This window comes from Corallococcus sp. AB038B (genome assembly GCF_003668955.1).
Lineage (GTDB): Bacteria > Myxococcota > Myxococcia > Myxococcales > Myxococcaceae > Corallococcus > Corallococcus exiguus.
In genome coordinates this window covers 57,205-165,820 of record NZ_RAWO01000018.1, presented here as the reverse complement: position 1 = coordinate 165,820, position 108,616 = coordinate 57,205, and the positions used below count along the sequence as shown (strand labels likewise).

At 68.3% G+C, this 108,616-nt stretch carries 130 protein-coding genes and 2 pseudogenes (1 of these 132 cut by a window edge); 76 read left to right on the top strand and 56 right to left on the bottom strand.

Annotated features, from left to right (window positions below; translation table 11 throughout):
* The first annotated feature begins 193 nt into the window (after positions 1–193).
* The 6 genes from D7Y04_RS40260 to D7Y04_RS40235 all read left to right on the top strand — a co-directional run bounded on the left by D7Y04_RS40260 (position 194) and on the right by D7Y04_RS40235 (position 5,791).
* The gene (locus D7Y04_RS40260) at positions 194–2,629 is read left to right on the top strand and encodes a UvrD-helicase domain-containing protein (RefSeq protein ID WP_121762783.1); all 2,436 of its coding nucleotides are present in this window, start codon (positions 194–196) and stop codon (positions 2,627–2,629) included.
* Positions 2,630–2,810: 181 nt separating this feature from the next.
* Positions 2,811–3,344 carry a hypothetical protein gene (locus D7Y04_RS40255; RefSeq protein WP_121762782.1) on the top strand — a complete coding sequence of 178 codons (534 nt, stop codon included), beginning with the start codon at positions 2,811–2,813 and terminating at the stop codon, positions 3,342–3,344.
* A gap of 242 nt (positions 3,345–3,586) precedes the next feature.
* Positions 3,587–4,909: a serine/threonine-protein kinase gene (locus D7Y04_RS40250; protein ID WP_121762781.1), complete on the top strand. Its 1,323-nt coding sequence runs from the start codon at positions 3,587–3,589 to the stop codon at positions 4,907–4,909.
* A gap of 129 nt (positions 4,910–5,038) precedes the next feature.
* Positions 5,039–5,233 carry a hypothetical protein gene (locus tag D7Y04_RS40245; RefSeq protein ID WP_121762780.1) on the top strand — a complete coding sequence of 65 codons (195 nt, stop codon included), beginning with the start codon at positions 5,039–5,041 and terminating at the stop codon, positions 5,231–5,233.
* 15 nt (positions 5,234–5,248) lie between these two features.
* Positions 5,249–5,491: a hypothetical protein gene (locus D7Y04_RS40240; RefSeq protein WP_147477303.1), complete on the top strand. Its 243-nt coding sequence runs from the start codon at positions 5,249–5,251 to the stop codon at positions 5,489–5,491.
* 45 nt (positions 5,492–5,536) lie between these two features.
* Positions 5,537–5,791 carry a hypothetical protein gene (locus D7Y04_RS40235; protein ID WP_121762778.1) on the top strand — a complete coding sequence of 85 codons (255 nt, stop codon included), beginning with the start codon at positions 5,537–5,539 and terminating at the stop codon, positions 5,789–5,791.
* A gap of 348 nt (positions 5,792–6,139) precedes the next feature.
* Here the strand turns inward: D7Y04_RS40235 and D7Y04_RS44235 are convergent, their stop codons facing one another.
* On the bottom strand, positions 6,140–6,946 hold the full coding sequence (locus tag D7Y04_RS44235; RefSeq protein ID WP_147477302.1) for a hypothetical protein: 807 nt from the start codon (positions 6,944–6,946) through the stop codon (positions 6,140–6,142).
* A 269-nt stretch (positions 6,947–7,215) separates the two neighbouring features.
* Between D7Y04_RS44235 and D7Y04_RS40230 the strand changes: the two genes are divergently transcribed.
* On the top strand, positions 7,216–7,503 hold the full coding sequence (locus D7Y04_RS40230; RefSeq protein ID WP_121762777.1) for a hypothetical protein: 288 nt from the start codon (positions 7,216–7,218) through the stop codon (positions 7,501–7,503).
* A gap of 5 nt (positions 7,504–7,508) precedes the next feature.
* Here the strand turns inward: D7Y04_RS40230 and D7Y04_RS40225 are convergent, their stop codons facing one another.
* Positions 7,509–7,721 (bottom strand): hypothetical protein, encoded by a 213-nt coding sequence (locus tag D7Y04_RS40225; protein ID WP_121762776.1) that lies wholly within the window; start codon positions 7,719–7,721, stop codon positions 7,509–7,511.
* Between the two features lie 107 nt (positions 7,722–7,828).
* Between D7Y04_RS40225 and D7Y04_RS40220 the strand changes: the two genes are divergently transcribed.
* The 16 genes from D7Y04_RS40220 (at position 7,829) to D7Y04_RS40150 (ending at position 19,435) form a co-directional block, all read left to right on the top strand.
* Positions 7,829–8,398, top strand: coding sequence for a terminase small subunit (locus D7Y04_RS40220; RefSeq protein ID WP_158627679.1), 570 nt, complete (start codon positions 7,829–7,831; stop codon positions 8,396–8,398).
* Positions 8,395–9,951 carry a hypothetical protein gene (locus D7Y04_RS40215; RefSeq protein WP_121762774.1) on the top strand — a complete coding sequence of 519 codons (1,557 nt, stop codon included), beginning with the start codon at positions 8,395–8,397 and terminating at the stop codon, positions 9,949–9,951. Before D7Y04_RS40220 ends, D7Y04_RS40215 begins: the two co-directional genes overlap by 4 nt.
* The gene (locus D7Y04_RS40210) at positions 9,951–10,445 is read left to right on the top strand and encodes a Mov34/MPN/PAD-1 family protein (protein ID WP_121762773.1); all 495 of its coding nucleotides are present in this window, start codon (positions 9,951–9,953) and stop codon (positions 10,443–10,445) included. Before D7Y04_RS40215 ends, D7Y04_RS40210 begins: the two co-directional genes overlap by 1 nt.
* Positions 10,442–11,917, top strand: coding sequence for a DUF4055 domain-containing protein (locus tag D7Y04_RS40205; RefSeq protein WP_121762772.1), 1,476 nt, complete (start codon positions 10,442–10,444; stop codon positions 11,915–11,917). The genes D7Y04_RS40210 and D7Y04_RS40205 overlap by 4 nt, the downstream gene beginning before the upstream one ends.
* Positions 11,914–12,081, top strand: a complete 168-nt coding sequence (locus D7Y04_RS44715) for a hypothetical protein (protein WP_158627678.1) — start codon at positions 11,914–11,916, stop codon at positions 12,079–12,081. Before D7Y04_RS40205 ends, D7Y04_RS44715 begins: the two co-directional genes overlap by 4 nt.
* A complete protein-coding gene (locus D7Y04_RS40200; RefSeq protein WP_158627677.1) occupies positions 12,078–13,295 on the top strand; it encodes a minor capsid protein in 1,218 nt (405 codons plus the stop codon). The genes D7Y04_RS44715 and D7Y04_RS40200 overlap by 4 nt, the downstream gene beginning before the upstream one ends.
* Before the next feature lie 29 nt (positions 13,296–13,324).
* Positions 13,325–14,077 (top strand): hypothetical protein, encoded by a 753-nt coding sequence (locus tag D7Y04_RS40195; protein WP_121762770.1) that lies wholly within the window; start codon positions 13,325–13,327, stop codon positions 14,075–14,077.
* A 168-nt stretch (positions 14,078–14,245) separates the two neighbouring features.
* Positions 14,246–15,163: a major capsid protein gene (locus D7Y04_RS40190; protein ID WP_121762769.1), complete on the top strand. Its 918-nt coding sequence runs from the start codon at positions 14,246–14,248 to the stop codon at positions 15,161–15,163.
* A 116-nt stretch (positions 15,164–15,279) separates the two neighbouring features.
* Entirely contained in the window at positions 15,280–15,723 is a 444-nt protein-coding gene (locus D7Y04_RS40185; RefSeq protein WP_147477301.1) for a hypothetical protein, read from the top strand.
* A 21-nt stretch (positions 15,724–15,744) separates the two neighbouring features.
* Positions 15,745–16,236, top strand: coding sequence for a DnaT-like ssDNA-binding protein (locus D7Y04_RS40180; protein ID WP_121762767.1), 492 nt, complete (start codon positions 15,745–15,747; stop codon positions 16,234–16,236).
* On the top strand, positions 16,233–16,619 hold the full coding sequence (locus D7Y04_RS40175) for a hypothetical protein (RefSeq protein WP_121762766.1): 387 nt from the start codon (positions 16,233–16,235) through the stop codon (positions 16,617–16,619). Before D7Y04_RS40180 ends, D7Y04_RS40175 begins: the two co-directional genes overlap by 4 nt.
* Complete coding sequence (locus tag D7Y04_RS40170) at positions 16,616–17,035, top strand: HK97 gp10 family phage protein (RefSeq protein WP_121762765.1); 420 nt, start codon at positions 16,616–16,618, stop codon at positions 17,033–17,035. The genes D7Y04_RS40175 and D7Y04_RS40170 overlap by 4 nt, the downstream gene beginning before the upstream one ends.
* Positions 17,032–17,451, top strand: coding sequence for a phage tail terminator-like protein (locus D7Y04_RS40165; protein WP_121762764.1), 420 nt, complete (start codon positions 17,032–17,034; stop codon positions 17,449–17,451). Before D7Y04_RS40170 ends, D7Y04_RS40165 begins: the two co-directional genes overlap by 4 nt.
* 30 nt (positions 17,452–17,481) lie before the next feature.
* A complete protein-coding gene (locus D7Y04_RS40160) occupies positions 17,482–18,630 on the top strand; it encodes a phage tail tube protein (RefSeq protein WP_121762763.1) in 1,149 nt (382 codons plus the stop codon).
* 47 nt (positions 18,631–18,677) lie between these two features.
* Positions 18,678–19,133, top strand: a complete 456-nt coding sequence (locus tag D7Y04_RS40155; RefSeq protein WP_121762762.1) for a hypothetical protein — start codon at positions 18,678–18,680, stop codon at positions 19,131–19,133.
* A gap of 47 nt (positions 19,134–19,180) precedes the next feature.
* On the top strand, positions 19,181–19,435 hold the full coding sequence (locus tag D7Y04_RS40150) for a hypothetical protein (protein ID WP_121762761.1): 255 nt from the start codon (positions 19,181–19,183) through the stop codon (positions 19,433–19,435).
* A gap of 32 nt (positions 19,436–19,467) precedes the next feature.
* On the opposite strand, the gene D7Y04_RS40145 is transcribed toward D7Y04_RS40150, so the two are convergent.
* Positions 19,468–20,046 carry a hypothetical protein gene (locus D7Y04_RS40145; RefSeq protein WP_121762760.1) on the bottom strand — a complete coding sequence of 193 codons (579 nt, stop codon included), beginning with the start codon at positions 20,044–20,046 and terminating at the stop codon, positions 19,468–19,470.
* A 109-nt stretch (positions 20,047–20,155) separates the two neighbouring features.
* On the opposite strand from D7Y04_RS40145, the gene D7Y04_RS40140 reads away from it, so the two are divergent.
* Complete coding sequence (locus tag D7Y04_RS40140; RefSeq protein ID WP_121762759.1) at positions 20,156–23,869, top strand: phage tail tape measure protein; 3,714 nt, start codon at positions 20,156–20,158, stop codon at positions 23,867–23,869.
* Between the two features lie 390 nt (positions 23,870–24,259).
* Complete coding sequence (locus D7Y04_RS40135) at positions 24,260–25,546, top strand: tail fiber protein (protein ID WP_121762758.1); 1,287 nt, start codon at positions 24,260–24,262, stop codon at positions 25,544–25,546.
* 320 nt (positions 25,547–25,866) lie between these two features.
* Here D7Y04_RS40135 and D7Y04_RS46975 read toward each other — a convergent pair.
* Together D7Y04_RS46975 and D7Y04_RS40120 are read right to left on the bottom strand one after the other, a co-directional pair.
* Positions 25,867–26,260: pseudogene (locus D7Y04_RS46975) on the bottom strand (hypothetical protein); the annotation flags it as partial.
* Between the two features lie 45 nt (positions 26,261–26,305).
* On the bottom strand, positions 26,306–27,097 hold the full coding sequence (locus D7Y04_RS40120; RefSeq protein WP_121762757.1) for a fibrinogen-like YCDxxxxGGGW domain-containing protein: 792 nt from the start codon (positions 27,095–27,097) through the stop codon (positions 26,306–26,308).
* 313 nt (positions 27,098–27,410) lie between these two features.
* Between D7Y04_RS40120 and D7Y04_RS40115 the strand changes: the two genes are divergently transcribed.
* The 5 genes and pseudogenes from D7Y04_RS40115 to D7Y04_RS40095 all read left to right on the top strand — a co-directional run bounded on the left by D7Y04_RS40115 (position 27,411) and on the right by D7Y04_RS40095 (position 32,437).
* Positions 27,411–27,998 carry a phage tail protein gene (locus D7Y04_RS40115; RefSeq protein WP_121762756.1) on the top strand — a complete coding sequence of 196 codons (588 nt, stop codon included), beginning with the start codon at positions 27,411–27,413 and terminating at the stop codon, positions 27,996–27,998.
* Positions 27,995–28,690, top strand: a complete 696-nt coding sequence (locus D7Y04_RS40110; RefSeq protein ID WP_121762755.1) for a phage minor tail protein L — start codon at positions 27,995–27,997, stop codon at positions 28,688–28,690. Before D7Y04_RS40115 ends, D7Y04_RS40110 begins: the two co-directional genes overlap by 4 nt.
* A gap of 265 nt (positions 28,691–28,955) precedes the next feature.
* Positions 28,956–29,732 carry a diguanylate cyclase domain-containing protein gene (locus D7Y04_RS40105; RefSeq protein ID WP_158627675.1) on the top strand — a complete coding sequence of 259 codons (777 nt, stop codon included), beginning with the start codon at positions 28,956–28,958 and terminating at the stop codon, positions 29,730–29,732.
* A gap of 256 nt (positions 29,733–29,988) precedes the next feature.
* A complete protein-coding gene (locus tag D7Y04_RS44230; RefSeq protein WP_147477300.1) occupies positions 29,989–31,191 on the top strand; it encodes a phospholipase D family protein in 1,203 nt (400 codons plus the stop codon).
* An 89-nt stretch (positions 31,192–31,280) separates the two neighbouring features.
* Positions 31,281–32,437, top strand: a pseudogene (locus D7Y04_RS40095) (IS4 family transposase).
* 233 nt (positions 32,438–32,670) lie between these two features.
* Here the strand turns inward: D7Y04_RS40095 and D7Y04_RS40090 are convergent.
* Entirely contained in the window at positions 32,671–33,405 is a 735-nt protein-coding gene (locus D7Y04_RS40090) for a restriction endonuclease (RefSeq protein ID WP_121762753.1), read from the bottom strand.
* A gap of 133 nt (positions 33,406–33,538) precedes the next feature.
* Here D7Y04_RS40090 and D7Y04_RS40085 point away from each other — a divergent pair, with 133 nt between their 5' ends.
* The 5 genes from D7Y04_RS40085 to D7Y04_RS40065 are packed head-to-tail and all read left to right on the top strand — an operon-like array spanning position 33,539 to position 40,493.
* The gene (locus D7Y04_RS40085; RefSeq protein ID WP_121762752.1) at positions 33,539–34,270 is read left to right on the top strand and encodes a C40 family peptidase; all 732 of its coding nucleotides are present in this window, start codon (positions 33,539–33,541) and stop codon (positions 34,268–34,270) included.
* Positions 34,264–35,322, top strand: a complete 1,059-nt coding sequence (locus D7Y04_RS45310) for a hypothetical protein (protein ID WP_199749811.1) — start codon at positions 34,264–34,266, stop codon at positions 35,320–35,322. Before D7Y04_RS40085 ends, D7Y04_RS45310 begins: the two co-directional genes overlap by 7 nt.
* 1 nt (position 35,323) lies before the next feature.
* Complete coding sequence (locus D7Y04_RS40075; RefSeq protein WP_121762751.1) at positions 35,324–37,804, top strand: host specificity protein J; 2,481 nt, start codon at positions 35,324–35,326, stop codon at positions 37,802–37,804.
* 10 nt (positions 37,805–37,814) lie between these two features.
* The gene (locus D7Y04_RS40070) at positions 37,815–39,944 is read left to right on the top strand and encodes a Hint domain-containing protein (protein ID WP_121762750.1); all 2,130 of its coding nucleotides are present in this window, start codon (positions 37,815–37,817) and stop codon (positions 39,942–39,944) included.
* Between the two features lie 9 nt (positions 39,945–39,953).
* Positions 39,954–40,493 carry a hypothetical protein gene (locus D7Y04_RS40065; RefSeq protein ID WP_121762749.1) on the top strand — a complete coding sequence of 180 codons (540 nt, stop codon included), beginning with the start codon at positions 39,954–39,956 and terminating at the stop codon, positions 40,491–40,493.
* Positions 40,494–40,512: 19 nt separating this feature from the next.
* On the opposite strand, the gene D7Y04_RS44225 is transcribed toward D7Y04_RS40065, so the two are convergent.
* The gene (locus tag D7Y04_RS44225) at positions 40,513–40,983 is read right to left on the bottom strand and encodes a hypothetical protein (protein WP_147477299.1); all 471 of its coding nucleotides are present in this window, start codon (positions 40,981–40,983) and stop codon (positions 40,513–40,515) included.
* 178 nt (positions 40,984–41,161) lie between these two features.
* Between D7Y04_RS44225 and D7Y04_RS40060 the strand changes: the two genes are divergently transcribed.
* The 7 genes from D7Y04_RS40060 to D7Y04_RS40030 all read left to right on the top strand — a co-directional run bounded on the left by D7Y04_RS40060 (position 41,162) and on the right by D7Y04_RS40030 (position 44,529).
* Positions 41,162–41,716, top strand: a complete 555-nt coding sequence (locus tag D7Y04_RS40060; RefSeq protein WP_121762748.1) for a hypothetical protein — start codon at positions 41,162–41,164, stop codon at positions 41,714–41,716.
* 106 nt (positions 41,717–41,822) lie between these two features.
* Positions 41,823–42,179 (top strand): hypothetical protein, encoded by a 357-nt coding sequence (locus D7Y04_RS40055; RefSeq protein ID WP_121762747.1) that lies wholly within the window; start codon positions 41,823–41,825, stop codon positions 42,177–42,179.
* The gene (locus D7Y04_RS40050) at positions 42,176–42,736 is read left to right on the top strand and encodes a transglycosylase SLT domain-containing protein (RefSeq protein WP_121762746.1); all 561 of its coding nucleotides are present in this window, start codon (positions 42,176–42,178) and stop codon (positions 42,734–42,736) included. The genes D7Y04_RS40055 and D7Y04_RS40050 overlap by 4 nt, the downstream gene beginning before the upstream one ends.
* Positions 42,737–42,863: 127 nt before the next feature.
* Positions 42,864–43,340, top strand: coding sequence for a hypothetical protein (locus D7Y04_RS40045; protein ID WP_121756127.1), 477 nt, complete (start codon positions 42,864–42,866; stop codon positions 43,338–43,340).
* Between the two features lie 65 nt (positions 43,341–43,405).
* The gene (locus tag D7Y04_RS40040) at positions 43,406–43,729 is read left to right on the top strand and encodes a hypothetical protein (protein WP_121762745.1); all 324 of its coding nucleotides are present in this window, start codon (positions 43,406–43,408) and stop codon (positions 43,727–43,729) included.
* 75 nt (positions 43,730–43,804) lie between these two features.
* The gene (locus D7Y04_RS40035) at positions 43,805–44,320 is read left to right on the top strand and encodes a hypothetical protein (protein WP_121762744.1); all 516 of its coding nucleotides are present in this window, start codon (positions 43,805–43,807) and stop codon (positions 44,318–44,320) included.
* Between the two features lie 29 nt (positions 44,321–44,349).
* Entirely contained in the window at positions 44,350–44,529 is a 180-nt protein-coding gene (locus tag D7Y04_RS40030; RefSeq protein WP_233601802.1) for a hypothetical protein, read from the top strand.
* A gap of 42 nt (positions 44,530–44,571) precedes the next feature.
* Here D7Y04_RS40030 and D7Y04_RS40025 read toward each other — a convergent pair whose 3' ends face one another.
* The 5 genes from D7Y04_RS40025 to D7Y04_RS40010 all read right to left on the bottom strand — a co-directional run bounded on the left by D7Y04_RS40025 (position 44,572) and on the right by D7Y04_RS40010 (position 47,614).
* A complete protein-coding gene (locus D7Y04_RS40025) occupies positions 44,572–44,949 on the bottom strand; it encodes a hypothetical protein (RefSeq protein ID WP_211483789.1) in 378 nt (125 codons plus the stop codon).
* Between the two features lie 13 nt (positions 44,950–44,962).
* Positions 44,963–45,421: an SMI1/KNR4 family protein gene (locus D7Y04_RS40020; RefSeq protein WP_121762742.1), complete on the bottom strand. Its 459-nt coding sequence runs from the start codon at positions 45,419–45,421 to the stop codon at positions 44,963–44,965.
* Positions 45,422–45,431: 10 nt separating this feature from the next.
* Positions 45,432–46,073 (bottom strand): hypothetical protein, encoded by a 642-nt coding sequence (locus D7Y04_RS40015; RefSeq protein ID WP_121762741.1) that lies wholly within the window; start codon positions 46,071–46,073, stop codon positions 45,432–45,434.
* 90 nt (positions 46,074–46,163) lie between these two features.
* The gene (locus tag D7Y04_RS44710; protein ID WP_158627674.1) at positions 46,164–46,574 is read right to left on the bottom strand and encodes a hypothetical protein; all 411 of its coding nucleotides are present in this window, start codon (positions 46,572–46,574) and stop codon (positions 46,164–46,166) included.
* 2 nt (positions 46,575–46,576) lie between these two features.
* Positions 46,577–47,614, bottom strand: a complete 1,038-nt coding sequence (locus D7Y04_RS40010) for a hypothetical protein (RefSeq protein ID WP_147477298.1) — start codon at positions 47,612–47,614, stop codon at positions 46,577–46,579.
* A gap of 451 nt (positions 47,615–48,065) precedes the next feature.
* Between D7Y04_RS40010 and D7Y04_RS40005 the strand changes: the two genes are divergently transcribed.
* From D7Y04_RS40005 to D7Y04_RS39980, 6 genes are all read left to right on the top strand, one after another.
* A complete protein-coding gene (locus tag D7Y04_RS40005) occupies positions 48,066–50,441 on the top strand; it encodes a kelch-like protein (protein ID WP_158627673.1) in 2,376 nt (791 codons plus the stop codon).
* 417 nt (positions 50,442–50,858) lie between these two features.
* The gene (locus D7Y04_RS44705; protein WP_121762738.1) at positions 50,859–51,149 is read left to right on the top strand and encodes a hypothetical protein; all 291 of its coding nucleotides are present in this window, start codon (positions 50,859–50,861) and stop codon (positions 51,147–51,149) included.
* Positions 51,150–51,857: 708 nt separating this feature from the next.
* Positions 51,858–52,283 (top strand): hypothetical protein, encoded by a 426-nt coding sequence (locus D7Y04_RS39995; protein ID WP_121762737.1) that lies wholly within the window; start codon positions 51,858–51,860, stop codon positions 52,281–52,283.
* Entirely contained in the window at positions 52,256–52,540 is a 285-nt protein-coding gene (locus tag D7Y04_RS39990; protein ID WP_121762736.1) for a hypothetical protein, read from the top strand. The genes D7Y04_RS39995 and D7Y04_RS39990 overlap by 28 nt, the downstream gene beginning before the upstream one ends.
* Positions 52,541–52,663: 123 nt before the next feature.
* Positions 52,664–52,915: a hypothetical protein gene (locus tag D7Y04_RS39985; protein ID WP_121762735.1), complete on the top strand. Its 252-nt coding sequence runs from the start codon at positions 52,664–52,666 to the stop codon at positions 52,913–52,915.
* A gap of 217 nt (positions 52,916–53,132) precedes the next feature.
* Positions 53,133–53,426 carry a hypothetical protein gene (locus tag D7Y04_RS39980; RefSeq protein ID WP_121762734.1) on the top strand — a complete coding sequence of 98 codons (294 nt, stop codon included), beginning with the start codon at positions 53,133–53,135 and terminating at the stop codon, positions 53,424–53,426.
* 153 nt (positions 53,427–53,579) lie between these two features.
* Here D7Y04_RS39980 and D7Y04_RS39975 read toward each other — a convergent pair whose 3' ends face one another.
* Positions 53,580–54,173: a PIN domain-containing protein gene (locus D7Y04_RS39975; RefSeq protein WP_158627672.1), complete on the bottom strand. Its 594-nt coding sequence runs from the start codon at positions 54,171–54,173 to the stop codon at positions 53,580–53,582.
* Positions 54,166–54,879: a hypothetical protein gene (locus D7Y04_RS44700; protein WP_158627671.1), complete on the bottom strand. Its 714-nt coding sequence runs from the start codon at positions 54,877–54,879 to the stop codon at positions 54,166–54,168. Before D7Y04_RS44700 ends, D7Y04_RS39975 begins: the two co-directional genes overlap by 8 nt.
* A 182-nt stretch (positions 54,880–55,061) precedes the next feature.
* On the opposite strand from D7Y04_RS44700, the gene D7Y04_RS39970 reads away from it, so the two are divergent.
* Together D7Y04_RS39970 and D7Y04_RS39965 are read left to right on the top strand one after the other, a co-directional pair.
* Positions 55,062–55,670, top strand: coding sequence for a hypothetical protein (locus tag D7Y04_RS39970; protein ID WP_147477294.1), 609 nt, complete (start codon positions 55,062–55,064; stop codon positions 55,668–55,670).
* 24 nt (positions 55,671–55,694) lie between these two features.
* Complete coding sequence (locus tag D7Y04_RS39965) at positions 55,695–55,961, top strand: hypothetical protein (RefSeq protein ID WP_121762731.1); 267 nt, start codon at positions 55,695–55,697, stop codon at positions 55,959–55,961.
* An 83-nt stretch (positions 55,962–56,044) separates the two neighbouring features.
* Here the strand turns inward: D7Y04_RS39965 and D7Y04_RS39960 are convergent, their stop codons facing one another.
* The 17 genes from D7Y04_RS39960 to D7Y04_RS39885 form a co-directional block, all read right to left on the bottom strand.
* Positions 56,045–56,269 carry a hypothetical protein gene (locus D7Y04_RS39960; RefSeq protein WP_121762730.1) on the bottom strand — a complete coding sequence of 75 codons (225 nt, stop codon included), beginning with the start codon at positions 56,267–56,269 and terminating at the stop codon, positions 56,045–56,047.
* A gap of 31 nt (positions 56,270–56,300) precedes the next feature.
* Positions 56,301–56,501 carry a hypothetical protein gene (locus tag D7Y04_RS39955; protein WP_121762729.1) on the bottom strand — a complete coding sequence of 67 codons (201 nt, stop codon included), beginning with the start codon at positions 56,499–56,501 and terminating at the stop codon, positions 56,301–56,303.
* Between the two features lie 72 nt (positions 56,502–56,573).
* Positions 56,574–56,972 carry a ParB/RepB/Spo0J family partition protein gene (locus tag D7Y04_RS39950; RefSeq protein WP_121762728.1) on the bottom strand — a complete coding sequence of 133 codons (399 nt, stop codon included), beginning with the start codon at positions 56,970–56,972 and terminating at the stop codon, positions 56,574–56,576.
* A gap of 316 nt (positions 56,973–57,288) precedes the next feature.
* Entirely contained in the window at positions 57,289–57,999 is a 711-nt protein-coding gene (locus tag D7Y04_RS39945) for a hypothetical protein (protein ID WP_121762727.1), read from the bottom strand.
* 90 nt (positions 58,000–58,089) lie between these two features.
* A complete protein-coding gene (gene tmk, locus D7Y04_RS39940; RefSeq protein WP_121762726.1) occupies positions 58,090–58,710 on the bottom strand; it encodes a dTMP kinase in 621 nt (206 codons plus the stop codon).
* A complete protein-coding gene (locus D7Y04_RS39935; protein WP_121762725.1) occupies positions 58,703–59,302 on the bottom strand; it encodes a hypothetical protein in 600 nt (199 codons plus the stop codon). Before D7Y04_RS39935 ends, tmk begins: the two co-directional genes overlap by 8 nt.
* Positions 59,295–60,629: a hypothetical protein gene (locus D7Y04_RS39930; RefSeq protein WP_147477293.1), complete on the bottom strand. Its 1,335-nt coding sequence runs from the start codon at positions 60,627–60,629 to the stop codon at positions 59,295–59,297. The genes D7Y04_RS39935 and D7Y04_RS39930 overlap by 8 nt, the downstream gene beginning before the upstream one ends.
* Positions 60,626–61,030 (bottom strand): cell wall protein, encoded by a 405-nt coding sequence (locus D7Y04_RS46970; RefSeq protein ID WP_370457316.1) that lies wholly within the window; start codon positions 61,028–61,030, stop codon positions 60,626–60,628. The genes D7Y04_RS39930 and D7Y04_RS46970 overlap by 4 nt, the downstream gene beginning before the upstream one ends.
* Before the next feature lie 109 nt (positions 61,031–61,139).
* Positions 61,140–61,742 (bottom strand): hypothetical protein, encoded by a 603-nt coding sequence (locus tag D7Y04_RS39920; protein WP_121762723.1) that lies wholly within the window; start codon positions 61,740–61,742, stop codon positions 61,140–61,142.
* Positions 61,743–62,118: 376 nt separating this feature from the next.
* The gene (locus D7Y04_RS39915) at positions 62,119–62,679 is read right to left on the bottom strand and encodes a hypothetical protein (RefSeq protein WP_121754281.1); all 561 of its coding nucleotides are present in this window, start codon (positions 62,677–62,679) and stop codon (positions 62,119–62,121) included.
* 1 nt (position 62,680) lies between these two features.
* On the bottom strand, positions 62,681–63,655 hold the full coding sequence (locus D7Y04_RS39910) for an ATP-binding protein (protein WP_158627670.1): 975 nt from the start codon (positions 63,653–63,655) through the stop codon (positions 62,681–62,683).
* Positions 63,656–63,712: 57 nt separating this feature from the next.
* Positions 63,713–63,958 carry a hypothetical protein gene (locus tag D7Y04_RS39905; RefSeq protein ID WP_121762721.1) on the bottom strand — a complete coding sequence of 82 codons (246 nt, stop codon included), beginning with the start codon at positions 63,956–63,958 and terminating at the stop codon, positions 63,713–63,715.
* A 54-nt stretch (positions 63,959–64,012) separates the two neighbouring features.
* Complete coding sequence (locus tag D7Y04_RS39900) at positions 64,013–64,222, bottom strand: hypothetical protein (RefSeq protein ID WP_121762720.1); 210 nt, start codon at positions 64,220–64,222, stop codon at positions 64,013–64,015.
* Positions 64,223–64,272: 50 nt separating this feature from the next.
* Positions 64,273–64,629 (bottom strand): hypothetical protein, encoded by a 357-nt coding sequence (locus tag D7Y04_RS39895; RefSeq protein ID WP_121762719.1) that lies wholly within the window; start codon positions 64,627–64,629, stop codon positions 64,273–64,275.
* Entirely contained in the window at positions 64,626–64,796 is a 171-nt protein-coding gene (locus D7Y04_RS44695; protein WP_158620788.1) for a hypothetical protein, read from the bottom strand. Before D7Y04_RS44695 ends, D7Y04_RS39895 begins: the two co-directional genes overlap by 4 nt.
* Positions 64,789–65,052: a hypothetical protein gene (locus D7Y04_RS39890; protein WP_121762718.1), complete on the bottom strand. Its 264-nt coding sequence runs from the start codon at positions 65,050–65,052 to the stop codon at positions 64,789–64,791. Before D7Y04_RS39890 ends, D7Y04_RS44695 begins: the two co-directional genes overlap by 8 nt.
* A 56-nt stretch (positions 65,053–65,108) precedes the next feature.
* The gene (locus D7Y04_RS39885; RefSeq protein ID WP_147477292.1) at positions 65,109–65,429 is read right to left on the bottom strand and encodes a hypothetical protein; all 321 of its coding nucleotides are present in this window, start codon (positions 65,427–65,429) and stop codon (positions 65,109–65,111) included.
* Positions 65,430–65,586: 157 nt separating this feature from the next.
* On the opposite strand from D7Y04_RS39885, the gene D7Y04_RS39880 reads away from it, so the two are divergent.
* The 5 genes from D7Y04_RS39880 to D7Y04_RS39865 all read left to right on the top strand — a co-directional run bounded on the left by D7Y04_RS39880 (position 65,587) and on the right by D7Y04_RS39865 (position 69,798).
* Entirely contained in the window at positions 65,587–65,871 is a 285-nt protein-coding gene (locus D7Y04_RS39880; protein WP_147477291.1) for a hypothetical protein, read from the top strand.
* Between the two features lie 74 nt (positions 65,872–65,945).
* Complete coding sequence (locus D7Y04_RS39875) at positions 65,946–66,878, top strand: hypothetical protein (RefSeq protein WP_147477290.1); 933 nt, start codon at positions 65,946–65,948, stop codon at positions 66,876–66,878.
* A 574-nt stretch (positions 66,879–67,452) separates the two neighbouring features.
* A complete protein-coding gene (locus tag D7Y04_RS44690; protein ID WP_158627669.1) occupies positions 67,453–67,746 on the top strand; it encodes a helix-turn-helix domain-containing protein in 294 nt (97 codons plus the stop codon).
* A gap of 1 nt (position 67,747) precedes the next feature.
* Positions 67,748–68,950 carry a site-specific integrase gene (locus D7Y04_RS39870; RefSeq protein ID WP_158627668.1) on the top strand — a complete coding sequence of 401 codons (1,203 nt, stop codon included), beginning with the start codon at positions 67,748–67,750 and terminating at the stop codon, positions 68,948–68,950.
* Positions 68,951–69,273: 323 nt separating this feature from the next.
* A complete protein-coding gene (locus D7Y04_RS39865; protein WP_121762713.1) occupies positions 69,274–69,798 on the top strand; it encodes a hypothetical protein in 525 nt (174 codons plus the stop codon).
* A gap of 21 nt (positions 69,799–69,819) precedes the next feature.
* Here D7Y04_RS39865 and D7Y04_RS39860 read toward each other — a convergent pair whose 3' ends face one another.
* From D7Y04_RS39860 to D7Y04_RS39740, 25 genes are all read right to left on the bottom strand, one after another.
* Positions 69,820–70,617, bottom strand: a complete 798-nt coding sequence (locus D7Y04_RS39860; RefSeq protein ID WP_233601801.1) for a DUF3626 domain-containing protein — start codon at positions 70,615–70,617, stop codon at positions 69,820–69,822.
* Between the two features lie 64 nt (positions 70,618–70,681).
* Positions 70,682–71,779, bottom strand: a complete 1,098-nt coding sequence (locus D7Y04_RS39855) for a glycosyltransferase family 4 protein (RefSeq protein ID WP_121762711.1) — start codon at positions 71,777–71,779, stop codon at positions 70,682–70,684.
* Positions 71,780–71,900: 121 nt separating this feature from the next.
* Complete coding sequence (locus D7Y04_RS39850) at positions 71,901–73,184, bottom strand: hemolysin family protein (RefSeq protein WP_120594273.1); 1,284 nt, start codon at positions 73,182–73,184, stop codon at positions 71,901–71,903.
* A gap of 84 nt (positions 73,185–73,268) precedes the next feature.
* Positions 73,269–73,652: a response regulator gene (locus D7Y04_RS39845; protein ID WP_120567753.1), complete on the bottom strand. Its 384-nt coding sequence runs from the start codon at positions 73,650–73,652 to the stop codon at positions 73,269–73,271.
* A 95-nt stretch (positions 73,653–73,747) separates the two neighbouring features.
* On the bottom strand, positions 73,748–74,599 hold the full coding sequence (locus tag D7Y04_RS39840) for a metallophosphoesterase (protein WP_121762710.1): 852 nt from the start codon (positions 74,597–74,599) through the stop codon (positions 73,748–73,750).
* 61 nt (positions 74,600–74,660) lie between these two features.
* Positions 74,661–75,848, bottom strand: coding sequence for a ceramide glucosyltransferase (locus D7Y04_RS39835; protein WP_121762709.1), 1,188 nt, complete (start codon positions 75,846–75,848; stop codon positions 74,661–74,663).
* A gap of 93 nt (positions 75,849–75,941) precedes the next feature.
* On the bottom strand, positions 75,942–76,625 hold the full coding sequence (gene phoU, locus D7Y04_RS39830) for a phosphate signaling complex protein PhoU (protein WP_120567750.1): 684 nt from the start codon (positions 76,623–76,625) through the stop codon (positions 75,942–75,944).
* Positions 76,626–76,654: 29 nt separating this feature from the next.
* Positions 76,655–77,398 (bottom strand): phosphate ABC transporter ATP-binding protein PstB, encoded by a 744-nt coding sequence (gene pstB / locus D7Y04_RS39825; protein WP_120594271.1) that lies wholly within the window; start codon positions 77,396–77,398, stop codon positions 76,655–76,657.
* A 46-nt stretch (positions 77,399–77,444) separates the two neighbouring features.
* Positions 77,445–78,356: a phosphate ABC transporter permease PstA gene (gene pstA / locus D7Y04_RS39820; protein WP_120594260.1), complete on the bottom strand. Its 912-nt coding sequence runs from the start codon at positions 78,354–78,356 to the stop codon at positions 77,445–77,447.
* Positions 78,353–79,348: a phosphate ABC transporter permease subunit PstC gene (gene pstC / locus D7Y04_RS39815; protein ID WP_171807065.1), complete on the bottom strand. Its 996-nt coding sequence runs from the start codon at positions 79,346–79,348 to the stop codon at positions 78,353–78,355. The genes pstA and pstC overlap by 4 nt, the downstream gene beginning before the upstream one ends.
* Positions 79,349–79,406: 58 nt before the next feature.
* The gene (locus D7Y04_RS39810; RefSeq protein WP_121762708.1) at positions 79,407–80,231 is read right to left on the bottom strand and encodes a phosphate ABC transporter substrate-binding protein; all 825 of its coding nucleotides are present in this window, start codon (positions 80,229–80,231) and stop codon (positions 79,407–79,409) included.
* Positions 80,232–80,340: 109 nt separating this feature from the next.
* Positions 80,341–81,030 (bottom strand): response regulator, encoded by a 690-nt coding sequence (locus D7Y04_RS39805; protein WP_120594270.1) that lies wholly within the window; start codon positions 81,028–81,030, stop codon positions 80,341–80,343.
* A gap of 70 nt (positions 81,031–81,100) precedes the next feature.
* Positions 81,101–81,286 (bottom strand): hypothetical protein, encoded by a 186-nt coding sequence (locus D7Y04_RS39800; protein ID WP_120594258.1) that lies wholly within the window; start codon positions 81,284–81,286, stop codon positions 81,101–81,103.
* A gap of 42 nt (positions 81,287–81,328) precedes the next feature.
* Complete coding sequence (locus tag D7Y04_RS39795; protein WP_120580412.1) at positions 81,329–81,715, bottom strand: hypothetical protein; 387 nt, start codon at positions 81,713–81,715, stop codon at positions 81,329–81,331.
* Positions 81,716–81,887: 172 nt separating this feature from the next.
* Positions 81,888–82,367, bottom strand: coding sequence for a histidine phosphatase family protein (locus D7Y04_RS39790; RefSeq protein ID WP_121762707.1), 480 nt, complete (start codon positions 82,365–82,367; stop codon positions 81,888–81,890).
* A 65-nt stretch (positions 82,368–82,432) separates the two neighbouring features.
* On the bottom strand, positions 82,433–82,885 hold the full coding sequence (locus D7Y04_RS39785; protein ID WP_121762706.1) for a DUF1634 domain-containing protein: 453 nt from the start codon (positions 82,883–82,885) through the stop codon (positions 82,433–82,435).
* The gene (locus tag D7Y04_RS39780) at positions 82,882–83,745 is read right to left on the bottom strand and encodes a sulfite exporter TauE/SafE family protein (RefSeq protein ID WP_121762705.1); all 864 of its coding nucleotides are present in this window, start codon (positions 83,743–83,745) and stop codon (positions 82,882–82,884) included. Before D7Y04_RS39780 ends, D7Y04_RS39785 begins: the two co-directional genes overlap by 4 nt.
* Positions 83,746–83,841: 96 nt before the next feature.
* Complete coding sequence (locus D7Y04_RS39775; protein ID WP_120594254.1) at positions 83,842–84,096, bottom strand: hypothetical protein; 255 nt, start codon at positions 84,094–84,096, stop codon at positions 83,842–83,844.
* Complete coding sequence (locus D7Y04_RS39770) at positions 84,097–85,863, bottom strand: chloride channel protein (protein ID WP_121762704.1); 1,767 nt, start codon at positions 85,861–85,863, stop codon at positions 84,097–84,099.
* A gap of 312 nt (positions 85,864–86,175) precedes the next feature.
* Positions 86,176–87,783, bottom strand: a complete 1,608-nt coding sequence (locus tag D7Y04_RS39765; RefSeq protein WP_121762703.1) for a S1C family serine protease — start codon at positions 87,781–87,783, stop codon at positions 86,176–86,178.
* 180 nt (positions 87,784–87,963) lie between these two features.
* A complete protein-coding gene (locus tag D7Y04_RS39760; protein ID WP_120594252.1) occupies positions 87,964–88,914 on the bottom strand; it encodes a metallophosphoesterase in 951 nt (316 codons plus the stop codon).
* Positions 88,915–88,927: 13 nt separating this feature from the next.
* Positions 88,928–90,289 carry a cell wall metabolism sensor histidine kinase WalK gene (locus D7Y04_RS39755; RefSeq protein ID WP_121762702.1) on the bottom strand — a complete coding sequence of 454 codons (1,362 nt, stop codon included), beginning with the start codon at positions 90,287–90,289 and terminating at the stop codon, positions 88,928–88,930.
* A 7-nt stretch (positions 90,290–90,296) separates the two neighbouring features.
* The gene (locus D7Y04_RS39750; protein ID WP_120576306.1) at positions 90,297–90,977 is read right to left on the bottom strand and encodes a winged helix-turn-helix domain-containing protein; all 681 of its coding nucleotides are present in this window, start codon (positions 90,975–90,977) and stop codon (positions 90,297–90,299) included.
* Between the two features lie 128 nt (positions 90,978–91,105).
* On the bottom strand, positions 91,106–91,594 hold the full coding sequence (locus D7Y04_RS39745; RefSeq protein WP_120594250.1) for a hypothetical protein: 489 nt from the start codon (positions 91,592–91,594) through the stop codon (positions 91,106–91,108).
* The gene (locus tag D7Y04_RS39740) at positions 91,591–92,520 is read right to left on the bottom strand and encodes a hypothetical protein (protein ID WP_121762701.1); all 930 of its coding nucleotides are present in this window, start codon (positions 92,518–92,520) and stop codon (positions 91,591–91,593) included. Before D7Y04_RS39740 ends, D7Y04_RS39745 begins: the two co-directional genes overlap by 4 nt.
* A 128-nt stretch (positions 92,521–92,648) precedes the next feature.
* Between D7Y04_RS39740 and D7Y04_RS39735 the strand changes: the two genes are divergently transcribed.
* The 21 genes from D7Y04_RS39735 to D7Y04_RS39635 form a co-directional block, all read left to right on the top strand.
* Complete coding sequence (locus tag D7Y04_RS39735) at positions 92,649–93,248, top strand: DUF177 domain-containing protein (protein WP_120594248.1); 600 nt, start codon at positions 92,649–92,651, stop codon at positions 93,246–93,248.
* A gap of 58 nt (positions 93,249–93,306) precedes the next feature.
* Entirely contained in the window at positions 93,307–93,495 is a 189-nt protein-coding gene (rpmF, locus tag D7Y04_RS39730; RefSeq protein ID WP_014395447.1) for a 50S ribosomal protein L32, read from the top strand.
* A gap of 20 nt (positions 93,496–93,515) precedes the next feature.
* Complete coding sequence (gene plsX, locus D7Y04_RS39725; RefSeq protein ID WP_120594247.1) at positions 93,516–94,577, top strand: phosphate acyltransferase PlsX; 1,062 nt, start codon at positions 93,516–93,518, stop codon at positions 94,575–94,577.
* Between the two features lie 43 nt (positions 94,578–94,620).
* On the top strand, positions 94,621–95,622 hold the full coding sequence (locus tag D7Y04_RS39720; RefSeq protein WP_121762700.1) for a beta-ketoacyl-ACP synthase III: 1,002 nt from the start codon (positions 94,621–94,623) through the stop codon (positions 95,620–95,622).
* A 28-nt stretch (positions 95,623–95,650) separates the two neighbouring features.
* Positions 95,651–96,589, top strand: coding sequence for an ACP S-malonyltransferase (fabD, locus tag D7Y04_RS39715; protein WP_120576300.1), 939 nt, complete (start codon positions 95,651–95,653; stop codon positions 96,587–96,589).
* Complete coding sequence (gene fabG / locus D7Y04_RS39710; RefSeq protein ID WP_120576299.1) at positions 96,586–97,335, top strand: 3-oxoacyl-[acyl-carrier-protein] reductase; 750 nt, start codon at positions 96,586–96,588, stop codon at positions 97,333–97,335. Before fabD ends, fabG begins: the two co-directional genes overlap by 4 nt.
* Positions 97,336–97,441: 106 nt before the next feature.
* Positions 97,442–97,690: an acyl carrier protein gene (acpP, locus tag D7Y04_RS39705; RefSeq protein WP_014395452.1), complete on the top strand. Its 249-nt coding sequence runs from the start codon at positions 97,442–97,444 to the stop codon at positions 97,688–97,690.
* A gap of 86 nt (positions 97,691–97,776) precedes the next feature.
* Entirely contained in the window at positions 97,777–99,033 is a 1,257-nt protein-coding gene (gene fabF / locus D7Y04_RS39700; protein ID WP_120594244.1) for a beta-ketoacyl-ACP synthase II, read from the top strand.
* Between the two features lie 103 nt (positions 99,034–99,136).
* Positions 99,137–99,583: a ribose 5-phosphate isomerase B gene (rpiB, locus tag D7Y04_RS39695; protein ID WP_121762699.1), complete on the top strand. Its 447-nt coding sequence runs from the start codon at positions 99,137–99,139 to the stop codon at positions 99,581–99,583.
* 58 nt (positions 99,584–99,641) lie between these two features.
* Entirely contained in the window at positions 99,642–100,898 is a 1,257-nt protein-coding gene (gene glyA, locus D7Y04_RS39690; protein ID WP_121762698.1) for a serine hydroxymethyltransferase, read from the top strand.
* A gap of 7 nt (positions 100,899–100,905) precedes the next feature.
* Positions 100,906–101,409 (top strand): transcriptional regulator NrdR, encoded by a 504-nt coding sequence (gene nrdR, locus D7Y04_RS39685; RefSeq protein WP_120576295.1) that lies wholly within the window; start codon positions 100,906–100,908, stop codon positions 101,407–101,409.
* Between the two features lie 10 nt (positions 101,410–101,419).
* A complete protein-coding gene (gene ribD / locus D7Y04_RS39680) occupies positions 101,420–102,583 on the top strand; it encodes a bifunctional diaminohydroxyphosphoribosylaminopyrimidine deaminase/5-amino-6-(5-phosphoribosylamino)uracil reductase RibD (RefSeq protein WP_121762697.1) in 1,164 nt (387 codons plus the stop codon).
* A gap of 40 nt (positions 102,584–102,623) precedes the next feature.
* Complete coding sequence (locus tag D7Y04_RS39675) at positions 102,624–103,289, top strand: riboflavin synthase (protein ID WP_121762696.1); 666 nt, start codon at positions 102,624–102,626, stop codon at positions 103,287–103,289.
* A gap of 26 nt (positions 103,290–103,315) precedes the next feature.
* A complete protein-coding gene (gene ribE / locus D7Y04_RS39670; protein WP_120576292.1) occupies positions 103,316–103,816 on the top strand; it encodes a 6,7-dimethyl-8-ribityllumazine synthase in 501 nt (166 codons plus the stop codon).
* Between the two features lie 5 nt (positions 103,817–103,821).
* Positions 103,822–104,247 carry a transcription antitermination factor NusB gene (gene nusB / locus D7Y04_RS39665; RefSeq protein ID WP_120576291.1) on the top strand — a complete coding sequence of 142 codons (426 nt, stop codon included), beginning with the start codon at positions 103,822–103,824 and terminating at the stop codon, positions 104,245–104,247.
* Entirely contained in the window at positions 104,244–104,735 is a 492-nt protein-coding gene (locus tag D7Y04_RS39660; protein ID WP_120576290.1) for a M17 family peptidase N-terminal domain-containing protein, read from the top strand. Before nusB ends, D7Y04_RS39660 begins: the two co-directional genes overlap by 4 nt.
* A 54-nt stretch (positions 104,736–104,789) precedes the next feature.
* Positions 104,790–105,164: a response regulator gene (locus tag D7Y04_RS39655; RefSeq protein ID WP_120567722.1), complete on the top strand. Its 375-nt coding sequence runs from the start codon at positions 104,790–104,792 to the stop codon at positions 105,162–105,164.
* On the top strand, positions 105,161–107,392 hold the full coding sequence (locus D7Y04_RS39650; RefSeq protein ID WP_121762695.1) for a chemotaxis protein CheA: 2,232 nt from the start codon (positions 105,161–105,163) through the stop codon (positions 107,390–107,392). Before D7Y04_RS39655 ends, D7Y04_RS39650 begins: the two co-directional genes overlap by 4 nt.
* 34 nt (positions 107,393–107,426) lie before the next feature.
* On the top strand, positions 107,427–107,990 hold the full coding sequence (locus D7Y04_RS39645; RefSeq protein WP_120594240.1) for a chemotaxis protein CheW: 564 nt from the start codon (positions 107,427–107,429) through the stop codon (positions 107,988–107,990).
* Complete coding sequence (locus D7Y04_RS39640; protein ID WP_120594239.1) at positions 107,987–108,508, top strand: chemotaxis protein CheW; 522 nt, start codon at positions 107,987–107,989, stop codon at positions 108,506–108,508. The genes D7Y04_RS39645 and D7Y04_RS39640 overlap by 4 nt, the downstream gene beginning before the upstream one ends.
* A gap of 46 nt (positions 108,509–108,554) precedes the next feature.
* Positions 108,555–108,616, top strand: partial view of a hypothetical protein gene (locus D7Y04_RS39635; protein WP_121762694.1) — the 5' end (the start) only. It continues 328 nt past the right edge of the window; 62 of the gene's 390 nt are visible here — the first part of the coding sequence; the start codon lies at positions 108,555–108,557; its stop codon lies off the right edge, out of view.

Here is a 108,616-nt window from a genome sequence, read left to right as displayed (position 1 = left end):
CTGCCCTGGCTGGCCCGGAAATCGCCCCACCCGGGAGATGTGGGGAGAGGGGTGACTTCGCTCGGTGGTCCGTTGCATCCCCCAGCCACGGAAAGCCCTAGGGGCGCGGGTAGAAGGTGAGGTGAACCGCGTTGACCCTGCCCATGGCGCACCTGCACTATCGCGCGAAGACATCACCTGGCGGGGGACACGCGTGAACACGGTGTGGCTGAGCGAGCGATTGCTGAGAAGGCTGGGGGCGAAGGGGCACGCTGCATTGGCCGAAGCGATGGCGTACGTAGACCGAACCCCGCCGCCCATCAACCGCAGCAGCCTGGACTTCGAGGTGGCCGGCCGACTTTTCCGTGCGGCCAGCATCCTATCGGGGGTGACGGGCATCTTCGACGTGTCGCCCGCCGCCGACGGGGCACCGAAGGAGACGTGGCACGACGTGATCCTCCCGGGCGACGTCGTCGAGGAGTTCGTTACCGACCGTGACTGGGAGTCGCTCTTCCGACGTGTGCTCGACGTGGCCAACATCGACTCATCGCGCGAGCGGGCAGGCCTCAAGTACCTCCGCGAGAAGAGCATCCACTCTATCTTCGCACCGGGCGACTACCACCGCCTCCACTTCCTCGTGGAGACACCGGGCTTCGCGGCGGTGCTGGGACTGTTCGACGCCAAGCCTTGGGCCACGCACGCTGGTTCTGCCTCAATCCGGCAGCCGCCCGAGCAGCAGATGTCGGGCTACCGCAAGCTGCAGGAGGCGGCACACGGGATGCGCGAGCAGCTTGAGCCACTGGACCGGCCGCGAATCACGGAGACGCCACCACCCGAGGTGCCGCTCCGTGACGGGTGGCTCCCCCTCAATCGGTTGCGCGAACTCGGCATTACTGACCAGCACCTCATGCGGCAGGTTCTCGGCATGCGCATTGAGGACGACCTCATCGGTCTGATGGACCACCTCACCGAGGGACAGTACGAAGCTGTCGAGCGCGCCTTCCAGCACAAGCTCATCGCCGAGGCGCGTCGGCGTGCGCAGCGCCTGACGACACTCGAGGTCTACCAGATGAGCGCCACGGGGCGCTCTGCCTCCCTGGGGCAGAGCTTCGAGTCCGCGCTCGCCATGCTCACCCCGCAGCAGGCTTCAGTGGTGAAGACGGAGCGCGACGCCCCCATCCGCCTGCAGGGTGGCCCCGGCACGGGCAAGACGTTCACGGCCGTCATGCGGGCAGGTTACGTGGCGAGGCGCGCGGAGGAGCAGGGGCAGCGGGCACGCATCGGCTTCCTGGTCTTCAACCCCGACCTTGGAGTGAAGGTGCTAGAGCAGGTCAGCGGGCTGGGCATGGAGCGCTTTCTCGCCCCTTCCCATCCACAGCACATCGCAATCACCAGCCTCCACGACTGGTGCGCCCGCTTCGTGAAGGTGGATGAACTCGGCATTGAGCCGCTCGCCGCCTACCGAGCGGAGAAGGGGGACGCAAACCGCCACGCGGCCCTGCAGCTCGCCGTCGACGAGGCGCGGCGCCGACTCACCGGGGGGGAGTACGAGTCCCTCTGGTCTCAGTTCGACGCCCGCAGCAAGAACGGGCTCTGGGAAATCGAGACCGAGATCAGCCAGTTCATCAAAGCTCGGGACATCGCGGACCTCACCACCTACCTCAACGAGAAGCGGCCCGCAGGCTGGTGGCTGGCCGCATCGGAGAAGCCCTTCAAACGCTTCGTCTGGGAGATTGCGACCATCTACAACGATACGCTCCGGAGCCTTGGCTTCGTGGACTCGGACGACCTGACGAACGACGCCATCAAGGAGGTGTCCAAGACGGTGTGGCAGCAGTACCGCAAGCCGGAGGACGGCTTCGACTACCTCATCCTCGACGAGGCGCAGGACTTCTTCCGCAACCAGCTCACGCTCCTGCGCCACCTGGTGAAGCGGCCCGAGGGGATGATGATGTGCTTCGACCAAGCGCAAGCCGTCTACGCCCGCTACCCCAGCTTGCGCGACATTGGCTTCGACACCGACGTGCGCTTCCAGGGCACTCGTCTGGAGCAGAACTTTCGCAGCACCCGCCAGATCGTCGCCGCCCTTCACCAGCTCATCACTGCCTACCCGACGCTCGGCCTTGTCGACAACTGGGGCGCCTTCCAGACGGGCAGCGAGGGGAACAACGGCGAGCGCCCAATCGTCAGCGGGTTTGCGGGGGAGCAGGTCATGTTCGCCCAGGTGCGCGACCTCGTGCGCAGCTACCTCGACAGCGGGGGCAAGCCCCGGGATGTGGGCGTCATCGGCTTCGACGGTGCCCTCCTGGAGCGGGTGGGCACCTTCCTTGTGTCCGACGGTATCCAGCACCACCAGCCCGATGGCGAGGGCCGACGGACGCCCCAGAAGGCCATCACCCTCAGCTCGGCGCGGCAAGTCAAGGGCCAGCAGTTCGAGCTCTGCATCGTGGTGGGAGCGGACCGTGACCGCATGCCGGACTTCAGCAGTGTGAAGAGTGAACTGCACCGGGAAACGCGACGCGAGGACGACCTGCGCCTGTTCCTGGTGGCGCTCTCGCGCTGCCGCCGCTCGCTGCATGTCCTCTGGGCCGGGACGGAGCCTAGCGAGTTCATCCTCGCCATGGGCGACGCGGTGGACCGCCGCGGCTGAATCATGAGCGGGCCGGACGCCCCGCAGGGATGCGTCGATGAACGCCCGCCGCACCGCTATTCGTGAGGGAGGCGGGAGGGGGAGCAGCAGGGCCGGCCAGCTAAGCCCCAACTTACCAAGTTGAGAGTCCCCCCTTCTCGTGGTCAGTGGAGCCAATGGCCGAGTCCTGCTGGAGCGCTCAATGACATGCGCGCGCATCACGTTCGAAGTGCCGCTGGCGACGGTGAACACCTCCAACCGGCGCGAGCACCACATGCAGCGCCACCGCCGCGCGAAGGGGCAGCGCGATGCCACCAACCTACTGTGGCCGGGCTGGAGCGGGCCCGCGCTCCTGGTGGTGCGCCTCACGCGCGTGTCCCCGAGGGCGCTCGACAGCGGGGACAACCTCCCTATCTCCATGAAGAGCATCCGCGACGAGGTGGCCCGGCAGCTGCGCCTGGACGACGCCTCACCGCTGGTGCGCTGGGTGTACGCCCAGGCCCACGGGGCGCCGTCCGTCCTTGTGGAGCTCTCTTGGGGGGATGATCCGCTCGCCGCAGCCGTCCGCGCCCAGGACGCGCTGGCGCCGCCTCCGCCTCCGGTGCCGCCCGCAGCCGTCGCTTCCCGCGCGCCCAGGGAGCGGAAGTCGAAGGCGCCGAAGAAGGCCCCGTCCCGGCCGCTGCGTGGGCTCGCGGCCCTCGCCATGCCGGCTAGCTACCCGGGGAAGAAGCCTTGACGTGCCGCCCTGGGGATGGGGACCGGCGCAGAGGCGGACTGCATCCTCGCTGCGCTTGCTGCTAGGAATACTGCGGCTGGTAGCACGCAGATTCTCCTACATGTACGCCAGCAGCCCCAGCCAAATCGAAACGGCGCCATTCCTCGCCTCGGTATGGCGTCTGACTACACTGCCCCGGGGACCTTGTTGGTGTAAGCAGGCAGGAGAACGAGTGCCTGCTTGGCACGCTACCCGGGGGATAGATGCTGAATTTTAAGATCATAGATGCAATTGCGAATGGAGGATTTGGACGTGTTGAGCGAGTGCAGCTGGAGGATGGACGCATCGTTGCACGTAAAATCTTTGCTCCGAGCCCTGGCATCCCTTCTGCTGACATCCCAAAGGCGAGGCAGCGCTTCATCCGCGAAGTCAAAATTCAGTCTCATCTGGGCGGCGACTTTGTCATTCCTGTGATTGACTCAGACCTCGTTTCGGCCGAGCCGTCGTACTTGATGCCGCTCGCTGACAGGTCATATTCGGTTCAGATTGATGAGGACCATTCGACGGGTGTGCTGAATGCCAATGCTCTTGCTGACATTCTGAACGCACTCGATCATGTGCATTCGCTTGGCTACACTCATCGCGACCTGAAGCCTCAGAATGTGCTGCTCCATGAGGGGAAGTGGAAGCTGTCTGATTTCGGGCTTGCTCTTCCGCCTAGCAGTTCAGTCACTACGAAGCTTACGTCTACAGATTCTGCGTGGGGAACCAGTGGGTACATGGCCCCTGAGCAGACTAAGCAATTTGGGGCGGTGACTGCCACGGCTGACATCTACGCGATGGGGTGCATTCTTCACGACATCTTTGTCGGGAAGCCACGTGTGCCATTTATGAGGCAGACCGGGCCGGGCCCGGTTGGTCGGGTTATCGAGAAGGCGACCGAACAAACTCCGAACAAGCGCTTCAAGGATATTGGACTACTTCGTGCCGCCCTTTTCACGGTACTGAAGACTCCGACAACCCCGGTCACTCCAACGACTCAGGAAGCGGAATGGTTGAAGCTGCTTGAGACCATCTCCACATGGGATGTGGCGCAACTCGAAGACTTCGCGCGCCATATGGAGGAGTCGACGAATACTAGTGAGAATGATCCGATTTATAGTTCACTTGACGAGCCGAAGCTTGGGGCGTTGATTGAGCGCGACGCAGGCCTCGGCGGGGTCATCGCTGCTGCGTATTGTCGGTGGGTGCGAGAAACTGGATTTACATGGGCATTCTGCGACGTGGTCGCTGCTCGGATGCTCAGTCTGTATGCAAAGGGCGATATGTCTACGAAGGCGGCGGTCGTATTGGCTGCGGCCGAGATGGGCAGGTCTCATAATCGCTGGTATGTCATGCGGCAGGTTTTGACTATGGCTGGTCCTCAGATTGACGACAACCTCGCGGCGCGCATTGCTCTGGAAATAAGCATTGAAGGTGAGCAGGGGAATTTCCGCCGTTGCGCGAGCGTGATTGGCCGGTCGATTGATAGCTATCACCCACGTATCGTTGATGTGGTGAAGGAGCCCGACTCGGCGGCGGCGTGAAAGAACTTGGCGAGTGAGGCAGCGGCGCTTGCCTCACTCCGGGCATTCCAGGGGCGGGCCTCTCCGCGGCGTGGCTGACTGGAAAGGGGTCGGGTCTGTTCGGATATTGGGGCCGAAGCGTGCGATGCAATGCTGAAGCAGCGGCGCGGGCAGTCCATGTCGGAGCCGCTGCGCGAGCCCTACGCCACGCCCTGGGAGCGGCTGACGGCTGCGGCCCTGGCCTACGCGGAGGCGGACGACGGAGACGAGGAGGAGTTCTCCCTCGCCCAGGACCGCCCCCGGCGTGGCTGTCAGCGCGTTCCGTGCGGACGGGCCCGGGATTAGGCACGGTGAGGGGGCATGGCCTGCTGCCGCAAACCATTGTGGGACGAGGGACCGGATCCGCGAGACCTCGGTCCGGACCGGCCGGAGGGGCTGACGCCCGCGCGGCTCCGGCGCCAGCAGCGGGCGAAGGCGCTGGAGCTGCTCCGCGAAGGGGTGCACCACAGCGCCGTCCTGGAGCGCTTCCCCGGGCTCGCCTATGCCGGGTCGAAGAGGCTCTCGGCCTGTTCCGGGATGGAGCCGCCGCAGCCAGGTCCATGAGGACCAACGCCGGACCCTGTCCACGCCGCAGGTGACGCTGCGAGGATGGCGACCAACGAGCGCGTGGCCTCACTCAGGCCCTGGGAGACCGTGGACTTCGCCCACTTCGTGGGCGTCCGCCACCGCAACGGCGAGTGGAGCACCATCATCCTGAAGCCCACGGGGCAGGAGATCGACGTGTCGAGCCTGGGCGGGCGGCGCGTCGTCCTCCACGGCAACGGCATCGAGTTCCTGGACCCGCTGCCCTCCTCGGGCGCGCTGCCGGTGCCTCTGAAGCCCGAGCCCCAGGAAGAGACATGAAGGCCACTCTGGCTCTGGTCGCACTCTGTCTCACGGGGTGCCCGGATGGACGCCCGTCCAGCAACTCCGAAGTCCACGTCTGGCACGACGACGAGCGCGGCGTCACGTGCTGGGTGGTTCAAGACCGGAATGGCGTCGCCGTCTCCTGCCTGCCGGATTCGCAGCTGACGAAGGGCGGTGAGCAAGGACGCCCTGCGCCTGCCACCGAGAACGCGAGGACCTGCCGTGCCGTCCTGGAGCGCTTCCCGGGGCTGACCTACGGAGGATTGAAGCAACTCTCTGACCGATCTGGAGCAGAGCTGCCGCACGGACAGGGATTGTCTGGAGGTCGTGCGGACTGGTCTGTCATCAGTGCTTGTTAATGAGGGTTGTCAGCCAGCTCCGGGACGCATTGCCAGAGGCTTGGAATCGATGTCCGTCATGCCAAAGGACGGAAATGTCTGAGGCGGCTAGAATTTCGTTTCGTTTTTCACGAAGTGGTCCATCAACGACGAGGCACAAATCGTCCCCGGGTGCCCCATGGACGTGTCGATATTCGAGCAACTGGGCGAGGCCGGAGCGTGTTTGGTCCACTTGGCTCCCTAGCGTCTTGGCCTCGAAGATGACGCGCTTTCGGCTCCTTGGGCTTCGAGCCCAGAGGTCAATGGCAGTCGGAATTTCGTCCAGGTCTGTCCAGTCAGATGTCGTCAGTGTTTTATGCAGATTGACGAGCAGTTCGTGGTGGCCTTTTGTTGCCTTCTCGCGGAGGGCGAGGGTCTCCTCCCGCGACGCATATTCGGAGCCCTTCGTGAAGTCCTTCGGCATTCGTGCCGGGTCGAAAGGACGAGAGAGCGATGCGACAGTTGGAAGGGGCAGCTTCGCGCCCTTAAGGCACCCTTGGCATGGCCGCATCGATGTGAACGGAAAGCCCTCGCGATGCCCCCAGTCGATGACGCTCTCGACCGTCGGTCCCACCGTCTTGAGATAGCCTCGTTCGGTGAATGCGCCAGGGGCGTTTGAGCGTGCCGACCCCGGCTTGATGAGGGTGCACTTGATGTTGTGGATGACATAGTAGGACGCGAGCCGCGTCTTCGTCATATTCGCGATGAAGCCGACGGTATTCTTGCCGCGCCAAGCTTTGTAGTCGCGGTCCGTCGTGAGTTGGATTGCGCTCATGTCTTCCCTCCTGGCGAGTTCGAGAGCGGGACTGGCACTGGTCCACGCGCAGCCATCGGATGTTACCACCAGTGCGTGGCCATTCAGTTGCAGGAGAACCAGGCGGAGGTGCCCAAAGCGAGGGTGGAGTGCCGCTTCTCTCGCACGTCGCCTGGGGCTGCGGCACAGTAGGGGCGTCCATGTCCTCTTGCCGCTCCCCAGACCAGTGCTCCGAAGTCGACTGCACCCGGCCCCGGGCGCCTAGGCACCGGCGCTGCCACGGGCACCTCATGCGGCAGCGGCGCGGGCAGTCCATGTCGGAGCCGCTGCGCGAGCCCTACGCCACGCCCTGGGACAGGCTGACGGCCGCAGCCCTGGCCTACGCGGAGGCGGGCGACGGGGATGAGGAGGAGTTCGCGCGTGCCCAGGACAGGCTCCGGAAGGCGGCCCAGGGCTACGCCCTGAAGGAGCCGCCCTCGGCAGCCCAGGTAGAGCCGACCCCTCGCGCCCCGCGGACGCGGTCGGAGCCGGAAGGGCAGCTCGCGCTGTGGGGCGACGAACTCGAGCGACAGGGCTGAAGGCGTCAGCCGCGCTCTCGGGTCCCCTTGGGGCTCGGGCCGAGGTAGTCGCAGTCCGAGCAGTGCCAGTTCTGCGTGCCCGGGACCCGGGATGCGTAGGTGTGCGGACAGGTCCTGAGCCGCTCGGCGCGCTGGCGCAGCTCCTCCAGGCCAGAGCACCAGTGGCGCATGTCCGCGGGTCGGTGGGTGCGGCAGGCAGGGCAATAGAGCAGGTGCATGACTTCTCCGTGGTGAGCCGGGGGAAAGGCCCCGGTGCCCATGAAGAAGGGGCGGCCTCCCGCGCCCAAGCCGGACGTTGTCCACGCGACACCGGAGACTCGGCGGCGTGGGTAGGACGCCTCCTCGCAAGCTCAGCACGCGCCGCAGCCGGAAGACGCCGGCGGGTGAGTCGCGCGCCCAGGCGCTGACGGCGAACCAGGAGCGCTTCGTCCAGGAGTACTTGGTCGACCTCAACGGGAAGCAGGCCGCCATCCGCGCTGGCTACTCCGAGCGGTCCGCGGAGGTGACGGCCTCGAAGCTGCTAAGCAATCCCAAGGTCCGGGCGGCGGTAGATGCCGCGAAGGCCGCCCGGGCCGAGCGCGTCGAGGTGAAGGCGGACGACGTCCTGCGCGAGCTGCTCCTCATCGCCCGGACGGACATCGGCGACGCCTTCAGCCCCACGGGGGCCCTGCTGCCGCTGAAGGAGATGCCGGCCCACCTGCGCCGGGCCATCTCCTCCATCGAGGTGGAGCAGCTCACCGTGGACGGAGAGGCCATCGGCACCGTGGCCAAGGTGAAGCTGTGGGACAAGCCGAAGTCGCTGGAGCTGCTGGGCAAGCACCTGCGCCTCTTCGTCGACAAGGTGGAAACCACCGTCCAGTTCAGCCACGAGGACGCGCTGGGGGAGCTGGAATGAGCGCCCGCGCCCGTTGCCGTGCGGCCGAGCCGCCCCACCAAGGGGCGCGCCGCAAGCCTCTCTCCCCGCGCGAGAAGCGGATCCGCCAGCGCCTGAAGGACGACTTCCCGCACTACGCCTCGCGGTGCCTGCGCATCCGCCCGAAGGAGGTGACGGGCGGGGAGCTGCCGGCGCTGAAGCTCAACCGCGCGCAGTTGTACATCCACGAGCGGCTGGAGGCGCAGCTGAAGCGCCGGGGCTTCGTGCGCGCCATCGTCCTGAAGGGGCGCCAGCAGGGCTGCAGCACGTACGTGGAAGCGCGCTTCTACTGGAAGGTGAGCCACCTGAAGGGCGTGCGCGCCTATATCCTCACGCACGAGGACGCGGCGACGGTGAACCTCTTCGACATGGCGAAGCGGTACCACGACCATGTCCCGGCCCTGGTGAAGCCCTCGACGAGCGCCTCCAACGCGAAGGAGCTCCTCTTCGACAAGCTGTCCTCCGGCTACAAAGTGGGCACCGCGGGCGCGAAGGGGACGGGCCGCTCCTCCACCATCCAGTACTTCCACGGCAGTGAGGTGGCCTTCTGGCCGAACGCCGCGACGCACATGCGCGGCGTCATGGAGGGCGTGCCCACGGCGCCGGGCACCGAAGTCATTCTGGAGAGCACCAGCGACGGGCCCCAGGGCCTCTTCCACCACCTGTGCATGGCGGCGCAGAAGGGGGAGAACGACTTCGAGCTCATCTTCGTCCCGTGGTTCTGGCAGGAGGAATACCGGCGCGAGGTGCCGCCGGGCTTCGAGCGCACCAGCGAGGAGGAACGGTACGCCGCCCTCTGCCGCGAGGCGCACGGCTTCGAGCTGGCCGACGCGCAGCTCGCCTGGCGCCGGGCGAAGATTTCCGTCTACGAGAAGGGCATCCACGACTTCCGCCGCGAGTACCCGGCGACGGTGGAGGAGGCTTTCAAGGCCGCGGCGGTGGGCGCGCTGTGGACTCAGGAGCTGCTGGACAACAGCCGCGCCGAGCTCCCGAAGGACGCCGAGGGCAAGCCGTTGCCCATGGTGCGCGTGGTGGTGGCGGTGGATCCGGCCGGTGGCGACGGGCCCGACAACGACGAGGTGGGCATCGTCTGCGCCGGCAAGGCCAGCAACGGCCACGCCTACGTGTGGCTGGATGCTTCGGGGAAGTACTCCGCGGAGGGCTGGGCGGCGAAGGCGTTGGCCCTCTACGAGAAGGAGCGCGCGGACGCCGTCGTGGGCGAGAAGAACTATGGCGGCGACATGGTGGAGACGAACGTCCGCACCAAGGCGCGCGAGATGAAGAAGCACGTCACCGTGAAGGTGGTGACGGCCACGCGCGGCAAGGCGAAGCGCGCGGCACCGGTGGCCGCCCTTTACGAGCGCGGGATGGCACACCACGTGGTGCGCCTCGCTGCCCTGGAGGACGAGCAGACGACGTGGGTGCCGGGTGAGTCGGACTGGAGCCCCAACCGCATGGACGCGGTGGTGTGGGCGCTGACGGAGCTGATGCTCGGCGAGGGCACGGCCACCTTCCAGGTGAGGAGCTACCGGTGATGGCCTGCCCCCTGCCGACTGCGTCCGCGCCGGCCCTCTACGTCTCGGACGGGTACCGCGTGCGCTTGGCGCCCGGCGTCCTGGCCAAGGCCCTGCGCCTGGCGCGGGTGCGCGCCCCGCTGGAGACGGGCGGCCTGCTGCTGGGCGCCGTGGTGGACGGCGAGGCCCACGTACTCGCCATCACCGGCCCCGGGCGGAATGCCATGCGCGGACGCGTGGGCTACGACGCGGATCGCCTCCACGACAACCGCCTCCTCGAACGATTGCGCCCGCGCCTGCGCTACCTGGGCGACTGGCACACCCACCCGGGCGGGCCTGCCCGGCTGTCGCGCACCGACGAGGCCTCCGTCCGCGAAACCCTCAACGCCGAGCGGCCGGAGGTGCTGCACCTGCTGCTCTCCGGCCCGTCCGCCATGCAGGGCCACGTGGTGGCGAGCGTCTTCACCGCGGTGCGCGGTGAGGCGGCCATCCGCCGCATGGAGCCTGCGGAATGAGTGCCGCCGACGTCAGCACCCCCAGCAGCGCCTACCGGGCCATGCAGCCCGCGTGGGCCCTCGTCCTGGCCCTCCTGGGCGGCACCAGCACCATGCGCGCCGCTGGCCGCACCTACCTGCCGCGCTACCACGCGGAGGAGGAGGACGCGTACAAGGAGCGCCTGGCGCGCGCCGTCCTCCTCAACGTCTTCGGCAAGACGGTGCGCAACCTCGCCGCGAAGCCCTTCGCCAAGCCCGTGCGCCTGGGCGACTCCGCGCCCGAGCCGCTGCGTGTCCTGGTGGACGACGTGGACAGGCAGGGCAGCGACATCACCGCCTGGGCCCGCGGCGTCTTCCGGGATGGCCTGTCCAAGGGCCTCGCCCACATCCTCGTGGACTTCCCGGTGGTGGATCCGGAGACGGTGCGGACGCTGGAGGACGAGCAGCGCGCCGGCCTCCGCCCGTACTTCGTGCACGTCTCCGCCGAGTCCCTCATCGCCGCGTATGCGGAAACGGTGGGCGGGGTGGAGGTGCTCACCCACGTGCGCATCCGCGAATGCGAGACGCGCCGGGACGGCTTCGAAGAGGTGCAGGTGGAGCGGGTGCGCGTCCTCGAGCGCGACACCTGGGCCGTCTACGAGCGCAGCGGCACCAGCGAGTGGAAGCAGGCAGCGAGCGGCCCCAACACGCTGGGCTTCATCCCCCTCGTCACCTGGTACGCCGGGGAGCGCACGGCCCTGTGCGCCGCGAAGCCTCCACTGATGGACCTGGCGGACAAGAACGTGGAGCACTGGCAGTCCGCCAGCGACCAGCGGAACGTCCTCACCGTGGCGCGCTTCCCCATGCTGGCGGCCTCGGGGCTGGAGCAGGACCGCGGGGAAGGGGAGGGGCGAGGCTCGGGGAAGGTGACGGTGGGGCCCCACGCGCTCCTCACCACAAGCAGTCCGCAGGGGAAGTTCTACTACGTGGAGCACACCGGCGCGGCCATCACGGCTGGCCGGCAGGACCTGGAGGACCTGAAGGACGAGATGGCCATGCTGGGCGTGGAGCTCCTCGTCCGGCGCTCCGGCACTCCCACGGCCACCGAAAAGTCCATCAACACCGCCCAGGCCCACTCCGAGCTGCAGGCCATGGCGGAGTCCTTCAGCGACGCGCTGGAGCTGGCCTTCTACTTCGCGGCCCGGTGGCTGGGGCTGGAGGTGGAGGACGCGAAGCTGAAGGTGGAGGTGCACACCGACTTCGGCATCTCCGAGTCCGACGCGCAGGGCCTGGACGTCCTCTTCAAGGCGCGGGCGGCCCGGGAGATTTCCCGCGACGCCTTCCTGGCGGAGCTCAAGCGCCGCGGTGTCCTCATGGCCGACTTCGACGTGGAGGTGGACGGGGAGCGCCTTGCGAGCGAGGGTCCCGCGCTGGGCAGCCTGCGCACGGCGCCGGCAGCGGGTGGCCAAGTGCCGCAGGGCCAGCAGCTGCCCGTCGGCGGGAGGGCTGCATGACGCCGGCCCTGCGCGCCCGCCTCTGGCGCTTCGTGCACAACGTCGTCGCCCACCCTCTCATGGAGGTGCTCCCCGAGGCATGGGGAGACGCGCTGCACGACTGGACGGCCCGGCGGGCCTTCATCGAGCTGGGCGCGGATGCACGCCAGGGTGGTGCCCGATGAGCACCGTCCGCCCCACCGCCAACGAGGATCTGCTGGAGCGCTCCGTCGCGCACGCCGTCCAGTTGGAGCGCTACAAGGCCGGCGTGGCCCGGCGCGTGGTGGGCCTCCTCAACGACACGGAGGGGCGCCTCACGGAGCAGCTCGCCGCGCGCCTCCAGACCATTGAGGACGCGGGCGGGTACGACGCCGGCCGCGAGACGACGGAGCGCATCGCCGGGCTGCTGTCCGAGGTGCGCACCCTCCGGGCCGGCGCCTACGCCGCCCTCTCCAGCACGCTGCAGGAGGAGGCTGCCTCCTTCGCGGCGTACGAGGCGCGGTGGCAGGCGGCCCTGCTGGAGGAGACGCTCATCGTGGATGTCTCCATCGCCGCGCCCACGGCGGAGGTGCTGGAGGCGGCCGTCTTCTCGCGGCCCTTCAACGGCGCCGTCCTTGAGTCCTGGGTGAAGGGGATTGCGGAGGCGGACCTGGTGCGCATCGACCGCGCCGTCCAGGCGGGCGTGGTGGAGGGGCGCACGACGTCGCAGATCGTCCGGGACATCATGGGCACTCGCTCCGCGTCCTACTCGGACGGCGTCCTGGAGGTGACCCGGCGGGGCGCGGACGCGATGGTGCGTACCTCCCTCAACCACGTGGCCACCCAGGCCCGGGAGGAGGTGTACCGGGCCAACGCCGACCTCGTGACGGCTGTGCGTCTGGTTGCGACCTTGGACGGGCGCACCACGCTGCTGTGCATGTCGCTGGATGGGAAGGAGTTCCCCGTGCGGGAAGGGAAGCGGCCTCCTTTCCACCCCCGGTGCCGGACAACGACCATCCCCGTCATCGACGGAGTGCGCCTCGTGGGCGACAGGCCCACCGTCCGGGACACGCGCGACAGGCGGAACCGGGAAATCGACTTCCGGGCCGAGGCGAAGTCCAAGGCTGGCGAGGCCTGGAAGGACATGACGGAGAAGGAGCGCGGCGCGGCGGTGAAGCGCATCCGCGAGCGCTGGGCCAAGGAGAACATCGGCTCCGCGCCCAAGGGCCTGTCCTACGAGGACTGGCTGCGCCGTCAGCCCACAAGCTTCCAGGACGAGGTGTTGGGACCCGCGCGCGGTCGCCTCTTCCGGGATGCAGGACTCCGCCTTGGCAGCTTCACCGATGCCAGCGGCAAGACGCTCACCCTGGACGAGCTGCGCGCCGCCGAGGCCGCCGCTTTCAAGAAGGCACAGCTGTAGTCGGCCACCGGGCCGAGAAAGGCAGACACGTGGAATTCGAGTGGCAGCAGGAGTTGGACACGCTGGACATCGTCCCGGAGAAGTTCCGCGGGCTGTACGCGAAGGGGGAAGGGGAGGGCGCGAAGCACCTCCTCGACGCGGACCTGGCGAAGCGCATGGACACCACCAGCCTCAGCACCGCGCTGAAGAAGGAGCGCGACGCGGTGAAGGAGCTGAAGACCCAGGTGGCCGGCTACCAGAAGCTGGGGAAGACGCCCGAGGACGCGGAGAAGCAGGTGGGCGAGTTGCGCGCGCAGCTGGCCGAGGCGCAGAAGGGGAGGGAGGGCGCGGCCGAGTGGGAGAAGCAGCGCGCGGAGCTGGAGGCCGGGCACTCCAAGACGCTCACCGAGAAGGAGTCCACCATCGAGCGCATGCGCACCACGTACCACCAGCGCGTCGCGCACGCGGAGGCGCTGGCCGCCATCGCCGACGCGAAGGGGAGCACGTCGCTGCTGTTGCCTTACGTCGAGCGTTATGTGAAAGTGATTGAGGAAGACGGTGACTTCTTGGCTCGAATTGTCGACGCGAAGGGTGAGCCTCGCGTCAACAAGTCGGGCGGCTACGTGACGACGCGGGAGTTCGTCGCGGAGCTCAAGAAGAATCCGGACTTCGCCCGGGCCTTCGAAAGCTCGGGTTCCTCCGGCAGCGGGACGCCGCCGGGGGGCAAAACGGGCGGGACGCCCGGCAGTGAGAAGCTCTCCTCTACGCAGCGCATCGCGAAGGGGTTGGCCGAGTTGAAGTAGCCGTTTCAGGTGCGCGGGATGCGGCCTGAAGCAAACCGGGCGGGATGCCCGGACGCAGTCACTCTCCCTCCAAATCAGACGCGTCCACCGGGCTTTCCCCAGCCCTCGCCGTAGCGCGTCCGCCCACTCGTCTTCTTTTCCCTCTCACGCGAGGAAGAAAGCCTTTCCATGCCTTCCGTCATCCTTTCCGAGGCCGCCAAGCTGTCGAACAACGACCTGGTGGCCGGCATCGTCGAGAACATCGTCACGGTGGACCGCTTCTTCGGCGTCCTCCCCTTCGAGCCCGTCGAGGGCCCCGCGGCCGTCTACAACCGGGAGAACGTCCTCGGCGACGTGCAGATGCTCGGCGTCGGCAGCTCCATCACCGCCAAGGCGGCCACCACCTTCACCCAGGTGACGAGCCCTCTGAAGCGCATCGTCGGCGACGCCGAGGTGGACAACTTCATCGAGGCCACGCACTCGGACACGACGGACCAGCTCGCCGTGCAGGTGGCCGGCAAGGCCAAGGCGGTGGGCCGGAAGTACTCCAACCTCCTCATCAACGGGACGGGGGCCAACGATGAGTTCGTCGGCCTCCTGGGCCTCGCCAGCTCGGGCCAGACGCTGACGGCGGGCGCCAACGGCGGGGCCCTCTCCTTCGAGATGCTGGACGAGCTGCTGGACGCGGTGAAGGCGAAGGACGGGAAGGTGGACTTCCTGATGATGCACGGCCGCACCATCCGCTCGCTGAAGTCGCTGCTGCGCGGCCAGGGCGGCGCCGGCATCGTCGAGACGCTGAAGCTGCCGAGCGGCGAGGAGGTGCTGGAGTACGAGGGCGTCCCCGTCTTCCGCAACGACTGGATGCCCACCAACCAGACGCAGGGCAGCAGCACGACGTCCACCAGCATCGTCGCTGGCTGCCTGGATGATGGCAGCCAGCGGGTGGGCATCGCCGGCCTGCACGCGAAGAAGGCCATGGGCATCCAGGTGAAGAACATCGGCGAGTCCGAGACGAAGGACGAGTCCATCACCCGCGTGAAGTTCTACTGCGGCCTGGCCGTGTACAGCGACCTCGCGCTCGCCGTGGCGAAGGGCGTCACCAACTAGCAGTGGCGGGGCAGGACCCGGGCGCGCCTTGCGCGTCCTCGCGGCCAGCGTGCCTGGCGCTGCACCTCACAACCTCGCGGCCGGCGGGCGCTGGCCGCATTCCCTAGGAGTACTCCGTGGCTGCTCGTGTCGTGGAAGTGAAGCTGGTGGGCCCGAGGGCGGGGCAGTCGTGCGTCCTCGCGGGCTTCGATTTCGTGGATGGCGTGGCGCGGGTGCCGGCGGATGCGTCGGCCGCGCTCGGCATCCTGGCGACGTACCACTCGGCGTACCCGCGCGACTCGCGGGACTTCGAGGCGGCCCGGGAGAAGTGGGAGGAGAGCCAGTGGAAGGGCGCCTCTGCGGGCGAGGCGGCGGTGAGCGAGAAGGACCTGGCGCGCGTGCGGACCGCGATGGAGGACCTCCAGGCCGAACTGGAGGCGACGCGGCGCGCGCGGGAGGACCTGGAGGCCCGGCTGGCGCGCGCGGAGGGCGCTGGGAAGGGCACCAGCACCTCGGCCACCGAGGCGCCCACTGCCGAGGCCCAGGAGAAGGCGCCCAAGGCCGGCAAGGCGGCGAAGTAGTCCGCGCACGAGGACCTGCCCATGTCACTCGACAGCACTCCCGGCGGCCCGCTCGCCGACTCCTACTGCGACGTCGTGGAGGCGGACGCCTACCACGCGGCGCGCGGCCACAACGACGCCTGGGCCGCCGCCGACACCGAGACAAAGGAGCGGCATCTGAAGTGGGCGACGTCTGTCCTGGACTCCCGCTGCGAGTGGCTGGGCGCGCGCGCTGACGCGGAGCAGGCCCTGGCCTGGCCGCGCCGGGGCGTGGTGCTGGACGGGTGCCCGCTGGCGGCCGACGCCGTCCCCCGGCGGGTGAAGTCCGCGGTGGCGGAGTTCGCCTTCCGACTGCTGGGCGAGGACTGGACGGCTGGCCTCGGTCCTGTGGTGGACGAGGGCGTGCAGGTGGGCCCGCTGAAGACGTCGAAGGAGACGCACCGGCCCATCCCCTCCCAGGTGCTGGCGCTGCTGGGGCCCCTCATCCAGGGCAGCCCCAGCGGCATCCGCGTCCACACCACGGTGCGCGGATGAGCGCCCAGGCGGACAGGCTCGCCGCCAAGTCGCTGGCGCTGGTGAAGCGCTACGGCCAGCAGGCCACCCTCACGCGGGCCGGGCCGGGCACGTACGACGTGGCCACGGCGAAGGTGGTGGCGTCCACCGCGGCGTACCCCGTCCAGGTGCTGGTGCAGGCGGACAGCGGCCAAGACAAGGAGGGCGACAGCCTCACCGACGGCGGCACCACGCGCGCGGACCGGCGGAAGGTACTCGTCGCGGCCGGCGGCCTGCCGGTGGTGCCGGCGCCGGGCGACACCGTGGGGCCACTGGAGGGCCGCACCTGGCGCGTGCTGCGGACCGACCCGCCGACGCAGCTGGGCGGCACCCCCATCCTCTTCAACCTCCGGGTGTCCGCATGACGAAGGTGGACAGGCGCATCCGCAAGGGCGCCCGCTTCTCGACGCAGGTGCAGGCCTTCGTGAAGGCCACTGAGGCCCGCGCCAACGAGGTGGTGCGCAAGACGGCGCTGGGCATCCTGGCCAACGTTGTCACCGCCTCCCCGGTGGACACTGGCCGCTTCCGGGGCAACTGGCAGGTGGGGCTGGGCGACAGGCCCGCAGGCACCGTGGACGCGGAGGACAAGGACGGCAGCGCCGTCGTCTCCCGCGAGGGCGCGAAGCTGGAGGGGGTGGAACTGGGCGAGACCGTCTACATCACCAACAACCTCCCCTACGCCCGCCGGCTGGAGTTCGGCTGGAGCCAGCAGGCCCCGAAGGGGATGGTGCGCACCACCCTGGCCCAGGTGAATGAAATCCTCGAGGAGGCGGCGAAGTGAGTGCCGTCCTCCTGGACATCCCCCGGGCACTGGAGGCGCACGCCACGGCGGTGCTGGCGCCCGTGGTGGGGGCGGACAACATCGCCTTCCCCAACGTTGTCTACGCCCCGAAGGAGGGCACGCCCTGGGCGCGGGTGGACCATCTGCCCGCGCGCACGGCCGCTGCCGGCCTGGGCCTGGACGCGCAGACGCGCCACCCGGGCGTCTTCCAGGTGTCCCTCTTCTTCCCCCTGGGCGAGGGCGCCGGGACCGCCAACACCGCCGCCCAGGCCGTGTGCGACGGCTTCGCGCGCGGCACCTCGCTGCAGGCGGGCACCACCGTCGTCCGCATCCTGTCCGCCTCCGCCGGGCCCGGCCTCCGCGAGGAGCCCTGGTGGATGCGTCCCGTTTCCGTCTTCTGGCTCGTCCACGCGTAGCACCGTCGCCTCGCGCGACAGGAGAAACCCATGCCTTCCGCTTCCGGCCAGCGCACCGCGCTGCGCTTCACCTCCGAGGCCAGCTTCGGCGTCGCGGCCAGCACCACCTACAAGGCCCTGCGCTTCACCAGCACCGGCCTCAACCTCTCGAAGGCCAACTACCAGTCCAACGAGATTCGCGCCGACAGGCACCTCTCCGACTTGCGCCACGGCATGGTGAGCGTCGGCGGGGACATCGGCGTCGAGCTCTCCCTCGGCACCTTCGATGACCTCTTGGAGGCCGCCCTCAGCGGCACCTGGGCTTCGGCCACCACCGGCAGCGTCTCCCTCTCCGCCGACGCGGCCACCGGCGCCTTCATGCGCACCGCCGGCAGCTTCCTCGCGGATGGCTTCCTGCCTGGGGACCAGGTGCTGGTGTCCGGCTTCGCGGAAGCGGGCAACAACGGCCGCGCGCGCGTCGAGGCCGTCACCGCGCTGGCCCTCACCGTGGACCTGGAGCTGGAGGACGACGCGGCCGCCGCCGGGCGCACCGTGGCGCTGGTGGGCCGCCTGCTGAAGTCCGGCACCGTCCTGAAGACGTTCTCCTTCGAGCGCGCCTTCACGGACATCAACCAGTACGCCCTCTACCGCGGCTGCGCGGTGGACTCGCTGAAGCTCTCCATCAAGCCCGAGGAGATCATCACCGGCACCTTCGCGTTGCTGGGCAAGGACATGCAGATGGCCACGGCGTCGCACGCGGCCACCGTCACGCCCCCGGGCACCAACAGCCCCTTCGACGCCTTCACCGGCAGCCTGCGCGAGGGCGGGCAGCTGGTGGCCAACGTCACGTCCCTGGACCTGGACATCACCAACGGACGCTCCACGAAGGGCGTCATCGGCCAGCGCTCCGCCACGGAGATTCACGAGGGCGGCTTCGGCGTCTCCGGCACCCTCAGCGCCTACTTCATGGGGCAGGACTTGCTGGCGAAGTTCTTGGACGAGGCTGAGTCCTCGCTGGAGGTGGTGCTCCAGGACGTCAACGGGACGGACTTCCACACCCTCCGGGTTCCCCGCCTCAAGTACACGGGCGGCGAGCTCGACAACCCGAAGGAAGGCCCCGTCCAGGTGTCCATGCCCTTCACGGCGCTGCTCGACTCCGCGTCCGGCGCCTCCATCCTCTACCAGCGCAGCAACGCGTAGCCCGCGGCCTGCGCAGCCCTTCCTCCCCTCACCACCAGGAGTCCCGCATGAGCACCGCCCCCGCCACCTCCGGCTTCGACCTCTCCAGCCTCATCCGCCACGACACCCTCGCCGTGGACATCCTCCATCCCATCACCGGCCAGCCGACCGGCATGCAGGTGGAGGTGGCCAGTGCGGACTCGCCCCGCTACCGCGAGGCCACGCGCGCCATTATCGAGAAGGTCACCGCCAGCGCGCCGCGCGCCGGCCGCCGCGCTCGGCAGGAGCCGCCCCGGGACATGGAGGCCGACGCGCTGGAGCTGCTGGTGGCCTGCACCGCCTCCTGGACGGGCGTCATGGAGGGCGGTGCGGCGGTGCCTCTCACGCCGGACAACGCCCGGCGCCTCTTCACCGCCCATCCCTGGCTGCGCCGCCAGGTGGACGAGGCGGTGCAGGACCGCGCGAGTTTTTTCGAGGAGAGGGCGAGCGACTCCTCGTCTTCGCCCGCCACGAATTCCGCCTGAGCCGCACCGATGCGGAGGGCGTCTCCGTCCGCGCCCACCTGGAGCAGGTGGAGCGCGCCACCGGGAAGCCGCCGCCGGAGCTGCTGGAGGCGCCCCCGCTGCCTGACGCCCTCGCCCACGTCTGGGGGTGGTTCGCGGATCTGTCCAACGCCCGCGGCGCCGGCGCCTTCACCCTCAACCCCATCTCCTTCCCGGACATGGAGTCCTGGGGGCGCCTCTCCGGCAACAGGCCCACGCCCTTCGAGGTGCAGTTGCTCCGACGGCTGGATGAAGCGTTCCTGGTCGAAGTCTCGAAGAAGTGAAGCCCAGCCGCGGGATGCGCGTGGAGACCAATTCACTTACAACTGGTGTGCTGCTCACCCCACGCCTTGAACGACGTGTCTCTGCAGAGAAGGTAGACGCACTTGCTGCTGATATACGAGCAGCAGGCCTGCGCGCCCTTCTCGGCGCAGGATGCCTGTTTCGCGTCCTTGAAGGTGGCAGGAGGCTTCGTCGCCCACGAAGGAACGGGGGCGCCAGCTTCGGCTGGCCCTGGTGCACCGCCGGCTTCTACGACCGCAGCTGCTGCGCCGCGAAGCTCCGCCACCGGCTTGGTCATCACGATGCCAGTGTCGCGGTCTCGAAGGCCGATGTGGGTAAACCCGTCTCGCTCCATCTCCTCCTTACCCGCATCAAGGCCTGGGAGGCCCTTCAGCATCGCCTCGCGGATCTGCGCTGGGTCTTGCGTGCCGTAGTTCCGCACAAGCAGAAACGTGGTGTGGCGCTCGCCTGTAGCTTCCCAGCTCAGGTCGTCGCCTCCGTACTTCTCATTCTCGCGTTGGACGCTGGCGATCCGCGCCTGCTCCATCTCCTTCTCCCGCCGGTCGCATGCGGAGAGGGACAGCAGGCCCATGAGGACGAGGTGTGCGCGCATGGTCGGAAGCCGACCACAAGCCATCGCTCGTCGCCACTGGGCAAGTCCGCCAGGGTGCCCCGCGTGACCCTGTCATTCCCAACTTCCCCTGCAGCAACCAAGGATCATCATGTCCGGCGGCTTCGACCTGGCTGAGCTGAGCATCCGCATCGACACTTCCGACGCGAAGGAGGCCGTCACGACGCTGGGTGGCGTGGAAGCGGCTGCCGAGAAGACGGAGCGGAAGACGACGGGCTTGGAGACGGCGACCGAGGCCCTCAGCAAGGCATTCGCCCAGGCGACGCGGAGCCTGGGCAACACGACGAAGGCCCTGGCCGACATCCGGTCCGCTACCTCGCACCTCTCGGTACTGGAGCAGTCGGCCGCGAAGATTCAGACGGCCTTTACTGCGACCGCGACGGCGACGGGGGCACTGGAGGCCCAGCTCATGTCCCTCGGAGGGGCGGCTGGGAAGCTCCAGGCAGCGCTCGCGGACACGTCCGCGCTGTCGCGCTTCTTGACGCACGTGGAGTCCCTCAACAAGCGCTTCGACGAGATGGGGAAGCAGAAGGAAGGCGTAGCGGACGCCCTCCGCAAGGTGCGGGAGGAGGCCGCGAAGGCCGAGCCTCCGGTGAGCAAGTTCGCGGACGGGATGAAGAGCCTGGCGGGCCAGTTCCTTGGCGTCGCGGCGGCGGGGGCTGCCATCAAGAGCGCCACCGAGGAGGCGCTGCGCTTCTCGACGGCCATGGCCCAGGTGTCCACGGTGCTTGAGCAGGACCAACTCGGGATGATGGACTCGCTCACCGCGAAGGTGAAGGAGCTGGGAAACCAGTTCGGCCGGACGCCCACGGACCAGGCCGGGGCGCTCTACGAAATCCTCAGCGCGGGTGCGAGCGACGCGGCGAAGGCCACGGAGTTGCTCACCGTGTCCAACAAGCTGGCCATCGGCGGCGTGACGGACGTGAGGACGGCAGCGGACGGCCTGACGGGCGTCATGGCCAGCTACGGGAGCCAGCTGCGCAACGTCACCCAGGCGGCGGACATGATGTTCGTCTCCGCGGCGGACGGGAAGACGAGCATCGAGGACCTCTCGCGCTTCATCGGTCGGGTGGCCCCTATCGCCTCCCAAACGGGAGTCAGCCTCGCGGAGCTGCTCGCGGCCACAGGCGCGCTGACGAAGAACAACATCCAGACGTCCACCTCCATGGAGGGACTGCGCGCCATCATTGCAGCCGTCGCGAAGCCGTCCCAGGAGGCATCGAAGCTCGCGAACGCCCTCGGCTTGGAGTTCTCCGTCACCGCCCTCAAGGCCCGCGGACTGGCGGGCTTCCTGGAGGAGGTGAACCAGAAGACCCACGGCAGCGCCGAGGAGATGGCCATGCTCTTCGGCGGGGTAGAAGCGCTGCTGCCGGTGATGACGCTCACTGGTACCGCGTCCGCAGACTTCGCGGCTTCGCTGAAGCACATGCAGGACTCCGCCGGACGCACCGAGGCGGCCTTCCAGAAGATGGCCTCGACGCCGCAGTTCGCCCTGGACCAGCTCCGGGCGCGTTTCTCAGAACTCCAGGGCGAGGTGGGTAGCGACATTCTTTCAGCCGCGGAGCCGGGCATCCGCGCGCTGACGGAGAACTTCGACACGGCGACCTACGCGGTGAAGCTCTTTGGGGAGGCACTGGTCGTGGTGGCCGCAATGCGGGGCGCGGCGTGGGCTCAGGAGTGGGTGAAGGGGCTGGTGTCGAAGGCCACAGCGCTCAACCAGGCGCGTGAGTCGGCGACGAACGCGGCGCTTGCCGAGGCGAAGTACACCCGGTCCGCTGACGAAAGCCGCATCGCCGCGCTGCGCTCTGCCCAGGCAATGTTGGAGAAGAAGTACGCGGCGCTGCAGGCCTCGGCGGCTGTTGAGGGCGGCCTGATGTCGGCGACGAAGAAGGCGACGCTGGCGTCCACGGAGCTGGCCTTGGCGAAGGTAAAGGAAGCGGCAGCCATCGAGGGGGCATCCGTGGCCGCGCGGGCCGGCAAGGCGGCGTTGGATTTCATGGGTGGGCCCATCGGAATCATCACGGGAGCGCTCACTCTTGCAGTGGCGGCCTTTCATGAACTTGGACGGGCGGCTGACGAAGCTCGCGAGAAGACGCGCCAGTTCGCACAGGAGTCCGGGTCGAACGCGAGCCGAGGAAGCCAAATCATCGTTGAGCTGCTGAAGGAAACCCGGGCCCTTCAGGACCAAGCCCGGGCAGCGACCGCGCTCAACATCGCGAAGGCCGAGATGGCGACGTTGGGCGGGCGGTATCAGGATCTCCTCACCGAAGAGGTGGACAGCGTCGGCAAGCTGTCCGCCGTCTACGAAAAGCTGACGCGCGAGGACCTTGCCAATGCCAGAGCCGAGGTGTCGCGCCTTGCTGACGAGGTGAAGAAAAAGCAGAACTTGATCATGACGGTGAATTACCGGTGGGGACTCGCCGACACCAAGGACTTCACCCGTGCCCGAAAAGACCCCAGGTTCGCGCCGCAGATCGAGGAGAAGCTGGTCCCTCTTGAGAAGGACCTTGCGGCCCAGCAGCAACGCGTCGCGGACATCGAAAAGGGCCTTCAGAGATTGAAGGAGGCACGGTCGGAGGAAGCGAGAGCAGGTGCGGCCGCCGCGAAGGAGAACTCCGCCAACACGAAGACCTCGCTCAAGGAGGCTGAGCAGGAGGAGAAGGCCCGGGAGAAGCTGCTGAAGCGCCAAGAACAGTGGCTGATGAACCTGGAGGAGGAGGCGCGCACCCTCGGCAAGACGAAGGACGAGGCGAAGCAGCTCTCCGACGAGTACCGCTCGATGACGGATCCGAAGATGAGGGCGCGGGCGGACGCGGCCATCGCTCAGCTGGAGGCCATCCGGAAGCAGAAGGAGGAGACGGAACGGGTGAAGAAGGCGGAGGAGGAAAGGGCGCGCGTGCTCCAGAGCCTCAACCGCGAGCTGGGCAACCAGGACACGGAGAAGTACAGCCAGGCCCAGAAGGTCCTCCGCGAGGAGCTGGAGGCGGGACGCCTCAAGGCCGCGGAGTTCGAAGCGGCCATGAAGAAGGCCCGGGCGATGTGGACGCCGGAAGGGAAGGCCGAGGCAGCGCTGAAGACGGAAATGGACCAGCTCGCCAAGCAGCTCAACCCCACGGCGGAGCTGCAGAAGCGGCTGGAGATGGTGAAGCAGCTCTTCGCCGAGGGGCGCATCACCGCGGAGCAGTACCGGCAGGAGGTGGAGCGCCTCCAGGACCAGCTGCACGGTGGCTTCAGCTACACGAAGGAGATTGTCGGCACGGCCACGCAGCACATGGCGGACGCCTTCGCGAACTTCGTCACCACGGGCCGGCTGGAGTTCTCGTCGCTGGTGGACGGCATCCTGAAGGACCTGGCGCGGCTCGCGGCGCAGAAGGCCTTCATGGCCCTCGTCAACCTGGGCATGGACGCCCTCAGCGGCACGGTGTCGTCCGGCAGCGGCTCCACCCTGGTGGGCGGCGCGGACATGAGCAGCACCTACGGATTCATGCTGGGCGGTGCGCACGCGTCCGGTGGGTCCGTCCGCGCGTCCCAAGCGCACCTGGTAGGCGAGCTCGGGCCGGAGCTCTTCATCCCCTCCAGCTCTGGCCGCATCGTCCCCAACGAGGCGCTCGGGGGAGGGGACGTGAGCCAGACCCTCTACATCACCGTCAACGCGGACGGCTCCTCCCAGGTGAGCGCGTCAGGGGAGGGCGGGCGCGCGGAGGCCGAGCGCCTCGGCCGACGCCTCGCCGACGCCGTGCGCAAGGTGATGCGAGAGGAGATGGCTCCAGGCGGGATGACGTACACGTTCGTCCGGGGGAGGTAGGCTGATGCTAACCACCCTATGTGGCTGATTGGCCTACTCTCTCGACGGGTAAAGGCTGCCTCCAGGGGTCATGAACACCCAGCCCTCAAGGGCACTCCTCATGTCCTCCTCTGTGCTGGATATAGTTTTCGATGCAGTACGTCCATGTCGCGGTGGCGATGATCTTTATCGAGAGCCCCTCGAAGTACTGATTCGGAAAGGCAAAATGCGACGATTTCGTCGGGAGTGGATTCTGATGAGTGCGCTTGCTCTTTTGCTTGCTGGATGCGTCAAAAACAAGGTTTGGGCTGGCGAGGATTCGGGGGGCGAGTGGGACGGGTCGACTCGGAGCGCTTGGTCTGGCGAAGGCTCCCAAAAAGTGAATCACTCTAGTGATAATGAGGGGCGCCAATGATTCGGACGCGACTCCAAGTGAACTGTGTTGCGCTCATGGTCGCTGTGACGACAATGGCGAGTTCGGCTCATGCAGAGCAGAGCTATTGTGTGGAGATACTGCGACAGGGGGTCTACGACTATTACAGCGAAAAGAATTCGTCGCTTCAGCTCTCGGACGTTCGGGCTGCGATCCTTGAGAGCGAGAGTCGTTCGCAAAGCGCGGCTGCCGGGGGAGGAGGGGGAGTCGGCTTTGGACCATTCTCGCTGGGCGGCCATTACTCGAAAGAAGAAGCTGAAGCTACGGCCAAGCTGTTTACGCGAGAAGACTCTGAGCTTGTGAACGTCAAGAGTGAGTTGCAGGTAAATATCAAACGTATCAATCCCAAGGCGTGGGATGCATTTAATCAGTGCATGGCGCTTGGAGTTCGAGGACTTCAGGTTCGCTACTCGATGCGCCCAGACTATGGTGCGTTTGCCATGTCACTTAGTCATGGAAGCCAAGGCTCCTCTGTGCGACTCGAACGACTTCAGATGAGTCCTGCGGGGGCATTTTCTTGCACTGGATCTCTGGCAGAAATGGCTCTGCGTGGGGGGACCATTACGAATAGAGCAGTTAATATGGTCTGCTCTCGCAAGATGGGGCTTGAGGGTGGATTCCGCGTCGCGCAGAGCGCAACGCTTACGGTTGATTCGGAGGAAGGGCAGATTGTGTATCATTTTCCTGCGCTTGCTCCGCCGGTTAAGAGAGAGGCAGCGCCAATTCCGATTGGATCTGTCGTGGCGTTTGCCGGGACGACGCCCCCTGATGGTTGGCTACTGTGTGATGGGGGGTTCTACAGTGCAAAGGCATATCCGGAGCTCGCCGTCGTTATTCAAGACGTCTATGGGGCTAAGTTTGAGCACTTCCGTGTGCCTGATCTGCGTGGGCGTTTTGTGCGAGGGTTGAATGGAAGTGGAGATGGGGAAAATCGCGATGTGGATGGCGCGAACCGGCAGCTCGGATCGGTTCAGGGTTATGCGACAGCCATGCCTAAGGTGCCGTTCAAAGTGACTGGCGATGGCTCTCACTCGCATGGCGGCATTGTTTTGGAGTCGGATGGGGTACAGACGCTGCATAGTGCCGACAATACTCCCGGAGAGCCGCGTTTGGACCGTGGGCACGGTATTTCCGGCGGGGGCCATGGTCACGGGGTCGGGGGGGGCGATACTGAGACCCGGCCTGCCAATATGGCGTTGAACTATATTATCCATGCTGGCCGCAAGAGTTCAGGCGCTGTCGTGGCTGGGCCAGAAACTCACTAGGTGCCAAATTCTCGCAGTTTGTTCTTGGTGATTTTCTGCGAGGACACTGCTTGCTTGGTGAGGGCAGCAGCTCGCCCCAATGCTTCGGAGCGGGCTGCTGTACTGCGAGCCGAACGTGTACCGGATGCCCATGCCAGCCATCCGCTCGCGGGCGTTGCCCTCCGCAAAGCCGAAGATGCCCAGGTTCTGCCGGAGCCGCGCCCCGCCCTCCAGGCGCGCGTATGCGCCCGTGAGGGAGGACGCGCCCACCTGGGCCTCCAGGTAGCCGGTCCGCACCGGCACGTCGCTCAGCACCCGCGACAGCCCCGCGGCGACGGCTACCTGCGGTGCAGCCCGGCCAGTTCCAGCCGCGCGTCCAGATCCTCCGGCGTGCGCGCGCAGAACTCCGCGAGCAGCCGCCGGGCGGCGTCCGTGCGGCTTGCGCGCACGACGGCGGTGGCGGCCTTGCGCGTAAGGGCCACGCGCTCCGCCTCGCGGCGCATCCACGTCCGCGGGCGACAGGGCCAGCACCGCCTCAAAGTCCTCCAGCGCGGCGCGGGCATCCGTGGTCAGCCGCAGCTCGCCCCGGCGGATTCGCGCGGGCGCGAAGGTCGCGTCGCGCTCCAGCGCCTCGGCGAGGAAGGCCTCCTCGCGGCTCGTGCCCGCGGCCAGCAGCGACGCGCGGAAGAGCAGCTTCGCGCCCGCCCGCGCATCCGCCACCAGCGTGGCCCGCCGCGTACAGCCGGGCTCCGTCCGTCTGACGAGAGCCCTACGTTGGCACTACCACCTCACGAAGCGCGTAATGCGGCGGACACGCGTGTGCTGCGTGCCGTCGGTTACAAGCCCGAGTTCAACCGCCACGGAGCTATTCAAATGAGGTCCAACCCTGCCATCCTCAATTGGGGCTTCGGCATCGGCACCGAGATTATATGCCCAGCAGCCAGAGTAATGCTGCGTGACATTCGCGTAATTGAGCGAACACTGCGCCAGAGAAGTAGCATCGCCATCGTAATCCGGAGACGCCCATCCCGAAGAAAACTGCCTGTCGTAGACAGCAAGACTACCACCAAGTTGCTGGGGCCCATGGAACCTCATCGTGCTGGAATTGAACCCATCAGTCCGGGCCGTGAAAAGGATGGCAGTCTTGCCTCGAAGATCCTCGACGACATCCATATACCTGACAGCATCTGTGAACTCTGTCTTGCGGTAGAGATAGAGGCTGCCCTCATAGAAGTTGGAATCCAAGCTGGGTCGGCCGCGGCGGCCCAGGCGCTCCGCATAGGGGATGTTCCAGAAGTCGGTTGTGTTGGTGCCGAGCACGCTGTTGTAGACCATCGCCCACCCTCCCCCTTGCGTCTCCATGTCGCAGTACGTAGTGAGGGCCTGCGTGCCATCGGGCTTGAGAAAGTAGACGCCTGAGCGCCGGACGCCCATGGCATAGAGATGCTGGCAGCTCCGCAAGGCCAGATCGGGGGAATCCCCATACCACGGCTCAGCCAGTGCCGGAGTCGTGGGGAGTGCGACCAAGAGCGTGAGAACTGAGCAAGCAGTCAGGAAGTGCTTCGAAGGCATTCAAATGCTCCAGTGAATGGACATGCTGGTCGATAGCCAGCCATCAACTCTCATACCAGCTTTCGACGATCGGGCCGGAGTGGCCCGCCTCGTTGTCTACGCTCGCTGGCCCGGGTCAGCTCCGAACCAGGGCGGGGCGCGGTGAACACCTACGACAGGCGCACTCTCATCGCAGGGGCTCGCCACATAAAGCGCGGACAAACCCTGGTATCCAACTGGTGCCAGGCAGAAGTGCCGCTCTGGGGCCGTCGTCCACGCCTCCGCCGAAGATGGCTTGGATGAGCAGGCTGGATCTCGGCGGGAGGCGGTAGGCATGGAGCGCTTCCCCTTCACCCCCGACTATGGCGCCCAGGCGGACGCGGCGCCGCGCGTGCGCAGGGCGCAGTTCGGCGACGGCTATTCGCAGCGCTCAGGGGACGGCCTCAACCCCGTCCTGCGGCGCTGGGCCCTCCAGTTCTCTAACCTCGCGAAGTTAAACGCGGACGCCCTGGAGGCCTTCCTGCGCGCACGCGCGGGCGTCGAGCCCTTCGAGTTCGTCACCCCGGACACGGCCTGGTCCGTCGCCGTGCAGCCCTTCGGGGCGGGGGACGGGGCCCGGACGCAGTGGCTCCTGCGGCGACCGCTGTCCCCGGAGACGCCGGAGCTGCTGGTGCCGGCCACGAACTGGACGGCGCCGCCGACCATCTACGTCGCGGGCGTCGCCCAGGTGGCGGGGACCGCCTACGTGCTCTCCGCCTCGGGGCTCGTCACCTTCGCTGTGGCGCCAGCCACCGGGGCCGCGCTCACCTTCACCGGCGCGGGCGAGCTGGCGGCGCACGTCGTGTGCGAGGAGTGGCACCGCACCGCGAAGGGCTTCAACGCCTACGACTTCACCGCGACGTTCCAGGAGGAGGCAGGGTGAGCATCGCCAGCGACATCCAAAGGCTGGACGCAGGGGCCCTCGTGGAGCTCTTCGTCCTGGACGCCACCAACCTGCCTGGCGGGGGCGTCAGCCACTTCCACGCGGGCACCAACGGCCTCCGCGGGCCCGTCGTCTGGCAGGGCATGGCGTACGAGCCCTGGGCTATCCAGGTGAAGGGCTTCGACAAGTCCGGCATGGGGCGGCTACCCCGGCCCACCCTGACGCTCGCCAACGTCGCCGGCACCATCGGCGCCATGGCGAGGGACCTGAACGATCTGCTGGGCGCGCGCGTCCTGCGGAAGCGCACCTTCGTCCGCTACCTGGATGCGGTGAACTTCCCCGGAGGCATCAACCCCACCGCCTCGCCGCTGGACGCCTTCCCGGACGACGAGTTCGTGGTGGACCAGAAGACGGTGGAGAACAAGCACGTCATCGAGTTCAGCCTGGCTGCGAAGTGCGACCTGGATGGCGTCCGCATCCCCTTGCGCATCATCACGCAGCTGTGCCCCTGGGAGTACCGCGGCGAGGGCTGCGGCTACGCGGGGCCGCCAGTGGCGAAGGTGAACGACACGCCTACGTCCAGCGCCATAGAGGACCGGTGCGGGAAGCGCCTCGCCAGTTGCAAGCTGCGCTTCGGAGTCGCTGCCGTCCTGCCGTACGGAGGGTTCCCGGCAGTGGGACTCATCCGCTGAACTCCGACTCCTTCCGGGTGGATTCAGACCCGGCTGGCGGCTCGTTGCGAGCTTGTCGCCCTGCCAACTTCTTCTATTGTTGTTCATCAAGACGGGCCGTTGCCCGCCTTGGTGAACTGGGGATTCATTCGGCATGGCAGAGTACAAAAATGATGCTCGCTTCCTGGAATTACAATTTCTTGCCCGGTTCGAGCAGACTCGGTGGGTCAGTAGGCAATTCCCGAGAGGGGGAGGGGGATCATTCGAGGCTGCAAAGGAAGTACAGATGGTCCTCTCCCTCTTCTTTAGGGGGATGATCAATGGCCCCGACATCAGGAAGAGCCTTTACGTGCCAGGCAGTGGCGGCCTCGACGCGGTTGCAGAGGAACTTGAGCGGAGGGAGCGACTCGGTCGCGCGGAGTTTGTCTCAAGGCTCCTAGATGGCCAGAGTGTAGAGTTGGAACTGGGGCACTTGGGCCGTCTCCGGTTGGCGGAGCTGCAGGACCAGCTTCGTTCCACTCGTCTGCATGAACCGTTTGGAATCCTTTATGACGGTCGCCATGCGGAGCGCGACTTGGCGATTGCCATCATGAACATCCAGGAGGAGTCGCCGGTGTCGGTGGCCTACCTCGACATGAACGGGCTCAAGGCGTTCAACGAAGACGGCGACCATGCAACGGGGGACGAAGCCATCAAGGCCTTCTTCCATGCCATCGAGAAGGCCGTGTCCGATGTTGGGGACGCCTACCGGAAGGGCGGTGACGAGGTCGTCGTTGTTATGCCAGCAACGCCACTGGAACAGGCTCAGAGGCGCATGGGTGCAGCGCTGGCATCGCTCTCAGGGGAAACGGTCAAAGTGAAAGGGGAACCTCGTCACCTGTCATCCTCGTGTGGCCTCGTGGCCGTGAAGGATGTGAAGGCTCAGGCGAGCGAGGTGATTCACCGCGCCGACCTCGTCCAGAAGAGCGCGAAGGACCGGTCGAAGGCGGACCCCTTGCGGCGGAAAAGCGTGCTGGCGACTCGTGTCACAGAGAACGCAGAACCTGCGTTTGAGGTCATCTGAGAGCGACTTCTTCTTCGCGGAAGTCTACTGGTCGGTCGTTGAAGTAGACCGGTACCTCTCTGGATAATATGACCTATGGTGTGAGCCGCCAAAGTCATGTCCACACAGTTCTGGGGCTCTGGGAGCACTGCTATTTTTCCCAACAGCATAATGGTCATTTGGTCGGCATTGGTGACGCAACGGCGGTAGACGCGGTGGGGCATCTGGGTTGGATGTCTCATTTTCTGCGACGCTCTTTGGCCTGGAGGCCAATTGTATGGCAGAGAATTTCACGGTCTTGGCATCTACAGCAGATACGATGGATGCGCTTCGCAGGCTTGTGGCTTGGGCCTCGGATATTGACTTGGTTTACGCGTGGGCTAGCTCGGCTGGAGGAACAGCAGAGCATTGGAAGTGCCTACCCCTTGAGCGTGTCCGCCGGGCCGTTATCGGGATCCACTTCGCTCAGACCGAGCCCCAGGTTCTGGTCGAACTTGGCAATGCTAAAGTCCTTCGTGTCATTGAGGACACCTCTGGTGTCTTCCATCCGAAGTTGCTTGTCGGACGACGCGGAGGGCAGGTGCGTGCTCTCTGGGGATCTTCGAACTTCACCCGGGGAGGCTTTCATGGGAACACGGAACTGAACGTCCTTTTTGAGGGAGATGCTCAGTGCAATGCTGCGGGCACCCTGCTTTCGTTTGTGGATGCAGCTTGGCACGACCCGCGTGCATTCACGCCAAGCGCGGCATGGTTGGCCGCATATCATGAATTGTATGAAAGCAGGCCTAAGCCTCCAATAAAGAAGGCGCCCCAGCCTTTGCCTGCTAACGCCGCAGTGTGCCTGGGAGACCTAAGTTGCGACTGGGCGGGATATTATGCCCTCATCGCTCGTCAGGAGAGGCGGGCTCTGGCTAACGGTTTTGAGATTCGCGTTTTCGATCACCCGGACGGCTCTTATCTAGGGGAGGCCGAAGCCTGTCGGGAAGCGTTCCATCGTTGGCCAGCGTTCGCTTCAATGCCAGAAGATGAGCGCAAGCTGGTGGCTGGATGGGGGCGGGACACCACCGGCTACTTTGGGCGAATGCAAGGGGCGGGCTACTTCAAGCAGCTCACCACCGACTCTCCCAAGCAGTTGGGGCGCTTCTTGGATGCTGTTCCAGTCAGGGGGCGTGTGTCGCACGACGTGGTTGAGGCCTACCTCGACGGAGTTCTTGCTCTGAGGGGTGTTGGGTTGGGAGCTGCCACCCGCCTTCTCGCCATGAAACGGCCGGACGTCTTCCTCTCGGTCAACAACGCCAACCGAAGGCGTCTCTGGCAGGTCTTCGGAACTGTCCCGACCAGCGCGACCACCTACGTCAAGTTCCTCGACACCCTTTGGTCCTTTCCCTGGTTTGCCGCTTCACGTCCACTGGTGCCGGTTGAGGCGCGGGTCTGGAGATGTCGGATCGCACTGCTCGACACCCTGCTGTACGAGCTCTGAGAGATCCCCTCATTTCGGCAAGCTGATCGCCAGCCGCCTGCCTGCCAGGCCCGTGCGAGGCGGAGTGGTGGGGAGCAGGAAGAGAGGCCATGCTGGGACGCAAGGTGGCCATCAACGAAGAGCAGGTGCTGAGGTTCCTGGAGAGCTTGTTCGAGGAGGACCTGCACGCCAAGAGGGTGCTGTCGCTGGCGCACGCGACGTTGGGGGTGGTGCACGCCGCGTCGCTGTCGGTGCACGCCATTGGCCAGGCGCTGGCGTGGGCGCGAGGCGGCGTGAGAAGCACGGCATCAAGCAGGTGGACCGACTGCTGTCCAACGAGGCGGTGGACGTGTGGAAGCTGGCGGCCTCGTGGGTGCCGTACGTGCTGGCCGAGCGCACCGAAGCGCTGGTGGCGCTGGACTGGACGGACTTCGAGGCCGATGACCACACCACCCTGGTGGCCAGCCTCGTCACCTCGCATGGACGCACCACGCCCCTGCTGTGGCTGACGCTGCAGAAGAGCGCGCTGGCGGGCAACCGCGCCCAGGCGGAGGATGAGCTGCTGCTGCGGCTCAAGGAGTGCGTGCCCGAAGGGGTGAAGGTGACGGTGCTGGCGGACCGGGGCTTCGCGGACCAGCGGTTGTACGCCCTTTTGGCCCAGGCGGGCTTCGAGTACGTGGTGCGCTTTCGCAAGGACGTGCGGGTGGAGGTGGCCGGCGGCACCGGGTGTCCCGCGGCCAGGTGGATTCCCACCAGCGGGCACGCCAAGAAGCTGACGGACGTGCACGTGACGGCGGACCGCACGCCGGTGCCCGCGGTGGTGCTGGTGCGCCAGAAGGGCATGAAGGAGCCGTGGTGTCTGGCCACCAGCCTGGGAGCCGCCAGCGCGCGCCAGGTGGTGGACCTCTACGCCCGGCGTTTCTCGTGCGAGGAGACGTTCCGGGACGTCAAGGACTTGAGATTCGGGATGGGACTGTCCACGGTGCGCGTGAAGAGTCCCGAGCGCAGAGACAGGCTGCTGCTGGTGAGCGCCCTGGCCCAGGTGCTGCTGACGCTGCTGGGCGCCGCGGGGGAGAGTCTCGGGATGGAGAAGGGCTTGAAGGCCAATACCGTCAAGACACGCACCTACTCGCTCTTCCGGCAGGGCTGCATGTATTACCAAGCCATTCCCATGATGAAGGAGGAGCGATTGCGGCCTCTCGTCGAGCGCTTCGCCGAACTCCTCCATCAGCACCCTGTCTTCAAAGAAGCGCTCGGTTTCATATGAGGGGATGGCTCAGGTACGAGCTCCCGGAGTAGACGTACGACGCATGGAGCCGTCTTCTGGGCTCTCCCCTTCGGCCTCCTACAAAGGCATGGCGACGCTCCGGGAGGTCCCGGGACTCTTTGCCGAGGCAAGCCAGTGCAAGTGAATGGCTGGCGCGGACGGCGGTGGCCGTTCGGTTGGTGGATGGAAAGGGCCTACCTTGGACGGTTCAGCGGATAGCTGCTGTGTGATTTCTACATTTCATCAAGTATCGCGCATGCCGTTGGGTCCGTTTCAAGGGCGACGACTTGGCTTCGGATGGATTCAGTAAGCAGTCCGATTTCTGCGAGATGGCGGGCGGCATTGAACCTCCATCCACTGTCGTCGTGCTTTGTCGCTACCCAAATGAGAAAATGCTGCGCTTCTCTGCGGTGTTGGTTGATCGCGAAGCTGACGGCCGCCTCCCATTCCTCAAATGGAACCCCTTCCACCGCATCTGAAATCGCTGCTGCGGATCCGCTGCCTTCAATAAGGCGAAGTGCATGGCCCAAATGACGGTGGTAGGCCCAATCCTGCGGGAAGAGCTTTCGCCCCAGCCAGAGCCAATCCAACTCCAATGCCTCCTTCGCCGTGACGATCTCCAAATGAATCGGCACAGGTGCTCCTGCCGCTCGGCGGGGTGAAGCTTCAGAGAAACCAGAACTCGCAACAAGCACGCCCTGGGTGGCTCCGACATCGTCCACGAAGCTTATGAACGACTCGACGTCGCTGATGTCGAGAGTGTTCTGCCAATGCTTTGCGTCAACCACCAAGAACGGAGCAGTCGCGTCTCGTCGGTAGACTGCTACATCCAGTTGTCTCAGCTCACCTGAATGGCGACCGGTATAATAATGCCTGTTTCCCCCTGATGGCTCCACGCGGAAGTGAGGTGGCTGAAACTCGCGCCAGAACTTCTCCAGAATGGCTCGTTCATATTGCTGCCAGGTCATTGTTGGAATGTAGCGCCGTTAGGACCGTGGCCTCAATTTGGGCGGATTTAGGTGCTTCCGAATGCAGGCCGAACAGCCCCTCTGTGTCCGGTCTGAGATGGATGCCGTCCACGCTCGTGGCCACGATGTCTGCATGAGCGACCCCTGCCGGCTGACGCTGGCTGATGACGTCCTGAGCGCCGCGCTCACCCACGCCCAGGCCGATTACCCCCGCGAGTCCTGCGGCCTCGTGGTGCTGGTGGACGGCGCCCAGCGGTACCGCCCCTGCCGGAACCTCGCCGCCGGCCAGGCGCACTTCGTCCTAGCTCCGGAGGACTACGCTCAGGCAGAAGGGGAGGGCGAGGTGGTGGCGGTGGTGCACTCCCACCCCAACGCCGCGCCGGAACCGAGTGAGGCCGACAGGGTGATGATGGAGCGCTGGGGCCTGCCCTGGCTCATCCTCAACGTCCCGGTGGGGCACTGGCGCCTCTACTTCCCGGACGGCTACCGCCCGCCGCTGGTGGGCCGCACCTTCAGCCATGGCGTCCTCGACTGCTACTCCCTCATCCAGGACTACTACTGGGAGCGCCTGGGCCTGGCGCTGCCCGACTTCGAGCGCCCGGACGACTGGTGGGCGAAGGGCGGCAACCTCTACCTGGAGGGCTTCGGCCGCGCGGGCTTCGTGGACGTGACGGGCAAAGCCCCGCGCGAGCACGACGTCCTCCTCATGCAACTGCGCGCCCCGGTGCCCAACCACGCAGGCGTGTACCTGGGCGGGGACGTCCTCCTGCACCACGTCATGGGGCGCCTGTCCGGCCGGGAGACGTACTCCGGCTTCTGGGAGCGCATCACCCAACGCGTCGTGAGGCACGCTTCCCGATGCTGACGACCATCGTCCTGGGCGGGCCCCTGGGGAAGCGCTTCGGGCGCGTGTGGAAGCTGGACCTCTCCGTGCCCTCGCCTGCGGAGGCGGTGCGGGCCCTCTCCGCCGTCTGCGACGGCTTCCGCCGCTACCTGGCCGAGAACAGCGAGCCCGGCTACCACGTCTTCGCGGGCAAGCGGGACGTCGGTGAGGACGACCTGGGCATGCCCACCGGCGCGCGTGTCCTCACCTTCATGCCGGCCCTGGCCGGGGCGAAGTCCGGCTGGTTCCAGGTGGTAGCGGGCGCGGTGCTCATCGCCGCCGGCGCCGTCCTCACCGTCTACGGGTACGGCGCGGGCGTGCCCCTCATCACCGCGGGCATTTCCCTGGTGGTGGGCGGCGTCTCGCAGCTCCTCTTCGCCCCGCCCACCGCCACCGGGCCCGACGAGGACGACGCCAACAAGCCCAGCTACGTCTTCAATGGCCCCGTCAACACGCTCGCCCAGGGCCACCCGGTGCCCATCTGCTACGGAGAGATGGAAGTGGGCAGCTGCGTCGTCTCCGCCGGCTTCGTCACTGAGTGGTCCGACGGCGGCTTCGGGGGCAGTGGTGGCAGCGGGCAGACGGGGCCCGGCGGAACCCCAGCGGGCGGCGGCACGTGCCCCGCGCCGTGGGTGCCGATTCTCCTGGCGGACGGGCGCGAGGTGCCCGCGGGCGAAGTCCAGGTGGGCATGCTGGTGCGCACCCAGGACGAGGAGACGCTGGAGTGGGGAGACTTCCTCGTCACCGCTGCGGAGCCCGCCGAAGGCGTGCGGTGGTTGCTGGAGCTGGAGGACGGTCGGCGCCTGGAGGCCACCGGCAACCACCGCGTGCGGACGGAGGACGCCTGGATGGAGCTGCGCCACCTCTCGGCCGGCGTGCGGCTGGTGGGCACGCGGCCGGGCGTGGTGCGCCAGGTGACGCGGGGCGAGCACGGGCCCGTGGTGCGCCTCACCGTGGCCGGCGCGCACACCTACGTCTCCGACGGCCTCCTCAGCCACAACGTGAAGAAGGCGGACCCGACGGTGGTGGACTGACATGGGCGGCAGCAGCGGCGGAAAAGGGGAGGGCGGCGCTCAGCGCACCCCTGTCGAGTCTCCCAACACACTGAAGTCCAGCTCCAAGGCGCGCGTGGTGGACTTGCTATGCGAGGGGGAGATTCAGGGCCTCGTGGACGGGCTGAAGTCCGTCTACCTGGACGGCGTCGCCATCCAGAATCCCGACGGCACTTTCAACTTCACGGGCGTCACCGTGTACGACGTGAAGGGCACCCAGTCGCAGGAGTACATCCCAGGCTTCCCCTCCGGCGAGGCGGAGCACTCCGTGGGCGTCGAGGTGAAGCGCGCCACGCCGGTGGTGCGCACGGTGTCGGACCCGGAGGTGGACGCCGTGCGCGTCACCCTCCAGGTGCCCCAGCTCACCTACCAGGACCCCACGACGGGCGACTTGAAGCCCACCCGCGTCCTCGTCTCCATCGCTGTGCAGAGCAACGGGGGCGGGTACGTGGTGCAGTCCTTCCAGGACGCCGAACTCTTCCGGGGGAAGTGCACCAGCCCCTACGAGCGCACCTTTCGCGTGGAGCTGACGGGCTCTCCGCCCTGGGACATCCGCGTCACGCGCGTCAGCGAGGACGCGGACAGCGTGACGACGCAGAACAAGGTCATCTGGAAGTCCTACGCGACGCTGCTGGACGAGAAGCTCAGCTTCCCCAACACCGCGCTGTGCGCGCTGCAGGTGGCGGCCAGCCAGTTCAGCAACATCCCCACGCGCAGCTACCGGATTCGCGGGCTGCGGGTGCGCGTGCCCAGCAACTACAGCCCCGTGGCCCGGACGTACGAGGGCACCTGGGACGGCACGTGGAAGGTGGCCTGGACGGACAACCCGGCTTGGTGCTTCTACGACCTCCTCACGACGAAGCGCTACGGCCTGGGCCGCTACCTCAACGAGGCCGCGGTGGACAAATGGGGCCTCTACACGGTGGCGAAGTACTGCGACGAGCTGGTGCCGGACGGGAAGGGCGGCACGGAGCCGCGCTTCCGCTGCAACCTCTACCTCCAGACGCAGGAGGACGCGTACAAGGTCATCAACAACCTCGCGTCCGTTTTCAGAGGCATGACGTACTGGGCCTCCGGCGCCGTCTTCGTCGCCCAGGACGCGCCGCGCGACGCCGAGTACCTCTTCACGCCGGCCAACGTGGTGGACGGCCTCTTCACCTACGCCTCCAGCGGGAAGCGCGCGCGGCACACCGTCGCGCTGGTGACGTGGAATGACCCGGACAACCACTTCAAGGCGGCGCAGGAGTACGTCACCGACGAGGAGGGCCTCGCCACCTACGGCTACAACCCCACCGAGGTGGTGGCGCTCGGCTGTACTTCCCGGGGCCAGGCGCAGCGCGTGGGCCGGTGGCTCCTCCTCACCGAGAGGCTGGAGACGGAGACGGTGACGTTCCGCACCGGCTTCGAGGGCGCCATGCGCAACCCCGGCGCCGTGGTGAAGCTCCAGGACCCGTACCGGGCCGGACGCCGGTGGGGCGGGCGCGTGGTGGCTGCCACCGCCAGCCAGGTGGAGTTCGACGCGGACGTCACCCTGGAAGCCGGGAAGACGTACGCCCTCTCCGCAGTGCTACCGGATGGCACCGTGGAGGAGCGCCCGCTGGCCGCGCTCGCACCGGCGCCCTACCGCGCCCTCACCGTGGCCACGCCCTTCTCTGCCGCGCCCCAGCCCCAGGCCGTCTGGGTGCTGGCCGCGTCCGACTTGACGCCCACCCTCTGGCGCATCCTCAACGTGGCGGAGGTGGAGCCGCACCTCTACGAAATCACCGCCCTGCGCCACGAGCCGGGGAAGTACGCGGAGGTGGAGTACGGAGTGAAGCTGCAGCCGCTGCCTACGTCCGTGCTGCCTTTGTCTGCGCCACCCGCAGGCCTTGCGGTGGGCGAGTCGCTGTACAAGACGACGAATGGCGGCGTGAAAGTCATGGCGACGGCCCGGTGGACGCAGGTGGCCACCGCCACCGAGTACCGGGTGCGCTGGCAGCGCGAGGGCGGCAACTGGACGTTGGAGACGCCGGTGCAGACGCACTACTGGGAGTTGCTGGACTGCCTGCCGGGCGCGTACACCGTGCAGGTGGCCGCCGTCCTCAACGGCCTCGTCACCACCTACGCCTCGGCCAGCTACACCGTCGTGGGCAAGGCTGCGCCGCCCTCCGACGTGACGGGCCTCACCTGTGCCCTCAACGGCAGCACCGCGACGCTGCGCTGGGCGGAGGTGCCGGACCTGGACAGGGACACCTACGAGCTGCGCTACGGCGCCAGCTGGGAGGCAGGCACCCTCATCGGCAAGGTGCGCGCCACCACCTACGAGTGGGCACTGCCGCCGCCGGGCGTCAACCACCTGGTGCACGTGAAGGCCATCGACACCTCGGGCAACTACAGCACCGGCGCGGCGAGCGCCCTGGTGGTGTCCGTGCCCACGGTGCCGGCCACCCTCACGCTGGGGATTTCGTCCACGCCGCCTCCCTAAACGGGAGGGCATGCGCTCGCGCGAGCAGGAGGAAGCGGCCGGCATCTACGACCGCGAGGTGGACGGCGTCCGCTCTCCGCAGCTCATCAAGTCGCGCTACCTGGACATTCGCTGGACGCACGACGAGGTGCTCCCCGCGCACCTCCTCTCGGGCTTCCAGGTAGTGGTTTACGAGGGCAGCGACCCCAACAACACCGACAGCTACCTGCTGGAGCCGCGGAAGTTCGGCCCCTCGGAAAGGCGGTGGGTGGCGCCGCTGAAGCTGACGCTGCAGACGGAGGTTCAGTGCGCCGTCCAGGCCCTCTACACCAACGGTAGCCAGAGCAGCTGGCGTGTCCTCGGTGGTGGCGTGGTGGCCGACCCGGACACCGTCACCATGGCCGTGGCGGACCTCTCCAACGTCCCCACCGGCAGCGTCTACGCCAGGCACATGTCGGCCAGCTCCGTCACCAGTGCCGCGGTGGCGACGGCGGCCATCAGCTTCACCCACCTGCTGCTGCCGCCCACGGACAACCTGGTGCCCAACGGCTACTCGGAGGCGGATGCGCAGGGGAAGTCCCCCGAGGGCGACGCGTTGGTGGAGGAGCCCGTCAACGCGAAGGAGGGGCGCCGGTGCCGCAAGCTGGTGGTGCCCAGCGGTGGTGGATTCACGGGGCTCAACTTCATCGGCGGCTTCCAAAGCGCTGCCCCGGGAGGACGCATCAAATGCACCGCGGGGGACTCCTTCTACGCGGAGGCCTGGGTGAAGTCCTCCGCCGCGCTCGCCCAGCCTGGCGCCAACCTGATTCTCCTCTGGGAGGATGCCAGCGGTGCCTATGGCGGCCAGTCCACGAGCACCTTCGTCACGCTCACCACCTCGTACCAGCGCGTGAAGGTGAAGGGCACCTGCCCGGCGGGGTGCACCGGCGTCCAGCTGTACTTCGAGATCAACGCCGCCAATTCCGACACGGGGAAGGCCGTGTACCTGGACGCCGTCTCCATGCGGAAGATGGTGACGTTCGACCTGCTGGTGGCCAACACCCTCCAGACGTCCAACTATGCGGAGGACGGCAACGGCGTGCCCGTGGCCGGAGCGAAGCTGGACAACGTGGGCACCGCCTTCAAGGCGGCCGGTGGAAACGTCCAAATCGGCAGCTACCTCCTGGACACGCCCTTCTTCAGGGCGAACCAGGCGCTGGACGGCACGTCGGCCGCGGGGCGCGTCCACTACCGGGGCAGCAACAACACGGGCGTGCGCGGAGGCGCACCGCTCATCGACAGGCTGGACGTCCAGTGCACGGACTACTTCCGGTACACGACGCCCATCGTCCACTCCTGGCTGGTGCACCACTTCTTCATCCAGCCCTCCAGCATCGACGACAACCTGGATGCGCTCCGCTACCTCAAGGTGGACTACTACAGCAGCGTCAGCGCCACGTACCGGGGCACGCGCTACATCCCCCTGCCGGACCGGAAGTACGCTTCGGCCGTGGAGGGCAACGCGCTCAACCGCGTCGCCATCAGCCACACCTTCCAGTCCCCGGCGGCCCTCGCGGGACTCTGGGGGCAGAACCTGGGGGAGTACGTCGCGCTCCTCTGTGAGGTGCACGGCGTCTACGGCGTGAGCGCCTCCATGTGGTTCTCGCCCGTCTACAACGCCGGGGTGGGCATCAACTTCGCGAAGTCCACTGCCTCGCCTTTCGGCGGGGGGCCCTCGGGCGGCGAGGGAGGCGGCTCCGGCGGGACGGGCGGCACGTGCGTCGCGCCCGAGACGCCCATTGCCCTGGAGGACAGGCGGGAGGTACCAGCGGCGTCCCTTCGCCCGGGTATGCGCGTCCTCACCCAGCACGAGGACACGCGCCGCGTGGGCGTATTCGAGGTGGTGGCCGCCTCCATCCACCGCGCCGCGCGCTGGCGGGTGGAGCTCACCGACGGCCGTGTCCTGGTGGCAACGCCCAACCACCTCGTCTACCGGCGCTTCGCGGGCTGGACGGAGCTGCGCGCATTGCGTCCCGGCGAACTGCTGGAGGGACTGCGCCCGGGCTTGGTCCGCCGCGTGGCGCCGGAAGGGGAGGGCGCCGTCGTGAAGCTCACCGTGCACGGGGCCCGCACTTACGAGTCCGCGGGCCTCCTCAGCCACAACATCAAGCAGCCCATCTAGGAGTCGGCCATGCCCGCCCTCACGCAGAGCGACGTCTACGCCATCAACGCCGCCGAGGCCCGGAAGCGGGACCTGCGGCTGGAGATCGCCCGCATCAAGGGGCAGTTGGACGCCTCGGCCGCGCTGTCGCGCGCAGCCGCCGAGGTGAACTCCGCCACGCTGGTGAAGAAGACGGCGCTCGAGCAGGAGTTGCTGCAAATGGAGTCCGGGGGCGCGGCCCCGGGTAGCAGCGACGACTGGGGGAAGTACTCCACCGTCGAGATGGCGGCCCAGGACGAGCGCTTCTACGCGAAGGACAAGGGCTACGACTGGCTCGTCTACAACCCGCTGGCCACCTTCGAGGAGACGGTGGCCGAGTTCGAGAAGTACATGCTGGAGCAGCGGACCGCCCGCGAGAGGCCCTGGCTACTCCAGCGCGGCGAGGGGCTCATCCGCGAGTGGCAGGCGAACGCCTTCGTGCGAGGGCTCATCACCGAGAACTCCTGGCCCGCCTTTCGTGACTGGCTGCTCGGCGTCGGGAAAGAGAGGGCAGTCGGTGTGACAGCGTAAGTGGCCCAATCCGCACCACTTAGTCGACCCTTGGAATAGGAGGGATGTAGGCCGCTAGTTGTTCTCGCATGGCGCGAATGATTTTGAGCTTTGCTTCGATTTGTTCGTCGGTCATTTCGAGTAATGCTTTTTCGGACAGGTCAAATTCGCCAAATGCTGTTGCGTAATTTGAAAACAACGTCCCTACAGGCTTGTCCATTAGTCCTATTCCTTCGAGGACCACGTCGCGTAGTCGTTCCAATTGCTCCTTTGATCGGGCCAGCAGCAGTGCGTCGGTATCTGGAATTTGAGCGGTGTGTCGGTGCTCAAGGGCCTGGGTAAGAATCATGTGGTTCGACGACAATGCGGCGAGTATTTTCGCGAAGGCTTGTGCTCGGAGTTTCCCGAGTTCACTGCTGACTGACTGGTCCCGTCTGTAGCGCTCCAATGCTCGCGAGAAGTAGAAGACAATGCCTGCTCCTGCTGCCGCCAGAAGCAGCTTGTCAATCATGAGGAGGATGACTTTCTCCCAGAACGATTCCATTGGTGCGCTGTCTCCAGAGTGTTGCCGAACGTAGATCTGTCGCACGGCCGTCCCTGATTTCATAGATGGGGCATGCGTGCCCCATCTATGGGTGGTCACTGGCTGTGCCGGACGCCGTCCACGCGAGCGTTGACCATGCGGCGGTATGCCCCCCGCTCCCCGCCGCACACCTGACACCGTCCGTGAGGACCTCGCCCGGCTCGCCGCCCAACAGGAGGCGACGAACGAGCGCGCGGGGGCCGCGCTGAAGGCCGCTGAGCGGATGGCGGTGGACCTCCACCGGGTGGTGGAGGGCGTGCATGTCGAGGTGCGTGGCATCGGCGAGCGCATGGCCACGGCCGAGCAGGTGCACCGGCTCGAGGACCGCATCGGGGACTTGGACCGGCGGGTGACGGAGCACACGCCTGCGGTGCGTGCCGTCCCGGAGTTGCGCGAGAAGGTGGAGCAACTCGCGACGCAGGTCTCCGAGATGAAGGAGTCGGTGAAGGTCGTCCCGGTGCTGAAGGAGCGCCAGGACGCGCAGGAGCACCGCAACTCCCGGCAGGCCGGGGCGCTGTGGGTGTTGGGCGCCATCGTCGGGCTGCTGGGCCTCGCGGGCCTGCGCGAGTGCGGCCGGTGGTTCGTCCAGGCCCAGGTGCCCGCGCAGCATCAGCAGGTACAGGACGCACCCGAGCCCGCCTCTCCGCCGAGGCGCCGGTGAGCCTCTCCCTCTTCGCCGCGCACGTGCTCGCCGCGTGCGCCTTTCTGGTCCTGGCAGCGTGGCGCTCCGGCGGGCCTTCGACTCCAGCGCCTCGCGAGCCTGCACGATGAAACTTCGCACTTGGCACCTGGAGGCGGCCGTCGTCTACGCCGTCCTCATCGCCGTCAACCTCTGCACGCGCGCGAACGCGCTGGAGTGGCTGGGCGCGCTGGCCGTGGCGCTCGGCTTTCACCACGCCTCCGTCTCGTCTCGCATGGCCGAGGCGGAGGCTGCGCGGCCCGTCCCCTCCGTCGAGTGCTTCCGGATGGCGGCCCTCTACTTCGTCGGCAAGGAAGTGGCGTGGTTCGCCTACTTCGCCGCGAAGGGCTCGTACTCGGCGCTCGTCGGCTGCGCCGTCTTCGCCGTGCACCCGCTGTGGCGCCGCTGGTACCGCGCCCGCTTCCCGATGGTGGTGACGCCATGACCCTCGCTGAGTTGGAGCAGCGCCTGCCGAAGCACCTGGCGCAGTGGAGCCGCGAGCTTCACGCCGCGTCCACGGTGACGCGCCTGTGTCCGTACCTGCTGGCGGCCGTCTGCGAACGCGAGTCCATGGGTGGACTGTGGCTCAAGCCGCGCGGGCCCGCCGGCCTGGGCGATAAGGGCAACGGACACGGGCTGATGCAGATTGACCGCCGGTACCACCGGGCCTTCCTCGCGCGGCTCATGCCGGACGGGCGCCCCGCGTGGCAGGACCCGGGCGCGAACATCCTCTATGGCGCGGAGTTGCTGGCCGACCGCATCCGCGACTTCGACAAGCGGCACAGCGCGCGCTCGGCCCGGGTGCGTCTCGCCGGCGCGGTGGCCAGCTACAACGCCAGCCAGGAGAAGGTGGAGGCCGTGCTGCGCGCGCTGCCGGACGATGTCACGGAGCGTGACGCCATCACCGCGATGGACGCCCTCACCACCGGCAAGGACTACGGCGCCGACGTCCTCCAGCGCCGCGCGCAGTGGGCCCCCTCCGAAGCGCCGCTGGAGGGCTGAATGGGCTCACCTCCTCGATGCCGCCTGTGCGGCCGGCGCCTGGGCCAGTGCGACCACCCGCGCTGGCTGCCGCGCCGTTGAGTCTCTGTCTCGCAGTCCAACCCGCAGCACCACCAGGAGTACCTGCATGTCGACGTCCGCGCCGTACACGCCGCCCGCCGAACTCATCACCGCCGCCGAGAAGGCCCTGGCCCAGGCGAACCCCGGGAAGCTCGCCACTGCCTTGGTGCTGTACCAGTGCTACGGCGGTGTCACCGGCGGACGCTCCGCGGTGACGGGCGCCGAGCTGCCCCCGTTCGAGAAGTGCTCCACGCTGGTGCGCGCCGGCTGGCTCGCGGTCGCCGAGGCCATCAACACGCCGGTCGCGTCCGTGAAGGGCGCCCCGGTGGTGCCGCCGGGCCAGAAGCCCAGCGTGGGCCGGGCCGTCCACTACCAGCGCGATGAGGTGGTGTGCGCGGCGGACATCACCGCCGTCAACGACGACGGCACCGTGGAGCTCCTGGTGAAGCCGCCCCGCTTCCTGCCGTTCACGGCGGCCAACGTGTCCCAGGCCCCCACCGAGGCGCCCGTGCCCGGCAAGTGGAACTGGATGCCGCGCGTCTGACGCTTTCCGCCGGCAGCGGCCCACCGTCTCTCAATCCCACCCGTAGCGCCACCAGGAGCACCTGCATGCCTGCCACCCAGAAGCTCAGCGTCGACCGCGAACAGCTGCTGGATCAATTCCGCACGGCCGTCCGCAAAGACATCGCAACCGCGAGTACTCCGCACAACGGGAGGAACACCGCTTCCATCACGCTCCGGCACTTCGTCCACCCGAGCCACTACGACCTGGCCTTCGACTTCATGCGCATCTGCTCGGAGGAACTGGGCGAGCCCCTCGACGAGCGTGGCGTGTGGAAGTACGGCGCCGAGGGCGAGTTGTGGCTGCCGGAAGCGCTGGCGCTGCGCGCGGAAGCAATGAAGGCGGACGTCGAGTCCTCCGCGGCCACCTGACGCATTCGTCCGGCAGCTGCCGGCGCCTGCCCGGGGCGCTCCCGGGAGCCCCACACCCCCAGAAGGAGCAACACAATGAAGAAGCGTCTCACCCTGGCCGCGTGCCTCGCGGTCGTCCTCTCCGCGCCGGTGGCCTTCGCCCAGGCGTCCACCGGCGCCAGCTCCAGCATCCTGGACGCGCTGCTCACGCCCACCAGTATCGGCATCGTGCTCGGCGCGGTGACGGGCGCCATCGGTCTCTTCGCTGGCGGCACCTGGCTCACCGAGCGGCGCAAGCGGCGCATCGCCCTGGGCGCCTACCACGCCTTCCACGTCGTCGAGGACATCGCCGCCGAGGACCCGGAGAACACCGCACTGAACAAAGCCGCCAAGGGCTTGGAGGTCATCGACAGCTGGATGAAGGCGAACGGCTGGCGTCCGCTCAAGCCCACGGAGCAGGCGCTGGCGAAGCTCCAGTTCTCCGCGTTGCACGGCGAGCAGAAGGCGGAGGAGAAGGTGCAGGAGCAGGCCCTCTCCGTCGCGCTCGGAGCCGTCGCCGCGAAGTCGGCCGTGGAGGGCGCGGTCCCTTCGATGCCCCGCGGGCAGCAGTAGCCGCGGGGCTGTCGCGGGTGCTGAGCGACGTGCCGGTGCGGACCGGCTACCTGGAGGCCCAGGCCGGCGTCTCCTCCCTCACGGGCGCGTACGCGCGCCTGGAGGGTGGGGCGCGGCTCCGGCAGAACCTGGGCGTCTTCGCCTTCGCCGAGTCCACCACCCGCGAGCGGATGGCGGGCATGGGCATCCGGTACACGTTCGGCCTGTAGTGCAACGGCCCGCTCCAGAGCATCGGAGCGGGCCGTTGTGTTTCACGCCACCGGCACGCTGAAGCCTTGCACCTCGTGCGTTGGTAGCGCGTCCTGATGGGCCAGCGCGCCCGCTGCGTCCAGCCAAGCCTCGCAGGTGGCGCAGCGGTAGACGCGGCAGCCTCCGGCCAACACTCGCGCGGCCACCTCCGGGTGCAGGACCAGCAGATCCAGCGCGCCGGACGGCCGGGCACGGGGGATGCCCGCGCGGCGCAGCTGGGCCGTCAGTGACTCCACCTTCGCCCAGGCCTCGCGGGAGAGGCGCAGCCCGTCGATGCGCACGGTGGTGCCGGCGGGCGCGCGACGGCGCTCCGGGGGCGTCTTCGTCTTGTCGTGGCTGGGCACGGCGCGGACATCGCACGCCTGGGGGAGGCGCGCCACGCGCGGGCGGTACTCACTCGCCCAGCCAGTACGAGAAGCCGTCGCTCCGCATCGCGCGCTCCAGGAACTCCGCGAACGAGGAAGCAATGCGCTTCGCTACTGGATAGGTCTCGTGCCACGCATCGAAGAGCGGGTACGCGCCTCCAGCCAGCTGGGCCACATCCAGGATGACGTAGTTGGTGTCCTGCATGTCCACCAGCGTGTACTGCGATGGCGCCCCGTACTCGTCGGCGTCCCGGCCCATGATGGCAACACGTGCCCGGCGGATCTCCGCGAGCGAGAGGATGCGGTAGCTCGCGTCGGGCTCTTCCTCGAAGAGCGTTCCGCCATCGGAATGCAGGTAGAAGGCGCGCAGGTTCGTATCCAGTTTCCATCCGACGCGGGACTCGAAGGCGGCAATGTCCGCAGGAGCGGCTGGTGGGCGGGGGAAGTGGAGGCGTGAGAACTCCTTCAGCAGGCTGTCCATGGTCATGATGGCGCCCTCAGTCCACGTAGGGCCGCTCAGGGCCTGGTGCCAGCCACTTTCCCCTGGGGGCGTAGCAGGCGGGGTAGGCGCTGTTGAAGTCGAGGTGTACGTCGGGCGGGACAGGGAGGATGTTGCCCGCAGCGAGCGGAGGGCCTCCGTGCAGCAGGTCGTAGATGTGGTGGCCGGGCCAGCTCGTCTTGCCCGTCTTCGGCCAGTCGCCGAACTCGGTGCTCCAGTCGCGCCGGAAGGCCGTGCGACCGCGCTCCCAAATTCTCCGCTGCGCCTCGCCGTCAGGCACGGCCGGGTAGTCGCAGCAGCAGTGGGTGATGGCGAGGCGGCCCCCGGCCTCTGCGGGCATGAAGAGGTAGCGGCCCTGCCAGTCGCCCTTGATGTCGGCCAGCCAGATGCAGCCCATGAGGGGGAGCCCCTGTGCCGAGCACTTCGACTCGCACCGGGACAGGAACGCGGCGCTGCACTGCCAGGGCCCGTAGTAGATGGTCGTGCGGAGCTGCCCGCCGTCTGGTGTCCTGACGACGGACCCGACCCACTTCGCGCGCGCCGGGCTGCCGCCCCCGCCGATGGTGGCCGAGCCGCACCCGACGAGAGAGAGAAGCGCGGCAGCGCTCGCGAGGCAGCGGAAGGTGAAAGCAGCTGTCATGGCAATCCATGACAGCACGGTCAAAGCTGCTAGTTAAGTCGCGGCTGATGGAGCGCCCTGTTGGGTAGGGCGCGCGGGACGACCTGAGCGCTACTCCTTCTCGGGGCGGACGCTGCCGTCCTGCCCGGTGACGAAGCGCAACGCACCGGAGCCCTCACCCGAGACCCCGATGCTGTAGAGCCGCCCCGCTTGCAGCGGCTGGACGGGCTCCACCGTCTCGAAGCCGTCCGGCACCTCGCCGTAGACGACGCGGTGTCCGCGCGTCCCGCCGAAGGAGAGCGCGCGCACGTGCCACACCGTCTTCCCCTCTTCGGTCACCACGCGGATGACGTCGTACCGCGGAGGGCCGCCATCCTGGGACGGCTCCTCAATCAGGAACGTGGGGCTCGGCAGGCGCTCGCTGCTCGATGCGAGTGCAACCTCCAGGGGCGGCTGGCAGGCGGTGAGGAAGGCCACCTGGAGGAGGACGAGCGCGAGCGGCAGGATTCGATGGAGGCGCATGGTCACGGTGCTCCCTGGCCGGCGCGGAGGGACTCCTTCGCGGCCTCGAACTGCTGGGTGTAGTCCCTGCCGTCGATCTTGAACGGCGCAGGCGGCTCTTCAAAGCAGCCCTGGCCGAAGGCCAACTCGATGAACTCCGCTTGCTGCTCCGGGTTCATCTCCTCCCACGACTTGCCTTGCCGGAGGGCCTTCCCGAGGTTGTAGCCGTCGCCGAAGAGCTGCGCCACCAACGCCTCGCTCATGTAGTCGTTGCCCCCGTTCTGGTGTTGCCACACGTGGGCCGTCTCGTGGACGAGCAGCTCCGGCGTCAGAGGGAGCGAGTCCTTCGGGATGTAGATGGTGTCGCCGTGGGTGAAAGGGCGCCCGCCGATGGTGAGGAGGCCCGCGTTGCCCTCCTTGATCTCGATGCGCGTGTAGTCGATGGAGTCCCCGTACACCTTGTGCAGCGCCGCCAGCTCGTCGCCCGTCAGCTTGCGGCTGGCGGGCTCGATGAAGAGCATCGTCTGAATGGCGCTGAGAACACTCCCGCCGAGGCGCAGCAGCCCGTCCGTCGGTGTCTGGATGCCCTTCAGCACGCTCAAGCCGAGCTGCGCAAAGCCCTCCTTGAAGCGGCCGGTGAAGATGTTGGCGAGGCCCTTGCCGGCCGTCTCCGCCATCTCCCAGGTGTTCTTCAGGGTGCCCTTGACGCTGTCGTAGATGCCCTTGCCAATGCCCGCCACGCCGTCCAGCACTCGGTCCCCGAGCTTCGACAGCCCCTTGCCGATGTCCCCGAAGATTCCCTGAGCGGAGACTCGCGGCTCGCTCTCCGCCTGCGTCAGGCCCTCGGCCGGCGAGCGGATGGTGATGGCCGTGGGCGACGTCGCGCGGCGGGCCTGGTCGACGAGCGCCTTCTGGGTGGGCGTGTGCGGGGTGAAGGCGTCGATGGTGTTGATTGCCCTCTCCAGGACCTTGGGCTTCGGCGTGGAGCGCTGGGGCTGCTCAGCGGGCTCGCGGTAGGTGGTGGGGAGGAGAGCGGTGCGGCTGCGTGAGATGGGGTCCATGCTGGCTCCGTGCGGCGTGTCCCTCCGGAGCTGTGCAGCGCGTGTGCCCTGGTCATTCCCTCTGGAGCGGGGGCACTGCCCCATCCGGTGTCCGGGACGGCCGTCCACGGAGGCTGGGCCGTCAATCCGCAGCTCTGGAAGCGGGACGTCTTCGGCGCCCGGCCGGAAGTCTCAGGCCATGATCAGACGACGTGCAGTGGGCTCTCGACGAATGCCCGAACCGCGCGAGAGCGCGACAGCTGTCGCCGCACAATTGCCCTCCTGGACGACAAGAAGGGGCGGCGTGCACGAAGTCTCCAACGACTTCCCCCGACGCGAGGGTGACCCAGGCGCGTGGAGCAAGCGACTCCCCATAGAGTTCGGCTCACCTTCCGCCGGTGGTCCACCGGGGGCGTGGCCGGAAGGGCCTGCTCGCTGGCGGAAGGCCCCGTCCCACGCGCTGGAGTCGTCCATGAAAAGTGAGAAGCGAAGAAGGCTGGCACTGCTGGCCATAGGCGTGGTGCTGGCCCTATCCGGGTGCAGCACTGCCCCGGCAGTGCAGGAGGGCAGCGCCCAAGCCGTGGTGTCACTGCCCCAGACGCTGAGCGCCGGCGACATCACCCGGGTGGATCTCATCACATCTGGCCCGGGCATGACGACGCGCATCGATGCCCTGGTGAAGACGGGCGGCCAGTGGGGTGGGGTACTGGGAAATCTGCCTGCGGGCAACTCACGCACCTTCAGCGCGATGGCCTTCGACAACTCCAATACCCTGCTCTATCTGGGCCAAGCAACGGACGTGGCAGTCGTGGCTGGCCAGACGACCGCCATTACCCTCATGCTTCAGGAAGCGAATCCGCCACTTCCCGCAGAGGACACCGCGCCCCGTATCCTCTCCCTTGTCGCCAGCGCCGGAACCGTGGCGCATGGAGGACAAATAGAACTACAAGCTGTCGCCGACTCCACCAATCCGGGCGATACACTCACATACGAATGGGGTGCCGACGCAGGCACTTTCAGTGACCCTTTCAGCCTCACGACTAGTTGGACGGCACCGGCGTATTCAGGCCCGGTTGAATTGAGACTCTGGGTAGTGAACTCCAAGGGCACCCTGTCCGGCATCAGCGTCACCGTCATGGTGGCCCCAGAGAACGGCAGCGCAGCCGTCAACATCTCGGTCAACCACTGGCCCATCGTAGATGGCATTGCGGCCATCCCCACAGCCATTGCAGTCGGGCAGCCCATCGAGTTTTTCACCTGGCCCTACGACAGTGATGGCGACATTCTCAGTATTGAGTGGTCGTCCAACTGCGCCGGCTCCTGGACGCACGCCACGACCTCCAGGCCGAGTTTCACCCCTTCAGCACCGCTCACCAGCAGCACCTGCACGTTCGTCATTGACGTAAGGGACGGCCGCGGCGGCCAGGGGATTCGCAAGTTGACCATCCACACCGGCACTCCCACTACCGGCTACATTCGTCCATCATTTCTGGACGCCTTCCAGTCAAGAACCACGGTTCCTCCTATCGACGGCACCGTCGTCTTCCGTGTACGCGCGAATGATCCTCAGGGCAGCCCGTTGTCTTTCACGTGGGCCGCCAACTCAGGCACCCTGCATGCGGCCACGAGCACGACCAACACCAGCGAAGTCATCTGGACGGCCGACGACTGCTTGCCCGACGGAATTCCGCCCACGGTAACAGTTACTGCCCTCAACGCCCTTGGGCTCTCCGCCACGCAGTCTTTCACACTTCAAGCCGGCATTGCCTGCAGTACCGCATCAGTCCAGAATCTGCAGGGCGGTTACAACCATTCGCTTGCCTTGATGTCGGATGGGATTGTGTGGGCCTGGGGAGGCAACTACTACAGCCAGCTAGGCGATGGGGCTGAGGAGGATCGGCCCTATCCAGCCCAGGTGCCAGGGATGACGAACGCAGTCGCCATAGCTGCAGGAGAAAGGCACAACGCTGTATTGAAGAATGACGGAACGGTATGGACTTGGGGGCCGAACTATTACGGTCAGCAGGGGAACGGAGGGACGGGAAACACCACTGCACAGCCAGTCCAGGGCCTCACAAACATTATAGCCATCGCATCCCAGCGCGATCATACGGCAGCGCTCAAAGACGACGGGACGGTCTGGCTATGGGGCGACAACGGCTTCGGCCAACTGGGCGATGAGCCATCCGCAAGTCGCTACACCCCCATGATGGTTCCCGGACTCACGGGCGTGCGCTCCATCACCGTCGGCGGCTATTTTTCTTTTGCCCAAAAGACCGACGGGACCGTATTTGCCTGGGGCTACAATCTAGATGGTCAGCTTTGCAGCTACATGATTGGACAATATAGCGCCGTGCCCGTCAGGGTTTGGGCGCTGACGGCAAGTACGGCGATCTCGGCAGGCACGTTGCACACATTGGCATTAATGCCCGACCGAACAGTTATTGCCTGTGGCTCTAATTCGTCCGGCCAACTGGGCATAGGGACGACAACGGATTCGCACGATGCTGTTCGGATTCCAGGACTCACCGACGTTGTCGCCATAGCGGCTGGCACAGCTCATTCCTTGGCGGTCAAATCCGACGGAACCGTTTGGGCCTGGGGCTACAACGATAGAGGCCAGCTTGGTGATGGAACAACGACGAACCGCCTGACCCCCGTGCAAGTGCAGGGACTCACCGGAGTTGTTGGCGTCGCAGCCGGAAACGACCATTCCATCGCGCGGAAGTCAGACGGCACCATCTGGGCCTGGGGAACGAACTACAGTGGGCAGTTGGGCACTGGAGCAGCCGGGAGTTGGAAAACGATACCTGTGCAGACACGCGGCGCCATTGGATTCAACAACTAGGTTGAGTCGGCGCCTGCGACAGGCTGATGCAGAGCGACGCGCGTCAGGACTCAGGAGTTGAAGTCGGCCCTACCCCTGATGAAGAGCAGCCATGCCGTGCTTGGGGAAGGTCAGTTGGGGCAACAAGACCGTCACTCATAGGTCCAAATCCGAGACCGTTGAAATTGGCCGGGCGCTTGGCGTGGCAGGCGCCCGGCTCGCATCAGACGTCTGCCAGGCAAGGGCGGCATCCTCGTGGGGGATGCCTTCCCCCAAGAGCCTGTTACGGAGGCCGCCGAACTCATGGAAGGTCAGAAGCCGCAGGTGTGGAAGTTGCCCTGAGAGTAGTAGCGGCAGTCCGACGGTTTGCCACACAGCGAGCCGCACTGGTTGTTGCGCCCAGGGACAGAGCAAGTTCCGCAGAAACATGACGTCTGGTTGCCGTACGCCGTCACGAAAGTGGAGCAGAAGCCCGCGGAGGAGCCTGTCTCCACAGTGCAGTTGCTGGCGAGGAGCACCCCCGCGCTCGTCGCGCAGGTGAAGTGGACGCGGGGCGTCGCGGCGCTTGCGCCGGAGGCTGTAGCGCATACGCCGTTGGCGTCGATGCTGCCGCAGGTGCAGGCGCCGGTGCCGGCGGAGTCGAGCCGCTTGCACCGGCCCGGGCCGCACTCCATGGTGACGATGCCCTCCTGCGCGTCGCAGCGCACCCAGGTGTCGCCGGAGCAGTAGCCGTATTGGCTGACGCCCTCGCAGGCCCCGCCGACGCGGACGCAGCCGTTGTGCGCTTGGTTGGGCACGTAGCCCGGCGCGCACGCGCAGGAGTCGCCTGCGGCGCTGCAGGTGGCGTTGGCGGGGCAGGTGCCGCAGGTGCCGCCACATCCATCCGAGCCGCACGTCTTGCCGTTGCACTGGGGGACGCAGACGCAGCTGCCGCCGCTGCACGTGGTGCCGCTCCGGCACGTCCCGCACGTCCTGCCACAGCCATCCGGTCCGCAGGATCTGCTGGAGCAGGAAGGAGTGCAGATAGGGTCGCTCCCGCTATCACGAGGCGTGGAACCCCCGTCCTGAATGGGCATGCCGCTGTCCACCTGGCTCGCTCCGCCGTCCGAGGAGCCTCCGTCCTGCGAGACAGGAGGCCGCGTGGGCGGACCCTCGTCCAGGTCCTCGGACGGGCCGCATCGCAGGGCTGCCACGGCAACGAGAAGAAGGAGGGCGAAGCGGGGCGGGGAAGAGTGGAGGCGCGGGCTCAAGAGGTGTCCTGGGTGGCGCGCCGGAGCGAAGGCGTTCGGCGCGAGAGCGCAGGCCAAGAGCAGGACGCATGCCGAGAACAGGCTTGCTACCTGCTGCGTCTGGGCACCGTTGCGGAAGGCGTCTGCAGGCAGGGGAGCCGCAGCCGGCTCAACGAGGCCCGCCACGAGGAGACAGGGGCGCCCAGCCTTGTCCTGGTGCCCACAGGCGAGGACGGACCTGGCGCCCCAGGTGGACCTGGAACTGCGCGTCCGCACGTTCTCCTCCCCCGCCCTCATCGCCCTGGAGATGGAGTCCTGCCCGGCGGCGCCCGCCAGCGACGTGGAGGAAGTGGCCGACGTGACGGAGGACATCGCGGACGCGGTACAGGCGGCGCTAGGGACACCCCGGAAGCTGGCGCACCTGCTGTCGGGCCGCGCTCCGGTGGCGCCGCGCCTCCAGTTGGAGCCCACCCCAGCACCTGCTCGCGGTGGGCGTAGCCTACGCCTCCTCGCGGCCGTCTCGCTAGCAGCTGCTGGCGTCCTCCTAGCCGTCCAGGTGAGCGCGCCGAAGCCGCCCCCGCCGAGCCCGCGCCGCTGGTGGAGTACGTGCCCGCCACCGTGGGCGACGTGGTGATGGCGAACATGATTGCCGGCGCGTCCACCCTGCGTGCGCAGACCATCGAGCGCCGCCTCAGCATGCCGGACGGTCCGCTGGAGGGGCAGGCCAAGCCGCCTTGTCAGTCGCCCTCGCGCGAGATCAACGGCGGATGCTGGCTGGAACTGAAGGACTCGCCGCCGTGCCCGAAGAACTCCGTCGAGCACAAGGGCGGCTGCTACGCGCCGGTGCAGGGTGCGAAGAAGCAGCCGGCCAGCATCCGGCGCCAGCCCTGAGCACCATCGCCGCCCGGGAGAAGAGGAATCGGTAGGGCGGGCTATAGTGCGCGCATGACCTTCGATCCAATGCACGCTCACGGCCTTTCGAAGACGCGGTACGCTGTTGAACTTCTCGCGACGATGGACGCGCCGCTTCGCGACCGCCTCAGTGCCGCCATCCTGGAGTTCGGCTTCGCGGACGATCCGCAGCACCATCCGCCGGACCTCTGGCCGGAGGCCCACGCCATCCAGCAGGACGCGACGCGCATCGCGGGCAAGCAGAACGAGGGTTCCATCGCGGCAACGCTCAACGCGATGTCCAGCGAGGAACTCATGCGCCTCGCAGAGCGCCTCTTCAGCTACTACGTGAAGCTGGCCGAGGGAGAAGACTAACCCCGCTGCATCATCCAGCGCCTCACGTGGAAGCACGTGCCATGATGGCGGCGCTCATTGCGGAAGCCATCGCCGCCCGGGAGAAGAAGAAGCGGTAGGGCCGGCCGGGAGCGCTGGATGCGACCGGTTGCCCGGCCGCTACGGGCGTGCGTTGCTGGGGCTTCACCTCCCGAAAGGACACCCAGCCATGTCGAACACGTCGAAAGGACACCCAGCCATGTCGAACACGTCTCAGATGCAGGAAAACCGGCAAGAGTGGCTCCGTCGCGCCAGGGATGAGCTACGCGCGGACCTGGAGCTCTGCCGGCGCCTGGAGAGCGACCCGAAGGTTCCGGATGGGTCTGACGCCCTCGCTGTCGCCCGCGTTGTAGCGGGCCTGAGCGTGCAGGAATACCTGATGGCGGCCCGGAGCGTCGGCATTGATCTCCCCTCAGCGGAGGAGCGGGTGAAAAAGATAGAACAGGAGACGGCCGCCCACATCGACATCGCGCCGCTCATGCCCAGGCGCTGACGCCCCCATCTGCCTCACGTCAACGGGGCCCTGACGCCTAGTCGAGCATCAGCCCGTCTGCACTTCGCCCGGGAACTCGGCGTGACGTCCGCGAACGTCCGCCGCATCGTCCAGCGCCTCACGTGGAAGCACATGGCGTAGCCCGACTTCCAGTCAGGAGAGGTCAAGCTTGCGGACGCCGAGTCCCGGCTCAAGTTCTTCGTAGCGCTCGGTGGACTGGGAAGTGTCCTCGGGTGCCGCCGACTCCGCCTCCTGGGACTTGTTGATGGAGGCCATCAGCGGGAGCTGGAAGTCGCGAACGTTGCGGAACAGCATCTGCACTTCGGGGCCGTAGTCCAGCTCCTTCATCGGGTTGTCGAAGGTGATGATGCACTCGGCATTGTGGCGGATGGCACACGCCACAATCATCGCGTCGAACTGGATGTAGCCCTTTTCGTACCCCGACTTCACCTTCTGCTGCTTGATGAAGGAGGCGGGAAATCTCTTGCCCAACTCCATCGCCGCAATCCTGTCGAAGCCCACCACGATGACCGAGGGCGTGCTCGGGATTGTCAGGGCCGGCTTGCCGCGAATCAATTCCGCGAGGCACGGCGCCGGCAGGAGCATCTCACGGCCGTTGTCCGCCATCGCCTTGAAGAAGGCTTCAGCCTGGGGTGAGCGCGGGTCCTTCGGCCGGTCTCCAAGCGCACGAATCCAGAAGCCCGTGTCACACAGGGCGCGCCTCGGGAGCTTCTTCACGTCATACACGCTGCAGCTCCTGCTCGACATCGTCGATGTCGTTCCAGTCACCGCCCACCTCACGGAACCACTCGCGCCACACCTTGAGCTGGTCGGGCGCGCTGGTGAGGCCGCTGAAACCATCCAGCACACCGCTGTGGATGAGGCCGTGCTCGTCGCGCTGCACCGTCGCCGTGATGTCGACCTCTGAGTAGAGGAAGTGCGCCAGCTTCTGCGCGGTGGGCACGTCCGTCCGCAGGCTAAGTACCCTGCGCTCGGACTTCGACGCGAACCGGGCGGAGGTCGTGTTGGCGCCACCGACGCCCACGACTGTCGCGCGAAGCTCCACCGTCTCTCGTGGAGGGATGACGGCCTCGATGTGCGCGGGCGTGAGCGGGCGAACCTGGTCGCCAAGGCGCGAGGCGACGGTGACGGAAATCGGGAAGTTGAACACCCTCCCCCGGAACTCCTTCACGGGGGTTTCAAGCCGAGGCGGGGGTGGCAGGACGCCGTTGACGTACCGTGAGACGTCCGTCATCGCCTGGATGGCGAGGCCCTGCTGGTTGGGACGCGAGGCCACCACGGTCGAGCCTTTGCGGATGAAGAGGCCCTGCAGGGTGAGGTCGTCACCATGCTCCGCAGCGACGCGCTGGATGAGCGAGAAATAGGCGCGGGCGAGGTCCAACGTAACGAGAGGGTCCGCCGTCTCCGGCCGGACCTTGGGTCCCTCAATCACGAGCTGGAGTTCGTCCTGGTGGTCCACGCCATATAGGTAGCACACCCCCCGGCGCCCTGCCGAGCCCCGGCCCTCACCCGTGGGTGCGCCAGCCTGGGCGGCGACATGCCCGACACTCGGCTACCGCAGCGGAGCAGCGGCCCGCGTTGACGGGGCTGGGCCGGGCGCGGGAGGCTCCGGCGTTGCTGGTGCTCATTGCATACAAACCCAGCACCTCGGAGGCAGCGAGCATGGGAGCCGCAATGTGGGTCGTCGCGTTGTTCGCGGGCCTGTGGGCGTGGTCCACCTGGCGCGGGCGGCGCCACGCCACAGCAATGGCGCTCCGGCGACCTGAGATTCACGAGCGCAAGGACGTGTTCTCAGACTACTGGGTGTTCGACTTCGTCGAGATGCTGATGGTCCACGAGTACAACGTCTACGACTGGCCGAGCATCACCAGCTACTCGCTCTACGCGCTTCGCCGAGTTGGCGACGCTCAATGGGAAGTCCAGCAGACGCCAGAGAGCGTGAAGGAGTCCATGGTTGAACTTGAGCGTGACGCCCGTGGGACCGGGGCGTTGCGGCCGGAGCGCATGGCAAAGCACCGAGAGGCACTACTCCGCAACGAATGGCGTCGCCTCGACGACCACATGGCAGCGCGCCTCGACACCCACTACAAGCTGTTCCTCGCACGCTACCGCCCAATCGATACGGACAGCCTAGTGGCTTACTGGGAGCGCTTGGTCGCACTGTTGCGAGACCGGGAACATCGTCAAACCGAGAGGGCTTCTGCCCGGACGTTGGCCTCGTAGCAACAACCACGCAAGGCTCGCCCCATGCTGGACGCACTCATCGGCTGGCTCAAGGTCAATTGGCAGTGGCTCGTGCTGGCCTACTACCTCTGGAAGTGTTCCGGCACGCTGTGGCTGATTTACGTGGACCTCGACAAGGCGCGGGGTGATTTGCGCGACATCAAAGAGAAGGTCGACGAGGTGGCGCACAACGTCGACGAGTATGTCGGCAGAGGTCGATACAATGGCCCTCCCGACTATTTCGCTGATGAAGCTGAGCGCAAGCGTCGCGAAGGCACTGCTGGCGACTAGCGCCTGAGTGCTTCCACCATCACCCGCTGCCACCTGTGCGGCAAGCGCCTGGGCCAGTGCGACCACCCGCGCTGGCTGCTCCGTCACGCGGTGGCCTGCGAGGACGCAAGCAGCTCGATGGCGTCCGGGCCCGGTTGAGCTCCGAGGGCCACCAGCGCCTCGCGCTCCGCGGCGAGGTACTCCGTCCTCGCGTCCGCCAATCGTGTCCGTGCATCAGGACTCCCGTCCAGCCCGCGCATCGCACCCTGCAGCGCCAGCTCCGCTTCGCCCAGGCGCTGCGCCAGCGCTACCCGCTCCGTCGTCGTCATTCCGGTCGCGGAGAGCGGGGGGCGTGCCGAGCTACATCGCCGCCCAGTCCTCCGGCCCGCGCACGTCTGTCTGGGCCTCGCGGTTGGCCTCCCGGAGCGCATCGTCCACTAGGTGGGCCACACGCTCGGCGTTGGCCGGCAGCTTCCCGCCGGGCTCCATGGCCTCCTCGTGCAGGCTCGGCGCGGCGGTGGTGACGTGCCGCTTCACGACGGACATCCGGGACAGGGACATGGCCACCTCCACGACGGAGGGTGCGCGTGCGCACGCGCGGCCACAACCGCAAGGTGCGGCCGGGACCCGGCGTCACCCTGCGGCGTTTGTTGCGTCCTCGGCCTCGGCGAGCGCAGCCGCGCCAGGGTCCCAAGGGCGGAGGTAGTCGGCCAGGTCCTCCTGCTCGATGGGGTTGTCCCTCTCGTTTCGGAGGGAGTCGCCGTGGATGGATTCGTGCACGTGGATCCCACCGCCCAGCTGGGCCACGTAGAGGGGGACCTCCTCAAGCCCTGCCTCTTGTGCCGCGGCGGTGCGGTGACTCCCCGTGAGTGCGAGGAAGGCGCCGACGGCGGAAGGATGGGGCACGCCGAGCAGCGGGCGTCCCTGCCAGCCATTCTCCTCCATGGACTCACGCAGGGCGGCCAGCTTCCCGTCATCGCGGACTTCGTGCGGCGGGATGATGCTGTCGATGCGAACCATCACGACGCCCATGACGACCTCCGGTGAACGCTGGCAGAGGGTACCGCCTGGGAGGGCGGTGGATCGCTACCTCTCAGGCGGTATGCCCTGTGCGGCCCCAGCGGCACGCCACCTTGCCGCCGCCCCCATCTTCGTTGGCTGGAGGCGACCGTTGCGGCCAGGGCGGTAGATGGTCCGGTCCTGGCGGCGTGGCCCCACCGCGTGGCTGCCCGAACAGAACAGGAAGCCACCCGGAAGCGGGGTGAGGATCTGCCCGCAGACGGGGCAGCGATAGGCGCTGGGCATCATGCCCAAGAGACGCTGGGCGCCGGGCTTGTTACCTCTCGGGCTACAGGGGCAGCAGGTCCGCCTGCAGCGCGACGCCTGCGGTGACGTGGGTGCCAGTCATGCCCGGCACGGACGCTTCTCTGGCGGGCACGTGCGTCAGCGTCAGGCCCGCCGTCACCCGCTGCATCGTGACGGATGCGCCCACGGACAGGCCCAGCCAGGTGCCGCTGGCATCCCCGGTGCGGCGGCGCAGCACCGGCCCCGCCTCCAGGGTGCCCAACACCAGACGCGTGGGCGTGTGCACCTGCCACCAGTGCGCGGCCACGCCCGCGTCGGCGCGCAGCGACGTCCAGGAGGCGTCAGCCGCGGAGTCGAGGGACGCACCGGCGCGGAGGTATCCGCCCAACGTCAGCGGCAGTTCGCTGCGGTCGCCCAGCCGGTGGAGGCGCGCAGCCGCGCTCAGGCCCAGGCGCCCACCGGGGCGCAGCAGCAGCCCGCCGGCCGCGTCCGGCCCGTCCGCCGCGACGCTGGGGGCCAGGTGCGTGAGCAACTGGAGGGCGCCGCGCTCGCTCCAGCGCCCGTACCCCACGCCCAGGGCGAAGGGGCGCGGGTTGCCCCCGGGCGCGGCCGGGTTGAGGACGCCCTGCGCGGTGGCGGTGGCGACGAGGGAACTCCACGCCGGGAAGGTGGCGCCGTCGGCGGGAGCCTCCTCCTGGGCGAGGGCGGCAGTGGACAGCAGGAGGGACAGCAGGACGGCGGAGCACTTCGACACGGGGAAACCTCGGGGATCGGGCGCACGGGTAGAGCCCTGCCGTCCGGCGCCCGGGCCGGCAGGTGGTGAAGGGGTGAGGTGGTGGGGCGGCTACAGGCCGGCGCGGGGGAGCAGGGGCAGCACCTGCTCAAGAGCCGTGCGCAGCACCTGCGCGGAGCCCTGGGACGCATCCACGCGGACTACGCGCTGGCCCTGGGACTCCAGGTACGTGAGGGCCCGTGCGTAGCCGTCGGCCGCGCTGGCCGCGACCGCAGGAGTCTCGTAGGCGTCCAAGGTGCGTGCTGCTCCCGCGCGCCCGAGAGCGACGTCCACCGGGCACTCCAGGAAGAGGATCAGGTCCGGTTTGAGTGCCTGGGCGTTGAGGCTCATCACGCGCTCCAGGCCCACGTGCGGCCCCTGGTAGGCCAGGGACGACAGCACGTAGCGGGTGCACAGCACCACCTCGCCGCGGGCGAGCGCCGGCCGGATGACCGTCTCTGTGTGGCGCGCACGGTCAGCCGCGTACAGGAGAGCCATCACCTCCGGGGACAGAGGGCGCTCCGCCAGCATGCGCCGGATCAGCATCCCCACGGGCCCGCCGGAGGGCTCCTCCGTGTTCAGCACCCGCGCGCCCTGGGCGTGCAGCTCGTCTCCAATGAGTCGGGCCAGCGTCGTCTTCCCGCTGCCGTCTCCGCCTTCCAGGACGACGAAGGTTCCGGGCACTCTATCCATGGATGGCACCTCCTTCCGATTCCCAGGCCTCGCGCTCGTGTCGGAGCGCAAGAGCCTGGGCCTCGGTCTGGAGCTGCGCGCGGATGGCTGCGGCGAGGGCCGGCATCACGTTCTCGCAGAAGCCACGCACGTCCGGCGGGTAGTCGTAGGAGGCGAACTCGTAGGGCTCGTCCAACGTGGTGTTGGTGCACCAGACGGAGAACTCGTCGATGCGGATTTCGTCGTCGCTCCTCGCGTCACGCCCACTCCAGCGTCCCAGCGCATCGGCCAGTGACTGCCACGCTTCGGCCGCCTTCTCCTTCGAGTAGATGCTGTCGCGGCGGTAGGTGAGGATGTGCTCGCGGATCCGCTTCAGCGTTCGCGCTCCATCCCACCAGTCGCGCGTCTCCAGCTTGCTGCACACGTAATCGTCCTGGCCCGCGAGGTGCGCGACGAAGGCGCGGAACTCGCGCCCCGGCGCGGTCCACCGGAACGCGTAGCTGCCCCAGTCGGATACGGTGGCGAAGAAGCCGTCGCTCCGGAGGATGACGTCCGCGAGCCATGCGCCCTTCTCGGTGCGGAGGCGGTATTGGTAGACGAGCGGATCAGCCACGGGGCACTTCCTCCCCGAGCAGCAGCGGAAGGGCATCGAGCTCACGCGCGAAGGAGAAGGGGTCCTGCCCCGCGAGCACGAGCCCCGCGATGTGACGGGCGGCCTGGTTGCGCATGTCCTCCGCGCCGAGGCGCGCGGCCTCGGTGACGGCCTGGGCGAGCGCGTTCCATGCCGGGAGGATGTCCGCTCCAGCCCGCGCGTTCGGCACCGGCAGTTCCGGGTACACCGCACGGAGGACAGCGACGGCCACGCCCTGGTGCGCGGTGGTGATGCGCAGGGCGCTCCACACCTGGGCGAGCGAGTGGCGCACCGCCTCGGGGATGTACGGGCTGCCGCACGCGTCGCAGCGCGCCCGGCACCACGCGCACGTGCCCTCGCCAGTGCAGGTGCAGCGCCCGGACGGGTGCAACGCATCCACCGCAGACGTCGTCAGCGGCGTGGGCTCGTGGCCCAGCTTGGCGAGGGACTGCTGGATGCGCTCGCTGACGGGCAGCAGCGGCGGCACCGCGGGGCGCACGTCGAGCGGCGACAGCATTCGGTGTGTGGGAGCGGTTGAACCCTCCGGAACGGTCGGAGAGTTCGGGCCGGGCGTCGTCTCGGCGGGCGGGGTGGAGAGGGCGAGGCGCAGGTTCGACTCTACAAGCGCGTGCTGCCCTTCGGCGAGCATGCGAAGCGCGGTGGTGATGGACTTCTCGTACTGCCCCACCTGCGCGCGGAGGGCGTCGCGCTCGGACTCCAGTTCTGCGCGCTGTTTCTCGGTCTCCAGGCCAGCGCTGGCGAGGGTCCGCGAGTTGTCTCGCTCCTGCTCCAATTCGCCCTCCAGCTCCGCCACCAGAGCCTGGAGGGCGGACACCTTTGCCTCGTGCTCCGCGAGCAGGGCCGCGCCGGGGTGCTCCTCGGCCAGCAGGCGGTGGGCGACCTGGAGCGTGAAGGAATCGGGCGTGTACGAGCCGTCGCGCACGCCTTCCATCAGGTCTGCCAACTCCTTCAGCGCGTCCACCAGCGCCGCGTTGTCCTCCACCAGCCCCGGCACCTTCGCACCCTCCAGCGCGGCGTCCCGAAGCATCCGGGCCATCACCGTTTCGGTGGAGCCATTCGTCCGCGCGACCACCGCCCGGAACCACCGCTCCACATCCCCGGTCGCGTACTTCGGCACGCTCGAAGACGGCCCAACCGACGGCAGGGCGGACGTCAGCGGCGCGAGCCAGGCCCATGCCTGCGCGAGCGCGGCCCGGACCTGCGCCTCATCGGCGGACTCCTCGCCCAGGGCGATGCGACGGACCTCCTCCAGCTCCTTCGGCATGCCGCTGACGTCCGCTGATTTCATTGGGTGCTCGCCTCCGCCAGCGCCTTCGAGGCGGCGCGACCGCGCGGCAGCTGGACGTCCTCCACGCTGTTGGGGGCGGCGTTGTCCGCCCACGCCGCAGGGCGCCGGTTCGTCTTCTCCAGGTTGCGCAGCTTCTGGTAGTGCGCCGCGCAGTAGCCCTTCGTCCGGCTGGGCTTGCCGCAGCCCTTGATGGCGCACATGCGCGTGCCGTCTGCCGGGGCCGCCCTCGCCTTGCCGGACTTCGCCGGCCTGGCCGCGCTCGTCGGAGGCGCCTTCACCGCAGGCGCGGGCGCCACCATGCCGCCCAACTTCGCCACGGTGTCGCGCAGCATCTGTGCGGCGTCCTCCAACCTGTCCGCCAGCTCCAGCAGGCCACCACTGCTCTTCGTCTTCGTCGCCACGTTCGTCTCGCTTCGTTGTTGGGGTTGAGCGCGCCGCCGTCGTGACGGCGCGCGGGAAGAGGGCGGGCGGCCCGCTCTGCACCGCCCGCTGGCACGTCATCGGAGGGAGCTAGGGGACCGGAATCGGAAGCAGGTCGCCGGCCAGCATTGCGAGACCGATGCCCACTGCCATGGCAACGTCGCGTGCCGTCACGTCGAAGCCGCGCTGCTTGGCCCTCGCCGTGTACGTCGCGGCCAACTCCTGCTCGCGAGCCTTGGCTGACTCGTCCATTACGCGGGCCATCCAGAGGCGCATCAACTCCGCACCGCGATTGGCTTTGACGCCGGGCGGGGGAGGCTGGTTGCAGAAGAACGCCTCCCGCGCCTTGTAATGCTCCAGGGCCTTGGGGAAGCCCTCCAGGTCCGCCGACTTCATGCCCGGTATCTCGTTGAGCATGAGGTTTTGGACGAACATCACAGCGAACTTCGCGAGTCCGCACTGCACTTCGTCGGAGTGCAGGTCCGCGATGGACTTCACGCTGAACCGCTTCCCATAGGCGGAGATGAGGTCCTTCAGTGACTTCTCCGAGTTGGTGAATGTGATGCCCGCGAAGGGCTGGCGCAGCCCGGGGATCTTGGTGTTGACGGTGAGTGGGGAGAACGGCTCGGCGAGGGCCGGGGATGCCACGAGGCACACGAGTGCCAGCGCGGTGAGACGCGAAGGGAAAGACATACGACTCCTGGGGGTGGGGTTACGGCTGGACGGAGTGCCGACGCCGGACTCGAACCGGGAGCGCTGGGACGTCCAGCGGGGGCCCACGCCCCGTCATCGGCAGTTGCTGCTGGTGCTGCTTTGGACGGAAGGTCCCGGCGGGGGCGGGAGTGGGGACCGCCCCCGCCGGGCAGCGCTCAACGTCAGCGCAGTGAGAGGCCCCGCGAGGCCCTATGCCGCGCGGGGTGAGGTGGAGCGTTCCGTCCAGCCAGGTGGTGTGCTGGCCGCTCCACCGACAAGGCCCGGTGGCCCAATGCCACCGGGTTGCAACCCCGCGCGCTGAGAGATCGACCCGGGCCGTGTGAGGCGGCTTCGGAACGCGCGGTGCTGCGCTACTTCAGAACGGCATGTCCTCGTCCGTGAGCGGCGGAGGCTCGGGCGGGCCGCCGCCATACGAAGGCGGACGACTGCCTCCGCGTGACTGTTGCGGGGCGCCGCGGGCAGGCGCCGGGGAGGGCGCGCGACGTGGCCCGGTGCCCTGCTCCATCGCGAGGATGCGTCCCCGCATCTGCGCCGCGAAGTTGCGCGCCTGGGTGGGCTCCATCTGCTGCTTGAGGGCGAGGCCGCTGCCGAGCGGGTTCACCCACCGCACCTTCGGACTCCACTTCCCCTCGTACTCCTCGTTCTCGATGACGAGGGACACGTCGTTGGACTCGATGCCCGTGAGGTCCGAGACGTCGTTGCCCTGCCAGCCACAAGCGCGGAGGGCCTTGATGGTGTGCTCAAGCGACGCATCCGTGAAGAATCCGAACCAGGTGATGCTCTGGCCGGCGTATGGCTCCGAGCCGTCATTGCCCAGGAAGGTGAACTCGATAGCCACCTGCTCTTTGCCGCCTGACGTGAAGCCGAGAGCGCCCTGCGCGGCGCGCGCCTTGTACCGCCCATTCTCCAGTTGCATGTCACGTCACCTCGCCCAGGCGGGCGTTCGTCCAGTCGTTGAGCTTCGCCAGCTTCACCGCATCCCCTCCGGCCCGCTCGATGGCGGCCAGGGCGCTGCGCTTGTGCGCTTCGGAGAGTTGCTCCGCCTTCTCGCGGATGGCTGCCTCCAGCGCCTGCGGATCCGCCGGCTGGTGGGCCTCCAGGGCGGCGGTGAAGTCTGCCCACGACAGGGGCATGGACTCGGGCAGGTCTCCGCGATTCTTCGCGTCGTAGGCGGCGGTGCGCGTCGTGTAGATGAGACGCGCGCCCGTCGAGACGCCGCGCACGCGCTTCGTGCGCGCGTCCTTGGAGGCGTACGTCTCGTGATTGGCGAAGAGGACGTGCTCCGCCCACTCCTTCACCAACCCGCTGGCCTTCGCGTTCAGCTTCAGCTCGTAGCGGTCGAAGTCGTCCCCCTCCGGATTCTTGAAGGGCTTAATCCAGCAGTGGGCCAGGAGGATGATGTGCATGCCCTTCTGGCGCCGGAGCTTGTCGAGCGCAGCGAGGAAGACGCGCCACTCGTCGAGCGCCGCGCTGTAGCCCTTGCCGTACCCATACGACTCGATGTTGTCCTGCTGGTCCCGCTTGCAGATGTGCGCCCAGAGGAGCGGCTCCGCCCAGTCGAGGGTGTCCACGACCAGCGTCCGGTAGTCGTGCTGCTCGGCGGTGAGGACGCGGACGGCGTCCAGCACCTCCTGCCAGCTCTCCGGCGACGGGAAGCGCGTGACGTCCAGGTGGTCCGTGCCGTCCTCCGCGCCGAGAAAGATGGGGTCCGGCGCATTGGCGCCGAAGGTGGACTTTCCGATGCCCTCGACTCCGTACAGCACGACGCGGAGCGGGGCCGCGCGCTTCCCGCGCACGAGCGCGTCCAGCGTCATGCGTGAGGGGGCGGGCGGCTTCGACTGCGGTCCGCCAGGAGTCCTGGGCGGTGGGCTGCCATTTCGCTGGGGTGACATCATTCGGTCTCCTCTTTCGACCGGGGTTGAACAGCTCAGGGGTGATTCAGCTCAGGGTCATCCGTCGTGCAGGCCCCAGCCGCAGATGAGTCCGTCCTTGCCGTGGATGAGCGGGGCGCCGCAGTGGCAGTGGCCGTTCGGCGCGTGCTGCGCGGGTGGTGGCGGGGAGAACTCGATGCGCCCCGGCGCCGCGCCGGTGGACACGGCGGCCGTAGGCTGCGGCGCGGGAGGCTCCGGTGGTGCGCGCCCGTGCAGCACATCCAACGCGTGGAAGTACTCGGCGCGGTTGGCACGGTGCCGCAAGGTTTCTTGAGACGGCTTGCGTGGACGACGTGGCCAACAGCCCATGGACCGCTCCTACTCGTAGCTCTCGCCCGCGGCCTGTTCCGCTTGGCGCAGCAGTTCCCGTAACTCGGCCTGCACCTCGTCTTCCGGGGTGAGGCAGTCCCACTCCACGTCCCGCCAGCGGTGCCGCCCCTCGTGCTCGTACTCGCGCTCGCACAGCACCCAGCTTCTGTCCGGGTGCTCGGCGTAGGCGGGGCAGGGGGAGCGGTGTGCTTCCGGCAATGCAACCTCTCAGGTTGAATGCCGTAGTCATACCAATTAGGTCTGACGTGCTACGCGGCGGCCTGCTGCGCTTCGCTCTGCGCGCGAAGGTGCCGCGCGAGCCATACTTGGCGCTCCAGCTCGGCGCGCAGGTACACCTCCGCCTCGTTGATGCGGGCGAGCTGGAGCCGCGTGCTGGTGACGCGGCGTTGGAGGCGCAACCACCGCTCGCGCGCAGCGTCGGTGCCGTCCGGCTCGCACGCCTCGTGGAGGTACTCGACGGCCTGCAACACCTCCTGCGTCTGAGTCTGCTGCGCCTCCATCTCGCGCACTTGCTGCGCGAGGCTCGCCGCGTCCCGGTCCGGCGGCGTCCAGCCCTCGCGGGCGAGGATGGCGAGCGCGTCCGCCAGCTCGTGCAGGGGCTTCACTTCGCGCCGCCCTTCAGCTGGGCCAGGTCGGCCGCGAGCCGGAGCGCCACGCCCTCGACGGTGGTGTCCAGCTCCTTCCAGGCTCGCAGCACCTCCGGCGCCACCTCCTGCTCATCGAAGTAGGCGCGCAGCACCTCGCGCGGCGTCTTCGTCTTCTTCTCAGCCACGGCACTCCTCCTTCTGGGGCACCACGTGCCCCGGGTTGCACAGTTGCTGCGCCTTGGCGCGCTTCGCGGCGGCCCGCTCGCGGAAGTCGGCCGCGTCGCGCTCCAGGAAGACGGCGCCCTCCGCGGAGCACCAGTCCGCCCCGGCTTGCCGCTCCTTGTGCTCCGCGCGGAACTCCAGGTCCGCCGCCTCCTTCAGCAGTGCCTCGGCGTCGTCCGTCTGCGGGTGCACCTCTCCCGACGCCATGTCGTTGGCCATCTCGTCCTCGTGGTGGGTGGAGTGGGGCGGGCGCGTGGTGGCGCCCGCTGATGGTGCTACTGGCGCACTTCCAGCACGTCGATGTGCCGGTGCAGCACGCCCGCGGTATCCGTGAAGGTGACGAGCTGCTTGCCCTGCCGCCGCGTCGCCTTCACCTCGCGGATCTGCCGGTCATCCACGTCCTTGCCGTCGTCCTTCCGCCGGAACCACTGGCCCTCCAGGGCCTTCGCCGCATCCACCGCTCGCATCGTCTGCCCCCACTCGCTCGTGTCCGTGCTCCGGTGCTGCTCCTGCTGGCGTCTTCGGTGGCGACCACCGAACTCCCGCTCCGCGACCATTCCCCCGAGGGGCAACGTCCGTCCGCCATCGACATGCATTGATATGCTCTTGCTTTGGTTCTTAGTCAAGTGCATGTTTGGGTGCATGAAGAGGCGTTGGTGAAGGTGCTCGTTGACCCACCTGGCGCTGCTCACATAGGACTGGAGGTCCGCGATGCGGAATGCGTTGCGCATGCGCAGCAGAGGAGGGGACGACGTGGCACCGCTTCAGGACATGACCCACAACCCGAGGGAGCGCAGTTCGCTCATCCTGCCCAGGTCGAAGTGGCAGATCTGGAGCGCTATCGCCCAGGCGCTCAGCCGCGGGCAGGACCGCAATGGCGTGATGGAGGAGGCCCTGGACCAGCAGGCTGCTGCCTGGCTGGAGGGGGCGAGCGCTGAGCAGCGCTCGCGCTACGAAGCCGCGCTGGCTGCCCTCGAGAAAGAGCTGTCTTCGGCTGAACCGGCGCCCAAAGGGCGTGGAGCCAAGCCCAAGAAATAGCTGGAAGCACAGGACGCGAATGTAGAGTCGGAGCTTGGCGCTACGGTGCCCAGGCAGACGGGCGGGAGAGGTTCATGCGGAAGCCGATGAATACCGGCCAGGGTGGTACGTCCCAGCGGGCGCGCGGAGGTGGTGGTGCGAGTTCGGGAGCGCGCGCGGCTGACAATGGCTGGGAAACCGGCAGGGTAGGTCCGTTCGTTGTGAAGCAGCGCGTCGCGCACGACACGGAGCATGGAGACGTCTACTTGGCTTCAAATGGTCATACCGGGCATGCAGCGCTCGGCGTCCGGCCGACAGCGGACCAGGTGGATGGCGATTCGCCGTGCTCATGGTCTGCGCGCGTCGAGTCGCTCAACGGACAGGCGTTCGTGGAAGTGCTCACGATCCAGGCGCCCGCATCGGTCTCTCCCGCCGACGTGTGCGAGGAGATAGCGGTGACGCTGGGTGATTTGTCGAACGTAGTGGACCAGGTCAGGCGCAAGCCGGTGGTGCTGGATCACCTGATGGCGCCTCCTGTGCCGCGCTGGCGACGGCAGATCGGGCGCGCGCGACGCCGACTGGCTTCGGTCCGTCTCATCATCGCTGCTCAGTGGAAGAACGCGGCCCTTGTGGGACTGACGGCCAGCTTGCTGCTGGCCGTAGGGGTTCGCCAGGGGCCTTCAACTCCAGAGAAGCCCAAATCGGCAATGCCCGAGCCGGAGCGCGCAGTGCTCACGACGGGCATCGCAGAAACCTCGCTCAGCGAGATCGACGTGACTCCGCCCGTCCCAGTCTACGGTTTGGACCAGATGGTCCGAATCGCGCTCGATATGCCCGGCAAGCCGTTCAAGGGCCAGCGCCGGCCGCCGTGCAAGAAGAACCAGGAAGAGATCATCGGAGCTTGCTGGGTCGCGGTGAAACAGGCGCCCCCTTGCGGCGACGACTACTTCGAGCACAAGAGCGTCTGCTACGCGCCCTTCATGGTGCTATCGGACGGCACCGAAGCGCCGCGACCGATTGCGCAGTGAGTGGACTTGCTTTCTGGCCGTACTGGCAGTAACGATTAATTCATCAGTTCCGCAGCACCCGCTGACTTGCTGGCAGCGGTAGCCCCAAACGATCTAGTCCGAATTCACTCGTCAGCCTTTGTTGGCTGGCGGTGATAGGGCCCCACAACCGCGTCGTGGCGCTGTGGCGTGTCCGCAGGTTCCCGCTGGTGACCAGCAAGCACCAGCGGGGCCTGTTTTGGGGTCGCCATGGGACGTCGTCACACGCCGCGTTGCTTCGCTCCGAACATCCAGGATCCACAGGCTCGGACGGTGCGTCCATACATGGCACCTCCGTCGCTCACGCTCCCCATGTCGAGGCTCTGCCCTCGCGTGCTGGGAGCGGTGCGCTGTCGTCGAGGCTTCCTGTTGGTCCTGACGAGGCGCGCCCCTTCCGTTCTACCTCCCTGAGTTGGCGCGGCAGTTGCTCTTCGTGCGCGCGTGCCCCGCCCGATTGATCAGGGCGTGCATGGCGCGGCCAGGGTGACAACCTTTCAGGTTGTTGCCACACTTCAAACCTAATCCTTCGTTCAGTGCCGTGCTGGTGGGGTATTCGATGAGTGATGACTTCAACCAGGGCGCTACGACGCCGCTGGATCATGAGGCACCGGAGGCGAGGAAGCGCTCGCGTCGTACTCCGGTGCCCCGGTCGGAACTGCCGCCCGACCATTGGAACGTGGACAACGTGGCCGCCTACGCAGGCCGCTCGAAGGACTGGGTGTACACGCACGTGGCAGCGGGCGATCTCCCGCACACGAAGCGCGGCGGCATCCTGTACTTCGACCCGGAGACCGTCGCGAAGTGGCTCGTCGGCAAGCCGGTCGCCGTCGCGAAGGGGCGGGGGCACTGACATGGCCGGTGTCCGGAAGCGCGGGCAGCGCTACTACGCCATTCTCAAGGACTCAGCGGGCAGGAAGGTGGAGCGGGCCGTCAAGGGCCGCACGCTCACGGAGGCCCGCAAGAACGCGCGCGACCTGGAGGAGCGCGCGTGGCGGACCCGGAACAACCTCGGGACGGAGCCGACAGCGGAGACGTTGGCGGAGGCCGCCCCGCGGTTCCTGAAGGCCTCGCGGCACCAGGCCAGCTTCAACAGCTTGGAGTCCCGCTGGCGTCTCCACATCCTGCCCGCGCTTGGTGCGCTTCCGGTGGGGCAGATTCGCCCGACCAACATCGACGAGCTGCTGGCCGCGAAGCTGGATGACGGCTACGGCCAGCAGACGCGCCGGCACCTGCGCATGACGCTGTCGGCCTTCTTCAAGTGGGCGATGAAGGACGGGCTCGTGGAGAGGAACCCCGTCCACGAGGTGGAGGCCATCGCGGTGCCTGACGCCAACCCAAAGGCGTTGACCTGGTCCCAGTTGGAAGCCCTGCGTGACGCAGCGACGCTGCCGTGGCTCAAGGACCTCATCTGGGTGGCCGCGCACCTTGCGCTCCGATACATCGAACTGCGGCGGATGAAGTGGGAGCACGTGGACTTCCGCCGCGGCGTCATAGAGACGACGCGCGCAAAGCGCGTCACGACGATGCAGCGCAGCGAGTCGTCACGGCCTGCCGTCATCCCCGATGTTCTGCTTCCGTACCTGCGTGCCATGTGGGCTCGCCGCCGGGGCGAGTACCTCTTCTGCTACGAGGACGGCGGCCAGCTGCCGAAGACGAGTCCCCACGCTCGCTTCAAGGCCGCCCTCAAGGCCGCGAAGATCATCCAGGGCTACCGGCTCATCTGTCGTCGGCGGGGTTGCGGCTTTAGCGAGACCGCGAAGAGCGGCAAGTCCACGCCGTGCCCGCGATGTGGTTTCGCCCTTTGGCCGAAGGTCATCCCCGGCGCCTTCTCGTTCAAGGACCTCCGGAGCAGCGCCATCACCCGCATCATCGACGTGACGGGCAACGCTCGAGTGGCCCAGCTCCAGGCCGACCACGCAGACATGAAGACGACCCTCAAGCACTACCACGCGAAGAACGTGGACGTGCAGCGGGAGGCCTTGAACCGGGCGTTCGGCGGTGGCTCCTCGCCCCCGTCCGACCCGCCCCCTCAGAGGGAAATGGCTTCCACCTAGTTTCCACCCAAGAAACCCGAAACGACCCAACCGAACCCAGCACAACCCAAACCCACCACCTCACAACCCCTTAGAAACACTGAGGAACCCAATGAACCCCAAGCGTCCCCAAACGAAACCGACGCCCAAGATTGGCCTCCGGAGCCAAAGGCCGCAGGTTCGAATCCTGCATCGCGCGCAGATGTAAGGGCCCGGAATCACTGGGGAAATCCCAGGGATTCCGGGCCTTTGCTTTTGGGGCGTGCGCTGCTCGCGGCGGTATGCCGGCGGGGGTTGGACGTTCCAGGGGATGGCGTTGCCTCAGCCCACCTGGAGACGGACTCATGAACCCTCGGAAGACGTCGTCGCCCCGCGCAGTCTGCCTGCTGACCATCCCGGTCCTGCTCTTGATGGGCATGGGCTGCGCGGCCCAACGCCAGCAGGTCGCGCTGGAGGATGAGGTCCGCGAACATGTGTATCGCAAGCAGCTCGCGGACGTGTGGCCCACGGCCCTTGCCCTGCTCAAGGACAAGGGCTTCTCGGTCATCGCGGATCCCACCCGCTACGAGGCCCGGACGGAATGGGCGCAGATCACTCCGCCCTCCTCGCTGGGGACCCACTACGCGAGCTTCTTCTTGGTCGGCACCGAGCGCGGCTCCGGTCAATGCACCATCCGGTACTACCGCAACGAGCGCTCCATCGCGCTCGCGCCCAGCCGGTCCGGTCAGTCGGAGCCGCGCCCGGAATACCAGCCGGATGGTATCCAGGGCTCGCGGCTCGTCCCAGCGAACCGCGACCGTGACCTGGAGTGGCAACTGCTCCAGCGCCTGGAGCCGGACTTCGCCCGCACCCTCGCGGCGAAACCGTAAGCCCGCCGTTGCGCAAGGGCTTCAGCCACCGCCTCGGGGCAGGGCGGGCCCTTCCCAGCTCCGGCCGAAGCGGGCCAGGCAGTGCCAGACCTTCTTGAGGGACTGGGGATCCACCGACGCGTCCGCGCGAGCCAGGCCCAGGATGAACGGCGTGAGGCGTTCATCGTCCGCGAGCTGCTCCGCGAGCCGGAGGATGTCGTCACCCCGGTAGCTCGCGTGGGGCCGCAGTTCGTTCAGCGTGACGGCATAGCCCGGATGCCATTCCACGCGGACGCCCAACGCGCGCGCTTCGTCCTCGATGGGGGTCCCCTCGTAGCTGGGGTCGAGCACCAGGGCCTCGATGTCCTCCGGAATCCGGAGGTCGCCATGGACGTGGGCCTCGACGTACCAGTCCAGCGGATCCTCGAAGGGCGTGGCCTCCGCCAGGCCAATCAGCGCCATCCGCTCGGAGGTCCCGAAGGACGTGGGCTCGAAGACGCTGTCCGGGAAGCAGAAGCTGGAGCGGTCCAGCGCTGCCTCCGTCAGCCGGAAGTAGCTGGAGCCGAAGCGGGGAGAGCCCCCATGGGCCTCTCCGCGGAAGTTCAGCGAGCCGTACTTGGGGCGCTCGCTGCCGTGGCGCGCATCATAGAAGCCATTGAAGAGGCGGCTCTCCCACCGCCAGCGGGCTCCGTCGGGAAACGCCGTGAGTCCGCCGTTGCTCGTGCGCGTCTCGAACTGGGATCGGTACCGGCCGTCACGGCGCATCGCGGTCAGGATGCCGCTTCCCTCGAAGAGGACATCCGGATGGAAGTGCAGGGTGACCCGGAGCTGGCGATCCATGGGACCGCCCCGGGCCTGCGGGTGCACATGCTCCAGAGCGGGATGGCGCGAGCGCATGTCCCGCTCAGACGCCCGTCACCTGACGGATGAACGCGAGCATCCGCGAACACGTCGTGTCCAGGTCCATGTGCGCCTCGGCCATGCGGCGGGCCTCCAGTCCCATGGCCTCCAGTGTATCCGGGCGCTGCACCAGCGCGTCCAACGTGTTCGCCAGCGCGGCGTAGTCCCCCACCGGAACGATGTGCCCGTCCACGCCGTCACGCACCAGCTCGCCCACGCCGCCCGCGGGCGTGGACACCACCGCCAGGCCCGCGGCCTTCGCCTCCGCGATGGCCCACGACGACATGTCCGCCATCGTCGGCAGCACGAAGAGGTCCGCCGCCTGCGCCAGGCCAATCAGCTCCGGCGAGTTCGGCTGCATGCCCACGTGGACGCGCACCCCCGGCGGCGCCTCGAAGGGCGTGGACGTCACCAGGTCCAGATGCCAGCCCTTCCGCCGCGTCTCCCGCGCCCAGCGCAGGAGCAGCTTGCCGCCCTTGCGCCCCAGGTCGCCGCCCACGAAGAGCAGCCGTACCACGCCGTCCCGGGGCTTCTTCTCCGGCGCGGGCCGCCACAGCGTCGTGTCCACGCTGGGCCACACGACGTGCACGCTCGCGTCGGGCACGCCGTACTCCTCCACCAGCGAGCGCTTGGTGAACCGGGAGAAGGACAGCACTCCCTTCGCGATGGCGTACGTGCGCCGGTGCAGAGCGTTCTTCGCCCGGCCCACCCAGCCCGCGTGCTGCGAGCGCAGGCCGTAGTAGCGCAGGTAGTCCTCCAGCCCGCTCGGCGTGGCGTCCGTGGAGATGACGCTCGGCACGCGGCGCATGAAGTCGTGCGCCAGGTGCGCCAGCCGCTGCGTGTGCACCACCGCGGCCCGCACCGGCTCCCGCGCGGAGGCCTGGTTCAGCGCACTCCGGGCGCGCAGCCCTCCGCGCACCGACAGCCGCGAGCGCACCAGCGGCAGCTGCTCCCAGACGTCATCCGCGTGCTCGTCGATGGGCAGCCACACCGGCACGATGTCGTTGCGCCGCGCCATCGCCCGCTTGAGGTTGTCCAGGAACACCGCGTTGCCGAGCGTCGTCTCGATGGCGAACGCGATGCGTGGGGGTGATGACGACATCCGCTGCGTGATCCTCCCGGGGCCGGTGCGTCCCGCTCGGGGTTATAACGACCCGGTGCGTCATCACCAACAGCCTGGCGGGGTACCCGTCTGGATTCACACGGAGGAGGTAGTCCCGGCGTCACGCCTCGGGCTGCGCGGGCTGTTCCGGAAGGTGGAAGCGCACCTGGCGCACGCGGCGCGGTGACGCCTCCAGCACCTCCAGCACCGTGCCGTCCGGCATGGGCAGCTTCGTGCCCTGCTCCGGGATGGCGCCTCCCGCGAGCGCGATGCACAGGCCCGCGACGGTGGAGTAGTCCTCGCTCTCCTCCAGCTCCAGCTCCAGCGCGCGGTTCACTTCGCGCAGGCTCGCCTCGCCCTGCACCACCGCGATGCTGGGGCCTTCGCGCCGCACCAGCACCTCCGGCGTCTCGGACTCGCTGAGGATGTCCCCCACGAGCTCCTCCACCAGGTCCTCCACCGTCACCAGCCCCACCACGCCGCCGTGCTCGTCCACCACCACCGCCAACTGCATCCGCCGGCGCTGCAGCTCCTTCATCGCCGCGATGGCGCGCATGGACTCCACCAGGAACAGCGGCGGGCGCAGCACGTCCTCCAGGACGATGAGGTGCCCCTCCCAGGCCACGCCCAGCAGGTCCTTGGCCACGATGTAGCCCACCACGTTGTCCAGCGTGCCCTCGTACACCGGCATCCGCGAATGCCCGTGCTCCAGCAGCACCTGGCGGATCTCCTCGTTGCTCGCGTGCCGGCGCAACGCGACGATGTGCTCGCGCGTCACCATCACCTCGCCCAGCGTCAAATCCCCCAGCGCGAAGGCGCGCGACGCAATCTCCCCCGCGCGCGGATCCAACGTGCCCTGCTTCGACGCCTCCTCCACCAGCTGGAGCAACTCGTCCGGCGACAGGCGCGACTCGGAGAAGTTCGTCTTGTCCCCGAAGAGCTTCAGCACCACGTTGGAGCTCGCGGTGAGGAACCACACCAGGGGCCGCATCACCCACGCCAACGCCTTGAGGGGCCGGCCCAGCGTCAGCGCGTACTGCTCGGAGTAGCGCAGCGCCAGGGACTTGGGCACCAGCTCCCCCAGCACCAGCGACAGGTACGACACCAGCGCGACCACCAGCGCGAACGCCACCTGGCTCGCCGTGGCCTCCGGCACACCCAACCCGGCCAGCACCCCCGACAGCCGGTGCGCGATGCTCGCGCCGCCGAAGGCTGCCGCCGTGGAGCCAATCACCGTGATGCCAATCTGCACCGTGGCCAGCAACCGCTCCGGATCATCCCGCAGCGCCGCGACGGCCTTCGCGGACTTGCTGCCCTGCTCCAGCAGCTCCTTCAGCCGCGTCTTGCGCACGGACAGCAGGCCCAGCTCGGCGCCCGCGAAGACGCCATTGGCCAGGACCAGCAAGAGGATGATGACGAGCTCCGTGACGATGGCGGCCCTCCTGGCTGGATCCACCCCGCCACGTGGCGGCGGGTGACGCCTCCAGTCCTACACCCCCAGCGATTGCAGGAGGAGCGACAATTGGTCGCGACTCGCTCCCTTGGGCAGGTAGTAGTGGGGACCGGACATGAGTGCGCTGCCCACATCCTGCGCAGCCGCGGAGGTGAGGAAGACGATGCGCGGGTTGGTGGACGCGCGTGGAAGCTTCTCCACCACCTCCAGGCCACTCATCCCCGGCATGTTCAGGTCCAGCAGCATGACGCCGAAGCGCTCGCCCCGCCGCAGCGAGTCGAGCGCCTCCTGTCCGTCTGCTGCCTCGGTGGTCTCATAACCGAGGTCCTCCAGGCTCACCCGGAGGAACTCCCTCCAGTCCGCGTCGTCATCCACGACCAGGACCTTCCGAGCCCCATCATCCAGCGCGAGTCGCCCCAAGCATCCTCCTGACCTGAGGAGAACCTTCCAGGGACCCGCTGGCATTCGCGACACTTGTACTTGAGGACAGCCTCCAGCAGGCAGCCGGGCAGGCCCTAGAACAGCGCCATGCCCAGCTGGCCCACCAGGTACTGGAGGGCGGGCCTGACGTTGTGGACCGCCGTGCGCGGCTTCGCCGGCTCCGACGCCTGGCACCACGCGGGCTCACCCACCATCTGGCCGGCCACGTGGCTGAAGACGCGGAAGCGGCCCAGGTCCGTGCTGCTGCCCGAGTTGTAGACACGCAAGGAGCGCTCACCCGGGGTGCCCAGGTCCGCCTCGCTGGGGATGTGGCGGTGGCCGTGCAGCACCAGGTCCGCCCGGCCGCCCACGCGCTCCAGCAGTCGGCTTCCCAACGCGAGCTCCGACGCGTGGGGCAATCCGAACTTCGTGGCGATCCACTCCGGGAAGCTCTCCAGCGGCAGCGGCATCACGTGGTGGTGCAGCAGCACCGCGACCAGCGTGTCCTTCGGCGCCTGCTCCAGCGCGCGGTCCACTTCGTCCACGACGCCTTCCGTCAGTTCGCCGTGGCTGTGGAAATAGTTGCGGTTGTGCTCACCGGTGGAGTCCACGCAGACCAGGAAGAGGCCCGCCTTCTCCACCGTGTGGACCTTGCGACCCTCCATGAAGACGCTGCCCACATCCTCGCCGGGCCGGTCATGGTTGCCGGGGATGAAGGTGAGGCGTCCGGTCTCCATCCAGGGCGAGAAGTGTTCACGGAAGCGCTGGAACTCGGCGTGGGAACCGCGGTGCGTGAGGTCTCCCGTCACCACCACGTGATCCACCTCCTGCGCTGTCAGGGCCTTCACCAATGAGGACGCGGATGCATCGCTCTCGCGGCTCATGTCCAGGTGAAGATCCGAAAGATGCGCCAGCTTCAGGGAGGGCATGTTGAAGGAGATAGGCATCGCGTCTTCGAGCGGCGAGGGTTGCTGTACGAAGGATCGTCAAAAGTTGGGCCAGCGTCGTTCACCCCACCCCGTTGCTGGGGATCCACTCCGTCGCGGGAGTGCCACGAGCACGCATCGGCACCAGGCGCGTGCCTGACACCACGCGCAACCGCGTGCCGCGCCAGTCCACCGTGCGCCTGAACGCGCCGTGCCACCACGCGGCGAAGAGCAGCGCGTCCTTCACCAGCACCGCGGGCGCCGCGCGCAAGGAAACGGGCTGGGGCCGCAGCGCGCGGAACACCGCTACGTCCACCCAGACCTTGCCCAGCGCCACCGCCAGCGCCGCCAGGCCCGTGAGCGCGGACGGGTGGATCAACGCACCCAGCACCGCGAGCGGAGCCGGGTTGAGGAGCGCCTGCGCCAGGTACGTCGAGGGCGATACCGCTGTGCGGTGGATGACGCTCCAGCGCAGGTAGCGCTGGAAGAAGGCGTCCACGCTCTTGCGCAGGGACACGTTGAAGACAGGGGCGTGCGCCAGCACCACGCGCTTGCCCAGCTTGCGCGTCACCCACTGGCCAATGACGTAGTCCTCCGCCAGCACGTCCTTCACGGAGAAGAAGCCGCCCAGCGCCTCCACGTCCTCGCGGCGCAGCGCCATGGACTTGCCCACCACGATGTCCCGGTCCGCCACGTGCTTCGCGGCGATCATCCCCGCCGCCGCGCTGGAGGACAGGTGCAGGTTGTCCAGGAGCGAACCGAAGGTCTTCTCACCCAGGCCCGCCACCGGGTGCGTCACGCAGCCCACCGTGGGGTCCTCGAAGGCCGCGGCGATCTCCTCCAGGTAGCCGTCCCCCACGCGGGTGTTGCTGTCGCTCACCACCCACAAGTCGTACCGGGCCTCGGACGACAGCGTCACCAGCTGGTTCACCTTGGGGTTGAGGCCGGGCTCGCCCTCCTGGAGCACCACGCGCATGACGTGGGGCCACTTCGCCTGCGCCGCCCGCGCCACCGCGTAGGCGGGGTCGCGAGCGTCCTTCACGCCCAGCAGGACTTCGTAGTGGGGGTAGGGCAGCCGCGCGAAGCAGGCGAGGTTCGCCTCCAGGTCGTCATCCACGCCGCACAGCGGCTTGAGGATGGACAGGCCGGGCTTATTCGTGGGGCCGGCGGGGACGGTGCGGCGGTGGCGGCGCACGAACAGCGCCTGGAGGAGGAGGGCGACGAGGCCCACTGCGGACGCGGCCAGGAGGAGGCTGGATGCGATGAGCATGTCGCCACCCTAGAGGTCCCACAAGGCGGGACCGGGGCGGCGGAACGGCGGGACAGCCAACTCGCCGTGACACGCCGGTGAAGCCGCCCGGAACTACTCCAGGTCGCGACTGCGCGGGTGGCGCACGTCCTTGCCACGCACCATGTAGATGACCATCTCCGCCACGTTGAGCGCGTGGTCGCCAATGCGCTCCAGGTGCTTCGCGATGAACATCAACGCCGTGGCCCGGCGGATGTTGCGCGAGTCCTCCATCATGTACGCCAGCAGCTCGTTGAAGATTTTCAGGAAGAGGGCATCCAGCAGGTCATCCCCCTTGAGGACGTCCTCCGCCTTGGCCGCGTCCCCGGACACGAATGCGTCCAGGGCCTTCTTCACCTGCTGCTGCGCCAGCTCCGCCAGCTTCGGCGTGTCCACGTACGGCGCCAGCGGCGGCGCCTGGTTCAGGTCCATGGCGCGCTCGGCGATGTTCACCGCCAGGTCACCAATGCGCTCCAGGTCGGTGACGATCTTCAGCGCCGTGGTGATGAGGCGCAGGTCGGACGCGGCCGGCTGGCGCAGCGCGAGGATGCGGCGGCACAGGTCGTCGATGTCGACCTCCAGCCGGTTCACCTCGCGGTCCGCCCCTACCACCTGCTCCGCCAGCGCCGAGTCGCGGTCGGTGAGGGCGCGGGTGCTCTGGGAGATGAGGGCCTCCACCTTGGCCCCCATGGCGAGCAGCTTTTCGCGCAGGTTGCGCAGGTCCTGCTCGAATGCCTTGTCGGTGTGCGTGGCCGCCATGTCGTCCTGTTCCGTCGCGCGGGAGGGCTTCAGCCGAACTTCCCGGTGACGTAGTCCTCCGTGCGCTTCTCGTGGGGATTGGTGAAGATCTGCTCCGTGGGACCGCACTCCACCAATTCTCCCATGTAGAAGAAAGCCGTCCGGTCGCTCACGCGCGCGGCCTGCTGCATGTTGTGGGTCACGATGGCGATGGTGTACGTGGCCTTGAGCTCGTGGATGAGCTCTTCGATCTTCGCCGTCGCGATGGGGTCCAACGCGGACGCGGGCTCGTCCATCAGCAGCACCTCCGGCTCCACCGCCAGTGCGCGCGCGATGCACAGGCGCTGCTGCTGACCGCCGGACAGGCCCAGGGCGCTTTCCTCCATCCGGTCCTTCACCTCGTCCCACAGCGCAGCGCCGCGCAGGGACTTCTCCACCCGGGCGGCGAGCTTCGCCTTGTCCTTGAGTCCGCCCACGCGCAGGCCGTAGGCGACGTTCTCGAAGATGGACTTGGGGAAGGGGTTGGACTTCTGGAACACCATGCCCACCCGCCGGCGCAGGTCCACCACGTCCAGCGAGCGGTCGTGGATGCTGCGGCCGTCCAGGAACACGCTGCCGTCGTGGTTCGCGCCCGGGATGAGGTCGTTCATCCGGTTGAGCGAGCGCAGGAAGGTGGACTTGCCGCAGCCGGACGGGCCGATGAGCGCCGTCACCTTGTGCTCGAGGATGGGCAGGCTCACCTGCTTGATGGCCACCTTGCTGCCGTAGCGCAGGGTGAGCTCGCGGGCTTCCATCTTGTTGCGAGGCGTGGCGGAGGAGAGGGGCATGGGATGAAGAGCGTCAGTGTCCGGCAGCGGCCTTGCGGCGCGTGCGCGTGCGGATGACGACCGCGACCAGGTTCAGGGCGAAGGTGAGGAGCAGCAGCACCAGCACCGTCGCGTAAAGCAGCGGGCGGGTGGCCTCCACGTCCGGCGACTGCGTGGCCAGCACGTAGGTGTGGTAGCCCAGGTGCATGAACTGAGAGTTCAGGCTCGTGGGCAGGTCCGGCAGGAAGTACGCCGCGCCGGTGAAGAGGATGGGGGCCACTTCACCCGCGCCACGGGAGACGGCCAGCACCGCGCCGGTGAGGATGCCCGGCAGCGCGCCCGGCAGCACCACCCGCGCCAGCGTCTGCGACTGGGTGGCTCCCAGCGCCAGGCTCGCGGTGCGCTGCTCCTGAGGCACGGCGCGCAGCGCCTCTTCCGTGGACACGATGACGACGGGCAGGGTGAGCACCGCCAGCGTGAGCGACGCCCAGAGGATGCCCGGCTGGGCCCAGTGCAGCTCCTCGTAGCCCAGCGCGTGGTCCAGGCCCTTGCCCACGAAGAGGATGAAGAAGCCCAGGCCGAAGAGGCCGAACACGATGGACGGCACGCCCGCCAGGTTCGCCACCGCCACGCGCACCGCGCGGGCCAGGAAGCTGGAGGGCCGGGCGTACTCATGCAGGTACACCGCGGTGAGCACGCCCACCGGCATCACCGCCAGGGTCATGAGCAGCGTGAGCGCCGCGGTGCCGAAGAGGGCGGGGAAGATGCCGCCGCCCATCATCCCGTCCGACGGCGCCTGGGAGAGGAACTGCCAGGACAGGTGGCTCCAGCCGCCCCGGACGACGTCCAGGAGGATGATGGCGAGCATCGCCACCATGACGAACGCGGCCAGCCCCGTGAGGGACACGAGCGACAGGCCCACGACCTTGCGTGTGGCGTGCTTCACCCCGCACCTCCCTTGAGCCGCTGGATGACCTTCTTCGTCCACACCCCCGCGAGCATGTTGAGCACGAAGGTGAAGAGGAACAGCTCCACGCCGATGAAGAAGAGCAGCGCGTAGTGCGGGCTGCCCACCACCACCTCGCCCATCTCCGCGGCGATGGTGGCGGACAGCGAACGCACGGAGTCCCCCAGGTTCCAGGACACGATGGCGGCGTTACCGGAGGCCATGAGGACGATCATCGTCTCACCGATGGCGCGCCCGAAGCCCAGCACGCACGCGGCGAGGATGCCGGGGGCCGCCGCGGGGAGGACCACCTTCCACGCGGTCTCCCAGGGCGTGGCGCCCAGCGCCAGGGAGGCCTCCCGGTAGCTGCGCGGCACGGCGGTGAGCGCGTCCTCCGTCACCGTGAAGATGACCGGCACGATGGCCAGCGCCAGGCCCAGGCCCGCCACCACGGCGTTGAGCCGGGACGTGAAGCCGAACGTCTCCTGGAGGAAGGAGGCCATCACCATCAGGGCGAAGAAGCCCAGCACCACGGACGGGATGCCGGCGAGCAGCTCGATGGTGGGCTTGAGGATTTCGCGCAGGCGGCGGGGGGCGAACTCCGCGGCGAACAGCGCGCCGAAGATGCCCAGGGGCACGGCCACCAGCATGGACACGGCCGTCGTCTTCAGCGTGCCGATGAAGAGCGGAATCATGCTGACCTTGGGCACGCCGGACACCGGCTGCCACACGTAGGCCAGGGGCTTTCCCTTCCGCACCATCTGGGGAAGGAACATCTTGGAGAAGCTGGCCTCTTCGCGCGCCGCCGCATCGGTGACGAGCGTCAGCGCCTCCTTCGCCACGAAGACGAGGATGAGCACCAGCGCGGCGATGCCCGTGAAGGCCACCGCCGTGATGAGGGCGGCGATGGCCTTCTCCTTCAGCTGGCGCCGGCGTGCCGCGGGCGACAGCATGGGCAGCGCCACTGGGGGCGCGAGGTCCTGCTCCTGCATGACGGCCTGTCTATCCAACATGGGAACCCCGCGCCGGGTGACAATCGCGTGACGCCAACTACTTCACAGGGAAGTAGCCGACCTGGGTGACGATGGCCTGACCCTCGGCGGACAGCGCGAAGTCGATGAACGCCTTCACTTCGCCCGCGGGCACCTTGCCCAGGTAGAAGAACAGGTCGCGCGACAGCGGGTACTTGCCGCTCTTCACGTTCTCCGCGCTAGGGGCGAAGGTCTCGTTGCCCTTCTTCACCTTCAGCTCCTTGATGCCCTTGCCGTACGCGGCGCCGCCGTAGCCGATGCCGTTCTTCTCCTTGGCCACCGCGTTGACCACCGCGGCCGTGCCGGGGAGCGTCTGCGCCTCCGGGGCGAAGTCCTCGCCGCCCAGCACGTGGTCCTTCACGAAGACGTAGGTGCCGGAGGAGTTCTCACGCGAGTACGGGACGATGGGAGCGTCCTGTCCGCCCACGTCCTTCCAGTTCGTCGTGTCGCCCAGGTAGATGGACTTGAGCTGCTCCGTGCTGAGCGCGTCCACCTTGTTGGTGTCGTTGACGTAGAAGGTGACGCCGTCCTTGGCCACGGACAGCGCGGTGGGCGCGGTCTTGTTGCGGGCGCTGATCTTCGCCGACTCCGCCTCCTTGATCTCCCGGCTGGACATGGCGATGTCGGTGGTGCCGTTCTGCAGGGCCGCCAGGCCCGTGCCGGAGCCGCCGCCCGTCACCTGAATCTTGGTGGCGGGGTTCTTCTTCATGAACGCCTCCGCCCAGCGCTGGGCGAGGATGACCATGGTGTCCGAGCCCTTCACCGTCACCGTGCCTGCCTGGGCGGTCAGCGGGAGGACGGCGAGCCCGAAGGCGACGAAGCTTGAGAGCAGAGTCTTCTTCATGAGGTGTCTCCTCCTCGAAGGGTGTCGAGGTCCCGTGACGATCTATGGACCCGATGTGGCCGTTTGACGGCCCTTGTGTGACAAATGGGTTACGGCAGGGAGCGCCTGGCTACCCGGCCGCCGGATCCACGATGCGATAGCCGACACCGCGCACCGTCTCCAGGAGGGCACGGGCAGGGCCCAGCTTGTCGCGCAGGCGCATCACGTGCGTGTCGATGGTGCGCGTCTCCAGCGCGCTGGACAGGCCCCAGACCTGCTCCAGCAGCTGTTCACGGGTCTGCACCCGGCCCAGGCGGGCCATGAGGTACTCCAGCAGGCGGAACTCCAGCGCGGTGAGGGGCGTCTCCTTCTCCTCCACGAAGAAGCGGTGCTGGGTGACGTCCAGGCGCAGGGGGCCCAGCGCCAGGGGCGGGGTGCCCTCCTGGGGCGAGGACGAGCGCCGGAGGATGGCCTTGAGCCGCAGCACCAGCTCGCGCACGGAGAAGGGCTTGACGACGTAGTCGTCCGCGCCGACCTCGAAGCCTCGGATGCGGTCCGCCTCCTCGCTCTTGGCGGTGAGCATGACGATGAGCACGTCACGCAGACGGGGGTTGGCGCGCAGGTGGCGGCAGACCTCGATGCCGGACAGGTCCGGCAGCATCAGGTCCAGCAGCACCACGTCCGGGGTCTGCTCTCGCGCGGCGGTGAGCGCAGCTTCCCCGGTGAAGGCCACGCGGGTGGTGAAGCCCGCGCCGCGCAGGTTGAAGTCGATGAGCTCCGCTAGGTCGCGCTCGTCGTCGACGATGAGTACGTGGGACATGGCGGGCACGTACTGTGCGCGCATCGCTTCGCGCCTACGTGACGCGCCGGCAACAAGTGCGTCACGTCCGTCACGGAAAGGTGTGCGCGAATACGACGGGCGCGGACGGGCCCCGAGGAGAAGGGGGACGGGGCCGTCCGCGCCACTTGTCCTCGCCTGGGCTGCGCGAGGCCACCTTCGGCGTGCGGCTCAGCGCATCCGCGCCGTGGCCGTCGCCATTCATTTCGTTGGGCACCACCGGGATGACGGCGTCCACGCCGCGCGGCTCATGGACTCCAGGCGCGGGGGACGGCGGACGTCAGACGGCGGCGGCTTCGTCCATGCCACCGCGGCGCGGCAGTTGTTTGCGGCGCAGCGCGATGCCTGGCTCATCCGGAGCGTCAGGCGGGGCCACGGGGGCCACGCCGCGCAACGCGGGTTGGAGCGAGGCGAGGAACGCGGCCAGGCCGCATTCGGTGGGGACCGGTTCGATGAACAGGCCGCCCGAACGGCGGTGCTTCTCCGCGAAGACCTTGATGCCGACGTCGGCACGGGGATGGTCTTCCTCGAAGGGGCCCTGATTGCCCTGCCCCTGGCTCATCGGGACGGTGGGCGTGAAGGGCTTGTTGGGCGCCATCACGCCGGGCAGCAACCCGAGCCCGATGACGACCCCTGCCATCAGCATCAGCTTCAGCAAACTGCTCACGCGTGCCACGACCGTCGCGCACGCGTGCTCCAGGCCGTGTCTGGCGCCGGGAACCGCGAGGGCTGTGGCCTGGGGGGCATGCATGAGTCGCCGAAGCGAGCATCCTACCGCAACGGCTCTTCCCGCATGCGACCCAATCCCGGAAAAACACCTCGTCACCCGAGGAGGTGGATCACGGGCGCCGCAGGGAACGCCCCGGCGCGGCCATCCACTGCAGGGTGAATTCGCGGCCTTCGGGCCGCAGGGCGACCGCGCAGCCCTTGCGGAGCTTGTCCGGCAGGGCATGGCCCAGCGCGAGCGCGGCGGCACGCTCCAGCGAGGGATTGTGTCCCACCAGCGCCCAGCCCGGGCCCACGTCGAGCGCCAGCTTGAGCACGTTGCGGGCCGCGCCCTTCATGGGGACGAGCGCGGGGTGGACCTCCACGTGGGACAGGCCGAGCGCGTCCGCGAGCAGCTCCGCGGTCTGCACCGCGCGCACCAGGGGGCTGGTGATGATGCCCATGAGCGGCGTGAGGCGCGTGAGCTTCTTCGCGTGCTGACGGAAGGCGGCGCGGCCCTGCGGGGTGAGGGCGCGGGCCTCGTCGCCCAGGGCGTGGGAGTCCTCGGCCACGGCGTGGCGCACGAGGAGGATGGGCAGATCGCGTTCGGCCATGGGCGCGCGTTGTAGTGCTTTTCGCGCCCGAGTGGATGTGACGAACGGGTGGACTGCTGAGTGGACTACTCCACACCGCCCAGCAGGAAGGCGAGCAGGAGCAGCGCGAGCACGCCGGTGGTGATGGCGGCGAAGGCGCGGTCCTTCTGCGCGCGGAAGATGCCCAGGGACAGGGCCACGCGCAGCACGGGCACGGTGATCATCACCAGGAGCCCGGCCATCACGAAGGACTGGCCGCGCACGGCCATGACGCCCTCGAAGACGTCCGTCAGTTGGTGCGGCGCGTCGTCCGGCGAGGTGAGGCGCTGGAGCGCGGTCGAGGACGAGAAGTAGTCCGGGTGCCGGAAGAAGGTCATCACCATGCCGCACGTGACGAGCGACAGGCTGAGCAGCACGCCGCCGCGCAACAGCTGGCTGATGAGCAGCTCCGGCGTGAGCGGCACCACCTCGTCCTGCGCGACGGCGGTGGTGGTGAGGGTCTCCCGAGGAGACGGAGGTTCGTCGGTGATCGAGCTCATCCGTGGATTCCCTTGGACAGCATCTCGTACGACACCCACAGCAGGACGGCCACGAAGAGCCTGCGCAGGGAGCCGCTCTTGAGCTTCGTGAGGTAGCGCGAGCCCGCGAACGCGCCCAGCGTGACGCCCACGCAGACGGGGCCGGCGATGAACGGGTCGATGTCGCCTCGCGCGAAGTAGATGCCCGCGCTGGCCGCCGCCGTGACGCCAATCATGAAGTTGCTGGTGGCGGTGGAGACCTTGATGGGCAGCCCCATGGCCAGGTCCATGGCCGGCACCTTCAGCGCGCCGGAGCCGATGCCCAGGAGCCCGCTCACCGTGCCCGCGACGTACATGAGCCCCAGTCCCACGAGCGGACGGTGCACGCGGTACGCCACCTCGCCGCCGGTGGAGACGTCGTAGTAGCTGCCGTGCAGCGCGAGCCGGTCCGCGAGGGCATCCGGCGGCGGCTCTTCACGGGGTCTGCCGTCCTCGCGCAGCTTGCGCAGCATCGCGAGCGCCGAGTAGGCCATCACCGCGCCGAAGAGGAAGTACAGCGCGCGGCCGCTCACCATGCCCGCGAGCATCGCGCCCGTGACGGCGCCCGCCACGGTGGCCAGCTCCAGGAACATGGCCACGCGCATGTTGGCCAGCCCGTCGCGCACGTACGCCGCCGCCGCGCCGCTGGACGTGGCGATGACGGACACGATGGAGGCGCCCACCGCGTAGCGGATGTCCACCTTGAGCACGAGCGTGAGGACGGGGATGAGGATGAGGCCGCCGCCCAGTCCCAGCAGCGAACCCATCAGGCCCGCTCCAATGGAGATGCACAGCACGATGGCGACGAAGTTGAACGGAGTGGCGTCCAAGACGGCGGCCATCTTCCTCCTGGCCCTCCTGCATGCAAGCGCTTCACGCGCAGCCCGTCTGGTTGCCCGCCCTGGACCGTCCCCCCGGGGTGAGAGGACGGTGGACCTTCAACGTTGCTGGGGCGCGTTGGACGGCTTCGTGTCGTGTGACGGAGGCGTGTCCGGGGGCTGCGGTATCTGCCAACCCTGGAAGAGCGGCCAGCCCCGGTAGGGATTGCCCCGGGAGGGTTCTTCCGTGGGTTCCGTTGGCTCCAGGTGCTGACCGGGGTGCGGTGGCGTGCGCAGCAGCACCCACGCCAGCACGACGCACAGCAGGCTCATGGCGACGATGCTCCACGCGCGCGTGCGGGGCTCCAGCTCCATCTAGAAGCGCCCCCGCTTGAGCAGGTCGCCCTTGGAGAGCGAACCCAGCAGGTGCCGGCGTCCGTCCACCACGGGCAAGCGGTCCAACTCCGTGTGGCCGAACCGCGCGGCCACCTCCGCCAGGGACAGGTCCGGGGTGATGGGCTGCACACCGGTGTCCATCACGTCCGCGGCCACGGTGGCCTGGAGCAGCGAGTGGTCCGGAAGGTGGCCCTTGAGCGCGTCCAGGGTGATGACGCCCAACAGGCGCCCCTCCGCGTCGGTGACGTAGAGGTCCGCGCCCGCGGGCTGCTCCAGGAGCAGCACCACCACCTCGTCAAAGGGCGCGGAGGGAGGCACCCGCTGCGTGGCCGGTGACAGGAGCGAGCGCACGCCTTCCTCCCGCAGCCAGTGCGGCACGGAGGCGGGCACGCGCACGTCCCGCTTCGCGAGCACGGACGTGTAGAGCGACTCCGGCTCCAGCCGGCGGCTGACGACGGCGGCCACCACCGCGGCGAGCATCAGCGGGAGGATGAGGTCGTAGTCGCCGGTCATCTCGAAGATCATCAGCACCGCGGACACGGAAGCATGCGTGGTGCCCGCGAGCACCGCGCCCATGCCGAGCAGCGCGTAGGCCCCGCTGGGAGCCGCACCGCCCGGAAGCGCCCGCTCCACCAGCATCCCGAACGCGCCGCCCAGGAGCGCGCCGAAGAAGAGGGACGGGGTGAAGAGACCGCCCGGCACCCCCGCGCCCGCGCACAGCGACGTCACCGCCAGCTTCGCCAGGGGCAGGATGAGCAGCAGCGTGAGGGGCAGCGTCCCATGCAGCGCCATGTTCACGGAGTCGTAGCCGTTGCCCATGAGGTACGGCCCCGCGATGGCGGTGGCGCCCACCACCGTCATCGCGACCAGCGGCATGAACGGGGTGAGCCACGACGGCAGCTTGTCCAGCAGGTCGGACGTGAAGTTGATGCCGCGCACGTAGAGCGCGGAGGCCCCGCCCACGAGCACGCCCAGGACGATCGCGAGCAGCAGCTCGCGCGGGCGGGTGAGGGCGTAGTGGGGGATGACGTAGCTGGGGTGGTCCGCGATGAGGGTGCGCGACACGAGCGTCGCCACCACGCACGACACGACGATGGGGCCGAAGAGCTCCAGCGCGAAGCTGCCCAGCAGCACCTCCAGACCGAAGAGGGCCGCGCCGATGGGGACGTTGTACGCGGACGCGATGCCCGCTGAAGCGCCGCACGCCACCAGCACGCGCGCCTGGCCCGGCCCCAGCTTCAGCCATCCGGACATCGCGGAGCCACTGGCCGCACCCGTCTGGAGGAGCGCGCCTTCGCGGCCGAGCGGCGCCCCCAGCGCCACCGCGATGATGGACACGAAGCCGCGTAGCAGTGCGCGAGGGAAGGGCAGCCGGCCGGACTTCACCCAGATGGATTCGATGATGCCCGCGGTGCCGTGGCCTCGCAGGGGCTGGCCCACCACCAGGGACACCAGCGTCACCAGCGCGCCGCCCAGCACCGGCACCAGGAACCGGCGCCAGCCCGGCGACGCGAGCGCGCCCTCCAGGAAGTGCTCGGAGCTCGTCTGCCAGAACAGGTGCTGGGTGAAGCGCAGCACGGCGAGCAGCGCCACCGCGCCCAGGCCGGAGATGAGGCCCACGCCCACCACCAGCACCCAGAAGCGCCGCTCCTGTCCCAACAGGCCCCGGAGGATCCGCCGCAGCCAGGGCGAGGGGGCCCCCGTCCTCAGGTCGGGATGTACGGCTCCGGATGCGGGTTCGGGCATGGCCTCCACACCTTGTCCAATGTACGGAGGAGGGAAGGGCCTTCCCGGGACCGCACGGTATTTCCCGGAGGCTTCCGCCTGGCCGCCTGTCCTCCGGACGGACTACCGGTCCGACGGAGTCCTGGCCACGTCTCGCTGCGTGCTCTTCGCGGGCTGTCGCGCTCCGGACGGGTTACCGGGCCGCCGGTGTCCTTGCCGCGTAGCGATGCATGCCTCGCGCGGCCCGTCGCGTTCCGGATGGACTTCCGGCCCGCCGAAGTCCGTGCCGCATAGCGCTGCATGCCTCGCGTGGCCCGTCGCGTTCCGGATGGACTACTTGCCCGACGGAGTCCTGGCCGCCTTGTCCTGCGTGCTCTTCGCGGGCTGGCGCGCTCCCGAGTCGCGAGGGGGTGTGCCCGAGGGAGTCTGGCCCGCGGGTTCACCCGTGAGGCCCAGGTGGATGCCGGGCGGCGGAGGGTTCTTCAGCACGGACTCCGTCCGCGTCGCGGGCTCGGTGATGTCCGGCGCGAAGCGGTCCGCCAGCTCCGCGGCGGCGTCGCTCATCTCGCGGTGCGCGACGATGGTGCGCTCCAGCGTCTTGCCCAGCCGGGCCGACGTATCGAAGGTCTGCCGGGATTCATCCGAGCCCGGCAGCGAGTCCTGGTACGAGAACGCGAGCGTCGCGTCCCGGCGCAGCGCATCCAGCAGCCGGGCCAGCTGCTGTTGCAGCTCCGCGTCCTGCTCCGCGCGAGGCCGCTCCATCAGGCCCCGCTCGCCGCCGAACCAGACGCGCCCCACCTTCCCGAAGCCCTCGTCCGCGGAAGCCAGGGGCACGTCCTCCATCACGAGCAGAGGATGCACGCGGCGCGGGAAGTCCTGTTCATACAGCGCGAAGAGCAGGGTGCCGTCCGCGCGAGGGAACACCGCCGCGGTGCGCGAGCCGAAGGGGAAGAAGGGCGTGGCGGACACCTCCGCGCGCTTCGCCACGCGTGCGCGGGCCAGCGCGTCCAGCGGCGTTGTGTCCTCCATGACGCGCTTGGGCGTGCGGCGCAGGTTGTTCATCAGGTCGCGCGCCTGGTCGATTCCCACCACCACGTTGAGCGCGCTGCCTCGCGAGTAGCCCGCGTGGTAGACGCCCACCAGCTCGAACTCACCCGTCTTGCAGGAGATGGCGAGCACGGGCGACCCCGAGTTGCCCTGCGACAGGAGCGCGTCGATGACGAAGTCGTCGTGGTACCACTCCTTGTATTCGTCGCGGTCGTAGGCGGAGATGACCTTGCCCATGTTGGTGGCGTTGAAGACGCCCAGCGGGAAGCCGCGCACGTCCACCACGTCGCGCTCGCGCACGGCGGCGCTCCGGCCCACCTTCCACGGCATCACCGTCAAGGGCGCCTTGGACTTGATGACGGCCAGGTCCAGCTGCGGATCCACCACCGCCTTGGACAACGGAACGTCGTCGCGGTCGTAGTGGTCCGCCTCGTTCTCCACGATGCTCAGGCCGTCCTTCACGCGCTTGCAGCCGGAAGGCACGCCGTCCACCGGGCGCGCGTCGCTGGTGACGTCCGGCCACTCCACGACGTGCTCGTTGGTGAGCAGCAGCGTCTCCCCGGCCTGCTGCTTGTAAGCGAACGCGGTGCCGTGCGCGGACACCGGCGTGCGAGTGCGGCGCACGTTGCCCTCCGCGCCGTAGGACAAGCACTCGTACACGGCGGTGCTGCGCACGCAGTACGTGTACTTCTTCTTCATCGCCTGCTCGAAGGCCCGAGCCTTGGGGGACAGCGCGGCGTAGCTGTCCGCGTATTCGCCTTCGCAGTACGGCGCGGGCGGCGGCGCTTCGACCGCGGGCGCCTCCGTGGGTGGCGGAGTCGTAGGGGGCGCCTCTGCTCCGGCAGCGGTCAGGGACACCGCTACCACCGACAGTCCGACCATCCACCCGACCATGGCCCCTCCCGCGTTGTCGTCGCCTCAGGTGTTGCTAAGGCCCGGCGAGCCCGCGTGCATCTGTGCCTGCGGGAGGCCAGGCGGATTTCGGGGTGCGAAAAGCCCGCTGTCCGTCAGAAGTGACGGCGCGCCTGTCCATTCCCGGACGGGCCGTCCTCGCGCACACGGTGGGCGTGGGCCTCACCCGTCCAGGTCGTTGAGCGCGTCGGGCGGAAGCGGCGAGGCGCCCGTCACCGTGCCGTCCAGGTCCAGGGGCAGCGTGGACGGATCGACCTCGGGCGGAGGGTTGTTCTCGAAGGGCGCTGCGACCACGGGACGCGCACCCCCAGTGCCCGGCGGCGGACGCAGCACGGGCCCCGGCGGAGGCAGCCCCGAGTGCCGCCGCGCGGCCTCCATCAGGGCGTTGTGGTGGCGGTAGCGCGCCTCCACGAGCTTGTGGATGAGCAGCGGCCCCCCGGGCACGCGGCGCGCGGTGAGGGCCTGGGTGGCCTTGCGCACCGGGTAGCGCACGCGGCGGATCTGCACGCGCCAGCCCTTGGGGGTGAAGGTGAAGACGCCGTATGCGGGGCGCAGGTCGCCGTCGCGAGGAATCCCGGCGCTGGCCACGTCCGCGATGAGCATCCGGCCCACGCGCCGACGGTAGGGGAAGTGCAGGTGCCCGAAGGCGCACGCGGCCGCGTCCAGGTGCGTGAAGAAGCGGCGCACCGCGACGTCGTCCAGCGTGGGGTCCAGCGACTCTTCCAGGTTGCGGGGATTCGCGTGGCAGATGAACAGGTCCTGTCCCTTGCGCGGCGTGTAGCGCAGGGAGAAGGGCATCTGCCCCAGCTGCTGGAGCAGCGTGTCGCCCAGCTGGTCGCGCGTCCAGCGCAACAGCTCCGTCTTCCAGTGGTCGCGCTCGCGGTACGCACCGCCCAGGTAGTTGCCGGCGAGGTACGCGTCCGTGTTGCCCATGATGAGGGCGTGGCACTTGCTGAAGAGCAGCTCCACCGTCTCGCGCGGGTGCGCGCCCCGCAGCGCCAGGTCTCCGGCCGCGACGATGTAATCCGGCGCCACCGATTTGGTGATGTCGTCCAGCACGGCCTCGCAGGCCGGAAGGTTCCCGTGAATGTCCGCGAGGATGGCGACCCGCATGGCCGCCCCCATCCTAGCCCGTCGCAGCCGTCGGGCCAGCCGCCGCGGGTAGAAAAATGACAAAGGTACTGCCCGCGTTCGGCTGGCTCTCCACCTTCACCTCGCCGTCCATCGCGCCCATCAGATGCTTCACGATGGAAAGGCCCAGTCCCGTCCCCCCCATGTCCCGGCTGCGGCCCTTGTCCACCCGGTAGAATCGCTCGAAAATCCGGGAAAGATGCTTGGGCTCGATTCCCACGCCTGTGTCGCGCACGCGCACGACGCACCGGCCGCCCTCGTACGCTCCGTCCACGTCCACCCTGCCGCCCGCGGCCGTGTACTTCACCGCGTTGTCGAGCAGGTTGAGGAGCACCTGCTCGATGGCCCGCCCATCCCCTATCGCCACCAGCCCCGGCGGCACGTGCAACCCGATTTGCTGGTTCTTGCCCTCGGCCTTGGGGCGCACGCCTTCCGCGGCGCGGGAGACGGCCAGGGCCAGGGGGACCTCTGTGCGCTGGAAGGTCATCTCGCGCGCCTCCAGGCGGGAGAGCTCCAGCAGGTCCTCCACCAGCTCGGAGAGGCGCTCGGACTGCCGGTGGATGATCTCCACCATCTTGGGCGCCACCTGGGTGTCCTGGAGCGCGCCGCCCTGGAGCGTCTCCGCGTAGCCCCGGATGGCGGTGATGGGCGTGCGCAGCTCGTGGGAGACGTTGGCCACGAAGTCCTTGCGCACCTTCTCCAGCCGGCGCAGCTCCGTGACGTCGTGGAAGACGGCGGCGCTGCCGGGCAGATCCCGCCCCACGGGCGTCACGCGCACGGCCAGGGTGCGGGAGTAGAGCCCCTCGAGCGTCAGCTCCAGCCGCGTGGAGGCGCCTTCATGGCACGCGCGGGCCACCGCGTCGTTGAGGGCCTCGTTGCGGATGAGCGCGAGCGGCCGCTGGCCCACGATGGCGCCGTGCGCGGGCAGGAGCATCTCCGCGAGCGCGTCGTTGTGGCGCACCACGGTGCCCTCCGCGTCCGTCACCCAGAGCCCCTCCGCCATGCCGTCCAGCACGGCGGTGAGGATGCGGGCTTCCTGGTTGAGCGCGGCGGCGCGCATGGACAGCTTGTCGTCCAGCGTGTCGATGGCGTCTTCCAGCTGCGCCAGGTCGTCCGTGCGCTCCAGGCCCGCGGGCTGTGCCACGTCCATGCCCGCCGCCAGCGACTGCGTCTTCTGGGTCAGCGCGCGAAGCTGTCGCTCCATGGCCACGCGGCTCGTCCCCAGGGCCAGCGCGGAGCCGGCCAGCGTGACGAGCCCCGCGGCGAGCGCGCCCGCCGGGTGCCCGAAGAGCACGAGCAGCATCGAGACCAACAGGGGAGGGACGAGCAGGGCCAGGAGCGTGAAGCGCAGGGGCATGGCGGCCTCAAGGAGGGCTGAGCTTGTAGCCCACGCCGCGCACGGTCTCGATGATGTCGCCCGCGGGGCCCAGCTTCTCGCGCAGGCGCTTGATGTGCGTGTCCACGGTGCGCGTGTGGATTTCGGCCTGGATGCCCCAGACGTCGGACAGGAGCACCTCGCGCGTCTGCACGCGGTCGCTTCGCTCCAGGAGCGTGCGCAGCAGGCGGAACTCCAGCGCGGTGAGGATGACCTCCTCGCCCTTCACCCGCACCTGGTGGCGCGACGTGTCCAGGCTGATGTCTCCCGCGACCAGCTCCGCGGCGGGGCCTTCCTCCGCGTCCGCGCGGCGCAGCACGGCCTTCACGCGCAGCAGCAGTTCGCGCACGGAGAAGGGCTTCACCACGTAGTCGTCCGCGCCCAGCTCCAGGCCCTGGATGCGGTCCGCCTCCTGGCCCTTGGCGCTGACGATGACGACCGCGGCCTTCTTCAGCTCGGCGTCGCTCTTGAGCATGCGCAGGACTTCACCGCCCGCCACGTCCGGCAGCATCAGGTCCAACAGCACCAGGTCCGGAGGATGGGCCCGCGCCCGGGCGAGCCCCCCCGCGCCGGTGTTCGCCGTGTCCGTTTCGAAGCCCGCCGCGCGGAGGTTGTAGTCGACGAGTCCGGCCAGGTCCTGCTCGTCCTCGATGATGAGGATGCGCGCCATGAAGGTGCTCCCGCGAAGGGATGGAATGCGTGGCGTCCCGTAACAGATTCGTTCCGGCGCGCCCGGGACATCCATGTGACATCCATGCACCATGCCCGCTCCCCCACCAGGGGACCTGGGTCCGGGCGTCAGCGCGAAAACACCGGGTCGCAGGACTGCGTGGTCAGCTCGATGGGCGCCGCCACCAGGGTCGCGTTGGTGCCGGAGTTCACCACCCGCAGGTAGTTGCAGGAGCTGCCCAGGAAGCGGGTGGGTGTGTCGGCCGTCAGCGCCTCGATGACGAGCGCGTAGTCGCGGCCCACCGGCACGTCCACGGAGAGCCCCATGGCCGCGCCGCCGGGGGCCGAGGGGAAGCGCAGCGTGCGCCCCGAGTTGCCGTCCGCGTCCTTCAACTCCAGCAGGTCGCTGGAGGACACCTGGGAGGACAGACAGGTGCGCTGCAGCTCCGTGCAGTTGCGCTTCGTGCCGTCCTTCAACACGGCCACCTGATACGCGCCCACCTGGCTGGCGACGGCGCGGCTCAAGGTGATGTCCAGCCCCAGTGGCAGGGCCTCCGAAGTGGCGTCCGGGCCGCAGCCGGCGAGCAGCGCCAGCATCAGCAGGGTGGGGCGTCTCATGGTGCTGCGTCCTCCACGCGGATGGTGATGGGCACCCGGCCGCGCTCCTCGGAGGAGGACAGGGCGACCACGCCGGCCGTGCCGCCAATGGCCACCGCGCCCACGGCCACCCAGAGCCAGGGGCTCTTGTACCAGGGGCGGCTCGTCCCTTCCGTCAGGGCCGTGGTGGGCGCGGCCTTCGACGCCACCTGGAAGAGGAGCGGGTGGAACGGATCTCCGCGTCCGGCGAGCCGGCGCTGCGCCGCGTCCACGACCTCGAAGTAGTACTCCACCTCATAGGGCGTGGACTCCACCGGCAGCTCATACGCGGGCAGCACGGCGAGGTAGTGCTCGGCCCGGGCGCGGTCGCGCACGAAGTCCACCGAGGAGAAGCCCTGCGCCCCGGCGCGCCGGTAGAACAGCCGGGCCCGAGCGCCCAGCGCCATGTCCCGGAGGACGGCGTTCACCTCCACCCGGTCTCCCGGCGTCGGGTCCGGGATGGGGTCCACCTCCAGGGTGACGGGGTGGACGCGGCGGTGGCGCAGGTCTTCCTTCAGCTTCGCGAAGAGTCCGCGGACCTTCGGCGGCGCGGAGCGGGGCAGCTCGAAGTCCGGCCGGGCCTGGAGCAGCTTCTCGTACGCCCCGCGCGCCAGGGCCTCGTCGCCCAGGTAGAGGGCGGTGAGCCCCTGCAGGCGGTAGAGCTCCACCAGCTCGTCGTCCGTGACGTCGGGCGCATCCAGCCCGCCCTGCACCACGCTCAGGGCTTCCTGGAAGCGGCCGGCCTCCAGGAGTTCCTTCGCGGAGTCGATGGCGGGGCTCGTAGGGCCCAGCTGGAAGAGGAGGGAAGACGGGGGCAGGGGCGCACGGGCCTGCGCCGGCAGGGCGAGCGTCAGCCCGAGCCCCCAGACACAGAGTGCGCCCGGCCAACCTCGGGCGGGGTTGCGCATCAGATGGAAAGCTAGCAGAGCGGTGTTGAGTGGATCCACGCGGCTCGGCTCACGAGTCCAACCCGGCGTGTTGACTGAAGGGGGGACTCCCTCTATGTTGCGCGCCCTTTTGCCGGGAAGCCTTGTAGATGGTCGTAAAGATTGAACAAATCAAAGAAGCGGGGCTGAAGCTCGACGAGCCCATCGCTCCCGGCCTCCTCAAGGAGGCCCTGGAAGGCCAGGCGTCCGGCGAGGGCACCGGCTTTCAGGCGATAGCTCCGTCCACGCTCCACGCCACCCTGCGCAAGCTCAGCGGCGGCGTGCTGCTGAATGGCAGCTTCACCGTCCACCTGGGCGCGCCCTGCAAGCGCTGCCTCGCGGACGTGAAGCTGGACCTGCCCGTGTCCTTCATCATCAATCTGGTGCCGGAGTCCCTGGCCCGGGGTGACGACTTCAAGGACGACGACGAGAAGGTCATGGAGAAGAAGGAACGCACCCAGGGTGAATCCGGGGGCACCTTCGAACTGGACGACACGGACGAGCAGGTTTTCGATGGGAAGACGATCGATCTGGATCCGATCCTCCGGGAACAGGTATTGCTCGCGCTCCCGATGAGCGCGGTCTGTCGGGAAGACTGCCAGGGGCTCTGCTCGCAGTGCGGCCAGAACCTCAATGAAAAGAAGTGCGGCTGCGAGCCGAAGGTCGTGGACCCTCGACTGTCGCCGCTGAAGAACATCAAGCTGAACTGACGGTCCCTATGCCCCTCGCAGGTCGCGAGGGGGGACGGGTCCGATGCCGAGGTGAGCCGTGGGAGTTCCCAAGAAGCGGACGTCGAAGATGCGCCGGGACCGTCGTCGGGCCGGCAACAACAACCTGCGGACCCCCGTGCAGGTCATCAAGTGCTCCAAGTGCAAGGAGCCCGTGATGCCGCACCGCGCCTGCGCGGCCTGTGGCAACTACGGTGGCCGTGAGGTCATCGCGACCGCCGCGGAGTAGTTGAAAGCGGAAGGCTGCCGGTGCGGCTCGTCCTCGACGCGATGGGTGGCGACCACGCCCCCGACGCCGTCGTGGACGGGGGCGTGCTGTTCGCGCGAGCGTATCCCGGGCACGAACTCGTGCTGGTCGGAGACGCCACGCGTGTACGCCCTGTCCTGGAGCGCGCCGGCTCGCCTCCCAACATCCACCTCCACCACGCGTCCGAAGTGGTGGAGATGGACGACCCCGCGACCGCCGCGTTCCGGCGCAAGCGGGACTCCTCGCTCCGGGTGGGCTTCGAGCTCGTCCGGCAAGGGGAGGCGTCCGCCCTCGTGTCAGCGGGCAACTCCGGCGCGGTGATGGCCGGTGGCATGTTGACGCTCGGCCGGATCCCCGGCGTGGAGCGTCCGGCCATCGCGGCCCTGTTCCCGGCCTTGAAGGGCGAAGGCCGCTGCCTGCTGCTGGACGCGGGCGCCAACGTGGACTGTCGTCCCTCGCACCTGGCCCAGTTCGCCGTGCTCGGCGAGGCCTATTCGCGCACCCGCCTGGGCGTGAAGCGTCCCCGGGTGGCGGTGCTCTCCAACGGCGAAGAGGAATCCAAGGGCACGCAGCTCACGCGGGATGTCAGCGCGCTGTTGCGCCGCTCGGACCTGGAGTTCGTGGGCTACGTGGAGGGCAAGGACCTGTTCTCCGGCGACGTGGAGGTCGTCGTCACGGACGGCTTCACCGGCAACATCGTCCTCAAGACCTCCGAGGGCGTGGGCATGGGCATCACCGGCCTCCTGCGCTCCGCCATCGAGAAGCGCGGCGGCCTGCCGGAGAAGCTGGGCGCGCTGCTTCTCAAGCCCACCCTGCTGGGGCTGCGCCGCGTCATGGACTACGCCGAATACGGCGGAGCTCCGCTCCTGGGCCTCCAGGGAGTGGGCATCGTCGCGCACGGCCGCTCCTCTCCCCGCGCCATTCACAACGCGCTCGTCACCGCGCTGCATCATGTGCGCGCGGGCGTGCAGGAAGAGCTGACGCGCTGCATTGCCAACGCCGCCGCCTGGCTTCCTCCCCACCAAAGGGGAAGGAAGGCGGACGGGGACGAAGGGGCCGATTAGAGCGCGTCGGCCATGCGTTGGACTCCGACGACTCGGAGGCCTCGTGGCACGCACGCACATCATCGGAACGGGTTCCTATGCTCCCGCGCAGGTCCTGACCAACCAGGACCTGGAGCGCCTGGTGGACACCAGCGACACGTGGATCCGCGAGCGCACCGGCATCCAGGAGCGCAGGCAGGCCGCCCCCGATGAGGCGACGAGCGACCTGGCGGTGAACGCTTCCCGCCACGCGCTGGAGATGGCGGGCGTGGCGCCCGCGGACCTGGACCTCATCGTCGTGGGCACCGTCACCGCGGACATGCCCATGCCTTCCTGCGCCGCGCTGGTGCAGTCGAAGCTGGGGGCGAAGCGCGCCTTCGCCTTCGACGTGTCCGCCGCGTGCGCGGGTGGGCTGTATGCGCTGAGCGTGGCGGACCAGTTCGTGCGCTCGGGCCAGGTGAAGCGCGCGCTCGTCGTGGGCGCGGACCTGCTCACCCGCGCGGTGGATTGGACGGACCGCAACACCTGCGTCCTCTTCGGGGACGGGGCGGGCGCCCTGGTGTTGGCGGCGGAACAGGACGCGGACGAAGACGCCATGGCGCCGCGCGGCATCCTCTCCACCCATCTGCGCACCGACGGCGACCTCGCGAACCTGCTCTGCATCCCTGCCGGTGGCTCTCGTACCCCCGTCACCGCGGACAACGTGGATGCAAATCTTCACAAGCTCAAGATGAACGGGAAGGAAGTGTTCCGCTTCGCGGTGCGCGCGTTGGTGGAATCCACCCAGACGTCCTTGGGGGCCCACGGGATGGATACGACGCAGGTGGACCACGTCATCGCCCATCAGGCGAACGTGCGAATCCTGGAAGCCGTGATGGAGCGGCTGGAGATTCCCAAGGAAAAATGCTGGCTCAACCTGCACAAGTACGGCAACACGTCGTCCGCCTCGCTGCCCATGTCGCTGGACGAGGCGCAGCGCGCCGGCCGCCTCAAGCGCGGCGACGTCATCGCGATGATGGCCATTGGCGCGGGGATGGCGTGGGGCAGCGCGGTGGTGCGCTGGTAGGCAGGACGACACAAGGAAGGACCGCAACATGGCGAAGGTCGCGTTCGTGTTTCCCGGGCAGGGCAGTCAGGCCGTGGGGATGGGCAAGGACCTCTACGAGCAGTTCCCTGAAGCGCGGGCCGTCTTCGACGCCGTGGACGACGCGCTGCACGAGAAGCTCTCCACCTCCTGCTTCGAGGGCCCGGAAGACGCGCTGAAGCTCACCGCCAATACCCAGCCGGCCATCCTCACGGTGTCGGCCGCGGTTCACGCGGTGTTCCAGAAGCGCGGCCCGGCCCCCGCGTTCGTCGCGGGTCACTCGCTGGGCGAGTACTCCGCGCTGGTGGCCGCGGGCGCCATGAACCTCCAGGACGCGGCGCGGGCAGTGCGCGCGCGCGGCACCTTCATGCAGGAGGCGGTGCCCGTGGGCACGGGCGGCATGGCCGTCATCCTGGGCCTCACCCCGGACGCGGTGAAGGCCGCCTGCGACGCGGCGGCGGAAGGGCAGGTCGTCTCCCCGGCCAACTACAACTCGCCCGAGCAGACGGTCATCGCGGGCCACGCGGCCGCGGTGGAGCGCGCGGGCGCGAAGTGCAAGGAGGCCGGAGCCAAGCGCGTGATGCCGCTGCCCGTCTCCGCGCCCTTCCACTGCGCGCTGATGGACCCCGTGAAGCCGCGCCTGGCGGAGGTGCTGGCGGGCGTGCGCATCCTGGCGCCGTCCGTGCCGGTGGTGAGCAACGTGGAGGCGAAGCCCAACGCGGACGCGTCCCGCGTGGTGCCGCTGCTGCTGGAGCAGGTGAGCTCGCCGGTGCGTTGGATTGAGTGCGTGGAGTCGCTGAAGGCGAACGGCGTCACGCACGTGGTGGAGCTGGGGCCGGGCAAGGTGCTGGGCGGACTCATCAAGCGCATCACCAAGGACATCGAATCGTTCAACGTCGAGAACGCCGCGACCCTGGAGAAGGTGCTCGCCGCGTTGGGGGCAGCATGAGCGGCTTCAAGGACAAGGTGGTGCTGGTGACGGGCGGCTCGCGCGGCATCGGCCGGGCGTGCGCGCAGGCCTTCGCGAAGGCGGGCGCGTCCACCGTGGTCATCAGCTACGTGGGCAACGAGGCCGCCGCGCAGGAGACGGTGGGCCTGCTCCAGCAGGCGGGCGCGAAGGCGGAGGCCGTGCGGTTCGACCTGGCGGACACCGCCGCGTGCGCGGGCGCCATCGACGGCGTCATCAAGGCGCACGGCCGGCTGGACGTGCTGGTGAACAACGCCGGCATGGCCATTGACGGCCTGGTGATGCGCGTCAAGGACGAGGACTGGGACCGGCAGATGGACACCAACCTCCGGGGCGCCTTCGCGCTCATCCGCGCCGCCAGCCGGCCCATGATGAAGCAGCGCTCCGGCGCCATCATCAACATCACCTCCGTCGTGGGGGAGATGGGCAACCCGGGCCAGGCGGCCTACTCGGCGGCCAAGGCGGGGCTCATCGGCCTGACCAAGTCCGTGGCCAAGGAGCTGGCCAGCCGGAGCGTCCGCGTCAATGCCGTGTCCCCCGGGTTCATTGGGACGGACATGACGTCGCACCTGGACGACGAGCTGCGCCAGAAGATGGTGGGCGGCATCGCGCTCGGCCGCCTGGGCAACCCGGAGGAGGTCGCCGGGGCCGTCGTCTTCCTCGCGAGTGATGCGGCGTCCTACATCACCGGCGAGGTCCTGAAGGTCAACGGCGGCATGTACATGTAAGCCAAGGTTGGATTGGCGCCGGGCGTGGGATATACCGCGCCCGCCTTGAAGACGGCCCGCGACTCAAAACGGCGGGCCCCATCTGTAGCTGGAGGGTTCTGCACGTATGTCCACCACCGCAACCGACGTGGAAACCAAGATCAAGTCCATCATCGCCGACCAGCTCGGTGTGGGTGAGGATGAGATCAAGCCCGAGTCGTCCTTCATCGAAGACCTGGGCGCGGACAGCCTCGACATCGTCGAGCTGGTCATGGCGATGGAAGAGGAGTTCGAGGTCGAGATTCCGGATGACGAGGCGGAGAACATCAAGACCGTCGGCGACGCCGTGAACTACGTGAAGACCCACAAGAAGTAGGCAGTCGCGACACCCGGAAGTCCGGGGCCTGGGGGAGCGTCCTCACCGGCGCTTCCACGCCCCATCGCGGTCAGCGGAGAAGAACAGTGTCAAACCGTCGAGTCGTCATCACCGGCACCGGCATCATTTCTGCGCTGGGCACCGGCACCGAGAAGAACTGGCAGGCGATGCTGGCCGGTCAATCCGGCATCAGCACGATCACCCGTTTCGACCTGGGGAAGCTCGACGCGCGAATCGCGGGCGAGGTGAAGGACTTCCAGCCCGAGCAGTTCATCGACAGGCGCGAAGTGCGCCGGATGGACCTGTTCGCCCAGTACGCGATGGCCGCGGCCGACATGGCGGTGAAGGAGTCGGGCCTGCCCATCGGCCCGGACGCGCCCCATGGCTACCAGCCGGAGCGCGTGGGCGTCATCGTGGGCTCCGGCATCGGCGGCATCTCCTCCCTGGAGGAGCAGCACCGCAAGGGGCTGGAGAAGGGGTTCGACCGGCTGTCGCCCTTCTTCATCATCCAGATGATCATCAACATGGCGCCTGGGCTCATCTCCATGCGCTACAACTGCAAGGGCCCCAACTGGTCCCCGGTGTCGGCGTGCGCCACCAGCGCGCACGCCATCGGCGAGGCCTGGAAGTCCATCCGCCTGGGTGAGACGGACGCGGCCATCGCGGGCGGCGCGGAAGCGGCCATCACGCCCCTGGGCATGGGCGGCTTCTCCGTGATGAAGGCCCTGTCCACGCGCAACGACGACCCGGCGCGCGCCAGCCGTCCCTTCGACAAGGAGCGCGACGGCTTCGTAATGGGCGAGGGCGCGGGCATCGTCATCCTGGAGGAGATGGAGGCCGCGAAGAAGCGCGGCGCCAACATCCTGGCGGAGGTGGTGGGGTACGGCGCCAACTCGGACGCGTACCACGTCACCCAGCCGGCCCCGGAGGGCGAGGGCGCGGCGCGCTGCATGCGCCTGGCGCTGGCGTCCGCGGGCATGCGCCCGGACGAGGTGGGCTACGTCAACGCCCACGGCACGTCCACGCCGTTCAACGACGCGAACGAGACCAAGGCCCTGAAGGCCGTGTTCGGCGACCACGCGCGCAAGCTGGCGGTGTCGTCCACCAAGTCCATGACGGGCCACATGCTCGGCGCGGCGGGTGGCGCGGAGGCGGTGGTGAGCGTGCAGGTGCTCACCAAGAACGTGCTGCCGCCCACCATCAACATGACATCGCCGGACCCGGACTGCGACCTGGACTACGTGCCCAACACGGCGCGCGACGCCCGTGTCGACGCGGTGATGAGCAACTCGTTCGGCTTCGGCGGCACCAACGCGGTCCTGGTGTTCAAGCGCTTCGCCTGACGGCCATCCGGCCCGCTGCTCCCGGTGACGGGCAGCGGCGGGCAGGGGCCCTCCTTCCCGGCCCCGCCCTCACGGCGCGGGCCCCGCCTTCCGGAGTCCGGCCGTGAAAGTCATCCTCGCCTCCGACCATGCGGGCATCGAGCTGCGCCAGGAACTGGTGGCGCTCCTGAAGGAGCGCGGCGCCGACTTCCAGGACCTGGGCCCCCAGACGCGTGAGTCCGTGGACTACCCGGACTTCGCCTCGCAGGTGGCCCGCCAGGTGGTGTCGGAAGAGGGCACGCTGGGTGTGCTGGTGTGTGGCACCGGCATCGGGATGAGCATCGTGGCCAACAAGCACCGGGGCATCCGGGCGGCCCTGTGCACCACCGAGTTCGAGGCTCGGATGACCCGCGCGCACAACGACGCCAACGTGTTGTGCCTGGGCCAGCGCGTGGTGGGCGCGGGCGTGGCGCGCGGCATCCTGGAGGCCTTCCTCTCCACCGCCTTCGAGGGCGGCCGCCACGAGAAGCGCGTCCAGAAGATTCGCGACGTCGAGGCCCAGCAGCGCTGACGGGCCGTGAGACGTCCCTTCGCAGTCCCCTTCGTTCGTACGCCAGGAGGCAACCCCCATGGAGAACACCCGCACGCTGTCCCAGGTGGATCCTGAAATCGCCCAGGTGCTCCGGCACGAGACGGAGCGTCAGGAGGAGGGGCTGGAGCTCATCGCCTCGGAGAACTTCGTCAGCCCCGCGGTGCTGGAAGCGGTGGGCTCCGTGCTCACCAACAAGTACGCGGAAGGCTACCCCGGCAAGCGCTACTACGGCGGCTGCGAGGTGGTGGACGTGGCGGAGAACCTGGCCATCGCGCGCGCGAAGGAGCTGTTCGGCGCGGACGCGGTGAACGTGCAGGCGCACTCCGGCAGCCAGGCCAACATGGGCGCCTTCATGGCGCTGATGAAGCCGGGTGAGACGATGCTGTCGCTGGACCTGAACTCCGGCGGCCACCTCACCCACGGCGCGGCGTTCAACTTCTCCGGCAAGCTCTACAAGGTCGTCCACTACGGCCTGTCCCGCGACACGGAGACCATCGACTTCGCGCAGGTGGAGTCGCTGGCCCTGGAGCACAAGCCCAAGGTGCTGGTGGTGGGCGCGAGCGCGTACCCGCGCACGCTCGACTTCGCGAAGTTCCGCGAAATCGCCGACAGGGTGGGCGCCGCCATGCTGGTGGACATGGCCCACATCGCGGGCCTGGTGGCCGCGGGCGTGCACCCGTCGCCGGTGCCCTTCGCTGAAATCGTCACCACGACGACGCACAAGACGCTGCGCGGCCCGCGCGGCGGCATGGTGCTCAGCCGTGAGGCCTTCGCGAAGACCATCAACAGCCAGATCTTCCCCGGCATCCAGGGCGGCCCGCTGATGCACGCCATCGCGGGCAAGGCGGTGGCCTTCAAGGAAGCGCTGTCGCCGGAGTTCAAGACGTACCAGAAGCAGATTGTCGCCAACGCGCAGGCGCTGGCGGAGGCGCTGAAGTCCGCCGGCCTGCGGCTGTGCTCGGGCGGTACGGACAACCACCTGATGCTGGTGGACCTGCGCGCCAAGAAGCTCACCGGCAAGGTGGCCGAGGACGTGCTGGGCAAGGCGGGCATCACGGTCAACAAGAACATGATCCCCTTCGACCCGGAGAAGCCCACGACGACCTCCGGCGTCCGGGTGGGCACCCCGGCCATCACCACGCGCGGCATGCGCGAGGCGGAGATGGCGGTGGTGGGCCGGCTCATCGGCCAGGCGCTGGACGCCGCGCAGGACGACGCGGCGCTCGCGCGGGTCAAGGGGCAGGTGAAGGAGTTGGCGCAGGGCTTCCCGCTGTACGCCTCGCGGTTGAAGTAGCCCGCCCGTGCGCTGCCCCTTCTGTCAGGACCCGGAGAACAAGGTCATCGACTCGCGAGAGTCGCACGAGGGCTCCGTCATCCGGCGGCGCCGCGAGTGCCTGGTCTGCAAGCGACGCTTCACCACGTATGAGCGGGTGGAGGAACTCTACCCTCTCATCGTGAAGAAGGACGGGCGCCGCGAGGCCTTCGACCGCGAGAAGATGCTCAACGGCCTGAAGAAGGCGTGTGAGAAGCGACCGGTGTCCGCCGCGCAGCTGGAGGCGACGGTGGAGGACATCGAGCGGCTGCTCCAGGGGATGGGGGAGAAAGAGGTTCCCTCCTCATCCATTGGCGAGCACGTGATGCGGCGGTTACAGCAACTGGACGAGGTGGCGTACGTTCGCTTCGCGTCCGTGTACCGAAGCTTCCGGGACATCTCCGAGTTCATGCACGAGCTGAAGGACCTGCTCGAGGACCAGGAGCGTGAGCGCAAGGCGAAGCCGCCTGTGACTCCGCCCAAGGACGGTTAGGAAGGGCGGTATGCGCTTGCTCACGAGGTCACGGTTGCAGGCGGTGAAGACGCCCCGCTCCAAGCGCGCGGCGGACTTCGACCACGCGGTGGCCGAGTTCTTCATGCGCATCGCCCTGGAAGAAGCCGCCAAGGGCCTGGGCCGCACCAGCCCCAACCCCGTCGTGGGTGCGGTGCTGGTGAAGGGCGGGCGCATCATCGCGCGCGGCCACCACAAGAAGGCCGGCACGGCGCACGCGGAGGTCGTGGCGCTGGAGGCCGCGGGCTCCAAGGCGCGCGGCGCGGACCTCTACACGACGCTGGAGCCGTGCGACCACTACGGGCGCACCCCGCCGTGCAGTCTGGCGGTGCTGGAGGCCGGCGTGCGGCGCGTGTTCAGCGCGTCCTCGGACCCGAATCCGCTCGTCAGCGGCAAGGGGCTCAACCGGCTCAAGCGCGGCGGCGTGGCGGTGGTGACGCACGTCCTGAAGGATGAAGCGGACGCGCTCAACCGGCCCTTCTTCAAGATGATGCGCACGGGCCTGCCGTGGGTGACGCTCAAGGCCGCGGTGACGCTGGACGGGAAGATCGCCGCGCCCTCCGGAGACTCGCGCTGGGTGACGGGCGAGGCGTCTCGCGCGTGGGTGCACCGGCTGCGCAACCAGGTGGACGCCATCCTCGTGGGCGCGAACACCGTGCGCATGGATGACCCGCAGCTCACCACGCGGCTGCCGGGCGGCGGGGGCAAGGACCCGGTGCGCGTGGTGGTGGACTCGCACCTCAAGCTGTCTCCGGGGCACACCGTCTTCACGCAGCGCAGCCCCGCGCGCACCGTCATCGCCACACTGGAGGACCCGGAGGGCCGGCGCGCCCGGCGCTTCCTGGCCCAGGGCGTGGAGGTGTGGAACGTTCGCGCGAAGCAGGACCGCGTGGACCTGAAGGCCGTGTTGAAGCGCGTGAAGAAGGAAGGGTTCAACCACGTGCTCGTGGAGGGCGGCGCGGGCCTGTACGGCACGCTGCTTCGCGAGCACCTGGCGGATGCGCTCGCCTTGTTCCTCGCTCCCAAGCTGGTGGGGGCCGGGGGCCTGTCGTGGGCGGGCGAACTGGGCGTGAAGGACATGGCCCACGCCCTGGCCGTGAAGGACCTGACGATGGAGAAGGTGGGGGACGACGTCCTCCTGCGCGCGCTGCTCTGAAGGCCAGCGCCCGGCCGGGCCATCCGTTAAGGTTCCGGCCATGTTCACCGGACTCATCCAGGACACTGGCACCGTCACCCGCGTCACCACCGGCGCGATGACCGACTTCTGGATTCGCACCTCGCTGGGCGCGGAGGCCTTCGCCCTGGGTGAATCCATCGCCGTGGATGGCGCCTGCCTCACCGTCGTGGAGAAGGGTGGGGATACCTTCCGCGTGCAGGCGGCCCCGGAGACGCTGCGGCGCACCACCCTGGGGGCCCGGAAGACGGGCGACAAGGTGAACCTGGAGCGGGCGCTCGCCCTGGGGGACCGGCTGGGCGGACACCTGGTGTCGGGGCACGTGGACGCCGTCAGTGAAGTGCTGGAGACGTTCGCGGAGGGCGGCTCGTGGGTGATGGTGTTCCGGCTGCCCCCGGAGCTGGCGCCCTGCTTCATCGAGAAGGGCTCCGTCACCATCGACGGCATCAGCCTCACGGTGAACGCGGTGGATGCCAGCACCTTCCGGGTACAGCTGATTCCGGAGACGCAGGAGCGCACCACCCTGCACGGAAAGGGGCCCGGGGCCCGGGTGAACCTGGAGGGCGACCTCATTGGCAAGTACGTGGCCCGGCTGTACGCCCTCCGGGGCGCCCCGGAGGCCGCCGCCCAGGGCGCGGGGCTGACGGAGGCGGTGGTGCGGGCCGCGGGTTTCAGCCCTCGCGGGTAGGGGCTCGGGTGGTGTAAGAGCGCGCCATGCCTCGCTATTTCGAAGGGGATTTCCTCCCCCCCCAGGGCCGGTTCGCCATCTGCGTGTCCCGGTTCAACAGCTTCATCACGGAGGAGCTCTTGAAGGGCGCCGTGGACACCCTGGTGCGCCATGGCGTGAAGGACGACGCCATCGACGTGTACCGCTGCCCCGGCACCTATGAGCTGCCCGGCGTCACCCGCCGCGTGTCGGAGGGTGGCCAGTACGCGGGCATCATCGTCCTGGGCGCGGTGATTCGCGGCGGCACCCCCCACTTCGACTACGTGGCTGGCGAGTGCGCCAAGGGCATTGGTTCGGTGGCGTTCAGCGCCGCGGCGGGCCCCCGGCCTGCGGCGGTGACGTTCGGCGTCCTCACGTGCGATACCGTGGAGCAGGCCATCGACCGGGCGGGCGTGAAGGCGGGCAACAAGGGCGCGGAGGCCACGCTGGCCTGCATCGAGATGGTCAACCTCTTCGCGCGGATGTCCGGCGCGGAGCGAAAGGGATAACCGCGATGGGCGCGCGCAGAACGGCACGAGAGCGGGCGCTGCAGGCGCTCTACAAGTTGGAGATGACCCAGGGCGCCACCACGCGGGAGGCCCTGGACGCGGCGTGGGCCGCCTCCTCGGAGGACGGTACGCCGGAGCCGGACGCGGTGAAGTTCGCCAAGGAGATCGTGGAGGGCGTGGAGGCCCACCGCGAGGAGATTGACGGGCTCATCGAACGCCACAGCCACAACTGGCGCCTGGACCGCATGTCCCGCATCGACCGGAACGTGCTGCGGCTGGGCATCTTCGAGCTGAAGTACCGCCCGGACATCCCCCGCAAGGTGACCATCAACGAGGCGGTGGAGCTGGGGAAGAACTTCGGCAACGAGGAGTCGAGCGCCTTCGTCAACGGCCTCTTGGACCGCGTCGCGGTGGCGCTCGGGAAGCCGTGAGCCAGACGCAGACCCTGGACGTGGGCCTGGAGGGCCTGGACGCGCTGAACGGGGTGGACGCCCTCTGCCTCTTCGTGGCCGAGGACGACCGCCCCCTGCCGTCCTCCGCCGGCTACGTGGACTGGCGGCTGTGCGGCGCCCTGTCTCGCGTGCTCCAGGGTGGGTTCTTCACCGGCGTGAAGGACGACTGGCTCCTGTTGCCGTCGGACGGGAAGCTGACCGTGCCGCGCATCTTCGTGGTGGGGCTGGGCTCCCGGAAGCGCATGGACGCGGCCTCGCTGGGTGAGGCGCTGGCGGGCGCGGCGAAGGTCTTGAGCCGCGCGAAGGTGGAGTCCGTGGCCTTGGAGGTGCCTCAAGGGTCTTCCTTGAGCGACTCCGCTCGGGCGGAGGCGTACCAGCGGCAGTTCCTGCCCGCGTTCAAGGGGGGACGGGTATCCCTCCTCGCGGACAAGGGCCTTGTCGGGTCGCTGTCATCCCGGAAGGGTTGACGCGCAGCGGCCAGACAGGGGTTCTGCTAGCATCCGGCCCTTGAGGCGCGCGCGATGAAGTTCAAGGTGTTGATCGTCGAGGACTCCAAGGTGTCGCGCGAGCACATCGCCGCGACCGTGGAGGCCGTGGACGGCGTCGAGGCCGTCACCACCGCCAGCGGCTTCGAGGCGCTGAAGCTGCTGCCGCGCCAGCGCTTCGACCTGATCATCACCGACATCAACATGCCCGACATCAACGGGCTGGAACTCATCAACTTCGTCAAGAAGAACCCCAACTACCGGGACGTGCCGCTCATCATCGTCACCACCGAGGGGCGTGAGCAGGACCGTTCGCGGGGCATGGCGCTGGGCGCCGCTGGCTACCTGGTGAAGCCGTTCCAGCCGGCGGACCTGGAGGCGCTCCTGCGGCGCTTCCTGAAGCCTCTGTGACGCCTGGGGGCAAGGCGCTGGCGGAGTTCGTCGCCGAGGCCACCGAAATCCTGGATGCGCTGGGGCGCGACCTGCTGGCCCTGGACGAGGCGCGGGGCCTGGAGGCGGACCCCGAGCACATCAACGGCATCTTCCGCGCGGCGCACTCGCTCAAGGGCCTGTCGGGCCTCTTCGGCCAGGAGCGCATCACCCAGCTGGCGCACGCGGCGGAGGACCTGCTGGACCGCCTTCGGCTGGGCCGGCTGACGCTGGACGACCAGGTCCTGGACACGCTGGTGGACGCGCTGGACACGTTCCAGGCGCTGCTCGGGGAGGCGTCCCGGAGCGAGGAGGGCCCCGAGCTCTCCCAGCGCACCCGCGACATGGAGGACCGCATGGCGCGGCTGGGGTCGCCCCCGCCCGCCGTGGAAGAGGATCCGCTGGAGCGGCTGGAGCTGGACGCGACGGTGCGCGCCGTCTTCACCGAGTACGAAGAACACCGGCTGCGCGAGAACGTGCGGCGCGGGGTGGCGCTGTGGCGGGTGCGCGCGGCGTTCGACCTCACGGACTTCGACCAGGGACTCGCGGACCTGAACGCGCGCCTCAAGCCCCTGGGCGAGGTCATCAGCACGCTGCCCTCGTCGCGGCCGGGCGGCTCCACCGGCATCGCGTTCGATCTCATCTTCGGCGCGAAGGTAGGCGCGCAAGCACTGGAGGACGGCCTCCGGGGCACGCCCGCTGAGCTGGCGCCGCTGTCCGTCCGGCCGCCGGAATCGGGCACGCCGGGGCCCTCGTTCGACATGCCTCGGCCACGCGATGCCGCGACCGTGCGCGAAGACGTCGAGGTGCTGCCTCCGGAGGACGAGGACGCGGAGGGGCCGGTGGAGACCCGAGGCCTCGCGACCGTGTCCGCGCACCCGGGAGCAAGCCCTCCGCGCATGCGGGCGGTGACGCCTCCGGCCACGGTGGTGGGGCTCCAGGCCGCCGCATCCGCGCCCCTCTCCGCGGGCCGTCCCAAGGCGGAAGAGACGTCCCTGCGCTCGCTCACGCAGACGGTGCGCGTGGACATCGGGCGGTTGGACGGGCTCATCAACATGGTGGGCGAGCTGTTGCTCATCAAGGCCAACCTCCAGCGGCTGGCGGAGACGTCCCGGCAGGACGGCACCGTCGCGCTGTCCAAGCTCTTCGGCCAGGAGCTGTCGCGGGAGACGCGGCAGCTGGAGCGCAAGCTGGAGGCGCTCCAGGAGGGATTGCTCGAAGCGCGCATGGTCCCGGTGGGCCAGGTCTTCGACAAGCTGGCGCGGCTGGTGCGGAAGATTGCCCGCGAGGCCGGCAAGGAGATCGACTTCGTCAGCTCCGGCGGCGAGGTGGAGCTGGACAAGCTCATCGTGGAGGAGCTCAGCGATCCGCTGATGCACCTCATCCGCAACGCCATCGACCACGGCGCGGAGGGCCCGGAGTCGCGGCTGTCCGCGGGCAAGCCCCGGCGCGCGACGGTGCGGCTGCGCGCGGAGCAGAAGGGCAACCACGTCGTCATCAGCGTGTCCGACGACGGCTCGGGCATCGACGAGGTGCGCGTGCGCGAGGTGGCGCTGTCGCGCGGGCTTGTCACCCCGTCGCAGGTCAGTGAGATGACGCGGCGCGAGCTGCTCAACCTCATCTTCCTGCCGGGCTTCTCCACCCGCTCCAGCGTCAGCTCGCTCTCCGGAAGAGGCGTGGGCCTGGACGTGGTGAAGAACAACCTGGGCAACCTCTCCGGCATCATCGACGTGTGGAGCGAGCGCGGGAAGGGCACGGCCTTCCACCTGACGCTGCCGGTGACGCTGGCCATCGTGCGCGCGCTGGTGGTGGGCGTCAGCGGCCGCACCTACGCGGTGCCGCTCAACAGCGTGCTGGAAATCCTGTCCGTGCAGCCGCGCGACATCCGCACCGTGGAGCGGCGCGAGGTGCTGGACCTGCGTGGCCAGACGCTGCCCTTCCTTCGGCTGGGGCGCCTGTTCCACCTGCCGGAGCGAGAGGTGAACCGTCACTTCGTCGTCGTGGTGGGCCTGGCGCAGCAGCGACTGGGCATCGCGGTGGACGAGCTGTTCGGCCAGCAGGACATCGTCACCAAGCCCCTGGGCGGCCGGCTGAGCCGCGTGAAGGGCATCTCCGGCGCCACCGACCTGGGCAACCGCCGCACCGTCCTGGTGCTGGATGTCGCGGAACTCCTGGAAGAGGGCATCGCGCAGGAGCGGCGCCGCGCTTGAGGCGTCCGCGCCGGGGGCTGCTATCCTCCCGGGCGTGTCCCGTTTCGAAGCCCTGCTCGACGCGTTCTTCTACCGCCCGGACGAGGACGTCGGCGGCCTGCTGGACTTCGCGGCGGGCAGTGACGACCTGGCGCAGCCGCTGCTGGAGGAGGAGCCCGTCGAGTACCTGGCCTTCCGCCTGGAGGCGGAGTGCTACGCGGTGCCCATCCTCGCGGTGAGGGAGATCTGCAAGGTGCCGCTGCTCACGGAGATTCCGCGCGCGGAGCCGCAGCTGTTGGGCGTGATGAACCTGCGCGGGGAGCTGTTGCCCGTCTACGACGTGAAGCTGCGGCTGCGGCTGGCGGACGTGCCTCCGCTGGTGGCGGGGCCGGACGCGGGGCTGCCGCCCCGGGCCGCGCGCATCCTGGTGCTCAAGACGGAGGACGGGCCCGCGGGCGTATGGGTGGACTCGGTGGCGGGCGTGGTGCGCCTCAAGCCGTCCATGGTGGAGCTGTCGCCCGCGGGGCTGCGTGGAGACCGGGACTGCGTGGCGGGGTTGGGGCGCAAGGGCTCGCAGCTCTACATCCTGTTGGATCCGGAGCAGGCGCTCGCCCCATGACGGACCCCGTGAACCTGATGGTCCGCCGACCGCGCGGCGAGACGACCTCCGAGACGCCCTCGGCCGAGGTGCAGCTGTGCGCCTTCTTCGTGGGCAACGAGGAGTACGTCCTGGACATCATGCGAGTGGAGGAGATCCTTCCGCCCCAGCGCGTGATTCCCATCCCGCACGCGCCTGCCTTCGTGGAGGGCGTGCTGCACCTGCGCGGCGCGATGCTGCCCGTGGTGGACCTGCGACGGCGACTGCTGGGCGAGCCCGCACAGGAGACTCGGCGCACGCGCCTGCTCGTGTGCCGGCTGGGAACGCGGCGCGTGGTGACGCGGGTGGACCGCGTGGCGGAGGTGCTGCGCGTGCGCCGGGCTGACATCAAGCCCGCGCCGGCGCTCATGGCCGGGGGGCGCACGCCGTTCGTGGTGGGCGTGTGCGGACCGCCGGAGCGGCTGCGGCTGCTGCTGGACTTGAAGGCGCTCCTGCGCGCGGAGCTGGAGCGAGACTCCCGCCTGCCGCCCGCTGGCTGAGCGCGCCGTTTTCGGCGTGCGCATCCCGGCTTTAGGAGGGGGCCTCATGCGAGACCTGAGCGGGCACCGGAAGTCCCTGGGGTTCCTCTACCTGTTCGTGCACATGCT

Coding starts and splice junctions, on each gene's coding strand:
- D7Y04_RS39955 (WP_121762729.1), bottom strand. CDS start 56,501: ATGTCCCTGTCCCGGATGTCCGTCGTGAAGCGGCACGTCACCACCGCC.
- D7Y04_RS40140 (WP_121762759.1), top strand. CDS start 20,156: ATGTCCGGCGGCTTCGACCTGGCTGAGCTGAGCATCCGCATCGACACT.
- D7Y04_RS40040 (WP_121762745.1), top strand. CDS start 43,406: ATGCCTGCCACCCAGAAGCTCAGCGTCGACCGCGAACAGCTGCTGGAT.
- D7Y04_RS39790 (WP_121762707.1), bottom strand. CDS start 82,367: ATGGCCGAACGCGATCTGCCCATCCTCCTCGTGCGCCACGCCGTGGCC.
- D7Y04_RS40050 (WP_121762746.1), top strand. CDS start 42,176: ATGACCCTCGCTGAGTTGGAGCAGCGCCTGCCGAAGCACCTGGCGCAG.
- fabD (WP_120576300.1), top strand. CDS start 95,651: ATGGCGAAGGTCGCGTTCGTGTTTCCCGGGCAGGGCAGTCAGGCCGTG.
- D7Y04_RS40005 (WP_158627673.1), top strand. CDS start 48,066: ATGAAAAGTGAGAAGCGAAGAAGGCTGGCACTGCTGGCCATAGGCGTG.
- D7Y04_RS40175 (WP_121762766.1), top strand. CDS start 16,233: ATGAGCGCCCAGGCGGACAGGCTCGCCGCCAAGTCGCTGGCGCTGGTG.
- D7Y04_RS40230 (WP_121762777.1), top strand. CDS start 7,216: ATGCGGCAGCGGCGCGGGCAGTCCATGTCGGAGCCGCTGCGCGAGCCC.
- glyA (WP_121762698.1), top strand. CDS start 99,642: ATGGAGAACACCCGCACGCTGTCCCAGGTGGATCCTGAAATCGCCCAG.
- D7Y04_RS40235 (WP_121762778.1), top strand. CDS start 5,537: ATGGCGACCAACGAGCGCGTGGCCTCACTCAGGCCCTGGGAGACCGTG.
- D7Y04_RS39985 (WP_121762735.1), top strand. CDS start 52,664: ATGGACGCGCCGCTTCGCGACCGCCTCAGTGCCGCCATCCTGGAGTTC.
- D7Y04_RS40085 (WP_121762752.1), top strand. CDS start 33,539: ATGAGCGACCCCTGCCGGCTGACGCTGGCTGATGACGTCCTGAGCGCC.
- D7Y04_RS40250 (WP_121762781.1), top strand. CDS start 3,587: ATGCTGAATTTTAAGATCATAGATGCAATTGCGAATGGAGGATTTGGA.
- D7Y04_RS40135 (WP_121762758.1), top strand. CDS start 24,260: ATGATTCGGACGCGACTCCAAGTGAACTGTGTTGCGCTCATGGTCGCT.
- D7Y04_RS39745 (WP_120594250.1), bottom strand. CDS start 91,594: ATGAGACGCCCCACCCTGCTGATGCTGGCGCTGCTCGCCGGCTGCGGC.
- pstC (WP_171807065.1), bottom strand. CDS start 79,348: ATGCAGGAGCAGGACCTCGCGCCCCCAGTGGCGCTGCCCATGCTGTCG.
- D7Y04_RS44225 (WP_147477299.1), bottom strand. CDS start 40,983: ATGATTGACAAGCTGCTTCTGGCGGCAGCAGGAGCAGGCATTGTCTTC.
- acpP (WP_014395452.1), top strand. CDS start 97,442: ATGTCCACCACCGCAACCGACGTGGAAACCAAGATCAAGTCCATCATC.
- fabG (WP_120576299.1), top strand. CDS start 96,586: ATGAGCGGCTTCAAGGACAAGGTGGTGCTGGTGACGGGCGGCTCGCGC.
- D7Y04_RS39750 (WP_120576306.1), bottom strand. CDS start 90,977: ATGGCGCGCATCCTCATCATCGAGGACGAGCAGGACCTGGCCGGACTC.
- D7Y04_RS40105 (WP_158627675.1), top strand. CDS start 28,956: ATGGTCCTCTCCCTCTTCTTTAGGGGGATGATCAATGGCCCCGACATC.
- D7Y04_RS39920 (WP_121762723.1), bottom strand. CDS start 61,742: ATGTCTTTCCCTTCGCGTCTCACCGCGCTGGCACTCGTGTGCCTCGTG.
- D7Y04_RS39765 (WP_121762703.1), bottom strand. CDS start 87,783: ATGGTCGGGTGGATGGTCGGACTGTCGGTGGTAGCGGTGTCCCTGACC.
- D7Y04_RS40060 (WP_121762748.1), top strand. CDS start 41,162: ATGCCCCCCGCTCCCCGCCGCACACCTGACACCGTCCGTGAGGACCTC.
- D7Y04_RS39875 (WP_147477290.1), top strand. CDS start 65,946: ATGCGGAAGCCGATGAATACCGGCCAGGGTGGTACGTCCCAGCGGGCG.
- D7Y04_RS40065 (WP_121762749.1), top strand. CDS start 39,954: ATGCCCGCCCTCACGCAGAGCGACGTCTACGCCATCAACGCCGCCGAG.
- D7Y04_RS39960 (WP_121762730.1), bottom strand. CDS start 56,269: ATGACGACGACGGAGCGGGTAGCGCTGGCGCAGCGCCTGGGCGAAGCG.
- D7Y04_RS39980 (WP_121762734.1), top strand. CDS start 53,133: ATGTCGAACACGTCTCAGATGCAGGAAAACCGGCAAGAGTGGCTCCGT.
- D7Y04_RS39865 (WP_121762713.1), top strand. CDS start 69,274: ATGAACCCTCGGAAGACGTCGTCGCCCCGCGCAGTCTGCCTGCTGACC.
- D7Y04_RS40090 (WP_121762753.1), bottom strand. CDS start 33,405: ATGACCTGGCAGCAATATGAACGAGCCATTCTGGAGAAGTTCTGGCGC.
- D7Y04_RS40240 (WP_147477303.1), top strand. CDS start 5,249: ATGGCCTGCTGCCGCAAACCATTGTGGGACGAGGGACCGGATCCGCGA.
- D7Y04_RS40145 (WP_121762760.1), bottom strand. CDS start 20,046: ATGCGCGCACACCTCGTCCTCATGGGCCTGCTGTCCCTCTCCGCATGC.
- ribE (WP_120576292.1), top strand. CDS start 103,316: ATGCCTCGCTATTTCGAAGGGGATTTCCTCCCCCCCCAGGGCCGGTTC.
- D7Y04_RS40245 (WP_121762780.1), top strand. CDS start 5,039: ATGCTGAAGCAGCGGCGCGGGCAGTCCATGTCGGAGCCGCTGCGCGAG.
- D7Y04_RS39805 (WP_120594270.1), bottom strand. CDS start 81,030: ATGTCCCACGTACTCATCGTCGACGACGAGCGCGACCTAGCGGAGCTC.
- D7Y04_RS40160 (WP_121762763.1), top strand. CDS start 17,482: ATGCCTTCCGCTTCCGGCCAGCGCACCGCGCTGCGCTTCACCTCCGAG.
- D7Y04_RS40070 (WP_121762750.1), top strand. CDS start 37,815: ATGCGCTCGCGCGAGCAGGAGGAAGCGGCCGGCATCTACGACCGCGAG.
- D7Y04_RS39640 (WP_120594239.1), top strand. CDS start 107,987: ATGACGGACCCCGTGAACCTGATGGTCCGCCGACCGCGCGGCGAGACG.
- D7Y04_RS44230 (WP_147477300.1), top strand. CDS start 29,989: ATGGCAGAGAATTTCACGGTCTTGGCATCTACAGCAGATACGATGGAT.
- D7Y04_RS39885 (WP_147477292.1), bottom strand. CDS start 65,429: ATGCATGTCGATGGCGGACGGACGTTGCCCCTCGGGGGAATGGTCGCG.
- D7Y04_RS39855 (WP_121762711.1), bottom strand. CDS start 71,779: ATGTCGTCATCACCCCCACGCATCGCGTTCGCCATCGAGACGACGCTC.
- tmk (WP_121762726.1), bottom strand. CDS start 58,710: ATGGATAGAGTGCCCGGAACCTTCGTCGTCCTGGAAGGCGGAGACGGC.
- D7Y04_RS40015 (WP_121762741.1), bottom strand. CDS start 46,073: ATGACAGCTGCTTTCACCTTCCGCTGCCTCGCGAGCGCTGCCGCGCTT.
- D7Y04_RS40035 (WP_121762744.1), top strand. CDS start 43,805: ATGAAGAAGCGTCTCACCCTGGCCGCGTGCCTCGCGGTCGTCCTCTCC.
- D7Y04_RS45310 (WP_199749811.1), top strand. CDS start 34,264: ATGCTGACGACCATCGTCCTGGGCGGGCCCCTGGGGAAGCGCTTCGGG.
- D7Y04_RS40225 (WP_121762776.1), bottom strand. CDS start 7,721: ATGCACCTGCTCTATTGCCCTGCCTGCCGCACCCACCGACCCGCGGAC.
- D7Y04_RS40180 (WP_121762767.1), top strand. CDS start 15,745: ATGTCACTCGACAGCACTCCCGGCGGCCCGCTCGCCGACTCCTACTGC.
- D7Y04_RS39755 (WP_121762702.1), bottom strand. CDS start 90,289: ATGCCCCTGCGCTTCACGCTCCTGGCCCTGCTCGTCCCTCCCCTGTTG.
- D7Y04_RS39890 (WP_121762718.1), bottom strand. CDS start 65,052: ATGGCCAACGACATGGCGTCGGGAGAGGTGCACCCGCAGACGGACGAC.
- D7Y04_RS40205 (WP_121762772.1), top strand. CDS start 10,442: ATGAGTGCCGCCGACGTCAGCACCCCCAGCAGCGCCTACCGGGCCATG.
- D7Y04_RS39950 (WP_121762728.1), bottom strand. CDS start 56,972: ATGGGCGTCGTGATGGTTCGCATCGACAGCATCATCCCGCCGCACGAA.
- D7Y04_RS39760 (WP_120594252.1), bottom strand. CDS start 88,914: ATGCGGGTCGCCATCCTCGCGGACATTCACGGGAACCTTCCGGCCTGC.
- D7Y04_RS39775 (WP_120594254.1), bottom strand. CDS start 84,096: ATGGAGCTGGAGCCCCGCACGCGCGCGTGGAGCATCGTCGCCATGAGC.
- D7Y04_RS40020 (WP_121762742.1), bottom strand. CDS start 45,421: ATGACCATGGACAGCCTGCTGAAGGAGTTCTCACGCCTCCACTTCCCC.
- D7Y04_RS40190 (WP_121762769.1), top strand. CDS start 14,246: ATGCCTTCCGTCATCCTTTCCGAGGCCGCCAAGCTGTCGAACAACGAC.
- D7Y04_RS39740 (WP_121762701.1), bottom strand. CDS start 92,520: ATGCGCAACCCCGCCCGAGGTTGGCCGGGCGCACTCTGTGTCTGGGGG.
- D7Y04_RS39870 (WP_158627668.1), top strand. CDS start 67,748: ATGGCCGGTGTCCGGAAGCGCGGGCAGCGCTACTACGCCATTCTCAAG.
- D7Y04_RS39780 (WP_121762705.1), bottom strand. CDS start 83,745: ATGGCCGCCGTCTTGGACGCCACTCCGTTCAACTTCGTCGCCATCGTG.
- phoU (WP_120567750.1), bottom strand. CDS start 76,625: ATGGCGGCCACGCACACCGACAAGGCATTCGAGCAGGACCTGCGCAAC.
- D7Y04_RS39675 (WP_121762696.1), top strand. CDS start 102,624: ATGTTCACCGGACTCATCCAGGACACTGGCACCGTCACCCGCGTCACC.
- D7Y04_RS39860 (WP_233601801.1), bottom strand. CDS start 70,617: ATGGATCGCCAGCTCCGGGTCACCCTGCACTTCCATCCGGATGTCCTC.
- D7Y04_RS40155 (WP_121762762.1), top strand. CDS start 18,678: ATGAGCACCGCCCCCGCCACCTCCGGCTTCGACCTCTCCAGCCTCATC.
- D7Y04_RS44690 (WP_158627669.1), top strand. CDS start 67,453: ATGAGTGATGACTTCAACCAGGGCGCTACGACGCCGCTGGATCATGAG.
- D7Y04_RS40075 (WP_121762751.1), top strand. CDS start 35,324: ATGGGCGGCAGCAGCGGCGGAAAAGGGGAGGGCGGCGCTCAGCGCACC.
- D7Y04_RS40255 (WP_121762782.1), top strand. CDS start 2,811: ATGACATGCGCGCGCATCACGTTCGAAGTGCCGCTGGCGACGGTGAAC.
- D7Y04_RS39915 (WP_121754281.1), bottom strand. CDS start 62,679: ATGCAACTGGAGAATGGGCGGTACAAGGCGCGCGCCGCGCAGGGCGCT.
- D7Y04_RS40170 (WP_121762765.1), top strand. CDS start 16,616: ATGACGAAGGTGGACAGGCGCATCCGCAAGGGCGCCCGCTTCTCGACG.
- D7Y04_RS40115 (WP_121762756.1), top strand. CDS start 27,411: ATGGAGCGCTTCCCCTTCACCCCCGACTATGGCGCCCAGGCGGACGCG.
- D7Y04_RS39840 (WP_121762710.1), bottom strand. CDS start 74,599: ATGCCTATCTCCTTCAACATGCCCTCCCTGAAGCTGGCGCATCTTTCG.
- D7Y04_RS39770 (WP_121762704.1), bottom strand. CDS start 85,863: ATGCCCGAACCCGCATCCGGAGCCGTACATCCCGACCTGAGGACGGGG.
- D7Y04_RS40210 (WP_121762773.1), top strand. CDS start 9,951: ATGGCCTGCCCCCTGCCGACTGCGTCCGCGCCGGCCCTCTACGTCTCG.
- D7Y04_RS39810 (WP_121762708.1), bottom strand. CDS start 80,231: ATGAAGAAGACTCTGCTCTCAAGCTTCGTCGCCTTCGGGCTCGCCGTC.
- D7Y04_RS39930 (WP_147477293.1), bottom strand. CDS start 60,629: ATGAAATCAGCGGACGTCAGCGGCATGCCGAAGGAGCTGGAGGAGGTC.
- D7Y04_RS40200 (WP_158627677.1), top strand. CDS start 12,078: ATGAGCACCGTCCGCCCCACCGCCAACGAGGATCTGCTGGAGCGCTCC.
- D7Y04_RS39735 (WP_120594248.1), top strand. CDS start 92,649: ATGGTCGTAAAGATTGAACAAATCAAAGAAGCGGGGCTGAAGCTCGAC.
- D7Y04_RS39655 (WP_120567722.1), top strand. CDS start 104,790: ATGAAGTTCAAGGTGTTGATCGTCGAGGACTCCAAGGTGTCGCGCGAG.
- D7Y04_RS39835 (WP_121762709.1), bottom strand. CDS start 75,848: ATGCTCATCGCATCCAGCCTCCTCCTGGCCGCGTCCGCAGTGGGCCTC.
- D7Y04_RS39910 (WP_158627670.1), bottom strand. CDS start 63,655: ATGTCACCCCAGCGAAATGGCAGCCCACCGCCCAGGACTCCTGGCGGA.
- ribD (WP_121762697.1), top strand. CDS start 101,420: ATGCGCTTGCTCACGAGGTCACGGTTGCAGGCGGTGAAGACGCCCCGC.
- D7Y04_RS44235 (WP_147477302.1), bottom strand. CDS start 6,946: ATGAGCGCAATCCAACTCACGACGGACCGCGACTACAAAGCTTGGCGC.
- pstB (WP_120594271.1), bottom strand. CDS start 77,398: ATGGAAGCCCGCGAGCTCACCCTGCGCTACGGCAGCAAGGTGGCCATC.
- nusB (WP_120576291.1), top strand. CDS start 103,822: ATGGGCGCGCGCAGAACGGCACGAGAGCGGGCGCTGCAGGCGCTCTAC.
- D7Y04_RS40010 (WP_147477298.1), bottom strand. CDS start 47,614: ATGGACCCCATCTCACGCAGCCGCACCGCTCTCCTCCCCACCACCTAC.
- D7Y04_RS40055 (WP_121762747.1), top strand. CDS start 41,823: ATGAAACTTCGCACTTGGCACCTGGAGGCGGCCGTCGTCTACGCCGTC.
- D7Y04_RS40045 (WP_121756127.1), top strand. CDS start 42,864: ATGTCGACGTCCGCGCCGTACACGCCGCCCGCCGAACTCATCACCGCC.
- D7Y04_RS39785 (WP_121762706.1), bottom strand. CDS start 82,885: ATGAGCTCGATCACCGACGAACCTCCGTCTCCTCGGGAGACCCTCACC.
- D7Y04_RS44715 (WP_158627678.1), top strand. CDS start 11,914: ATGACGCCGGCCCTGCGCGCCCGCCTCTGGCGCTTCGTGCACAACGTC.
- D7Y04_RS40215 (WP_121762774.1), top strand. CDS start 8,395: ATGAGCGCCCGCGCCCGTTGCCGTGCGGCCGAGCCGCCCCACCAAGGG.
- D7Y04_RS40120 (WP_121762757.1), bottom strand. CDS start 27,097: ATGCCTTCGAAGCACTTCCTGACTGCTTGCTCAGTTCTCACGCTCTTG.
- D7Y04_RS44710 (WP_158627674.1), bottom strand. CDS start 46,574: ATGCGCCTCCATCGAATCCTGCCGCTCGCGCTCGTCCTCCTCCAGGTG.
- D7Y04_RS39965 (WP_121762731.1), top strand. CDS start 55,695: ATGCTGGACGCACTCATCGGCTGGCTCAAGGTCAATTGGCAGTGGCTC.